At 72.6% G+C, this 110,120-nt stretch carries 112 protein-coding genes and 4 tRNA genes (2 of these 116 running past the window's edge); 58 read left to right on the forward strand and 58 right to left on the reverse strand.

Annotated elements, in window-relative coordinates; translation table 11 throughout:
* Positions 1 to 2,702, forward strand: the 3' portion of a protein-coding gene (locus ACFPCV_RS26595; RefSeq protein WP_378059073.1) for an ATP-binding protein. The gene continues 2,779 nt to the left of window position 1, outside the view; the window shows 2,702 of its 5,481 coding nt (coding positions 2,780-5,481); its start codon lies off the left edge, out of view; it ends in the stop codon at positions 2,700 to 2,702.
* A gap of 57 nt (positions 2,703 to 2,759) precedes the next feature.
* On the opposite strand, the gene ACFPCV_RS26600 is transcribed toward ACFPCV_RS26595, so the two are convergent.
* Together ACFPCV_RS26600 and ACFPCV_RS26605 are read right to left on the reverse strand one after the other, a co-directional pair.
* The gene (locus ACFPCV_RS26600) at positions 2,760 to 3,659 is read right to left on the reverse strand and encodes a proteasome assembly chaperone family protein (RefSeq protein WP_378059074.1); all 900 of its coding nucleotides are present in this window, start codon (positions 3,657 to 3,659) and stop codon (positions 2,760 to 2,762) included.
* Positions 3,660 to 3,849: 190 nt separating this feature from the next.
* The gene (locus ACFPCV_RS26605; protein WP_378059075.1) at positions 3,850 to 4,809 is read right to left on the reverse strand and encodes a methyltransferase; all 960 of its coding nucleotides are present in this window, start codon (positions 4,807 to 4,809) and stop codon (positions 3,850 to 3,852) included.
* Between the two features lie 147 nt (positions 4,810 to 4,956).
* On the opposite strand from ACFPCV_RS26605, the gene ACFPCV_RS26610 reads away from it, so the two are divergent.
* Positions 4,957 to 5,916 (forward strand): GNAT family N-acetyltransferase, encoded by a 960-nt coding sequence (locus tag ACFPCV_RS26610; RefSeq protein ID WP_378059076.1) that lies wholly within the window; start codon positions 4,957 to 4,959, stop codon positions 5,914 to 5,916.
* A 6-nt stretch (positions 5,917 to 5,922) separates the two neighbouring features.
* On the opposite strand, the gene ACFPCV_RS26615 is transcribed toward ACFPCV_RS26610, so the two are convergent.
* The gene (locus ACFPCV_RS26615) at positions 5,923 to 6,177 is read right to left on the reverse strand and encodes a hypothetical protein (RefSeq protein ID WP_378059077.1); all 255 of its coding nucleotides are present in this window, start codon (positions 6,175 to 6,177) and stop codon (positions 5,923 to 5,925) included.
* Positions 6,178 to 6,254: 77 nt separating this feature from the next.
* Complete coding sequence (locus ACFPCV_RS26620) at positions 6,255 to 9,218, reverse strand: 3-keto-alpha-glucoside-1,2-lyase-like domain-containing protein (RefSeq protein WP_378059078.1); 2,964 nt, start codon at positions 9,216 to 9,218, stop codon at positions 6,255 to 6,257.
* Between the two features lie 240 nt (positions 9,219 to 9,458).
* Here ACFPCV_RS26620 and ACFPCV_RS26625 point away from each other — a divergent pair, with 240 nt between their 5' ends.
* The 5 genes from ACFPCV_RS26625 to argG all read left to right on the forward strand — a co-directional run bounded on the left by ACFPCV_RS26625 (position 9,459) and on the right by argG (position 14,289).
* Positions 9,459 to 9,857 (forward strand): TOBE domain-containing protein, encoded by a 399-nt coding sequence (locus tag ACFPCV_RS26625; protein ID WP_378059079.1) that lies wholly within the window; start codon positions 9,459 to 9,461, stop codon positions 9,855 to 9,857.
* 1 nt (position 9,858) lies between these two features.
* Positions 9,859 to 10,635: a molybdate ABC transporter substrate-binding protein gene (gene modA, locus ACFPCV_RS26630; RefSeq protein ID WP_378059080.1), complete on the forward strand. Its 777-nt coding sequence runs from the start codon at positions 9,859 to 9,861 to the stop codon at positions 10,633 to 10,635.
* Positions 10,632 to 11,447: a molybdate ABC transporter permease subunit gene (gene modB, locus ACFPCV_RS26635; RefSeq protein ID WP_378059081.1), complete on the forward strand. Its 816-nt coding sequence runs from the start codon at positions 10,632 to 10,634 to the stop codon at positions 11,445 to 11,447. Before modA ends, modB begins: the two co-directional genes overlap by 4 nt.
* A 4-nt stretch (positions 11,448 to 11,451) precedes the next feature.
* Positions 11,452 to 12,513, forward strand: coding sequence for an ABC transporter ATP-binding protein (locus ACFPCV_RS26640; RefSeq protein ID WP_378059082.1), 1,062 nt, complete (start codon positions 11,452 to 11,454; stop codon positions 12,511 to 12,513).
* Positions 12,514 to 12,840: 327 nt separating this feature from the next.
* Positions 12,841 to 14,289: an argininosuccinate synthase gene (argG, locus tag ACFPCV_RS26645; RefSeq protein WP_378059353.1), complete on the forward strand. Its 1,449-nt coding sequence runs from the start codon at positions 12,841 to 12,843 to the stop codon at positions 14,287 to 14,289.
* 80 nt (positions 14,290 to 14,369) lie between these two features.
* Here argG and ACFPCV_RS26650 read toward each other — a convergent pair whose 3' ends face one another.
* Positions 14,370 to 15,332 (reverse strand): helix-turn-helix transcriptional regulator, encoded by a 963-nt coding sequence (locus ACFPCV_RS26650; protein WP_378059083.1) that lies wholly within the window; start codon positions 15,330 to 15,332, stop codon positions 14,370 to 14,372.
* Between the two features lie 135 nt (positions 15,333 to 15,467).
* Here ACFPCV_RS26650 and ACFPCV_RS26655 point away from each other — a divergent pair, with 135 nt between their 5' ends.
* On the forward strand, positions 15,468 to 16,556 hold the full coding sequence (locus ACFPCV_RS26655; RefSeq protein WP_378059084.1) for a winged helix DNA-binding domain-containing protein: 1,089 nt from the start codon (positions 15,468 to 15,470) through the stop codon (positions 16,554 to 16,556).
* A 296-nt stretch (positions 16,557 to 16,852) separates the two neighbouring features.
* Here the strand turns inward: ACFPCV_RS26655 and ACFPCV_RS26660 are convergent, their stop codons facing one another.
* Entirely contained in the window at positions 16,853 to 17,005 is a 153-nt protein-coding gene (locus tag ACFPCV_RS26660; RefSeq protein WP_378059085.1) for a hypothetical protein, read from the reverse strand.
* On the opposite strand from ACFPCV_RS26660, the gene ACFPCV_RS26665 reads away from it, so the two are divergent.
* From ACFPCV_RS26665 to ACFPCV_RS26690, 6 genes are all read left to right on the forward strand, one after another.
* Positions 16,980 to 17,052: transfer RNA gene (locus tag ACFPCV_RS26665), tRNA-Gly, on the forward strand. The genes ACFPCV_RS26660 and ACFPCV_RS26665 overlap by 26 nt on opposite strands.
* Positions 17,053 to 17,063: 11 nt before the next feature.
* Positions 17,064 to 17,190, forward strand: a tRNA-OTHER gene (locus ACFPCV_RS26670).
* Between the two features lie 50 nt (positions 17,191 to 17,240).
* A tRNA-Ser gene (locus tag ACFPCV_RS26675) sits at positions 17,241 to 17,329 on the forward strand.
* A 2-nt stretch (positions 17,330 to 17,331) separates the two neighbouring features.
* A tRNA-His gene (locus ACFPCV_RS26680) sits at positions 17,332 to 17,408 on the forward strand.
* Between the two features lie 118 nt (positions 17,409 to 17,526).
* Positions 17,527 to 19,686 carry a hypothetical protein gene (locus ACFPCV_RS26685; protein ID WP_378059086.1) on the forward strand — a complete coding sequence of 720 codons (2,160 nt, stop codon included), beginning with the start codon at positions 17,527 to 17,529 and terminating at the stop codon, positions 19,684 to 19,686.
* Positions 19,687 to 19,918: 232 nt separating this feature from the next.
* Positions 19,919 to 20,062 (forward strand): DUF3159 domain-containing protein, encoded by a 144-nt coding sequence (locus ACFPCV_RS26690; RefSeq protein WP_378059087.1) that lies wholly within the window; start codon positions 19,919 to 19,921, stop codon positions 20,060 to 20,062.
* A gap of 10 nt (positions 20,063 to 20,072) precedes the next feature.
* On the opposite strand, the gene ACFPCV_RS26695 is transcribed toward ACFPCV_RS26690, so the two are convergent.
* The 5 genes from ACFPCV_RS26695 to ACFPCV_RS26715 form a co-directional block, all read right to left on the reverse strand.
* The gene (locus tag ACFPCV_RS26695) at positions 20,073 to 20,369 is read right to left on the reverse strand and encodes a hypothetical protein (protein ID WP_378059088.1); all 297 of its coding nucleotides are present in this window, start codon (positions 20,367 to 20,369) and stop codon (positions 20,073 to 20,075) included.
* Between the two features lie 1,066 nt (positions 20,370 to 21,435).
* Positions 21,436 to 21,912, reverse strand: coding sequence for a hypothetical protein (locus ACFPCV_RS26700; RefSeq protein ID WP_378059089.1), 477 nt, complete (start codon positions 21,910 to 21,912; stop codon positions 21,436 to 21,438).
* Between the two features lie 77 nt (positions 21,913 to 21,989).
* Positions 21,990 to 23,396: a type VII secretion-associated serine protease mycosin gene (gene mycP, locus ACFPCV_RS26705; RefSeq protein ID WP_378059090.1), complete on the reverse strand. Its 1,407-nt coding sequence runs from the start codon at positions 23,394 to 23,396 to the stop codon at positions 21,990 to 21,992.
* A 157-nt stretch (positions 23,397 to 23,553) separates the two neighbouring features.
* Positions 23,554 to 23,853, reverse strand: a complete 300-nt coding sequence (locus ACFPCV_RS26710; protein WP_378059091.1) for a MoaD/ThiS family protein — start codon at positions 23,851 to 23,853, stop codon at positions 23,554 to 23,556.
* Positions 23,850 to 24,962: a WD40/YVTN/BNR-like repeat-containing protein gene (locus tag ACFPCV_RS26715; protein WP_378059092.1), complete on the reverse strand. Its 1,113-nt coding sequence runs from the start codon at positions 24,960 to 24,962 to the stop codon at positions 23,850 to 23,852. The genes ACFPCV_RS26710 and ACFPCV_RS26715 overlap by 4 nt, the downstream gene beginning before the upstream one ends.
* Before the next feature lie 133 nt (positions 24,963 to 25,095).
* On the opposite strand from ACFPCV_RS26715, the gene ACFPCV_RS26720 reads away from it, so the two are divergent.
* On the forward strand, positions 25,096 to 25,260 hold the full coding sequence (locus ACFPCV_RS26720) for a hypothetical protein (RefSeq protein ID WP_378059093.1): 165 nt from the start codon (positions 25,096 to 25,098) through the stop codon (positions 25,258 to 25,260).
* Between the two features lie 71 nt (positions 25,261 to 25,331).
* Here ACFPCV_RS26720 and ACFPCV_RS26725 read toward each other — a convergent pair whose 3' ends face one another.
* The gene (locus ACFPCV_RS26725) at positions 25,332 to 25,973 is read right to left on the reverse strand and encodes a cutinase family protein (RefSeq protein WP_378059094.1); all 642 of its coding nucleotides are present in this window, start codon (positions 25,971 to 25,973) and stop codon (positions 25,332 to 25,334) included.
* Between the two features lie 103 nt (positions 25,974 to 26,076).
* Between ACFPCV_RS26725 and ACFPCV_RS26730 the strand changes: the two genes are divergently transcribed.
* Positions 26,077 to 28,500 carry an ATP-binding protein gene (locus ACFPCV_RS26730; protein ID WP_378059095.1) on the forward strand — a complete coding sequence of 808 codons (2,424 nt, stop codon included), beginning with the start codon at positions 26,077 to 26,079 and terminating at the stop codon, positions 28,498 to 28,500.
* Here the strand turns inward: ACFPCV_RS26730 and ACFPCV_RS26735 are convergent.
* On the reverse strand, positions 28,472 to 29,242 hold the full coding sequence (locus tag ACFPCV_RS26735) for a cytochrome P450 family protein (protein ID WP_378059096.1): 771 nt from the start codon (positions 29,240 to 29,242) through the stop codon (positions 28,472 to 28,474). The two genes, ACFPCV_RS26730 and ACFPCV_RS26735, sit on opposite strands and share 29 nt — an antisense overlap.
* 134 nt (positions 29,243 to 29,376) lie before the next feature.
* On the opposite strand from ACFPCV_RS26735, the gene ACFPCV_RS26740 reads away from it, so the two are divergent.
* Entirely contained in the window at positions 29,377 to 29,532 is a 156-nt protein-coding gene (locus ACFPCV_RS26740; RefSeq protein WP_378059097.1) for a hypothetical protein, read from the forward strand.
* Positions 29,533 to 29,584: 52 nt separating this feature from the next.
* Here the strand turns inward: ACFPCV_RS26740 and ACFPCV_RS26745 are convergent, their stop codons facing one another.
* Complete coding sequence (locus ACFPCV_RS26745) at positions 29,585 to 30,013, reverse strand: hypothetical protein (protein ID WP_378059098.1); 429 nt, start codon at positions 30,011 to 30,013, stop codon at positions 29,585 to 29,587.
* A 171-nt stretch (positions 30,014 to 30,184) separates the two neighbouring features.
* On the opposite strand from ACFPCV_RS26745, the gene ACFPCV_RS26750 reads away from it, so the two are divergent.
* Positions 30,185 to 30,556: a YciI family protein gene (locus ACFPCV_RS26750; protein WP_378059099.1), complete on the forward strand. Its 372-nt coding sequence runs from the start codon at positions 30,185 to 30,187 to the stop codon at positions 30,554 to 30,556.
* On the forward strand, positions 30,553 to 31,824 hold the full coding sequence (locus tag ACFPCV_RS26755; RefSeq protein WP_378059100.1) for an RNA polymerase sigma factor: 1,272 nt from the start codon (positions 30,553 to 30,555) through the stop codon (positions 31,822 to 31,824). Before ACFPCV_RS26750 ends, ACFPCV_RS26755 begins: the two co-directional genes overlap by 4 nt.
* A gap of 51 nt (positions 31,825 to 31,875) precedes the next feature.
* Here the strand turns inward: ACFPCV_RS26755 and ACFPCV_RS26760 are convergent, their stop codons facing one another.
* The 6 genes from ACFPCV_RS26760 to ACFPCV_RS26785 all read right to left on the reverse strand — a co-directional run bounded on the left by ACFPCV_RS26760 (position 31,876) and on the right by ACFPCV_RS26785 (position 35,631).
* Complete coding sequence (locus tag ACFPCV_RS26760) at positions 31,876 to 32,361, reverse strand: carboxymuconolactone decarboxylase family protein (RefSeq protein ID WP_378059102.1); 486 nt, start codon at positions 32,359 to 32,361, stop codon at positions 31,876 to 31,878.
* Positions 32,362 to 32,452: 91 nt separating this feature from the next.
* Entirely contained in the window at positions 32,453 to 32,833 is a 381-nt protein-coding gene (locus tag ACFPCV_RS26765) for a hypothetical protein (protein ID WP_378059103.1), read from the reverse strand.
* A 118-nt stretch (positions 32,834 to 32,951) separates the two neighbouring features.
* Complete coding sequence (locus ACFPCV_RS26770) at positions 32,952 to 33,338, reverse strand: DoxX family protein (protein ID WP_378059104.1); 387 nt, start codon at positions 33,336 to 33,338, stop codon at positions 32,952 to 32,954.
* Positions 33,339 to 33,491: 153 nt separating this feature from the next.
* Entirely contained in the window at positions 33,492 to 34,244 is a 753-nt protein-coding gene (locus ACFPCV_RS26775; RefSeq protein WP_378059105.1) for a S1 family peptidase, read from the reverse strand.
* A gap of 409 nt (positions 34,245 to 34,653) precedes the next feature.
* Positions 34,654 to 35,109, reverse strand: a complete 456-nt coding sequence (locus tag ACFPCV_RS26780; protein WP_378059106.1) for a DUF6292 family protein — start codon at positions 35,107 to 35,109, stop codon at positions 34,654 to 34,656.
* Positions 35,110 to 35,187: 78 nt separating this feature from the next.
* Complete coding sequence (locus tag ACFPCV_RS26785; RefSeq protein WP_378059107.1) at positions 35,188 to 35,631, reverse strand: Hsp20/alpha crystallin family protein; 444 nt, start codon at positions 35,629 to 35,631, stop codon at positions 35,188 to 35,190.
* Positions 35,632 to 35,737: 106 nt separating this feature from the next.
* Here ACFPCV_RS26785 and ACFPCV_RS26790 point away from each other — a divergent pair, with 106 nt between their 5' ends.
* Complete coding sequence (locus ACFPCV_RS26790; protein WP_378059108.1) at positions 35,738 to 36,355, forward strand: HSP18 transcriptional regulator; 618 nt, start codon at positions 35,738 to 35,740, stop codon at positions 36,353 to 36,355.
* A gap of 7 nt (positions 36,356 to 36,362) precedes the next feature.
* Here the strand turns inward: ACFPCV_RS26790 and ACFPCV_RS26795 are convergent, their stop codons facing one another.
* The 5 genes from ACFPCV_RS26795 to ACFPCV_RS26815 form a co-directional block, all read right to left on the reverse strand.
* Positions 36,363 to 36,986 carry a TVP38/TMEM64 family protein gene (locus tag ACFPCV_RS26795; RefSeq protein WP_378059354.1) on the reverse strand — a complete coding sequence of 208 codons (624 nt, stop codon included), beginning with the start codon at positions 36,984 to 36,986 and terminating at the stop codon, positions 36,363 to 36,365.
* Between the two features lie 47 nt (positions 36,987 to 37,033).
* Positions 37,034 to 37,621: a phosphatase PAP2 family protein gene (locus ACFPCV_RS26800; RefSeq protein ID WP_378059109.1), complete on the reverse strand. Its 588-nt coding sequence runs from the start codon at positions 37,619 to 37,621 to the stop codon at positions 37,034 to 37,036.
* Positions 37,622 to 37,791: 170 nt separating this feature from the next.
* A complete protein-coding gene (locus ACFPCV_RS26805; RefSeq protein ID WP_378059110.1) occupies positions 37,792 to 38,262 on the reverse strand; it encodes an SRPBCC family protein in 471 nt (156 codons plus the stop codon).
* Positions 38,263 to 38,384: 122 nt separating this feature from the next.
* Complete coding sequence (locus ACFPCV_RS26810; RefSeq protein ID WP_378059111.1) at positions 38,385 to 38,912, reverse strand: hypothetical protein; 528 nt, start codon at positions 38,910 to 38,912, stop codon at positions 38,385 to 38,387.
* Between the two features lie 56 nt (positions 38,913 to 38,968).
* Positions 38,969 to 40,327, reverse strand: a complete 1,359-nt coding sequence (locus ACFPCV_RS26815; protein ID WP_378059112.1) for a cytochrome P450 — start codon at positions 40,325 to 40,327, stop codon at positions 38,969 to 38,971.
* 126 nt (positions 40,328 to 40,453) lie between these two features.
* Here ACFPCV_RS26815 and ACFPCV_RS26820 point away from each other — a divergent pair, with 126 nt between their 5' ends.
* The 5 genes from ACFPCV_RS26820 to ACFPCV_RS26840 are packed head-to-tail and all read left to right on the forward strand — an operon-like array spanning position 40,454 to position 44,441.
* Complete coding sequence (locus ACFPCV_RS26820) at positions 40,454 to 41,875, forward strand: sensor histidine kinase (protein ID WP_378059113.1); 1,422 nt, start codon at positions 40,454 to 40,456, stop codon at positions 41,873 to 41,875.
* Positions 41,876 to 41,877: 2 nt separating this feature from the next.
* Positions 41,878 to 42,291 carry a roadblock/LC7 domain-containing protein gene (locus tag ACFPCV_RS26825; protein ID WP_378059355.1) on the forward strand — a complete coding sequence of 138 codons (414 nt, stop codon included), beginning with the start codon at positions 41,878 to 41,880 and terminating at the stop codon, positions 42,289 to 42,291.
* The gene (locus ACFPCV_RS26830; RefSeq protein WP_378059114.1) at positions 42,288 to 42,650 is read left to right on the forward strand and encodes a DUF742 domain-containing protein; all 363 of its coding nucleotides are present in this window, start codon (positions 42,288 to 42,290) and stop codon (positions 42,648 to 42,650) included. The genes ACFPCV_RS26825 and ACFPCV_RS26830 overlap by 4 nt, the downstream gene beginning before the upstream one ends.
* 46 nt (positions 42,651 to 42,696) lie before the next feature.
* Positions 42,697 to 43,236: a GTP-binding protein gene (locus ACFPCV_RS26835; protein WP_378059356.1), complete on the forward strand. Its 540-nt coding sequence runs from the start codon at positions 42,697 to 42,699 to the stop codon at positions 43,234 to 43,236.
* Entirely contained in the window at positions 43,233 to 44,441 is a 1,209-nt protein-coding gene (locus ACFPCV_RS26840; protein ID WP_378059115.1) for a cytochrome P450, read from the forward strand. The genes ACFPCV_RS26835 and ACFPCV_RS26840 overlap by 4 nt, the downstream gene beginning before the upstream one ends.
* A 59-nt stretch (positions 44,442 to 44,500) precedes the next feature.
* Here ACFPCV_RS26840 and ACFPCV_RS26845 read toward each other — a convergent pair whose 3' ends face one another.
* Positions 44,501 to 45,280 carry a TetR/AcrR family transcriptional regulator gene (locus tag ACFPCV_RS26845; RefSeq protein WP_378059116.1) on the reverse strand — a complete coding sequence of 260 codons (780 nt, stop codon included), beginning with the start codon at positions 45,278 to 45,280 and terminating at the stop codon, positions 44,501 to 44,503.
* 53 nt (positions 45,281 to 45,333) lie between these two features.
* Here ACFPCV_RS26845 and ACFPCV_RS26850 point away from each other — a divergent pair, with 53 nt between their 5' ends.
* Positions 45,334 to 46,107, forward strand: a complete 774-nt coding sequence (locus tag ACFPCV_RS26850; protein WP_378059117.1) for a VOC family protein — start codon at positions 45,334 to 45,336, stop codon at positions 46,105 to 46,107.
* A gap of 27 nt (positions 46,108 to 46,134) precedes the next feature.
* On the opposite strand, the gene ACFPCV_RS26855 is transcribed toward ACFPCV_RS26850, so the two are convergent.
* The 3 genes from ACFPCV_RS26855 to ACFPCV_RS26865 form a co-directional block, all read right to left on the reverse strand.
* Positions 46,135 to 47,304, reverse strand: coding sequence for an acyl-CoA dehydrogenase family protein (locus ACFPCV_RS26855; protein WP_378059118.1), 1,170 nt, complete (start codon positions 47,302 to 47,304; stop codon positions 46,135 to 46,137).
* A gap of 120 nt (positions 47,305 to 47,424) precedes the next feature.
* On the reverse strand, positions 47,425 to 47,637 hold the full coding sequence (locus ACFPCV_RS26860; RefSeq protein WP_378059119.1) for a DUF4177 domain-containing protein: 213 nt from the start codon (positions 47,635 to 47,637) through the stop codon (positions 47,425 to 47,427).
* A 54-nt stretch (positions 47,638 to 47,691) separates the two neighbouring features.
* A complete protein-coding gene (locus tag ACFPCV_RS26865; protein ID WP_378059120.1) occupies positions 47,692 to 48,471 on the reverse strand; it encodes a hypothetical protein in 780 nt (259 codons plus the stop codon).
* A gap of 249 nt (positions 48,472 to 48,720) precedes the next feature.
* Between ACFPCV_RS26865 and ACFPCV_RS26870 the strand changes: the two genes are divergently transcribed.
* The 3 genes from ACFPCV_RS26870 (at position 48,721) to ACFPCV_RS26880 (ending at position 51,754) form a co-directional block, all read left to right on the forward strand.
* A complete protein-coding gene (locus ACFPCV_RS26870) occupies positions 48,721 to 48,894 on the forward strand; it encodes a hypothetical protein (protein ID WP_378059121.1) in 174 nt (57 codons plus the stop codon).
* Between the two features lie 233 nt (positions 48,895 to 49,127).
* Positions 49,128 to 51,323, forward strand: coding sequence for a catalase (locus tag ACFPCV_RS26875; protein WP_378059357.1), 2,196 nt, complete (start codon positions 49,128 to 49,130; stop codon positions 51,321 to 51,323).
* 11 nt (positions 51,324 to 51,334) lie between these two features.
* Positions 51,335 to 51,754: an ankyrin repeat domain-containing protein gene (locus ACFPCV_RS26880; RefSeq protein WP_378059122.1), complete on the forward strand. Its 420-nt coding sequence runs from the start codon at positions 51,335 to 51,337 to the stop codon at positions 51,752 to 51,754.
* Positions 51,755 to 51,882: 128 nt separating this feature from the next.
* On the opposite strand, the gene ACFPCV_RS26885 is transcribed toward ACFPCV_RS26880, so the two are convergent.
* Entirely contained in the window at positions 51,883 to 52,431 is a 549-nt protein-coding gene (locus ACFPCV_RS26885) for a DinB family protein (RefSeq protein WP_378059123.1), read from the reverse strand.
* A gap of 96 nt (positions 52,432 to 52,527) precedes the next feature.
* Here ACFPCV_RS26885 and ACFPCV_RS26890 point away from each other — a divergent pair, with 96 nt between their 5' ends.
* The 3 genes from ACFPCV_RS26890 to ACFPCV_RS26900 all read left to right on the forward strand — a co-directional run bounded on the left by ACFPCV_RS26890 (position 52,528) and on the right by ACFPCV_RS26900 (position 56,582).
* The gene (locus ACFPCV_RS26890; protein WP_378059124.1) at positions 52,528 to 53,502 is read left to right on the forward strand and encodes a helix-turn-helix transcriptional regulator; all 975 of its coding nucleotides are present in this window, start codon (positions 52,528 to 52,530) and stop codon (positions 53,500 to 53,502) included.
* 258 nt (positions 53,503 to 53,760) lie between these two features.
* Entirely contained in the window at positions 53,761 to 56,106 is a 2,346-nt protein-coding gene (locus tag ACFPCV_RS26895; protein ID WP_378059125.1) for a molybdopterin oxidoreductase family protein, read from the forward strand.
* The gene (locus tag ACFPCV_RS26900) at positions 56,103 to 56,582 is read left to right on the forward strand and encodes a hypothetical protein (protein WP_378059126.1); all 480 of its coding nucleotides are present in this window, start codon (positions 56,103 to 56,105) and stop codon (positions 56,580 to 56,582) included. Before ACFPCV_RS26895 ends, ACFPCV_RS26900 begins: the two co-directional genes overlap by 4 nt.
* A 20-nt stretch (positions 56,583 to 56,602) precedes the next feature.
* Here the strand turns inward: ACFPCV_RS26900 and ACFPCV_RS26905 are convergent, their stop codons facing one another.
* Positions 56,603 to 57,448, reverse strand: a complete 846-nt coding sequence (locus ACFPCV_RS26905) for an ANTAR domain-containing response regulator (protein ID WP_378059127.1) — start codon at positions 57,446 to 57,448, stop codon at positions 56,603 to 56,605.
* A gap of 100 nt (positions 57,449 to 57,548) precedes the next feature.
* On the opposite strand from ACFPCV_RS26905, the gene ACFPCV_RS26910 reads away from it, so the two are divergent.
* Positions 57,549 to 57,794 carry a hypothetical protein gene (locus ACFPCV_RS26910; RefSeq protein ID WP_378059128.1) on the forward strand — a complete coding sequence of 82 codons (246 nt, stop codon included), beginning with the start codon at positions 57,549 to 57,551 and terminating at the stop codon, positions 57,792 to 57,794.
* A 109-nt stretch (positions 57,795 to 57,903) separates the two neighbouring features.
* Positions 57,904 to 58,974, forward strand: a complete 1,071-nt coding sequence (locus ACFPCV_RS26915) for a glycosyltransferase (RefSeq protein ID WP_378059129.1) — start codon at positions 57,904 to 57,906, stop codon at positions 58,972 to 58,974.
* Positions 58,975 to 59,003: 29 nt separating this feature from the next.
* Here the strand turns inward: ACFPCV_RS26915 and ACFPCV_RS26920 are convergent, their stop codons facing one another.
* Complete coding sequence (locus ACFPCV_RS26920) at positions 59,004 to 59,582, reverse strand: TetR/AcrR family transcriptional regulator (protein WP_378059130.1); 579 nt, start codon at positions 59,580 to 59,582, stop codon at positions 59,004 to 59,006.
* 9 nt (positions 59,583 to 59,591) lie between these two features.
* Positions 59,592 to 61,019, reverse strand: coding sequence for an MFS transporter (locus ACFPCV_RS26925; protein ID WP_378059131.1), 1,428 nt, complete (start codon positions 61,017 to 61,019; stop codon positions 59,592 to 59,594).
* Between the two features lie 229 nt (positions 61,020 to 61,248).
* Between ACFPCV_RS26925 and ACFPCV_RS26930 the strand changes: the two genes are divergently transcribed.
* Entirely contained in the window at positions 61,249 to 62,109 is an 861-nt protein-coding gene (locus ACFPCV_RS26930; RefSeq protein WP_378059132.1) for a spermidine synthase, read from the forward strand.
* 38 nt (positions 62,110 to 62,147) lie between these two features.
* On the opposite strand, the gene ACFPCV_RS26935 is transcribed toward ACFPCV_RS26930, so the two are convergent.
* The 3 genes from ACFPCV_RS26935 to ACFPCV_RS26945 all read right to left on the reverse strand — a co-directional run bounded on the left by ACFPCV_RS26935 (position 62,148) and on the right by ACFPCV_RS26945 (position 65,211).
* Entirely contained in the window at positions 62,148 to 62,870 is a 723-nt protein-coding gene (locus ACFPCV_RS26935) for a DUF6802 family protein (protein ID WP_378059133.1), read from the reverse strand.
* A 140-nt stretch (positions 62,871 to 63,010) separates the two neighbouring features.
* Complete coding sequence (locus ACFPCV_RS26940; protein ID WP_378059134.1) at positions 63,011 to 64,522, reverse strand: FAD-dependent monooxygenase; 1,512 nt, start codon at positions 64,520 to 64,522, stop codon at positions 63,011 to 63,013.
* An 80-nt stretch (positions 64,523 to 64,602) separates the two neighbouring features.
* Positions 64,603 to 65,211: a TetR/AcrR family transcriptional regulator gene (locus ACFPCV_RS26945; RefSeq protein WP_378059135.1), complete on the reverse strand. Its 609-nt coding sequence runs from the start codon at positions 65,209 to 65,211 to the stop codon at positions 64,603 to 64,605.
* A gap of 116 nt (positions 65,212 to 65,327) precedes the next feature.
* Between ACFPCV_RS26945 and ACFPCV_RS26950 the strand changes: the two genes are divergently transcribed.
* Positions 65,328 to 65,630: a DUF1905 domain-containing protein gene (locus tag ACFPCV_RS26950; protein ID WP_378059136.1), complete on the forward strand. Its 303-nt coding sequence runs from the start codon at positions 65,328 to 65,330 to the stop codon at positions 65,628 to 65,630.
* A gap of 46 nt (positions 65,631 to 65,676) precedes the next feature.
* Here the strand turns inward: ACFPCV_RS26950 and ACFPCV_RS26955 are convergent, their stop codons facing one another.
* From ACFPCV_RS26955 to ACFPCV_RS26995, 9 genes are all read right to left on the reverse strand, one after another.
* Entirely contained in the window at positions 65,677 to 67,578 is a 1,902-nt protein-coding gene (locus ACFPCV_RS26955; RefSeq protein ID WP_378059137.1) for an SWIM zinc finger family protein, read from the reverse strand.
* Positions 67,575 to 68,678: a VWA domain-containing protein gene (locus ACFPCV_RS26960; protein WP_378059138.1), complete on the reverse strand. Its 1,104-nt coding sequence runs from the start codon at positions 68,676 to 68,678 to the stop codon at positions 67,575 to 67,577. Before ACFPCV_RS26960 ends, ACFPCV_RS26955 begins: the two co-directional genes overlap by 4 nt.
* A gap of 11 nt (positions 68,679 to 68,689) precedes the next feature.
* Positions 68,690 to 70,945, reverse strand: coding sequence for a DUF5682 family protein (locus ACFPCV_RS26965; RefSeq protein ID WP_378059139.1), 2,256 nt, complete (start codon positions 70,943 to 70,945; stop codon positions 68,690 to 68,692).
* On the reverse strand, positions 70,945 to 72,033 hold the full coding sequence (locus tag ACFPCV_RS26970; protein ID WP_378059140.1) for an ATP-binding protein: 1,089 nt from the start codon (positions 72,031 to 72,033) through the stop codon (positions 70,945 to 70,947). The genes ACFPCV_RS26965 and ACFPCV_RS26970 overlap by 1 nt, the downstream gene beginning before the upstream one ends.
* Positions 72,030 to 75,629 (reverse strand): DUF4132 domain-containing protein, encoded by a 3,600-nt coding sequence (locus tag ACFPCV_RS26975; protein ID WP_378059141.1) that lies wholly within the window; start codon positions 75,627 to 75,629, stop codon positions 72,030 to 72,032. The genes ACFPCV_RS26970 and ACFPCV_RS26975 overlap by 4 nt, the downstream gene beginning before the upstream one ends.
* 137 nt (positions 75,630 to 75,766) lie before the next feature.
* Positions 75,767 to 75,940 (reverse strand): class I SAM-dependent methyltransferase, encoded by a 174-nt coding sequence (locus ACFPCV_RS26980; protein ID WP_378059142.1) that lies wholly within the window; start codon positions 75,938 to 75,940, stop codon positions 75,767 to 75,769.
* 121 nt (positions 75,941 to 76,061) lie between these two features.
* Positions 76,062 to 76,838: an ABC transporter ATP-binding protein gene (locus ACFPCV_RS26985; protein WP_378059143.1), complete on the reverse strand. Its 777-nt coding sequence runs from the start codon at positions 76,836 to 76,838 to the stop codon at positions 76,062 to 76,064.
* Positions 76,835 to 77,833 (reverse strand): ABC transporter substrate-binding protein, encoded by a 999-nt coding sequence (locus tag ACFPCV_RS26990; protein WP_378059144.1) that lies wholly within the window; start codon positions 77,831 to 77,833, stop codon positions 76,835 to 76,837. Before ACFPCV_RS26990 ends, ACFPCV_RS26985 begins: the two co-directional genes overlap by 4 nt.
* Positions 77,834 to 77,856: 23 nt before the next feature.
* Positions 77,857 to 78,948, reverse strand: a complete 1,092-nt coding sequence (locus tag ACFPCV_RS26995) for a FecCD family ABC transporter permease (protein ID WP_378059358.1) — start codon at positions 78,946 to 78,948, stop codon at positions 77,857 to 77,859.
* A 217-nt stretch (positions 78,949 to 79,165) separates the two neighbouring features.
* Here ACFPCV_RS26995 and ACFPCV_RS27000 point away from each other — a divergent pair, with 217 nt between their 5' ends.
* Positions 79,166 to 80,086: a phosphotransferase gene (locus ACFPCV_RS27000; protein ID WP_378059145.1), complete on the forward strand. Its 921-nt coding sequence runs from the start codon at positions 79,166 to 79,168 to the stop codon at positions 80,084 to 80,086.
* Positions 80,087 to 80,120: 34 nt separating this feature from the next.
* Here ACFPCV_RS27000 and ACFPCV_RS27005 read toward each other — a convergent pair whose 3' ends face one another.
* On the reverse strand, positions 80,121 to 80,891 hold the full coding sequence (locus tag ACFPCV_RS27005) for a bestrophin-like domain (protein ID WP_378059146.1): 771 nt from the start codon (positions 80,889 to 80,891) through the stop codon (positions 80,121 to 80,123).
* A 170-nt stretch (positions 80,892 to 81,061) separates the two neighbouring features.
* Between ACFPCV_RS27005 and ACFPCV_RS27010 the strand changes: the two genes are divergently transcribed.
* The 4 genes from ACFPCV_RS27010 to ACFPCV_RS27025 all read left to right on the forward strand — a co-directional run bounded on the left by ACFPCV_RS27010 (position 81,062) and on the right by ACFPCV_RS27025 (position 85,538).
* Entirely contained in the window at positions 81,062 to 83,185 is a 2,124-nt protein-coding gene (locus tag ACFPCV_RS27010; RefSeq protein ID WP_378059147.1) for a COG1361 family protein, read from the forward strand.
* 194 nt (positions 83,186 to 83,379) lie between these two features.
* Positions 83,380 to 83,694 (forward strand): hypothetical protein, encoded by a 315-nt coding sequence (locus tag ACFPCV_RS27015; RefSeq protein ID WP_378059148.1) that lies wholly within the window; start codon positions 83,380 to 83,382, stop codon positions 83,692 to 83,694.
* Positions 83,691 to 84,944 (forward strand): nucleotide sugar dehydrogenase, encoded by a 1,254-nt coding sequence (locus ACFPCV_RS27020; RefSeq protein ID WP_378059149.1) that lies wholly within the window; start codon positions 83,691 to 83,693, stop codon positions 84,942 to 84,944. Before ACFPCV_RS27015 ends, ACFPCV_RS27020 begins: the two co-directional genes overlap by 4 nt.
* Before the next feature lie 60 nt (positions 84,945 to 85,004).
* A complete protein-coding gene (locus ACFPCV_RS27025; RefSeq protein ID WP_378059150.1) occupies positions 85,005 to 85,538 on the forward strand; it encodes an EF-hand domain-containing protein in 534 nt (177 codons plus the stop codon).
* Positions 85,539 to 85,592: 54 nt separating this feature from the next.
* Here ACFPCV_RS27025 and ACFPCV_RS27030 read toward each other — a convergent pair whose 3' ends face one another.
* The 6 genes from ACFPCV_RS27030 to ACFPCV_RS27055 are packed head-to-tail and all read right to left on the reverse strand — an operon-like array spanning position 85,593 to position 91,078.
* Positions 85,593 to 85,994, reverse strand: a complete 402-nt coding sequence (locus tag ACFPCV_RS27030) for a DUF6917 domain-containing protein (RefSeq protein WP_378059151.1) — start codon at positions 85,992 to 85,994, stop codon at positions 85,593 to 85,595.
* Positions 85,994 to 86,902 (reverse strand): Gfo/Idh/MocA family protein, encoded by a 909-nt coding sequence (locus tag ACFPCV_RS27035; protein WP_378059152.1) that lies wholly within the window; start codon positions 86,900 to 86,902, stop codon positions 85,994 to 85,996. The genes ACFPCV_RS27030 and ACFPCV_RS27035 overlap by 1 nt, the downstream gene beginning before the upstream one ends.
* Positions 86,899 to 88,002 carry an Ldh family oxidoreductase gene (locus ACFPCV_RS27040; RefSeq protein ID WP_378059153.1) on the reverse strand — a complete coding sequence of 368 codons (1,104 nt, stop codon included), beginning with the start codon at positions 88,000 to 88,002 and terminating at the stop codon, positions 86,899 to 86,901. The genes ACFPCV_RS27035 and ACFPCV_RS27040 overlap by 4 nt, the downstream gene beginning before the upstream one ends.
* Entirely contained in the window at positions 87,905 to 89,269 is a 1,365-nt protein-coding gene (locus tag ACFPCV_RS27045; protein WP_378059154.1) for a M20/M25/M40 family metallo-hydrolase, read from the reverse strand. The genes ACFPCV_RS27040 and ACFPCV_RS27045 overlap by 98 nt, the downstream gene beginning before the upstream one ends.
* On the reverse strand, positions 89,266 to 90,117 hold the full coding sequence (locus tag ACFPCV_RS27050; RefSeq protein ID WP_378059155.1) for a sugar phosphate isomerase/epimerase family protein: 852 nt from the start codon (positions 90,115 to 90,117) through the stop codon (positions 89,266 to 89,268). Before ACFPCV_RS27050 ends, ACFPCV_RS27045 begins: the two co-directional genes overlap by 4 nt.
* Positions 90,107 to 91,078: a Gfo/Idh/MocA family oxidoreductase gene (locus ACFPCV_RS27055; protein WP_378059156.1), complete on the reverse strand. Its 972-nt coding sequence runs from the start codon at positions 91,076 to 91,078 to the stop codon at positions 90,107 to 90,109. Before ACFPCV_RS27055 ends, ACFPCV_RS27050 begins: the two co-directional genes overlap by 11 nt.
* Before the next feature lie 254 nt (positions 91,079 to 91,332).
* Here ACFPCV_RS27055 and ACFPCV_RS27060 point away from each other — a divergent pair, with 254 nt between their 5' ends.
* The 9 genes from ACFPCV_RS27060 to ACFPCV_RS27100 are packed head-to-tail and all read left to right on the forward strand — an operon-like array spanning position 91,333 to position 102,106.
* A complete protein-coding gene (locus ACFPCV_RS27060; protein WP_378059157.1) occupies positions 91,333 to 92,529 on the forward strand; it encodes a DegT/DnrJ/EryC1/StrS family aminotransferase in 1,197 nt (398 codons plus the stop codon).
* On the forward strand, positions 92,526 to 93,662 hold the full coding sequence (locus tag ACFPCV_RS27065; protein WP_378059158.1) for a DegT/DnrJ/EryC1/StrS family aminotransferase: 1,137 nt from the start codon (positions 92,526 to 92,528) through the stop codon (positions 93,660 to 93,662). Before ACFPCV_RS27060 ends, ACFPCV_RS27065 begins: the two co-directional genes overlap by 4 nt.
* A 5-nt stretch (positions 93,663 to 93,667) precedes the next feature.
* Positions 93,668 to 94,330: a class I SAM-dependent methyltransferase gene (locus tag ACFPCV_RS27070; protein ID WP_378059359.1), complete on the forward strand. Its 663-nt coding sequence runs from the start codon at positions 93,668 to 93,670 to the stop codon at positions 94,328 to 94,330.
* Positions 94,327 to 95,295: a UbiA family prenyltransferase gene (locus ACFPCV_RS27075; protein ID WP_378059159.1), complete on the forward strand. Its 969-nt coding sequence runs from the start codon at positions 94,327 to 94,329 to the stop codon at positions 95,293 to 95,295. The genes ACFPCV_RS27070 and ACFPCV_RS27075 overlap by 4 nt, the downstream gene beginning before the upstream one ends.
* Entirely contained in the window at positions 95,292 to 96,647 is a 1,356-nt protein-coding gene (locus ACFPCV_RS27080) for a protoporphyrinogen/coproporphyrinogen oxidase (protein ID WP_378059160.1), read from the forward strand. The genes ACFPCV_RS27075 and ACFPCV_RS27080 overlap by 4 nt, the downstream gene beginning before the upstream one ends.
* 11 nt (positions 96,648 to 96,658) lie before the next feature.
* A complete protein-coding gene (locus ACFPCV_RS27085; RefSeq protein ID WP_378059360.1) occupies positions 96,659 to 98,212 on the forward strand; it encodes an AMP-binding protein in 1,554 nt (517 codons plus the stop codon).
* Between the two features lie 11 nt (positions 98,213 to 98,223).
* On the forward strand, positions 98,224 to 99,012 hold the full coding sequence (locus tag ACFPCV_RS27090) for a class I SAM-dependent methyltransferase (RefSeq protein ID WP_378059161.1): 789 nt from the start codon (positions 98,224 to 98,226) through the stop codon (positions 99,010 to 99,012).
* Positions 99,009 to 100,565 carry a CoA transferase gene (locus ACFPCV_RS27095; RefSeq protein WP_378059162.1) on the forward strand — a complete coding sequence of 519 codons (1,557 nt, stop codon included), beginning with the start codon at positions 99,009 to 99,011 and terminating at the stop codon, positions 100,563 to 100,565. Before ACFPCV_RS27090 ends, ACFPCV_RS27095 begins: the two co-directional genes overlap by 4 nt.
* Positions 100,562 to 102,106, forward strand: coding sequence for a class I adenylate-forming enzyme family protein (locus tag ACFPCV_RS27100; RefSeq protein ID WP_378059163.1), 1,545 nt, complete (start codon positions 100,562 to 100,564; stop codon positions 102,104 to 102,106). Before ACFPCV_RS27095 ends, ACFPCV_RS27100 begins: the two co-directional genes overlap by 4 nt.
* A gap of 110 nt (positions 102,107 to 102,216) precedes the next feature.
* On the opposite strand, the gene ACFPCV_RS27105 is transcribed toward ACFPCV_RS27100, so the two are convergent.
* Complete coding sequence (locus ACFPCV_RS27105; protein WP_378059164.1) at positions 102,217 to 103,065, reverse strand: MBL fold metallo-hydrolase; 849 nt, start codon at positions 103,063 to 103,065, stop codon at positions 102,217 to 102,219.
* A gap of 51 nt (positions 103,066 to 103,116) precedes the next feature.
* On the opposite strand from ACFPCV_RS27105, the gene ACFPCV_RS27110 reads away from it, so the two are divergent.
* Positions 103,117 to 103,272 carry a hypothetical protein gene (locus ACFPCV_RS27110; protein ID WP_378059165.1) on the forward strand — a complete coding sequence of 52 codons (156 nt, stop codon included), beginning with the start codon at positions 103,117 to 103,119 and terminating at the stop codon, positions 103,270 to 103,272.
* Positions 103,273 to 103,411: 139 nt separating this feature from the next.
* The gene (locus ACFPCV_RS27115; RefSeq protein WP_378059166.1) at positions 103,412 to 103,864 is read left to right on the forward strand and encodes a DUF4383 domain-containing protein; all 453 of its coding nucleotides are present in this window, start codon (positions 103,412 to 103,414) and stop codon (positions 103,862 to 103,864) included.
* Here ACFPCV_RS27115 and ACFPCV_RS27120 read toward each other — a convergent pair.
* On the reverse strand, positions 103,854 to 104,579 hold the full coding sequence (locus tag ACFPCV_RS27120) for a cytochrome c oxidase assembly protein (protein ID WP_378059167.1): 726 nt from the start codon (positions 104,577 to 104,579) through the stop codon (positions 103,854 to 103,856). The genes ACFPCV_RS27115 and ACFPCV_RS27120 overlap by 11 nt on opposite strands.
* A complete protein-coding gene (locus ACFPCV_RS27125) occupies positions 104,566 to 105,024 on the reverse strand; it encodes a DUF2243 domain-containing protein (protein WP_378059168.1) in 459 nt (152 codons plus the stop codon). The genes ACFPCV_RS27120 and ACFPCV_RS27125 overlap by 14 nt, the downstream gene beginning before the upstream one ends.
* A 174-nt stretch (positions 105,025 to 105,198) precedes the next feature.
* On the opposite strand from ACFPCV_RS27125, the gene ACFPCV_RS27130 reads away from it, so the two are divergent.
* The 6 genes from ACFPCV_RS27130 (at position 105,199) to ACFPCV_RS27155 (ending at position 108,704) form a co-directional block, all read left to right on the forward strand.
* Entirely contained in the window at positions 105,199 to 105,552 is a 354-nt protein-coding gene (locus ACFPCV_RS27130; protein ID WP_378059169.1) for a hypothetical protein, read from the forward strand.
* 202 nt (positions 105,553 to 105,754) lie between these two features.
* Positions 105,755 to 106,498, forward strand: a complete 744-nt coding sequence (locus ACFPCV_RS27135; RefSeq protein ID WP_378059170.1) for a SigE family RNA polymerase sigma factor — start codon at positions 105,755 to 105,757, stop codon at positions 106,496 to 106,498.
* The gene (locus ACFPCV_RS27140; protein WP_378059171.1) at positions 106,485 to 107,426 is read left to right on the forward strand and encodes a hypothetical protein; all 942 of its coding nucleotides are present in this window, start codon (positions 106,485 to 106,487) and stop codon (positions 107,424 to 107,426) included. The genes ACFPCV_RS27135 and ACFPCV_RS27140 overlap by 14 nt, the downstream gene beginning before the upstream one ends.
* A 58-nt stretch (positions 107,427 to 107,484) precedes the next feature.
* A complete protein-coding gene (locus tag ACFPCV_RS27145) occupies positions 107,485 to 107,913 on the forward strand; it encodes a hypothetical protein (RefSeq protein ID WP_378059172.1) in 429 nt (142 codons plus the stop codon).
* Between the two features lie 120 nt (positions 107,914 to 108,033).
* The gene (locus tag ACFPCV_RS27150; protein ID WP_378059173.1) at positions 108,034 to 108,201 is read left to right on the forward strand and encodes a hypothetical protein; all 168 of its coding nucleotides are present in this window, start codon (positions 108,034 to 108,036) and stop codon (positions 108,199 to 108,201) included.
* Complete coding sequence (locus tag ACFPCV_RS27155; RefSeq protein WP_378059174.1) at positions 108,201 to 108,704, forward strand: DUF1360 domain-containing protein; 504 nt, start codon at positions 108,201 to 108,203, stop codon at positions 108,702 to 108,704. Before ACFPCV_RS27150 ends, ACFPCV_RS27155 begins: the two co-directional genes overlap by 1 nt.
* Before the next feature lie 13 nt (positions 108,705 to 108,717).
* Here ACFPCV_RS27155 and ACFPCV_RS27160 read toward each other — a convergent pair whose 3' ends face one another.
* The 3 genes from ACFPCV_RS27160 to ACFPCV_RS27170 form a co-directional block, all read right to left on the reverse strand.
* Positions 108,718 to 109,098 (reverse strand): STAS domain-containing protein, encoded by a 381-nt coding sequence (locus tag ACFPCV_RS27160; protein WP_378059175.1) that lies wholly within the window; start codon positions 109,096 to 109,098, stop codon positions 108,718 to 108,720.
* A 63-nt stretch (positions 109,099 to 109,161) separates the two neighbouring features.
* Positions 109,162 to 109,716 carry a helix-turn-helix domain-containing protein gene (locus ACFPCV_RS27165; protein ID WP_378059176.1) on the reverse strand — a complete coding sequence of 185 codons (555 nt, stop codon included), beginning with the start codon at positions 109,714 to 109,716 and terminating at the stop codon, positions 109,162 to 109,164.
* Positions 109,717 to 109,928: 212 nt separating this feature from the next.
* On the reverse strand, positions 109,929 to 110,120 hold the 3' portion of the coding sequence (locus tag ACFPCV_RS27170) for an ANTAR domain-containing protein (protein WP_378059177.1). Its footprint extends 543 nt past the window's final position; 192 of the gene's 735 nt are visible here — the last part of the coding sequence; the start codon falls outside the window, past its right edge — the gene reads right to left on this strand; the stop codon is at positions 109,929 to 109,931.

A 110,120-nucleotide genomic window follows, 5' to 3' on the forward strand; every position in this document is an offset into this window, starting at 1 on the left:
TGCGGCTGATCGGCCAGCGGATCGGGCGGCCGGGCCGGGACCACGCACCACTGCTGGAGGTGCTGACCCGCCGCTACTACGGCAACCGCAGGCTCTCCGGGGTCACCATGCGGGAGATCGCGGGCTGCCGCTTCCTCGCCGCCGAGCACACCGGCGAGGACGGGGTGACCCCGCTGGTCACCACCGCCGTCGACATCACGGCACTGTCGGGCGCCGTCGCCGCGCTCGGCACGTTCGCAGCCGACCTGGCAGAGGACGGGCTGGTCGCCGACCTGTACGTCAGGTGGGAGGACCAGCCGGACGTGGACGCGATGGCGCTGCGGTTCGGCGAGATCCTGGCCGCGCACCCGCTGCCAGCGAGTCTCCACCGGGTCATCATCACCGTCGCGGGCACCGGCGGCGCGGTAATGCACCACCACATCACCTTCCGGCGCGACGGTGCCGCGTTCGCGGAGGACCGGCTGATCCGCGGCCTGCACCCGCAGATCGCCCGGCGCCTGCAGTTGCAGCGACTACGCGAGTTCGACCTCACCCGGCTGCCGACCGCCGACGAGGAGATCTACCTGTTCAAGGCCGTGGCGAAGAGCAACCCGGCCGACGAACGGCTCGTCGCCATGGGCCAGATCCGCGACGTGACACCGCTGCGGGAAGCGGATGGCCGGCTGGTCGCGCTGCCCGCGCTGGAGGACGCGGTCACCACCTGTCTCGACGCGATCCGCAACATCCAGGCGCAGCGACCGCAGAACAAGCGGTTCGACACCAACCGCATCATGATGTACGTCTGGCCGCCGACCGAGCTGACCCACGACGAACTCCACACGCTGGTCCAGCGCATCCAGCCGACCACGGCCGGTGCCGGGCTGGAGGAGATCCAGTTCCTGGTCCGCGTGCGCACCTCGGCGGGCAAGCTGACCGAGATCGCCGTGCGGATCACCCTCGACCCGGGGCACGGCGCCCGCCTGCACGTCGGCGAGCCGTCCACGGAACCGGTCGAGCCGCTCGACGACTACCGCCAGAAGGTGCTGCGCGCGGCCCGGCGCGGGAACGTCTACCCGTACGAGCTGACCGGTCTGCTCGCCGGGCCGGACGGCAGCTTCGTCGAGCACGACCTCGACGCCGCCGGCGCGCTGGTGCCGGTGGACCGGCCGAGGGGCAGGAACTCGGCGGGGATCGTCGCCGGGGTGGTGAGCACACCGACCGAACGGCACCCCGAGGGCGTGACCCGCGTCGTGCTGCTCGGCGACCCGACGAAGGCGCTCGGCGCGCTGGCGGAACCGGAGTGCGCACGGGTGATCGCCGGGCTCGACCTGGCGGAGCGGATGGGCGTGCCACTCGAGTGGTTCGCGCTGTCGGCCGGCGCGAAGATCTCGATGTCCTCCGGTGTGGAGAACATGGACTGGGTGGCGGCCGCACTGAAGCGGATCGTCGAGTTCACCCAGGCAGGCGGCGAGATCAACATCGTGGTCGCGGGCATCACCGTCGGCGCGCAGCCGTACTGGAACGCCGAGGCGACGATGCTCATGCACACCAAGGGCATCCTCGTGATGACGCCGGACTCGGCGATGGTGCTGACCGGCAAGCAGTCGCTGGACTTCTCCGGTGGCGTTTCGGCGGAGGACAACTACGGCATCGGCGGCTACGACCGGGTCATGGGCCCCAACGGCCAGGCGCAGTACTGGGCGCCCAGCCTGCCCGCGGCCCGCGAGGTGCTGATGTCCCACTACGACCACACCTACGTCGTGCCCGGCGAGACGGCGCCCCGCAAGGCGAACACCGAGGACCCCGCCAACCGCGACGTCTCCTCGTTCCCGCACGCGGTCGCGGGCAGCGACTTCACCACGGTCGGTGAGATCTTCTCCGTGGCGCACAACCCGGACCGAAAGAAGCCGTTCGACATCCGCACGGTGATGCGGGCGCTGTCCGACCAGGACCACGCGGTGCTGGAACGCTGGGCGGGCATGGCCGACGCCGACACCGCCGCCGTGCAGGACGTGCACATCGGTGGCTGGCCGGTGTGCCTCATCGGCATCGAGTCGCGTTCGGTGCCCCGGCGCGGTTTCCCGCCGACGGACGGCCCGGACACCTACACCGCGGGCACCCTGTTCCCCCGGTCGTCGAAGAAGACGGCACGGGCGATCAACTCGGCGTCGGGCAACCGGCCGCTGGTGGTGCTGGCGAACCTGTCCGGCTTCGACGGCTCCCCGGAGTCGATGCGCAAGCTGCAGCTGGAGTACGGCGCGGAGATCGGCAGGGCGATCGTCAACTTCGACGGCCCGATCGTGTTCTGCGTCATCTCCCGGTACCACGGTGGCGCGTTCGTGGTGTTCTCCAAGGCGCTCAACCCGAACATGACGGTGCTGGCGCTGGAGGGCTCGTTCGCGTCGGTCCTCGGCGGCGCCCCGGCGGCGGCCGTGGTGTTCTCGGGTGAGGTCAACAACCGGACCGCGACCGACCCCAGGGTCACCGAACTGCAGGAGCGGGTGGCGGCGGCCAGCGGCGCGGAACGGGCGGCGCTGAACGCCCAGCTCGCCGAGGTGCAGTCGTCGGTCCGCGCGGAGAAGCTGGGCGAGGTGGCCGCGGAGTTCGACCGCGTGCACAGCATCCAGCGTGCGGTCGAGGTCGGGTCGGTGGACGCGATCATCAGCGCCGCGGAGCTGCGGCCACGGATCATCGAGGCCATCGAACACGGCATGAAGCGCTGACGGGAGGCGTGGGACCGGCCGCGGCCGGTCCCACGCCGCACCCGCCGGGCGCGACCCTCAGCGGTCGCGTTGCTGTTCGGACAGGAAGCGTTCCAGTTCGGCGCCGAGCTCCTCAGCGCTCGGCACCGGTTCGCCGTCGGCGACGAGCAGGTTCTCCGAGGCGTTGGCGAACGCGTCGTACTGCTGCTCCAGTGCCTCGACCACCTGCGCGACCTCCGCGGACTCCGCCACCTGGCGGGTGATCTCGGCGTTGGTCCGGTCCGCCGCCTCCCGCAGGCCGGCGGACCGGATCGCGAGGCCGGTCGCCGTCGTCATCGCGTCCAGCAGGCTGATGGAGGCGGCCGGGTAGGTGCCCTGCGCGAGGTAGTGCGGGACGTAGGCGACGAAACCCATCGCGTCGTGCCCGGCCTCGCCGAGCCGCAGCTCCAGCAGCGCCGACAGGTTGCCCGGCACCTGCACCCGCTCGAACGGCGAGGACTCGGTGACCAGCTCGGGGCGGGTGGCGTGGGAGATCACCGACAGCTTGCGCGTGTGCGGGACCCCCATCGGGATGCCGTGGAAGCCGACGGTGAGCCGCACGCCCCACCGCTCGACCAGCTCACGCACGGCCGCCGTGACGGCCTCCCACCTGCGGTCCGGCTCCGGGCCGGTCAGCAGCAGGAACGGGATCCCGTCCGCGTCGTGCAGCAGGTGCACCACCAGCTCCGGGGTGTCGTAGTCCACCCAGCGATCCGTGGCGTAGGTCATCATCGGGCGGCGAGCCCGGTAGTCGATCAGGTCGTCGATGTCGAACCGCGCGATCACCCGGTGCTCGTAGGTCGTCAGCAAGTGCTCGACCAGCGTCGAACCGGCCGACCCGGCATCCATGAAGCCGTCGAAGTGGTGCAGCAGCACCGCTCCGGTCAGGTCCGGGACGTCGGAGTCGACCTCGTACAGCTCCTCCGGGTCCAGCGCCACCTCATGCCTCCCGCAATGCTCACGTACTCGAGTCCTTCCCTGTGCCAACGCGGGAACGCCGCGAGACATTCCCCCGGCGTCGAGCAGCTTCGCCAGGTCGACGGGATGGCTTTGGGGTGGGCTTGTGCCACCGTCGTGGTTCACGGCACTTCGGACGCTCAGGAAGTGGCGTTCGGACACCTGGCGTGCCTCAGACGAGGTGGAACTCCAGCAGGCAGCGTTCGTCGGTCAGCGTGGTCACGGTGTCGATGGCCAGTCCGTGCGCGGCGGCGAGTGCGCGGAGTTCGTCGAGACCGCGTTCGCGGCCGCCGTGGAACGCGAGCATGACGAGGTCCATCTCGGTGTCGGCCCGCAGCCCGCCGACCGCCTCGACGAGCAGGACACGGCCGGAAGGGCGTGCCGCCTCGACGCACCGGGCCAGGATGCGGTGGACGTGTTCGTCGTCCCAGTTGTGGACGATGTCGAACAACAGGTAGGCGTCCGCACCGGAGGGGAGGGGGTCGAAGAAGCTGCCTCCGGTCACCTCGGTCCGGTCGTCGAGGCCGTGGGCGGTGAAGGTGCGCCGGGCGTCGGCGGCGGTCGGCGGCAGGTCGACGAGGTGGCCGCGCAGGTGGGGGTGGGTGGTCAGGATCGCGGCGAGCAGTGTGCCCTGCCCGCCGCCGACATCGACGAGGGTGGTGAACCGGGCCCAGTCGAACCCGGCGACGACCCGCGGGATCTGCCCGGCGAACCGGCCGGTCATCTGCCGGTCGAACGACTCGCGCAGCCGAGGGTGTGCTGCGAGGTCGGCCCAGAAGTCCTGGCCGTAGCGCCGGGAGTAGACCTCCCGACCGGTCCTCACACTGTGCGCGAGTTCGACCAGCGCGAGTTCCGAGCGGCCACCGGCGTTGTCCAGGTGCAGGAGGTTGTGCAGACCGTTCCCGGCATCGGCGCGGAGGTGCGCGCCGAACTCGGTGGTGCGGTAGCCGGTGTCCGTCCGCTCGACGACGCCGAGCGTGGCCAGGTGTCCGAGCAGGAGACCGAGTGCGACCGGTGACACGTTCAGGTCGTTCGCGACGTCCTTCACCGTGGTGCCGTCACCGCGTAGCCGGTCCGGCAGGCTCATGGTCACCGCGACCCGCAGCGCCATCGGTGTCGCCAGCCCGGCCATGCGTCGGAGTCTGTCCGCGTCCTCGGCTCCCACGAGGTCCCACTTTCGCAGACCTGTCAACCGGAAACCGGATTGCGGGGCTGACGGTGATCGGGTAGATCCGCAGGGGCTGCGACCCCGAGCCTGACCCAGGAGCGTGCCTGACCCGTGGACCAGAACGACCTGATCATGCGTCCGATCACCGGACCGGAGGAACTGGACCTCTTCACCCGGCTGCCGTACGTCCTCGACGACGAACTTGCCGACGACCTCGCCGACGGCCGCCGCCGGCCGGAATGGCTGTGGGTCGCCCTTCGCGGTGACCGCCTGCTGGCCAGGGTCGCGTGGTGGTGCCAGGCCGGGGACGACACCCCGTTCCTGTTGGACGTGCTCGACATCGACGACAGCGACGATGGCAGCGACGGTGGCAGCGACGACGGCGTCGACGCCGGTGTGGCGCTGCTGCGGACGGCCATGGCCGAGGTGGTCCCGGCGGGGACCCGGCCACCCGAGTACAGCCGGATCGTCCCGCCCGACTGGCGTGACGGCGAGGTGACCAGGCGCGTCGTCGAGAACCGGATGGCCGTCCTGGAACACTTGGGCGCCCGCCTGTTCGTCGAACGGCTGCGCTTCGAATGGCATCCCGGGGCACCGGTCCCCGAGCCGGCGGGGTGCCTGGCGTTCCGGCCGGTCCACGACACCGGGGAACTGCTCGGGCTGATGACCAGGGTCCTTGACGGGACGCTGGACGCACACAGCAGGGCCGACCTCACCCGGATGTCCGCCCGCGAGGCAGCGGTGCGGCACTACGAGGACGAACTCGCGCACTACCGCAGCCCCCGCGAGTGGTGGCGGGTCGCGACGCTGCCGGACGGCGAGCCCGCCGGGTTCGTCACCCCGGCCCGCAACGACTACAACCACGTCATCGGGTACCTGGCCGTGCTGCCAGAGCACCGGGGAAACGGCTACATCGACGAGATCCTCGCCGAAGGCACCCGCGTCCTGGCCGCGCGGGAGGTCCCGCGCATCCGGTCGGCCACCGACCTCGGCAACACCCCGATGGCGAACGCCTTCCTGCGCGCCGGCTACGTCAACACCGCGCGCACGATCAGCATGACCTGGGACTGAGCCACCTCACGCGAGCGGTGGCCGGTCCGTCCCTCGCCGGGGCAGCAGCGCCGGGCTGGCCAGGACGAGCAGCCCGGCGACGGTGATGGCGGTGCGCGGGCTGGTGGCGTCGGCGAGCAGGCCCGCGAGCGCGGTGAGGACGGCGATGGCGGCGCCGGTGCCGATGGACCAGGCCGACAGGGTGCGGGCGACACGGTCGGCCGGGGTGTGTTCGAGCCGGTAGGTGGCCGAGCACCAACAACCGGGCGCCCGGCGCGTCACAACGGCTGGTTGTGACGCGCGTGCCCCGCCACGGAAGCCGTGGCGGGGCACGCGGTCCCGGAGCTACGGGACGGTTGTCACAGCCGCTGGATCCAGATGTCGCGGAACCTCGGGTTCTCGCCGGGATCGCCGTGGTCCTGCAACCGGATGTGGCCTGGTGCGGGGTCCTCCGGCCGGCCCGCTCCGGTGCTGCCGTCGATGGCGACGTCGTCGTGCACGAGCACGCCGTTCCACCGGAGCGTCACGCGCGCGTCCGCCGTCTTGACGCCGTTGCTGTCGAAGCGGGCCGCCCGGAACTCGATGTCGTAGGTCTGCCACGTGCCCGGCGGGGTCGCGGCGTTGACGTCCGGCGGCTTCTCCAGGTAGATCGCGCCCGCTCCGTTGTTCGCCGGTGGCTGCCCGTGGGACTCCAGCACCTGGAGCTCGTAGCGCTCCTGGAGGTAGACGCCGCTGTTGCCCCGGGCCTGTCCGGTGACCTCCGGCGGGTACCGCGGCTGGTACCACTCGACGTGCATCCGGAAGTCGCCGTACTTCTCCCTGGTGCGGATGTCCCCGCCGAGCGACTCGACCGAACCGTTCGCCACCGGCCACGTGGCGGGACCACCGTTCGTCGTCTCCCAGGCGTCGAGGTTCGTCCCGTCGAACAACGTGGTCCGCTTCGACGGCGTGACGGTGATCTTGTCGAGGTTCACGTGGCCGACGTCGGTCGGTTCGTAGACGTAGGAGATCGTGTTCGCGCCGTTGCGCAACGGCACCGTCTCCACGTGGGTGGCCCACCTGTTCCAGTCGACCGTGCTGGCCAGCCAGATCTGCTTCACCTTCCGGCCGTTGACGTACAGGCTCATCGACCTGGGAACGGGTGCGGGATCGGCGTTCTGCCCGTTCGCGTACCGCAGCGCGACGTCGTGGCGGCCTGCCCGGTCCGTGCGGACCGCGAACGTCGTGCTGCTCCCCGGCTCCCAGTTGCGGTCGACGAACCCGGCCCCCGAATAGCCGGTGTGGTTGGTGTTCCACCCGGTGCCACCGGCCAGCCGGGCGGACTCCGCCTCGTACTCCGGCGGTGCCGTCGTGCCGTCCGGCAGCCGGTTGAGGGTGTACCAGGCCTCGGTGCTCCACAGCTGCGCCCCGGAAGCCGATGCGAACGGGCGCGGCGAGTGCACGTACACCACGCGGCCCGGTTCCAGCCCGGCCATCCTCAGCGTCACCTTCGTGCGGTCGGCCGACAGCGTCGCCGAGGTCACCTCGACGGTCTCCTCGTCGACCTTCGGCCCGCCGTACTGCGGTGTCGCCACGTACCGCCACTGCTCGGCCCGGTACTTCGCGGCGAGGTCCTGTGCGGTCTGCTCGGACAGTGGCTGCGTGTACGTGAGCTCGAAACCGCCGTCGACCGCGCGCATGGCGTGGATGTCGAACGTGCGGGCGCGGTCGAAGGTCAGCTTCTGCAGGCCGTGCTTGAGCTTGCCAGCCTGGCCCCAGTTCCCCTCCCACCCGATGCCGCCGGTGTATATGGCACCGTCCGGGCCGAGGCTGATCCGGCTCACCCCGGACTCCAGGCCCTGCGTCATCCGGAACACCGCGCCCTGGTACTCGCCGCCGACCTTCTCCAGATACGCGCGCTGCAGCCCGCCGTAGGTCACGTCGCCGAACACCATCTGGCCCTTGAACGCCCCGTTGGTCAGCATGAGCGGGTTGCTCGGCGAGTTGGAGATCTCGCCGTGCGGCAGCCAGAGCACGGGTTCGGTCACCGGCTGGTCGTCGTACGGGCCGTCGGGGTTCGTGTGGTGGTTGTAGAAGGCGCCCTGCTTGACGCGCACCAGCTTCGACGTCGGCACGTACATGCCCTGGTTGTCGGTGACGAAGAGGTCGCCTTCCGGGCCCCGGCCGATGCCGTTCGGCGTGCGCAGCCCACCGGCCACATAGGACACCTCGCCGGTCTGCCCGTCGATCTTGAGGGTGGAGCCGCGGTTGGGCACCGGTTGCGGGTCGGCGGTGGCGCCACCGGGCACCATGGCGATGCCCGTGGTGACGTAGAAGTAGCCCTTCTCGTACACCAGGCCGAACGCGAACTCGTGGTAGTTCCCGCCGAACGGCCAGGTCGCGATCGTGCGGTAGGTATCGGTGACCTCGTCGCCGTTCGTGTCGACGAGCGCGGTCAGTCCGTCCTTTTCGGACACGTACACGGTGCCGTCGACGTAGGCGAGCCCCATCGGCTCCTGGAGGTCCTCGGCGATCTTCTTGTACGTCACCCGCGACGGGTCGGTGTTGCCGGTGACGCCGTCGACCAGGTACACCTCGCCGAGCACGGACTCCCGGTCACCGCCCCAGGTGCTGATGGCCAGCCTGCCGTCCGGCAGCCAGTCCATGCCGGTCACCTGCGGTTCGAAGCCGTCGGGTCGCAGGTCGGTCAGCGTGTAGTCGGGGTGCACCGCGTTCAGCGGCAGGCCGTCGCCGGGGGAGTCGGTGGCGCCCTCGCATTCCTTGCGGCCGGGGGAGGTGACGCGCGTGACCTCGGCGTCGGTGCTCAGCACGCTGCCCGGCACGAGGCTGAAGCCATCCTCACCCGGCGGTTGCCACTCCAGTTTGAGCGCCTGGCCGAAGTCGCCGTCGAAGTGGTCGACGCGCAGCGCGTGGGGACCGGCGTCCAGGACGATCGAGCCGTCCTTCGGGGTCGCGCCGTGCCTGCCGGGATGGTCGACCACCGTCGTGCCGCCGAGCAGAAGCCGGGCGCCGTCGTCGCTGGTGATCCGGAAGTGGTACTCGCCGGGGTCGGCGATGTTCAGATAACCGCTCACCTCGGTGACGAACCGGTCGGCGATGCCGAAGTCCGCGGTGGTGGACCAGTCGATCGTCGGCATCAGCCTGTCGACGTTGGGGGTCTGGCCGGTCTTGAGCACGCAGTAGTCGTCCAGGACCACCTGCACGTCGAACACCCGCATCGTCACACCGGGTTCCTGGGGCGGGAGGTCGGGCTGCGCGGCCGCGTGGCCGGGGACGAACGATGACGCGGTGAGTGCGGCGAGCAGGGCGGCGAGCAGCCGCATGGGCTTCCTCCTCGGGCCGGGAACGTGCCCTCACGCTCCGGTGCGCGATGGCTGCGTCACACACAGCAAAGAACAGCTTTCGTTAGAAGTCAACGAAACTAGGTCGGATTCGTGCGAAAGTCCGTCGGCTGGCAGGCAAATATCGCCACCGGGCGCCAGGTGTCACCGGCACCGCGCGACACCGCCAGATCTGCTGAATCAGGGATTGATCTCCGCGTTTGCGTGGTTAGAATGCCCGGCATGCCGAAGTTGCGGATCAGTGAGGCGGCGAGTCTGCTGGGGGTCAGCGACGACACCGTCCGCCGCTGGGTCGACCAGGGGCGGCTTCCGGTCGTGCAGGGTGACAACAACCGCAAGGCCATCGAGGGGCACGAGCTCGCCGCGTTCCTCCAGCGGCAGGCCGAGACCCCGGAGGCGGGCGTCACGATCGCGAGGTCCGCGCGGAACCAGATGCGGGGGATCGTCACCCGCGTGGTCAAGGACGGGGTGATGGCGCAGGTCGAGATGCAGGCCGGGCCGTTCCGGATCGTCTCGCTGATGAGCAGGGAGGCCGCGGACGAGCTCGGTCTCGACGTGGGCAGCGTCGCGGTCGCGTCGATCAAGTCCACGCACGTCGTCGTCGAGATCCCGGAGGCGTGAGATGTTCCGCCACCTGCGTGCGGGCTGCCTGTCCGCGGTCGCTGCCGTGGCGCTTTCCGGGTGCGGGGCAGGGGGCGGGTCCGCCGCGGCGCCGGGGGAGGTCACCGGCGAGGTCACGGTGTTCGCCGCCGCGTCGCTGACCGAGTCGTTCACGCGGCTCGGCGAGGACTTCGAGGCGGCGCACCCCGGGGTCACGGTCAGGTTCAACTTCGCGGGCAGTTCCGGTCTTGCGCAGCAGATCAACGAGGGTGCCCCGGCCGACGTGTTCGCCTCGGCCGCGCCGAGGAACATGCGGCAGGTCACCGACACCGGCTCGGTCACCGCGAACCCGGTCGCCTTCGCCACGAACACGCTGGAGATCGTGGTGCCGGCGGGCAACCCGGCCGGGATCACCGGGCTGGCCGACTTCGCCGAGGCGGACCTGAAGATCGCGCTGTGCGCCGAGCAGGTGCCGTGCGGCGCCGCGGCCGCGGAGGTGTTCGAGGCGGCCGGAATCACGGCCGTCCCCGACACGCTCGAACAGGACGTGAAGGCCGTGCTGTCCAAGGTGTCCCTCGGTGAGGTCGACGCGGCGCTGGTGTACCGGACCGACGTGCTCGCCGCGGGCGAGCGGGTCGAGGGCATCGAGTTCCCGGAGGCGGACCGGGCCGTCAACTCCTACCCGGTCGCCGTGTGCGCGAACGCGCCGAACCCGGCCGGTGCCAAGGCGTTCGTCGACCACGTCCGGTCCGACGACGGTCGGGCCGTGCTCACCGAGGCGGGGTTCGGCACGCCGTGAGCACATCGACCTCCGTCCGGCGCAGGGGCAACGGACGGCTCCCGCTCGTCCTGGCCGTTCCCGCGCTGATCGGTCTCACGTTCCTCGTCGTGCCGTTGGCCGGGCTGCTGATCCGCGCGCCGTGGTCCACACTGGCCGGTCAGCTGTTCAGCGAGGAGGTCGGCCAGGCGCTGACGCTGTCGGTGGTCTGCGCCAGCCTCGCCACCGTCGTGTGCCTCGTGCTCGGGGTGCCGCTGGCGTGGCTGCTGGCCAGGAGCGACCTGCCGGGGCGCCGGGTGCTGCGGGCACTGGTCACCGTGCCGCTGGTCCTGCCGCCGGTGGTCGGCGGGGTGGCGCTGCTGCTGGTGCTGGGCAGGCGGGGGATCATCGGCCAGCACCTCGACGCCTGGTTCGGCATCTCGCTGCCGTTCACCACCGCGGGCGTCGTGATCGCCGAGGCGTTCGTGGCCATGCCGTTCCTCGTCATCGCCGTCGAGGGGGCACTGCGTGGCGCCGACCCGCGCTACGAGGAGGCCGCGGCCACGCTCGGCGCGTCCCGCTGGCTGACCTTCCGCCGCGTCACCCTCCCCGCGATCGCGCCGGGCGTGGTGGCCGGGACCGTGCTGTGCTGGGCCCGCGCGCTCGGCGAGTTCGGCGCCACCATCACCTTCGCGGGCAACTTCCCGGGAAAGACCACCACCATGCCGCTCGCCGTCTACCTCGCACTGGAAACCGACCCCGGCGCGGCCATCGTCCTGTCGATCGTCCTGCTCCTCCTGTCCGTCACCGTCCTGGTCAGCCTGCGCGACCGGTGGCTGTCGACCCCGACGTGACGCGATGACCCTGCACGCGAACCTCGTGGTGGCCCGCGCCGCCGGCTTCCGGCTCGCCGCCGACCTCACCATCGAACCCGGCCAGGTGGTCGCGCTGCTCGGGCCCAACGGGGCGGGCAAGACCACCGCACTGCGCGCGCTCGCCGGCCTCGTGCCGCTCACCGCCGGTGCGGTCCGGCTCGACGACGACACCTGGGACGAGCCGCCCGGCGTGTTCGTGCCGACCGAGCACCGGCCCCTCGGCGTCGTCTTCCAGGACTACCTGCTGTTCAACCACATGACCGCGCTCGACAACGTCGCGTTCGGGCTCCGCGCCCGCGGCACCGACCGCGTGGCGGCCCGCGCGACCGCCCGGCTGTGGCTGGACAAGGTCGGTCTCGGCGACCACACCGACGCCAAACCCCGTGCCCTGTCGGGTGGGCAGGCCCAGCGTGTCGCGCTGGCCAGGGCACTGGCCACCGACCCGCGTCTGCTGCTGCTCGACGAACCACTCGCGGCGCTGGACGCGAGCACCCGCGTGCACATCCGCGCCGAGCTGGGCCGCCACCTCGCCGACTACGGCGGGCACACCCTGCTGGTCACCCACGACCCGCTCGACGCCATGGTGCTCGCCGACCACCTGGTGATCATCGAGCATGGCGCGGTCGTCCAGCAGGGGCCGCCCGCGCGGGTCGCCAGGCAGCCACGCACGGACTACGTCGCGCAGCTCGTCGGCCTCAACCTGTACCGGGGCGCCGCCGGCGACACCGTCGTCACCCTCGACGCCGGGGCGGGCGGTGGCGAGCTGACCATCGCGGAACCGGCCACGGGCCCGGTCCACGTCGCGTTCCCCCCGACCGCGGTCAGCCTGCACCCCGAACCACCCGCGGGCGGTCCGCGCAACTGCTGGCCGGTCACCGTCACGCACGTCGAACAGCACGCGCACACCGTCCGGGTCCGGCTCGACGGCGCCCCGCCGGTCCTCGCCGACGTCACCCCCGCCACCGTCGCCGAGCTGCACCTGCGGCCCGGCACCCCGCTGTGGGCCGGCGTCAAGGCCACGGAGATCACCACCTACCCCAGCTGAACGCAGGAAACGGGTACCTGACCTTCAGCGCACCGCCCGCGAAAGGCGCGCGGGTTGTCGCGTTGACGGCGTGGCAATGCCCTGAAAGGCGCGTTCAGGGCGCTGGGCGCCCTGAACGGCCCATTCACGGCACTCGTTGTGCCGTGAACGCGGCGGCATCGGCCCCGCCCCGTCTCGAGCGACCGCAGGGGTGTGGGTCGTGCCTGATGACGGGTCCGCACAGCAAGCCCGGGACAAGCAAGCCCGGCGCGGACGGAACCCCGCGCAGCGGCGCGCTCCACCGACCCCGGATCGCATGGTCATGCATCATCATGCATAATGACTCTTGTGTCCAAAGTCCTCACCTCTCTCCCTGTCGGCGAACGGGTCGGCATCGCCTTCTCCGGTGGCCTCGACACCTCGGTAGCGGTCGCGTGGATGCGCGAGAAGGGTGCGGTGCCCTGCACCTACACGGCGAACATCGGCCAGTACGACGAGCCGGACATCGACTCGGTCCCCGGGCGGGCCGCGGCGTACGGCGCCGAGCTGGCGCGGCTGGTCGACTGCCGGGCCGCCCTGGTCGAGGAAGGGCTCGCCGCGCTGGCCTGCGGGGCGTTCCACATCCGCACCGGTGGCCGCGTGTACTTCAACACCACGCCGCTCGGGCGGGCGGTCACGGGCACCCTGCTGGTGCGGGCGATGCTCGAGGACGACGTCCAGATCTGGGGCGACGGGTCCACGTTCAAGGGCAACGACATCGAGCGGTTCTACCGCTACGGCCTGCTCGCCAACCCGTCGCTGCGGATCTACAAGCCATGGCTGGACGCCGACTTCGTCTCCGAGCTCGGCGGCCGCAAGGAGATGTCCGAGTGGCTGGCCTGCCGGGCCCTGCCGTACCGGGACAGCACCGAGAAGGCCTACTCGACGGACGCGAACATCTGGGGCGCGACCCACGAGGCGAAGTCGCTGGAGCACCTCGACACCGGCATCGAGATCGTCGACCCGATCATGGGCGTGCGGTTCTGGGATCCCGAGGTCCACATCGCGCCAGAGGACGTGTCGATCGGCTTCGAGCAGGGCAGACCGGTGACGATCAACGGTGAGGAGTTCGGCTCCGCCGTCGAGCTGGTGATGGCGGCCAACGCCGTCGGCGGCAGGCACGGCATGGGCATGTCGGACCAGATCGAGAACCGGGTCATCGAGGCCAAGAGCCGCGGCATCTACGAGGCGCCCGGCATGGCGCTGCTGCACGCGGCGTACGAGCGGCTGGTCAACGCGATCCACAACGAGGACACCCTGGCGAGCTACCACCACGAGGGGCGGCGGCTGGGCAGGCTGATGTACGAGGGCCGCTGGCTGGACCCGCAGGCGCTGATGCTGCGCGAGGCGCTGCAGCGCTGGGTCGGCACGGCGGTCACCGGCGAGGTGACGCTGCGGCTGCGCCGGGGCGAGGACTACTCGATCCTCGACACGTCCGGGCCCGCGTTCAGCTACCACCCGGACAAGCTGTCGATGGAGCGGACCGAGGACTCCGCGTTCGGCCCGGTCGACCGCATCGGCCAGCTGACCATGCGCAACCTCGACATCGCGGACTCGCGCGCCAAGCTGGAGCAGTACGCGGGGCTGGGCATGGTCGGCAGCGAGCACCCGACGCTGATCGGCGCCGCACAGGCCGCGTCGACCGGCCTGATCGGCGCGATGCCCGAGGGTGGCGCCGAGGTGATCGCGTCGAGGGGCAGGGTCCTCGACGCCGACGAGCTGCTCGACCACGCGGCCATCGAGGCGGGCAACGACTGACCGAGGGCACCCGCACCGCCGCCGGTTCCCAGCCCGGGACCGGCGGTGCTCAGCGGGGCGGGATCGCGAACGCCTCATCTTCACGACGTCGCGGTGGAGCTGCGCGCAGCCCTGGCGTAGCGGCGGGCCAGGTGGGCGAACGCGGCCCTCAGCTCGGCAGGGCCGACCACCTCGACGTCGGCGTCGAACCGGCCGATGGCGGCGGCAAGGCCCGCCCACGACCACGAGCCCAGCACCAGCCTGCAGCGGTCCTGGCCGAGCGCCTCGACGAGCCCGTCACCGGCGAACGGGGTCACCTCCTCGGCGGGCAGGGCCAGGACCACCTCCCCTCGGCACGGCCAGTCGCCGGGGCCGTCGGTGCCCCGGAAGCGGCCCGCCACGAAGGCGGCCACGTCGCCGCCGGGCAGCTCGCGCGGCGGGAAGCGGGGACCGGTCGGGACTCGCGGGCTGATCCGGTCCGCGCGGAAGGTGCGCCAGTCGTCGCGGTCGAGGTCCCACGCGACGAGGTACCAGCGCCCGCCCCAGGTGACGAGGTGGTGCGGCTCCACCCGGCGCGGCGGGGACCCGGGGGAGTAGTCGAAGCGCAGCACCTCACCGGCGTGCACGGCGGCGCTCAGCGCCACGAGCACCTCGCCGGTGACCGGCGCGGTGCTCGACCGGGCCACGGCGGTGACCCGGAACGTGTCGATCCGGTGGCGCAGCCGGGCGGGCATCACCTGCCGCACGGTGTTCAGCGCCCGCGCCGCTGCCTCCTCGACACCCGCGCCGGTGGTGGCGGCGACCTGGAGCGCGACGGCGATGGCGACGGCCTGCTCGTCGTCGAACAGCAACGGGGGCAGGTCGGCGCCCGCACCCAGCCGGTACCCGCCATCCGGGCCCTTCGCGGCCACGATGGGGTAGCCCAGCTCCCGCAGGCGGTCGACGTCGCGGCGGACCGTGCGCTGGCTGATGTCCAGCCGCTTCGCCAGCAGCGCGCCCGGCCAGTCCCGGCGTGCCTGGAGCAACGAGAGCAACGCCAGCAGTCGCGCTGAGGTTTTCGGCATACTCGGATACTGCCGCGAGAAGAGGACAGAAACTGGCCGCTGTCCCTGCGAGTGTTGCCGCATGCCAGTCAACGACAGCGCCCTACCCGCTGCCCTCGACGAACCAGAAGCCGAGCTGACCCCGGAGGCGCGACCGTGACCGTGCTGGACACCAGGGCGCTCAACCGCGCGACACTGGCGAGGCAGCTGCTGCTCGACCGTGCCGCCATGCCGGTCCGCGACGCCGTGGCGCACCTGTGCGGGCTGCAGGCACAGGAGCCGCAGGAACCGTTCACCGGGCTGTGGTCGCGCCTGCGCGCGTTCGACCCGACCGCGCTGTCGGACCTGCTGACCGGGCGGCGGGTGGTGCGGACCCACCTGATGCGCCGCACCGTCCACCTCCTCACCGCGGAGGACGTCCTCGCGTGGCGCGCCCGCCACGACCCGATGCTGCGCCAGCGGGTGCTGGCGACCTACCGCGGCGAGCTCACCGGGGTCGACCTCGACGAGCTCGCGGCGGCGGGCCGGGAGGTGATGGCCGACGGCGTGCCCCGGTCGATGCCCGAGCTGGCGCGGGCGCTCGCCGACCGCTGGCCGGAACCGGGTCCCCGGCCACTCGGCGAGCTGCTGGTCGCCGCGCTCATCCCGATGGTGCAGCTGCCCCCGCGCGGGCTGTGGCGCACCAAGGGCGGTGCGCGCAACCTGCCGCTCGCCGCGTGGCTTGGCCGCGAACCCGCACCGGCGGCCGAGGACGGCACCGACCCGGCAGGCGAGGCGCTGGTGCGGCGCTACCTGGCCGCGTCCGGGCCGGCCGCCACGGCCGACCTGCGTTCCTGGTCCGGTCTCGCCGGGCTCCCGGCCGCCGTGGCGGCGGTCCGCGACGAGCTGGTCTCCTTCCGCGACGAACGCGGCCGGGAGCTGCTCGACCTTCCCGACGCGCCGCGGCCCGACCCGGACACCCCCGCCCCGGCGCGGTTCCTGCCCGCGTTCGACAACGCGATCCTCGGCTACCACGACCGCACCAGGATCATCGACGACGCCCACCGCGGCCTGTCGGTCGCCGGTGCCCGCGTCGTCCTGGTCGACGGCCGCGTCGCCGCAACCTGGACCGTCGAGGACGGCACGGTGGTGATCACCCCGCTGCACCGGCTCGCCCGGTCCGACCGCGCGGCCGTGACAGGGGAGGGGCAGGCGCTGGCGTCGTTCCTCTCCGACGGCGACAGCGACGCCGTGCGCTGGACGTGACGTCATGCCCGGTCAGCGAGCAGGCGAACACTTGAACGTTCCTCGGCGGCGAATACCCCGGCTCTCGAATTGCCGCGATTTCGTTAACGGCGTTGACGGCCCACCGGGGTTCGGTCATGATTGTCCCGCCCGGAACGGTGGAAGGAAAAAGATGGCGAACCGAATGTGCAAGCGATCGGCGTGGTGCCCAGGCGGTACCGCGGTCGCGGGCGCACACCGGTCAGGGCGGCACGCCAGTGGCTCCGGCCAGACCTCGCGGTCGCACGGAGAGGGCTCCCCACCGTGACGTGATGACGTCACGCCAGGGGGCCGCCCGCCGGGAAACCGGCCAGGGCGGTTTTCTTTTTGCCGTGCGCGAATTCGGAATTGCTTGTTTGGTCGACAAACTCGACAGTGGAGCAGAACACCCCGCAAAGGGGTTTCGCGGCCGTGGTGAACTGGGCGGACACGCCGGTCTTCCAAACCGGAGAAGTGGGTTCGATGCCCACCGGCCGCTCGACACACCAAGGGTCGCTAGCTCAACTGGCAGAGCAGTCGGACGAGTAGCGCGTCCGCTCCCCGCGAACGCGGACATGGAGGCGCTTCCTACTCCCTGTTGATCGACAGGTTCGGGGTTCGAGTCCCCGGCGACCCACGGCCTCTGGCCGCCCCCGCCAGCCGGGTCGGTCGTCATGTGTACCGACAGGAGGATTGGCCGAGCAAGGTAAGGCAGCCGTCTCGAGAACGGCGGTCGGCGTGCGAACGTCGCGCAGGTTCGAATCCTGCATCCTCCGCTGTGGTCGAAGCCGAAGTAGACGAGGCGCCGGGTTGTGGACCCGGTCGAAGCCGGTGCGAGTCCGGTCGGCCACCCCAGCGCGCGTGGCCCGGCGGCCATCCGGGACTCATAGCCCCGGGACACCTGGATCGACACCAGGACGCGCGACCATTCTGCTCCACAGTGGAGTGTCCGAACAGTACGAAAGGAGGACCCGTGTTCGAGAAGCTGGTCATTCGGAAGACGCTGCGCGTGCCGGCGAGCACCGGCGCGGCCGGCGACGGCACGCCGGTGGCCCGGCAGCTCGACGCGGCACTGCTCGACGTCGGGTTCTCCGCGTCGCGGGCACTGCTCGCGCACGTCGGCGGGCTGGCCACCGGACCGGCGATGGACCTCGCGGCCACCGTCGTGTCCTCGGTGCGCGAGCTGGTCGGCGACCACGTCCGGCACAACGCGTACTTCATCGGCTTCCCCGACGACGTCCCGGACACCGTCGAGTTCTGGGTCGAGCGGCTGCGTGCCGCCGTGCTCGCGGGCGGCGGCGACGCCACCGGCGAGCAGCTCCGGGACGCGGTCACCTCGGGCTGGGTCGACCTGCTCACCCTGCCCGGCTACGGCACCTACCGGCACACCCACGCCGACCTGCTGGCCGCGCACGACGATCTGGTCGCCTCGGCAGGCGACCGGCTGACCGTGCTCCACCTCGGGGACACCGCCGAGGTGGAGGTGACGCGGCTGTACCTGGCCCTCGCGGGCAGCGCGGCGCCGCTCGGCGAGGACGACCTCGCGATCCTGTCCGAGCTCGCGGTCGCGTGCGCCGACGGCGCGCAGCCCGCCGCGATCCCGGTGCGGGAGAACCGGGCCGTGCTCAACGGGATCCGGCTCGTGCTCGGCGCACCGCTCGTCGCCGTGGACACCACGACCGACGTGCTGCGCCTCGCCTGCCAGGTGTCCGGCGGTGACGTCTCGCTGGCGACGCCGACGCGGTTCCGCGCGTTCCGGCGCAGGGAGCGGCGGATCATGCTGGCCGCACTGGACGCGGTCGTCGGCGCGAACCCGGGCAGGCTCGGCGACGTCGCGCGGTACGCCGAGCAGTGGAAGCGGCTCGGGGAGCGACTGCACCCGCACGAGTACGGCCGGTGGCCGCACGCTCAGGACGTGTTCGCGGTGGCGCGCGGGGAGCGCAGGGTGCGCAACCTCGCCGGCCGTGCCGAGGCGGCGGTCCGCGCCGGGGCGATCGCACCGGCCGCCGCGGTGCTGTCGGCCGCGCCGGGACTGCTCCTGCGGTCCGCGGACCGGCTGCTGCGGCTCGCGTCGCCCGCCGAGCGGGATCCGGTGGTCGACGCGGTCACCGGTGCGCTTGGCACGGCGTCGGGCCGGGTGCTCTGCTCGCTGCGGGAGCACGTCGGCAACCGGCTGGCACCCGCCTCGGCCCGGATGTACGTGAACCGTTCGCGGCGCGCGTGGGTCGGGCCGGACGAGCGCCCGCCGCTGCCGGCCGGGCTGGTGGCCGAGCTGTCGGCACGGCTGGACGCGGCGGTCGCGGCCAGGCTGCCGGAGTTCACGCACCCGGTGGTGGTGGACCCGGACGTGCTCGACGTCGCGCTGCCGTTGTCGGGCAAGGCGTCCGGTAGCGGGTTCGCGGTGCTGCCGAGGGGTTCGCGGGCGCCGGTGACCGGTGAGGTGCTGCGGTTCCTCACCTACTGGCGCCAGAGCGCGCGCCGCACCGACCACGACCTGTCCCTGCTGCTGCTCGACGAGGAGTTCCACACGGCCGGCCAGGTGTCCTGGACGAACTACCGCCACGGCGGCGTGGTGCACTCCGGTGACATCACCGCCGCCGCGGACGGCGCGACCGAGTTCATCGACGTGCCGCTGGACATCCCGGTGCAGTACGTGGTGCCGCAGGTGTACGTCTACGCGGGCGAGACGTTCGACGAGGTGGCGGAGTCGATGTTCGGGTACCAGACCCGTGATCGGGACCAGCGGGGCGCGCCGTTCGACGCGCGGACCGTGCGGTCGCGGTCGCGGCTGTCCGGCACGGGCCGGGTGGCGCTGCCGATGGTGTTCGCACGGCAGGAGCACGGCTGGCAGGCCGTGTGGCTGCACCTGTACCTGCGGGGCAGGCCCGCGTTCAACCGGGTGGAGGACAACACGTTCACCACGGCCGACCAGGTGCGGGCACTGGTGGAGCGGCGCTGCCTGACCGTGTCCTGGCTCCTCGACCGCGTGCGCACGCGGACCGAGGTGCGGACCTGGGACGGCACGCCACCGGCCGGGCCGGTGACGTTCGTCGGCATCGACGCCCCCGACGGCCTGCCGGCGGGCTCCACCGTGTACACCCTGGACCGGATCGGCGAGCTGATCCCGGCGTGACGACAACCGAGGCCATGCGGACGCTTCCTCCTCACCCCGTTCGATTCGGGACCCTCCGCCGTTGCGGGGGATCTGGTGCACCAGCGTCCGCGCTCTCCTCGCCTGCCGCGGTGCCGTCCTCCGGTGGCCCGCCCGCCGGGTGCCCTGAAAGGCGCGTTCAGGGCGCTCAGCGCCCTGAACGGACCATTCAGGGCGCTGCACGGCATCCGGGTGGTCCCTCGCCCCGTCGGCGATGGCGCCGTTCTACCTCGCCGGTCAGGACGTCGCGCTCGGCATCGCCGCCACACCGCTGGGCACCCCCGCCATCGCCCTGTGCGTCTACGTCAGCTGGCGGATCCTGCGCACCGGACCCGCTCCGGGAGCGAGCACGCCGTAGCAGCCACCGTCTACACAGGACATTTGGTCAGCACGGACGCGATCGCGTCGTGCTCGGCCCGGTCGACGGACAGGTTGTACTTCTTCTTGATCCGCACCCAGTGCGTCACGTAGCCGCACGGATCCTGGCTCGGCAGCCAGGCGGCCGGGTCCTCGTCGGACTTGGCGCCGTTGCTGGCCGCCGTGACCGCGACCAGGCCATCGACGTCGTTCGCGAAGGCCGTGCGCTGTGCGGGCGGCCAGTCCCCGGGCCGCTGGCGGCGCCCGTCCACCACCGGGCCGGACCGCGCCGCCTCCGCGAGGGGCACGATGTGATCGATCTCCAGGTCGCGGGGGGTCGTCGGTGGTGACGCCGTCGTACCTGCTGTGCCACGTGCCCGCGGTCGGCGCGCACCGCCCGTCGATCGTGACGCCCTGGCCTTGTTGGCGCAGCACGGTTTCCCGCGTCGTGCACTCGCCGTCGCGGGCCCAGCCGGTGAGCCAGTCGTCACGGTCGTAGTGCGCGCCGGTGTCCTCTGGCTGGATCTGCAGCTGCGCCAGCAACTCGCTCGCCGGGCCCACGGGTGCGGCGGGTGGGGCGGGTGCGGTGGACTCGGGAAGCGCCTGCCGCAGTTGCTCGCATCCGGACAGCAGGGCGGCGGCGGTCACAGCACAGACGGCGAACACGGTGGGGCGAGCTTTCACCTGGCCTCCAAGGGTCTCCGCCCCAAGTCTGCCGCAGGAACCCGGCGCGGTGGTGACGAGCGGTGCCGAGACGATTGCTTCCGCGTAGATCATGTGAAGTGGCTTTGGCGTAAGAACCCGTCATCAGGCCCGCCCCCCACACCCCTGCGGTCGCCCGAGACGGGGGTGGGGTCGATGCCGTGAAAGGCGCGTTCACGGCACAACCGGTGCCGTCAATGGCACATTGACGGCGTTGAGCGCCGTGAATGGCCCATTGACGGCATCCCGAATGCCGTGAACGCGCCTTTCACAGCACCAAAGCCTGGGCTCTCCGCGCCCAGGCCCGCGAAGCGGGACCCGCACAGCAAGCCCGGCACAAGCAAGCCCGGCACAACGGACCGCGAAGCGGGGCCCAGCCTTGCGCAACCCTGACGGTGGCGCAAGCCCACCCCATAGGGGCTCCCTGCCATCCCGTCGACCTGGCGTAGCCCGATCACGCCGTGTCAAGGGGGGCCAAACACCCGAATCACAACATGCGGAAAGGCCCCCTTGACGCGGTGTGATAGCCCCTGGGAGGTCGACGGGATGGCAGGCAGACCCGAACCCAACCGCAGCCAAACAACCCCTCCGCCACCCCCGAGACCTGCCCGTCCGGCGAGGACAAACACACAACACCAACCGGAACACGACGACCGACCGCCCACCCAGACTTCACGGAATCATCCAGGTGCCCGCCATGACCGCTCGCGGTTTCGTGGCCGCGGCGTAGGCACGGGTGGTTTCCACGGAAAGCCCGATGGCGAGGAGCCCGAGCACGCCGTGGTACCAGCGCCAGCCGATCCCGACGTCGAGGAAGCCGTCCAGGACCATGATTCCCGCGCCCCCCGCGACGGACACCAGCATCCCGGCGAGCACGACCAGCAGCGCCGTTCTCGGGACCCTGCGCCCCAACGGTGTCACGGTGGCGAGCGCGAGCCACGCACCCAGCACACCGGACGCGACCGCGGACCACTGCGCGGTCGCCGCGTCCAGGAAGTAGCTTTCGCTCTCGGCGGCGGACACCGGCGGCCCGCCGGGGAACCCGAGCCGGTCCTGTACGGCGAGGACGGCCTTGCCCGCCGCGTAGGCGAGGAACAGCGCTGCCAGGCCCAAGGCAGGCCAGCGCCTCCGATGATCGTCAGCAACCACGCTCGTGACGATAGGGACCGCGCACCGGGACAGCCCTCCCCACAGCGGGGAAACGCCTCCCCCGCAGGAGGGACCGGTCAGGTCGGACGGCGGTTGCGGCGGACCGTGTGGACCACGAACAGTGTCAGCAACAGCAACCCGAAGCCGGTCGCCGTGCCGATGACCGCGACCTGCGCCGGACCCCAGTCGCGCTCGTAGGGTGGCGGCATCTCGAACGGCACCGCCGCCGCCTCGTCCGGCGGGATGTTCTCCTCCGCGGGGATGAACGCGGTCAGCGCGGCGATCGGGTCGATCATCCCGTGGCCGACGCGGATGTCGCGGCCGCCGGTCGCCGCCGGGTGCGCGGCCGTGGCCTTGATCCGGTGCATCACCTGCCGCGCGTCGAGGTCCTCGAAGCGTTCGCGGACCAGCGCGGCGAGCCCCGCGACATACGGTGCGGCGAAGCTCGTGCCCTGGATCGGCGCCTGCTTGCCCTCCTTGTCGAAGGTCTGGTTCGCGAGCTGGCCGGGGTTGGCGGGGTCGAGCGAGACGATGTCCGTGCCGGGCGCGGCGACCGACACCCACGGGCCCTGGATGGAGAATTCGGCGGGCTCACCGGCCTCCGTCATCGCGCCGACCGACAGCACGTGGTCGGAGAACCAGGGCGGCAGCACGATCTGGCTGGGGTTCCTCGGGTCGGCACCGTTCTGGTCCGGGCAGTTGCCCTCACCCACGTTGCCCGCCGACGCGACCACGACGACGTCGCGTTCCTCGACCGCGTAGCGCAGCGCCGCCTGGAGCGCGACCTCGTCCGGCTGGATCCGCGCCTTGCTCGCGGGCCGGCAGTTGTTCACCGACATGTTCATCACGGTGACGTCGTCGGTGTCGGCGGCCCGGACGACGGCCTTCGCGAGCGTCCCCAGGCTGCCCGCGCCACGCCGGCTGTTCGTGGCGGGATCGGTGTACTGGTAGTTGGCGCTGGTCTGCCGGATGCTCACGATCCGCGCGGCGGGCGCGATGCCGCGGAACCCGATGGCGTCGTCGGCCGGGTCGGCGGCGATGATGCCGGCCACCGCGGTGCCGTGCCCGTCGCAGTCCTCCAGGCCGTCGCCGTCGCGGACCACGTAGTCGCCGCCGCCCTCCAGCCGCCCGCCGAAGTAGGCGTGGTCGGACACGCCGGTGTCGATCACCGCCACCTTCTGGCCTGCGCCGGTCGCGAACGTCGGCAGTTCGGTGAACCGCAACAGGTCCTGGCCCCACGGTTTGTACTCGAGCGGTTCGGTGGAGGGCAGCGAGGAGACGCAGTTGGTCTCCCGCACGAACTCCTCGTCCGGTTGCCCGTCGTCCACCGGCACCTCGGCCCCGGCGGGCAACGGCGGCGGCGCCGCCATGCTGTCCTCCTCGCCGGGCGGCGGCTGCGCACCGGCGGCGCCGGGCACCACACCCAGCGCGGCGACGGCACACGCGAACACCGCGACCCATCGGACTCCGGTGACCGGGACCATGCGCGAACTCCCCCAGGAGATTACGAGTGGCAGCGACCCATCATAGGTGGGTTGGCCTGGTCACCGCCGCCGCGACCGCCGCGGCCCGTGGGAGAGCACCAACCAAGGCGCCGGCCAGGCACCCGCTTGCTGGCCGGTGCCTGTTCGGGGCGCGAGGTCAGCCGCCTGCCATCGCGCCCACCACCAGGAAGGGTTCCGAGCCGTCTGCCACCCGGGTGGGCAGTGGCTTGCCGGGGGGCTCGTGGGAAAGGTCCTGTTCGCAGGCGAAGTAGCGGACGAACGCCCGTCTGCGGCCGGTCGTGGTGTCGCGGATGGTGCCGCGCAGCACGGGGTGGCGGGCCTCCAGCGCATCGAGCACCGTGTCCGTGGTGACCTCGGCAGGCAGGTCCAGGCGCACCTCGCCGTCCACGCCCGCGAGCCGCCGTAGGTGGGTGGGCAGTTTGACCCGCACGGTCACAACGTCTGCACCTCCACCGAGAGCACGGGCGGCAGGTCGCTCACGATCGGCGACCACGTGCCGCCCGCGTCGGGGGAGCAGTAGACCTGGCCGCCGGTGGTGCCGAAGTAGATTCCGCAGTCGTCGAGGGTGTCGACGGCCATGGCGTCCCGCAGGACGTTGACGTAGCAGTGTTCCTGCGGCAGGCCCGTGGTCAGCGGCTCCCACTCGTCGCCGCCGGTGCGCGAGCGGTACACGCGCAGGCGGCCCTCCGGCGGGTAGTGCTCGGAGTCGCTGGTGATCGGGACGACGTAGACCGTCTCCGGCTCGTGGGCGTGGACCGCGATCGGGAACCCGAAGTCGCTCGGCAGGTCGCCGCTGATCTCCCGCCAGTTCTCCCCGGCGTCGTCGGAGCGCATGACGTCCCAGTGTTTCTGCATGAACAGCGTGTCCGGCCGCGACGGGTGCGTCGCGAGGCGGTGCACGCAGTGGCCGACCTCGGCGTCCGGGTCGGGGATGCCGTCGGAGACGAGACCGCGGTTGATCGCCTTCCACGTCCTGGCGCCGTCGTCGGTGCGGAACGCGCCGGCCGCCGAGATCGCGGCGAACAGCCGCTGCGGGTCGGTCGGGTGCTGCATGATCGTGTGCAGGCACAACCCGCCCGCGCCCGGCTGCCAGGTCGGGCCGGTGCCGTGCTCGCGGAGACCGGGCAGTTCGTGCCAGTTCGCGCCGCCGTCGGTGGTGCGGAAGAGCCCCGCGTCCTCGATGCCCGCGTACACCAGGTCCGGGTCCGTCAGCGACGGCTCCAGGTGCCACACCCGCTTGAACTCCCATGGCACCTGGCTGCCGTCGTAGTACTGGTGCGTGCCGGGGTCGCTGTCGTAGGCGAAGTCCTTGCCCACCGGCTGCCACGACACCCCACCGTCGTCGGAGCGCTGGATGAGCTGACCGAACCACGCCGTGGACTGCGACGCGTACAACCGGTCAGGTGCCGCGGGAGAACCCGCGACGTGGTAGACCTCCCAGCCGCCGAAGTGCGGACCGGTCACCGTCCACTTCGCGCGGGTTCCGTCCGAGGCCAGCACGAAGGCACCCTTGCGGGTGCCGACGAGCACGCGTACGCCGGTCATCGATACCTCCTCGTGGTCGTCTCCCCGACCACGGGACAGTGTGACACCGGCCACCGACAATTCCTGGCGGTCGACCGTGGCCCGGACCGTCACCCGTTTGAGTGAGCTTCGGGGCGGGTAGTCCTTGGGGGACATGAACGGCGAAGAGGAGGAGTTCACCATGGCCAGGCCGGCACGACGGGGCAGCAACGCCGCGGGTTCGATTGCCGCCACCGTCAAGAGCGTGCTCACTCTGCCTTTCCGGGTTCTCGGCGACCTGTTCGGCGGCCGTCGCCGCCGCACGGCGCGTACCCGCTAGCTGTCACGACGAAGGTGCGTGGCCTGGACGGCCACGCACCTTCGTCGTGTTTCTCCACCCCCGTGGAGCGCCTACCGGGGGATGAACACCCCGTTGAACCACTGCCCGTTGCCGTCGTTGGAGTAGTGGTCGACGTTGAAGCTGTAGTTCATGTGGTTGTGCGGGTAGCCGAGCCAGCCGGAGGCCGCCGTGCTGTCGCAGATCACGTCGTCGGTGCAGATGGTCACCGTGGGGACGTTGCCGAAGAAGTTGTCCGCGCCGGCGAGCGGTGCGCCGATGATCCCGGAGTACCACTGCCCGGCGAGACCCGCGGCGCCAGGACCTGCCGCGCGCTTCGGGTCGGCGATCAGCACCGCGTTCACGTTGCCGAACGTCTGCCAGTTCTCGGTGACCCAGATGTGCACGACCGCGGCGCCCTCGGAGAACCCGATGGCCTTGGCGTGCTGGCCGGGGCACAGCCGCCGCTGGTCGCGGATCAGCCGGTTCAGTTCGTTGACGCCCTCCCGCGCGCTCTGGCTGTTGAGCGCGGCCGAGTAGCCGACCCGCTGGCTGACGTTGCCGGTGAAGATGCTCGACGTCGGGTCGTTCATCCCGCCGACGACGATCGTGTACGTGCCACCGCACGGTGCCGCCTGTGCGGTGGCACCGGTGGCCACCGACAGTCCGGCGGCCATCAGCAGGCCGGTCAGCAGCACCGCTAGCTTTCTCCTCATCGAGCCTCCACTCGTTTCCGGTGTCGCTGGGTAGCGCATCATGATCGGAGGGTGAGCGCCAGGAGTGCCCGCCAAGTCTGGAAAGTCTGGAACGGGGTGAACGATGTCCGGCGACGCGGCCGACGCCGAACCCATCAGGACGTCCGCCGACCTCGGCCGCGCGCTGAAGCGCTGGGCGCGGCGCCGTCCGGAAGGACAGGTCAAGGTCGCCGCGCTCGCCAGGCAACTCAACGTCTCCCAGAGCACCCTCTACGCCTACCTCGCCGGCACGACCCTGCCGCCGGTCGAGGTGCTGGACGACCTGCTGACCGCGCTCGGGGTGCCCGCCGCCGAGCGGCGCCGCCTCGCCACCGCACGGGACGTGCTGCGCCGTCGCCGGGAGCCGGAGCGCCGCACCCCGAACGAGCTGCCCGCCGACCCGGCCGGGTTCACCGGCCGCGAGCCGGAGCTGGCCGCGTTGAGCGCGGTGCTCGCCGGTCCCGGCGACGGTGGCGTGCCGGTCCGGCTGTCCACGATCTCCGGTCCGGCCGGGGTCGGCAAGACCGCGCTCGTCGTGCACTGGGGGCACCGCGTCGTGGAGCTGTTCCCCGACGGCTGCCTCTACGTCGACCTCCACGGGTACTCCCCGCTCGAACCGAGGCGCCCGGCGGACGTGCTGGCCGGTTTCCTGCGTGGCCTCGGCGTCGAGGACGCGGGCATCCCGGACGACGAGCACGAACGCGCGGCCCGGTTCCGCAGCGTCGTGTCCGGCAGGCGGCTGCTCGTGGTGCTGGACAACGCGGTCGACGTCGACCAGGTGCGGCCGCTCCTGCCGGGCAGCCCGACCTGTTTCGCCGTGACCACCAGCCGCGCCGACCTCGCCGGGCTCCAGGTCGAACCCGGTGCCCGGCAGTTCGAGCTGCGCCCGCTGCGGGCCGACGACGGGCTGGCGCTGCTGCGGGCGCACATCGGTGTGCGCGTCGAGGAGTCCGAGGAGTCGGCGGCCGCCGCGCGGCGGCTGGCGCGGCACTGCGGCGGGCTGCCGCTCGCACTGCGCATCGTGGCCGCGCAGGCCGTGCGCCGCGAACAGCCGCTGCCCGAGCTGGTCGCGGAGCTGACCGAGCAGGGGACCGGCCTGTTCGACGTCGGCGACCCGGCGACCGCCATCGGCACGGTGTTCTCCTGGTCCCTGCGCCACCTGGGCGGGCACGTCGCGGACTTCTGGCTGTTCGGGGCCCACCCGGCCAGGGCCATCGACTCCTACGCCGCGGCCGCGCTGCTCGGCACCGACCTGCGTGCCGCACGCGGCCGCGTCGAGCGGCTCGTGCGGGCCCACCTGGTGCGGCGGTTGGCCGACGGGCGGTTCGACATGCACGACCTGGTGCGCACCTACGCCAGCGAACGCGCGGCGGAGGAACTGTCCGTGCCGGACCGCGACGCCGCCGTCGCACGGCTCGTCGGCTACCTCACCTCGGCCGCGACCAGGGCGATGAACGTGCTGCACCCGAACGACGCGGACACCGGGGAGCCGGAGGGCGGCGAGGTGGCCCTGCCGCCGCTCACCGACCCGGTCCAGGCGCGAACGTGGCTCGACGCCGAGTGGCACAACCTGCTCGCCGTGCTCGCGTTCACCGCGGACCGGGGCTGGGCAGTCCCGGCCGGTGACCTGGCCTCGGTGCTGCGGCGGCGCCTCGACCAGGGCGGCAGGCACGACGACGCGCTCGTCGTGCTCGGGCACGCGCTCCACGCGAGCAGGCTCGCAGGCGACGACGCGGCGGAGGGCGCCGCGCTCTACGACCTCGGGGTGGCGCACCAGCGGCTCGGGCGGCACGAGGAGGCGATGCGCCTCCAGCGTCAGGCACTGGCGATCTGCCGCGCGGGCAGCGACCGCAACGCCGAAGCGGGCGCGCTCAACAACCTCGGCAACCTCTACGAGCGGCTCGGCCGCTACGCAGAGGCGATCGACCACTACGAGCAGGCGCTCGTGCTGGTGCGCGAACTGGATCTGCGGGTCGGCAGGGCGACGCTGTTGACCAACCTCGGTGTCGTCCACACCAGGCTCGGCGACCACGAGCGGGCGTTGCGTGACTGCACCGAGGCCCTGGCCGTCTTCCGGGAGGCGGGCGACAGCGGCGGCACGGCACGGACGCTGGGCAACCTCGGCGAGGTGCACCGCCTCGCGGGCCGCGTCGAGGACGCGATCGGCTGCTACGAGGAGGCGCTGCGCACGGCGGAGTCGATCGGCGCGCACGGCATCGTGACCGAGGTGCTGAACCACCTCGGCGCCGCCCACCTGGCGACGGGTTCGCCCGCGCCGGCGTGCTCGTGGCACACCGACGCGCTCACGATGGCGCGTGCCACCGGCGACCGGTACGAGGAGGCGCGGGCACTGGAAGGCATCGGCTGCGTCCGGTACGCCACCGGTGGCACCGCCCACGCCGTGGCGTCGTGGCGGGCGGCGCTGGCGCTGTACCGGCAGATGGGCCTGCGGGAAGCGGACCGGGTGGCGGCCCTGCTGGCTACCGGGAACGGCGAGCCCCGGCGCTGATCGTCCACATCGGACATTCGAGCAGGGTTTCGACGACCCCCTCGGCGATGGCGACCGCGTGGTCGCGGCCGGGGCACTCGTGCGGGCCCGCGCCGAACGGGAGTCGGCGCGCCGCGAGGTCGACGGTCACGACCGCGCCGGTGCCGGTGTCGAGTCTGCGGGTGGTGCGCACGGGCGGAGCCAGCCGGAGTGTCCTCGCCACGAGCGCGTCCGCGGGCAGGCCGGGTGCGCGTGGCAGGGTCCGCGCGACGTTGCCGATGAGGCAGGCGGTGGCGGTGTGGGCCTGGACGAGCACCCCGATCCTGGCCGCCGTCGACTCGTCCGGCACCCCGCCGAAGACGGTGACGAGGTGCGCGACCGCGTTGTCGGCCTGCGCGTCGGCGGAGTCGCCACCGGGTTGGTAGGCCGCGGCCGCCGCCGCGACGTGGTGGACCGGCACCGGCGGCATGTCCAGTGCCTCGGCCAGGACCTCGACCGGAACGACCGGTGCCACCTGTGCCAGCACGTCGACCGGGTGCCCGCTGTCGAACACGGCACGGGTCGCCGCCGCGGCGGCCGCGCGCAGCGCGGTGACGTCTGCGCGGGCCAGCATGCCGGTGACGTGCAGGCGGCGGCGCTGGTGTGCCTGCCCGTCGGCGAACCGCGCGACCGTTCCACGCAGCCAGCGAATCCCGTCCCGGGGACCACCGTCGGGCACCGGGGGCATGGTGAAGGCCGGGTCGGTCAGCGCGGATGCCGTCATGCCGGCACCGTATGACCGGATCCGTTCGGCCGTCGCCGAACCGAAACGCCGGTACTCGCGGAGTCAGCCATCTGGTGTCGCCGCGCCGTGGCTTGGGTACTCCTGCTTCGAACATGGCGGAAGGAGAAGCAGACATGCCGTGGGTCAGCAGACATCGCCGCCGGGTGCCGTACGGGTTGTTCCGCACCACGACGGTCCGCAGCCACTACCGCAGGCGTCCCGGTGGGGTGCCGATCGTCGGCATCGTCATCGCCGTGCTCGTGATCCTGGTGCTCATCGCCCTGTTCTGACGTTCCGGGGGCCGGGAGCGGCGGTTCGTCCCCGCTCCCGGCCCCCGGAACGTCAGACGCGGGTCATGGTGGACGGGTAGCCGCCCCCGCCCGGGTACACCCACTCGCCGGTGACCGAGTCGCCGTCGGCGCTGAACGTGCCCCGGAAGTAGGCCGGGCTGCCCTTCGCCCCACCCCAGATGGTCAGCGTGTCGTCGGTCAGCTCGTAGACGTAGTCCAGCGTGTTGCCGGTCGAGTCGTAGAAACGGGACACCACGTCCGTGCCCGCCGGCTCGCCGAACGGGCGCAGGTTGCCGATCACCTCCATGCCGGTGACCGGCTGCCCGAACTGGCTGAGCTCCACGTGCTGGAGCAGGAAGAACCCGCCGGGCATCCATCCGTAGCGCACCGTGCCCGCCGCGCCGCCGGTCACCGTCCAGGTGCCGACGAGCCGGTCGAGAGCTCGCAGGCCGGCGCTCGGCCGGGTGGTGGTCTCGGTCATCTCGTCCTCCTCGGGTTGCTTGCCTTGCGCCGGTACCTCGGAGCCGCCGCACCCTTCTCGACACCCGCTTTCGTGATCCGGGTCACAGGTGAACCGTGTCGAGATCGGCGGGCAGGTGACGTGGTCACCTGCGTACCGTTGCTCGGGCCCGATCGAGGAAGAGGCACCACCGTGAAGTACCTGCTGCTTGGCTACACCCCGGCCGCCGCGTGGGACGCGGACACCGCGGACGCCCCGTCCGAGGAGGCGCTGGCCGCGTTCGCCACCTACCAGGAGTTCGAGAAGGAACTCACCGAGACCGGCGAGTTCGTCACCAGCATGGGGCTCGGCCATCCCGCGGTCAGCACGACCGTCCACCGGTCCGAGACGGGCGTGGTGGCCACCGACGGGCCCTTCGCCGAGCTCAAGGAGGTACTGGCGAGCTTCGCGGTGATCGACGTGGCGAGCCACGAGCGCGCCGTCGAGATCGCCGCGCGCATCGTCGACGCGCTGGGGGAGCCGGTCGAGATCCGCCCGGTCATGGGCGACGACTTCACCGCGTGAGCGGCGCGGTGGTGGTCGAGCACCTGCTGCGCACCGAGGCGCCGCAGGTGCTCGGCGCGCTGGTGCGGCGGTTCGGCCGCTTCGACATCGCCGAGGACGCGGTGCAGGAGGCGCTGCTCGCCGCGAGCCGCACCTGGCCCGGCACCGGTGTGCCGGAGAACCCGCGCGGCTGGCTGATCCGCATCGGCTACCGCAAGATGGTCGACCTGCTCCGCGCCGACCAGGCCCGTCGCAGGCGCGAGCAGGAGGCGGGCCTTGCCGAGGTCGCCATGCACGAACCGGGCCGCCACGCGGGCCCGCCACCGGAGACCGACGACAGCCTCACACTCCTGCTGCTCTGCTGTCATCCCGCGCTCAGCACCACCTCCCAGGTGGCGCTCACGCTGCGCGCGGTCGGCGGCCTGACCACCGCCGAGATCGCCCACGCCCACGGGACGCCCGAGAACACCATGGGCACCAGGATCAGCCGTGCCAAACAACAACTGGCGCGCGCGGGCGCCCGGTTCACACCACCGGCCGACGCCGACCGGGACAGCAGGCTGGCCGCCGTCACACAGGTGCTGTACCTGATCTTCAACGAGGGCTACACCACCAGCGCGGGCGACGAGCTCACCCGTGTCGACCTGACGCGCGAGGCGATCCGGCTGACCCGCATGCTCCGCGACACCCTGCCTGCCACCGGCGCGGCGACCGCCGAGGTGACCGGCCTGCTCGCGCTGATGCTGCTCACCGAGTCCCGGCACGCGGCCCGCACGGGCGACGACGGCGAACTGGTGCCGCTGGCGGAACAGGACCGCTCGCGCTGGGACCCGGACCTCGTCCGCGAGGGCACCGAGCTGATCGACAGCGTCTGGCACCGCGGTGCGATCGGCCGGTACCAGCTGCAGGCCGCGATCGCGGCGGTGCACGCCACCGCACCGGCACCCGACCGGACGGACTGGCCGCAGATCGCCGCGTTGTACCTGTGGCTCGAACGGCTCGCCCCCACCGCGCCGGTCCGGCTCAGCCGCGTCGTCGCGGTGGCCAAGGCCTACGGCCCAGCGCGGGGGCTGGTGCTGCTGGACGAGTTCAACCAGCGCCACCACCTCGACCAGGAACCCCTTACCCGCCAACGGGAACGCGCCGTCCGTGCCCACCTGCTCCAGCAGACCGGCGACACCGCGGCCGCGGCCGCCGCCTACCGTGAGGCGGCCGCCCTCACCGGAAACCACGTCGAACGGCGCTACCTGGCGGACCGGGCCGACCACCTCGGCCCGGCAACGCCGTGAGCCCGGCCCGGGATCACCGATCCTGGGCCGGGCGCACCACGTTGCCGCCGGTCAGTCCCGCATGGCGGCGAACATGCCCGCCTCGTAGGAACCGCCCTTCTGGTGCACGATGACCGCGAGCCGGTTGGCGGCGTTGATCAGCGCGACCAGTGCGACCAGCGCGACGGTCTGGTCGTCGTCGTAGTGCTCGCGCACCTGGGCCCAGGTCTCGTCGGACACGCCGGTGGCGGCGTCGGCCAGCCGGGTGCCTTCCTCCGCGAGCGCCAGCGCGGCCTGCTCGGCCTCGGTGAACACGGTCGACTCGCGCCACGCGGCGACCAGGTTGAGCCGGACCGGGGACTCGCCCGCGGCCAGCGCCTCCTTGGTGTGCATGTCGATGCACCAGCCGCAGCCGTTGATCTGGCTTGCGCGCAGGCTCACCAGCTCCCGGGTGGCCCTGGGCAGTGCCGAGTGCTCGACCACCAGGCCCGTGTTGGCGAACCGCTTGGCGAGCTTGACGCCGGTCTCGTTGGCGAACAGGTCGATCCGGGCAGCCATGATGTCGTCCTCCCTCGTGTGGTGCAGTGGACGAACACCAGATGCCGGTCACCCGCTCCGTGTGACAGCGCGGTGGTGTGACGCCTGCTACTCAGCGCGGCGGGTTCGACTCGACGCCGTTGAGCAGGTCCCGCACCTCGGAGAGCTTGGTGGGCCAGCGCCGCACGACGGTCCGCCACGCCGCCCACAGCGAAACCCCCTGCGCCAGCACGAGAATGGGTGCCTCCCGCCACGGGCTCGCCACGACCGTGCCGACCCGGTCCGGTGTCCCCGGCGCCGGTGGCCCGCCGGGGAGGAAGTCGACGATCATCGCGCCGGGCGTGCCGGCCAGGTCGTCGACCAGGCCCCGCATGGCGAGGTGGTACCCGCGCAGCTGGTGGCGCGCCGTGAGCGCGGTCGGCATCTGGCAGGCCGGGAACGCGGCGTTGTAGGCGGCGACCGACGCGAATCGGTGGAGTTCGGGGGCGACCACACGAGGACGCTACCGCACCACGCGGGCCGGAGCCGGACGCCGACCCGCTACCTCGCCGCCCCGGTTTCGCCACTGCCGCGGCGGCCCAGGGGCTCGGCCACACCACGGTTGCGTGCGGTCAGCCGGTGAAGGACTCGGGACCGAACCGGCCCCACGCCACGAAAACGGCCAGTGCGAGGTAGACCAGGTCCACGAGCATCAACTTGGTCTCGTGCCGCCGCAGGCGGACGACCGCCGCGCCTGCCATGATCAGCGCGAGGCCGGTGGCGGCCAGCGGCACCAGCACCGGCGCGACGCCGAGCACGGCGGGCAGGATCAGCCCGGCCGCACCGAGGACCTCGAACGCGCCGATGGTCTTCACGGTGCCGCCGCCGAAGTCCTCGACCCACCGGCCGCTCGGGCCGAAGGCCGCGATCCTCTCCTTCGGGACGGTCAGCTTGCCGATGCCGCCGAACAGGTAGGCGGTGGCGAGCAGTCCGGTGACGATCCACAGCGCGAGGTTCATGGCGTGTGCTCCCTCGATGTCGTTGGCGGTTCTCGGGCGAGCACGAGATGCCGACGACCCGGCCCCTGTGACAGCGCGGCCGCATGACGTGGGTCACGAACGGGAGCGCGGCGCGTGGCCGCCCCGGGAAGGGACGGCCACGCGACCACTCGGTTACAGCGCTCCGGTGTACTGGGTGATCCAGCTCCGGAAGTACGGCACGTCGACGTAGATCGACGGTTCCCGGGCGCACGTGGAGCCGCCGCCGGAGCGGCTGGTGGCGCCGACCAGCTGCCAGGCACCGCCGACCCGCTTGACCTCCGGGCCGCCGGAGTCGCCGTAGCAGGCACCGCGGGAGTTGTTCGGGTTGTCGGTGCAGATCTCACTCGCCGCGCGGATGCCGGCGCACTCCCTGTCGCTGACGATCGAGGTGTTCAGCTCCTGCAGGGTGACCGGCGCCCCGCCACAACCCGGGGTCGGGCAGGTCTGGCCCCAGCCGATGATCCGGGTCTGGGTGCCGACCGGGCCGGACGTGCTCGCGATGGCGACCGGCGCCTGGCGGACCGACGTCGACAGCTGGAGCAGTGCCAGGTCGGCGGTCGGGTGCGCGACTCGCCTCGCCACCCTGGCCACGGTGCCGCCACTGGTGCGGTTGGTGGTGCCGATCCGGACCTGGTACGGGGTGCCGCAGTGCGCGGCGGTGACCACCCAGTTGGCCTTGATCAGCGAACCGCCGCAGGAGTGGCCACCCGAGCTGCTCTGCAGGGAAGCCATGAACGAGTAGGTCTCCGTCGCGTTGCCGCCGCCGACGATGAACGGGGTGACGTCGCCGGACGTCGTCGCGCTCGCCGTGCCGGGGAGGCTGAGTCCGGCGATCGCGGTGGCTGCCACCGCCACCAGGTTCACGAGCAGGGTTCGTGTCCTCATGGTGCGATATCTCCTTCGCTGGGCCCGGGGCCCTCGACCCGGGTACACCAAAATTAGGGGCGGCTCGACCACGCGTGACACCTCCGATCGGAGGTGCGTGTCACCAGTAGTTCCGGCCAGTTCTGGGACGATCAATCACCGCGCGGCACCGGCGGGCGGCCGTCGCGTCCGCTTCGGACGAGCGCGGGCCCGCGCCGTCGAGCCCGTGGGCTCGACGCGATGGACATCGGGATGCTGGGCCGGTCGAGGGGGCGCCGTTCGTGCTCGTGCTGGGCGGGGGCAGGCCGGTCTCGGGTGCCCGGATCGTCGGCGCGCTGTGGGACGACCCGCCGCAGTCGGCGAAACCGCGGCTCCACAACGTCGTCAGCAGGTTGTGCCGGGGGAACTGGCGCCGGACGAACGCCTGCGCCTACCGCCGTTCGTGCGCGCGGACGTGACCGGCGTGCCGGTCACGTAGAACGGTGTCGAGGTCGTCGAGCCCCGAGGCCGGGCGGAGGTCCGCGGGTTCGATGGTGCCGACGCGGTGGTCGTCCGCGCGCAGTGCCGCGACGAACCTCGCGACCTGCTCCGGTGGCGGCACGACGCTGCCACCGAGGTGGCGGATGACGACGAGTTCGCGGGACCGGTGGGTCTCGATCGCGGCGGACCAGCCGCGGACCTCGTCCCACAGCAGCGCGGTGTCGTGGCCGGGGTAGCCGGGAAGGTGCTCGTCGAGCGCGACGTAGGCCGAGACGGGGGTGTCGTGGTCGACGGTGCATGACTCGAGCCCGATGCCGAGCGCGGTCGTGACGTCGGCGAGGTATGCCCGCAGCGCGGTGAGGGCGGGGTGGGGATGACCTGTCGGGATGTCGAGCGATGCGGTCACGGGACGGTGCCACCTTTCTCTTGCACAACATCGTTCCGGGAGGCCCGGCACGCGGCCGGACCTCCCGGAGTGCGGCCCTCAGGCCTGGATCTCTTTCCGGTCCCTGTTTGCGCCGGTGATCGCGATCCGCCGGGGCTTGGCCTTCTCCGCGACGGGAATGCGCAGCGTCAGCACGCCCGCCTCGTAGCCGGCGGCGATGTGGTCGGTGTCGAGGGTGTCGCCGAGGAACAGCTGGCGGGAGAAGACACCGAGCGGCCGCTCCGAGACCTGCATCTGCACGTCGTCGCCGCCGGGGAGCGGCCTGCGCTCCGCCTTGACGGTCAGGACGTTGCGTTCGATGTCGACCTCGATCGCGTCGGGGTCGACACCGGGCAGGTCGAAGGAGACGACGAACTCGCCGCCCGCACGGTAGGCGTCCATCGGCATGGTGGCCGGCTTGGACCAGGTTCCGGGGGACGCGGCGCCGAGCACCTGCTGGGCGAACCGGTCCAGCTCACGGAACGGGTCGGTGCGCATCAACATCGGGATCCACCTCCTGGTTCGACATTCACTGTGGTGTCAACACGCACTTCTGTTCTACCATGTCGTCGAAACGATGACAACCTCCAAGTCGTCGATGGGATGACAGATGGACGCGACCCCAGCGCGCACCATGCAGGACGTGCACGACGTGGTGCTGGCGGCCAGAACCGGCGCCGTGGCGCCGGAGCGGCTGATCGAGGCACTGACGGCGTTGCGCGTGCTGCGTGACGAGCTCGGCACGTGGGAACCGGAACTGATCGCCGCCGCCCGAGCGGGCGGGACCAGCTGGGGTGCGCTCGCGCCCGCTCTCGGCGTGGCGAGCAGACAGGCCGCCGAACGGCGGTTCCTGCGGCTGCAGCCGTCCGCCACCGGGGAGCGGACCGGGGAGGCACGGGTCGACGCCGAACGCGACCGGCGAGCGGGCGACCGGGCGGTGGCCGACTGGGCCCGGCGCAACGCCGCGGTGCTGCGCGGCCTCGCGGGCCAGGTCAGCGCACTGGACGGGCTGAGCACGGCGGCACGGCACTCCGCCGACCGCGTCGGGGTCGCGCTGGGTGACAACGACGTGACCTCCCTGCTGCCGCACCTGGCCGCCGTCCGTGCGCACCTGAACGGCGAGCACGCCGGCCTGGCAGGCAGGCTCGACGCGATCAGCGAGCACACCGAGCAGGTGCGCAGGGAAGCGGCGGGGAAACGACGCGTGCGCAACCCGGACCCGGAATGACCGGCCGTCAGGCGACCGCGTGCCGCCGGATCGCGAACCACAGCCCGGTCGCACCGGCGAGCCCGCACACCGCGAACACGGCGAGCAGCGTCGGTGAGGTGCCGCCGGTGAGCGTGTCACCCAGCAGTACCACCGCCATCGTGCCGGGCACACTGCCCGCCATGGTGCCCGCCAGGTACGGCCAGGTCCGCACCGAGGACAGGCCGCACGCGTAGTTCGTCGGCAGGAACGGGATGACGGGGATCATCCGCAGCGACGCGACCGCGAGCCAGCCGCCCCCGGTCAGCCGCTCGTCGACCTTGCGGACGGGGGCCCGGTCCAGGTGACGTGCCACGATCCGCCTGCCTGCCGACCTGGCCAGCGCGAAGCTCAGCAGCCCGCTGACCGCGGTCGCCACCAGCGCGACGGTGATCCCCGCGACCGGGCCGAGCAGCAGCCCCGACGCGAGGGAGAACACGGTGCGCGGGATCGGGACGAGCGTGGCCACGACGTAGGCGAGGAACATCAGCGCCGGGGCCGTCGCACCCGCGCCTCCGGCCCACGTCCGCAGCCGCACCGGGTCGGGTACGGGCAGCGCGAACGCGGCGACGACCAGCGCCGCGACCACAACTACGGTCAGCACCGTACCCATTCGCGGCACACGCCGAGTCTATCCGGACGCTGAGCACCCTTCGCAGGTCACCGCCCGCGGTCCGGTCGGGTCCGCCGGGAGCGGACCAGCCCGCGCACCGCGAGGACGGCGAACACCGCGAAGAAGGCGCCGCCGACGACGTCGGTGACGTAGTGGTACCCGAGCCCGACCATCCCGGCGGCGGCACAGGCCAGCAGCACGACACCGACGACGGCGGTGACCACCCGCGCCCGCCCGTCGACCAGCACGGCCACCACGACGAGCGTCGCGACCATGCTGACCGTGTGCCCGCTGGGGTAGACCAGCGTGTCGCCCTTCCACCGGTCGAACAACGGCTTCAGCACCCAGGTGTTGACGGCGACGGCGACCGCCGGGCCGAGCACCACGAACAGCGCGTCCCCCGGCCGGGCCGCGCGCAGGCACCACAGCGCCACCGCCGCGAGCACCGGAAGCAGCACGTACGGCTCGGTCGGCAGCACCAGCGCACGCAGCACCCCGTGCGGCCACCCGTCGACCGCGGACCACGCGGCGTCGTCGAGATCGCTCGGCACCCGCTCACCGGCGTGGACGAGCCCGAGCACGAGCGCGAACAGCACGCAGGCGGCGGCGGTGATTCCCTGCTGCCGGACACGCATGGGCGAACCCTAACCACGGCACACCCGCGCAGGGTGCGCCGGTGCCGTGAAAGGCGGGCGGTACAACGAGTGCCGTGAATGGGCCTTTCAGGGCGCCCAGCGCCCTGAACGCGCCTTTCAGGGCGTTGCCACGCCAGTCAACGCGCCTTCACGGCACCAAAGCCCGTGCGCTACGCGCTCGGGCCCGCGAAGTAGTCGCGGACCGCGTTGATCTGGTTGGCCATCATGCCGAAGATCGCCTCGACGACCTCGGGGGCCGCGTCGTCGGCGACCTGGATGTCGCGGGTCCACTCCATGTAGGAGCGGGTGGGGTCGTTGGTCACTGCCCGGACGCGGTAGGTCGCGACGTAGTCCATGATGCACAGCGCACGCGCGACGGTCCGGTAGGTGACGGAACGCTCGACCTCGTTGCGGCCCGCGATCTGCTGCTGGACCAGGTCGTGACCGGGAAGCAGCGAGAAGTTGTACCGCGAGGGCACCACCTCCACCCTGCCGCCATCGACCCATTCCACGCTCTCCGCCATGTCGGCGAAGACGATCTTCACGAGCTTCATGACGTCGCGGACCTCGGCCCAGACCGTGTCCGGGTCGGCGTCGAGCACGGTCGAGTGGTGCAACTTGTACCTCGGCTTCACATCCACTGTGTCTCCTTGCCGACTCCGGATCGCGTCCTTCGCAGGCTAGGCAGCGGCGACGTCCTTGCGGAACATCCGAACGTGCGCTCTGTTCCGGCCCGGCCCGGCACTGTGGACCGCGGTGCCGGTCAGCGGCCGTCGGGCACCGCGTGACCCAGTGCGACCGCCTCCGCCAGGTCGGCGCGCCGACCGGTGCGTTCGAAGCGGTGGAACAGCGCGGCGGCGAGCCGGTGCGCGCCGGAAGCGGTCGGCTGCTCCAGCAACTCCTGCCGGAACAGTGAGATCGCGCGCTCCAGGTGGCCTGGACCGCCGGTCCGTTCGTACTCACGCATCAGCGCGAGGCCGCGGTCGTGCGGCGAGGCGAGCCCGAACAGCTCCCGCACCTCCGGCGGCACCAGCCGGGGGTCGACCGTGTGCAGCTTCGTGTACAGGGCCCGCGCGATCCGCAGGTCGACCTCGGCGTGCTCGGGTGGCAGCGCCTGGTACCGGCACAGGTGCAGCGCCGCGACCCGTGCGAGACCGCCCGCGTCCGGCTCGCCGAGCGCCGCGAGCTCCGTGACCAGTGCGAGGGCGTGTTCGTCGAGCACCGCCGAGGAGTCCCCGGCCGCGTGCCGGGCGATGCGGGCGTCGAGCTCCGCGAGGAGCCGCTCCTTCATGGCCGGCCGCCTGCGGGTCGGTGTGTCGCGAGGGCTGCCGTCCACGCCGGGCTGTCTCAGGAGGCGGACCGGCCGCGGGGTACGAGGCGGACGCGGACCGGCTTCTCCGGCCCCAGCGTCAGCAGTGGCCGGGGGGCGACCGGTTCCTGTGACTCCAGCTCGATGCGGTACCGCCGCAGTGTGCTCGCGAGCACGAGCAGCATCTCGGTCATCGCGAACTGGTTGCCGATGCACAGGTGCGGGCCGGAGCCGAATGGGAGGTAGGCGCTGCGGTCGCGTTTCGCGACCTCCTCGGTGGTGAACCGGTCCGGGCGGAACTCCTCCGGGTCGTCCCAGAACTCGGGGTGCCGGTGCGCGTGGTACGGGCTGAAGAAGATGTCCGTGCCCTCGGGGATCCGGTACCCGCCGATCTCGTCCTCCTGCAGCGCGCGCCGCGACGCGAGCCACTGCTGCGGGTACAGCCGCTGCACCTCGTCGAGCACCGACCGGGTGTAGGTCAGCTTGCTGCAGTCGGCGAGGGTCGGTTCCCCGCCGTCGAGCTCGTCGTCGATCTCACGCAGAACCCGTTGCTGGACCTCGGGATGGGCACCGAGCCGGTACCACGTCCAGGTGAGCACGTTAGCGCCCGTCTCGTGGCCGGCCCACAACATGATCATGACCTGGTCGCGCAGCTGCTCGTCGGTCAGGCGGGCGCCGGTCTCCTCGTCCTCCGTCATGATCAGCAGCGACAGCAGGTCACCCCGGTCCACCTGGTCGGTCAGGTGCTGGGTGATCACGTAGTCGATGATCTCCTCGACGATCGTGCGGCTCGCCCAGTAGCGCCGGTGCCCGGCCGTCGGCACGGACAGCGGCAGCAGCGGGAACTGCATCCACGCGCTGAGCTCGTGGTCGATGGTGTCGATGGCGGTGGCGAACCGGTCGCAGATCTCGCCTTCCTCCAACGCGAACAGCGCCCGCGCGACCACCCGCAACGTCAGGCTGCGCATCTCCGGCGCGGTGTCGATGACCTCGCCCGCGGCCGCCATCTCGTCCCAGCGTTCGAGGCGGGTGCGGATCACGGCCTGCATGTGCTCGGCCATGGAGGCGACGCGCTGGTAGTGGAACGAGGGCTGCATCATCCGCCGCATCGACCGCCACTCCTCGCCGCCCTCGACGGTGGCGAGGCCGCGGCCGAACAGGGTGCGGGACATCTTGTACGGCATGGAACTGCGGTCGTAGGTCCCCGACTTCTGTTGCAGCACCCGCCGGATGTGGTGGGGGTGGCGCAGCAGGACGACCCGGTTGGTGGCCAGGCGGAACGACGCGACGTCGCCGTAGGTGTCCAGCACGTTGGTGAGGAACGCCAGTGGCGCCTTCTGGTAGGTCAGCATCGTGCGGACGAAGTTCGCCGGTCCGGGGGGAGTGGAAAGCGGCACGGCAGATCATCCTGCCAGAGGAAGGTCGCGCCGCGAGGTCCGTTTGGTCGAACTGGCTCCGGCGTTTGCCTTGTCCAGTATCTTGCCTACCTGCGTTTCGGTGCGCCGCCCAGCGTGAGGACTGATATGCCAGCACGAGAGCCCGTCCCGCAGGAGCAGCGGTCGATGACCGACGTGCTGCTCCTCTTTCTGCTAGCCATGGCCGTCACGGCCGGGGTGACGTTGTGGGTGACCTTCCAGGTGCCGGAGGAGGACCGGCTGATCGTCGCGTTGTCGGCGGGCTCCCTCGCCATCGGGCTGTGCATCGCGCTGGCGTTCTCCGCCTACCGCGCGATCCGCGGCAGGCGCACGGCGCGGCGGCTGCACGTCCTGGAACACGGGCTCGCGCGGCTGGTCGACGAGGTGCTGCCGCACGCGGCGGCCCGCGTCCGCGACGGCGCGTCCGCCGACACCGTCCTTGCGGAGCTGGGCCCGAAAGCAGGCGGCATACCGGCGCCTCTCCTCGGCGCGGTCGTGCGGGAGATCGGGGTGAGCGAACGGCAGCGGTCGGCCGCGATGGCCGCGTGCGCGAACGCCGCCGGCCGCGTGCAGGCCATGGCGACGAGCATGCTCGCCGACCTCCGCGAGATGGAGGGCAGGCACGCCGAGAACGTGCTGGGGGACCTGCTCAAGCTCGACCACAGCACCGCGCAGGCCGGCCGCCTCGCCGACAGCATCGCCGTGCTGACCGGCGCCCGCTCCGGTCGCCGCTGGACCAAGCCGATCGTGATGGAGTCGATCCTGCGTGGCGCGATGGGCCGGATCCAGGCCTACCAACGGATCCAGATCCATTCGAGCAGCACGGCGGCGATCGTCGGCCACGCCGCGGAGGACGTGATGCACACGCTGGCCGAGCTGATGGACAACGCCACCCGGTTCTCCGCACCGTCGGAGGAGGTGCACGTCTACGTCGAGGAGCTGCACACCGGGGTCGTCGTCACCGTCGAGGACGGCGGGCTCGGCATGAAACCGCAGGCACTCGCGCGGGCGGAGTCGGTGGTCTCGACCACCGGGCCGCTGGACCTCGCGAAGGTGCCCGGCACGCGCCTCGGGCTGGTGGTCGTGGGTTCGCTGGCACGCAAGCACAAGCTGCAGGTGTACTTCCGGCCCTCGTCGCGTGGCGGCACCGGGGTGGTCGTGCGGATCCCGCAGCAGCTGGTGATCCACCCGCGCGAGGAGCAGCAGACCACGCCCGCGGGGGCCGGCGAGCGGGCCGGCGCGCCGGTCAGGGCCGTCGGCGGGGAGACCACGCCGTCCGCCACGGCCACCACGGCGACCGCGGTGCTGGACGCGGCGCCGCCCGGCGAGGACACCGCCGAGTTGCCCGCACTGCCGAAGCGGCCACGCGGGGAGACGCTCGCCGCCGTCGTCCGCGCGACGGAGGAGAAGCGGGAACCCTCGGCACGCACCGGCAAACGAACCGACATCGGCGCGCGCTTCAGCGCTTTCCAGCAGGGCCGCCGATCCACCACGCCCGAACAGACCGCTGGAGAGGAAGACCAGTCATGACCATGGCGACCGACGCCAACCTCACCTGGATGCTGGAGAGCCTGGTGGAGCAGACCGCGGGCGCCACCCATGCGCTGGTGCTCTCCAGAGACGGGCTGAAGCTCTGCCACACCGCGGGCCTCACGGTCGACAAGGCCGACCAGCTGTCCGCTATCGCCGCCGGCGTGCAGGCGCTGTCGCAGGGCGCCTCCGTCGAGTTCGGCGACGGCACCGGCGGAGTGCGGCACTCGATGACCGAGTTCCACGGCGGCATCCTGTTCATCGTCGAGGCAGGCGAGGGCGCCCACCTGGCCGTGCTCGCGAGCGAGGAGGCCGACGTCGGGCTGATCGGCCACCGGATGAACGAGCTGGTGGAACAGATCGGCGCGTTCCTCATCGCGCCGCCTCGGCGGCCAGAGCGAACCGACCAGGCATGATCCGTCGCGAGCTGGACAACGAGGAGCCGGACCGGCTCTACACCCTCACCCGTGGGCGCAGTGTCGCGGACGATCCCGGCCTCGACCTCGTCACGCTGATCGTCGCCGCCGCGGAACCCGTGCCCGGCATGCAGTCCGAGCACGCCAGGATCCTCCGCGCCTGCCGCACCCCGGTCGCCGTCGTGGAGATCTCCGCCGACCTCGGCCTCCCGGTCGGGGTGGTGAAGATCCTGCTGTCCGACCTGTTGCGCGCGAACAAGATCACCGCTCGTCACCCGTCGTCGTCGACGCGCGCTCGCACGCAGTTGCCCGACGCCGCTCTCCTGAGGAAGGTGCTCGTTGGACTCCACAAGCTCTGAGCCCCGCACCCCGCTGGCCGGCACGGTGTCCGAGGGACTGAAGGTCGTGATCGTCGGCGGTTTCGGCGTCGGCAAGACGACCATGGTCCGGGCGGTGAGCGAGATCCGGCCACTGTCCACGGAGGAGACGATGACCCAGGCCGGCGCGGGCATCGACGACCCGGCCATGGCCGACGGCAAGACCACCACGACCGTCGCGTTCGACTTCGGCCGCATCAGCCTCGACGAACAGATGGTGCTCTACCTGTTCGGCGCGCCTGGCCAGGAGCGGTTCTGGTTCCTGTGGGACCGGCTGTTCGCCGGCACGCTCGGCGCGGTCGTCCTCGTGGACACCAGACGGCTCGCCGACTCCTGGTACGCCATCGACCGCCTCGAACACCACCGGACACCGTTCATCGTGGCACGCAACAACTTCCCCGGTGCGACGCACAGCCTCGACGCCGTGCGCGACGCGTTGTCGCTACCAGGCAACGTGCCGCTGATCGACTGCGACGCCCGCGACCGTGCCTCCGCGAAACGGGTGCTGATCACCCTGATGGACCACCTCTACGCGCTCAGCACCGCCAGGGAGGCGGTCTCATCATGACCGACGTCGCGCGCCGCACCGACGCGGTACCGCTGTACGGGGAGCGCTACCGCACCGACCCCGCTGGGATGTACGCGCAGATCCGCGAGAAGCACGGACCGGTCGCACCGGTGCTGCTGGAGGGCGACATCCCGGCGTGGTTCGTGTGCGGGTACCGGGAGCTGCACCAGGTCACCACCGACGCCACGCTGTTCGCGCGGGACACCCGGCGCTGGAACGGGTGGGAGACCGTGCCGGACGACTGGCCGCTGCTGCCGCACCTGGTGCACAACCCGTCGGTCATGTTCACCGAGGGCCCGGACCACCGCAGGCGTGCCGGTGCGCTCTCCGACGCGCTGGACTCGGTGGACCAGTTCGAGCTGGCGAGCCTGTGCGAGCGGATCGCCGACCAGGCCATCGACCGGTTCGCCGGTGCGGGCGAGGCCGAGCTGATGAGCCAGTACGCGTCGCGGATCCCGTTGCGGGCCACCGCGATGATGTGCGGGGTGCCCGAGTCGGCGGCCCGGATGCTGGTCGACGACGTGATGGGTGTGCTCGGCTCGTCGACGGCGAACCAGATGGCCGTGTTCGGGCGGCTGCAGGACGAGATGCAGCGGCTCGTGGACCACAAGCGGGTGTCGCCGGGCTCGGACGTGCCGTCGCACCTGCTGGCCGACCCGGTGAACCTGGGGGACGAGGAGATCCTGTCGGACCTGCTCGTGGTGCTGCTGCAGGCACACCAGCAGACGACGAACTGGATCGGCAACACGATCGGGCTGATGCTGACCGAGGAGCGGTTCGCGATCACGCTGTCGGGTGGCAGGGCCAGCGTCGGCGACGCGCTCAACGAGGTGCTCTGGCACGACACGCCGACGCAGAACTACCTCGGCCGGATCGCCACCCGCGACACCAGCCTCGGCGGGCGGCGGATCCGCGCGGGCGACCTGATGGTGCTCGGACTGGCCGCGGCCAACGCCGACCCGCAGGTGCGGCCGGCCGGGGGCGCGGTGGGCAACCGGGCGATGATGTCGTTCGGCCACGGCGAGCACGGCTGCCCCTACCCGGCGCCGGAGATCGCCGAGATCATCGCGAAGGCGAGTGTCGAGGTCCTGATCGACCGGTTGCCGGACCTGGTGCTGTCCGAGGCGCTCGAATGGCGGTCGTCGGTGTGGACCCGCGGCCTGGTCCGGCTCCCGGTGACGTTCACCCCGACCTACCTGCCATGAGAAGGTGCCGTCCGCCACGGTGACCGCCGGAACGCGACGGCCGCGGAGTCGCCGGGCCCCTACCCGCGGTCGCTCGGCCTGCGGTCGCGGCGCCCCGCGATGCGGGCCTCGATGCCGTCGAGGATGGTGTCGAGGCCGAACATGAGCGCGTGCGCGGGGTCCTGCGTCGCGTTGAACTCCGCGCCGACCGCACCGCCGACCCTGGCGGACAGGACGAGGTCGCCGTCGGTCATGACCTGTTCGAGGACCGGGCCGACGACGCCCCACCACTGCGCGTCGGACATCCCGGACTCGGCCTGGGTCCTCGCCATGCCCCGGTGCGCGCGGGCGGTGCTGTCGACGTGGCTGAGCACCAGGGTCAGCGTGGCGTCCATCTCGACGTCGGACAGGCCGATGCCCTCCAGCGGCCGCAGCTCGGTCTCGTACTTGCGGCTCAGGTTCGGCCCGACGGCAGGCCGGGACGAGCGGAGGTCGAACAGCCACGGGTGCCGTTCGTAGAGCGCCCAGTTCCTGGTGGCGACGAACCGCATCGCCGCGCGCCAGTCACCCGCACTCGCGGCGGCGTCGACATCGTTGTCGTAGACCTCGCCGTAGACCGAGTCGGTCATGAGCGCGACGAGGTCGTCCTTGCCGGGCACGTGCCCGTACAGGGACATCGCGCCGACGCCGAGCCGGGCGGCCACGTTGCGCATGGAGACGGCGTCGAGCCCGTCGGCGTCGGCGATCTCGATGCCCGCGCGGACGATCGCGGACACGGTCAGACCGGATCGGCTCGGGCCGGGGTGGTGGCCCCACAGCAGGTAGACGCTGCGGACCAGGTCGGAAGCCTGTCGTGCCACTGCCGGTCTCCTCCCGGTTGTGCCGCCGTCTCGTACGCCGTACGGTACGGCGTATGGCTGACGAGAAGACGGTACCGCTGTTGCCCTGCCGGTCCATCGACGAGATCGCCGAGTTCTACGAGATGCTGGGGTTCACCCGGCTCTACCGCCAGGTCCGCCCCCACCCGTACGTGTCGCTGCGCCGCGAGGACCTGCAGCTGGACTTCTTCAGCATGCCGGAGTTCGTGCCGGAGGACTCCTACGGGACGTGTGTCGTGCTGGTCCCCGACACCGGCGCGCTGTTCGGTGCCTTCGCCGAGTCGATGCGCGCGGCGCACGGCAAGCTGCTGGTGTCCGGCATTCCCCGGATGACCCGGCCCCGCAAGCGGAAGAACGTGGGCGGCCTGTCCGGGTTCTCGATCGTCGACCCTGGCGGGAACTGGATCCGGTTCTTCGCGGCCGGCGCCGAACCCGGGACGGAGGAGCCCGCCACGAGCAAGCTGGCCGCGTCCCTGCGGAACGCGGTGGTGATGGGCGACTCCCGCGGCGACGACACCCAGGCCGCCCGCATCATCGACACCGCACTGCGCAGGGACGAGCGGACCGCGCCGCCCGCCGACGTGCTGGCGGCCCTGGCCTACCGCGCGGAACTCGCGGCGCGGACCGGTGACCCGGCCGACGTGCGCGCCTTCCTGGCCAGGGCGGGCGAGATCCCCCTCACCGACGCCGAGCGCACCGCCCTCGCCGACACCCTCACCAGCCTCGACGACCTCGCCGCGACCCTGCCGTCCGACGACCGGCCCGTGACTCCTGGCGGCCCACCGGCGTCGGCAGGTCTCAGCGGGTGATCCGCTCGAACACGGCGGCAGGCATGGTCACCGTCCCGACAACGCCTGCCGGATCAGGCCGCCGCCGACGATGAGCCGCTGGATCTCGCTGGTGCCCTCGTAGAGGCGCAGCAGCCGGACGTCGCGGTAGATCCGCTCGACCGGGATGTCCCGCAGGTAGCCAGCGCCGCCGTGGATCTGGACGGCGAGGTCGGCGACCGTGCCGGCCATCTCCGTGCAGAACAGCTTCGTCGCGGACGGTGCGATGCGGCGGTCCTCGCCGCTGACGTAGGCCCGCGCGGTCTCGCGGACCATCGCGCGGCCGGCGAGGACACCGGTCTGCTGGTCGGCGAGCATGGCCTGCACGAGTTGGAAGTCACCGATCCTGGTGCCGCCCTGGGTGTTGGCGGCCGCGTAGGCGACGGACTCGTCGAGTGCCCGCTGCGCGGTGCCGACCGCGAGGGCGGCGATGTGCACGCGGCCACGGGCGAGCGAGGTCATCGCGGCCCGGTAACCCGCCGCCTCGTCGCCGCCGACGAGCGCGTCGGCGGGCACCCGGACATCGTCGAGGACGACGTCGGCCGTCCACGCGCCCTCCTGGCCCATCTTCGCATCCTTCGGGCCGACGGTGAGCCCTGGCGTGTCCGCGGGCACGAGGAACACCGCGATGCCGGGGTCTCCTGGCCGAGGTGGCGCGGTGCGGGCGAACACGACGAACAGGTCCGCGATGGGCGCGTTGGTGATGAACTGCTTGCGCCCGTCGAGCACCCAGCCGTCCCCGTCGCGGGTGGCGCGGGTGCGCAGCCCGGCGGGGTTGGAGCCCGCGCCAGGCTCGGTGAGCGCGAACGAGGCGACGACCTCGCCCGTCGCCAGCCTGCCGAGCCACTGCTCGCGCTGCTCGTCGGTGCCGAACCCGACGAGCACCTGGCCCGCGATGCCGTTGTTGGTGCCGAACATCGACCGCAGCGACAGCGTGGTGTAGCCGAACTCCATGCCCAGCTCGACGTCCTGGGTCAGGTCGAGCCCGAGCCCACCCCACCGCGCGGGGATCGCGTAGCCGAACAGGCCCATCCCGGCCGCGGCGGACCGCAGGTCGTCCGGGATGCGGTCGGTCCGCATGATCTCGGTCTCGCGGGGCACGACCCGCGACCGGACGAAGTCACGGACCTGCCCCCGGATCAGCTCGAAGTCCTCCTCGGACACCTGCGGCGCGCTCATGTGTCCAGGGTGCTGCCTCAAGTCGATGCGCGTCCAATCCCAGTCCCCGACGGCGTGGCAATGCCCTGAAAGGCGCGTTCAGGGCGCTCAGCGCCCTGAACGGCCCATTGACGGCACTCGCTACCGGCCGGTGCGTCGTTCGAAGGTGACGAGGACGCCGTCCACGCCGCCGGGGCCGATGCGCCCCTTGACCTCGGCGGTCGTGATGGCCTTCACCCGCCAGCCCTGCGCGGCGTGCTCGTTGAGCACCCCTTCGAGTTTCGCACCGGACATCTTGCCGCCGAGCAGCTTCTCCCGCAGCTCGACCACCTTGTACTCGAACCGTTCGGTCATGACCTCATGGTGGCGCAGGCCGGGGTCCGCCGCTTGACGCGGGCAGGTGGCGCGTCAGGTCGGCCAGCGGCGGAACTGGAACTCGTCGAGCCGTTCGGTCAGGCGGGTCAACGTGACCGCGTCCGCGGGCGGGTAGGTGGCGGCCGCGACCTTGTCCAGCACGCGCCAGCACACGCGGCGCTGCGGCCACGTGGTTTCGAGCAGCCAGCGGCGCAGCACGTAGCTCCGCAGCAGCACCCGCGCCGCGGGCGCTTCCAGCGCGGTGTCCTGCTGCGTGGCCGCGTCGAGCACCGTGGCGGTGAACGCCGGCAGCTCCTCGGTCAGCGCGTTGCGGGCGGCGCGAGCGTGCTGGTAGGCCTCCTTCGCCGAGCGGACCGGCGGTTCGGCGTGCAACGCGACGCAGACCAGCCCGACCGCGGCGGGCGCGAGGTCGTAGGACGGTGCCACGGTCGCCACGGCCGAGATCGCCGACACGGCCAGCGCGACCGCGCCGATCAGCTCGGCGTGCTCTTCCGGTGCGTCCCGCAGCTCGTCGACCCGCGCGAGTGCGGCGTCGCGGCCGGGGCCGGGCTCGGCGACGTCCGGCAGGTCCAGCAGTGCGAGCAGCTCCGGTCGCGGGTCGAGTACCGGCTCGACGTCGTGGACGACGGCCGCGACGTGGTCGAGCAACTCCTCGTGGTCGACGGGTTCGTCGGTCACCGCGGCGCGCAACAGGGGCAGGATCGGCCCACCACCCCCGGCGAGCCCGTCCGAGGCGACCGCCCGCGACCCGGCCGGCGCGGGCCGCGACTGGTCGAGACGGGTCCACCGCGGATCCGGCGACGAGTAACTCATGCCCGGACGGTACGTGACCACCTCGTCGCGTCCCGGCGCAGGCCCCGGGACCGGTCGCTTTCCCGTTGTCGCGCCAATGTGGAGGTTCGCGCGTCCCGGATGGGCGTGGCTACTATGCTGCCCCCGGGTCTCCTTGAGCGAGCGCCTGATAGACGGCACGGACGATGGGCGGGCGGAACGATCGCGACGCGGTACGACAGCTCGAGTGGGCAGAAGCAGCGGTTCTTCGGACGGGTCGACCCGTTCTGCATGTTCGCTGTGGTGCCGATGCTGATGGTGGCGGGGCTCTGCATCTGGAGCGACATCGCGATCCTCGGGGTGCCCTTGATCATCCTCGCGCTCCTGGTCGTGGTGATCGACTCGTGGGCGAACCGGCCGGTCAGGAAGGCCGAGCCCCGCTACCACGAGGACGACGACTACTGAGACCGGCGCCGCCTGCCCCGCCGGTACACGGCCCCGGTGGCCGCCACCGGTCCCGCTGACCGGTACGCCGTCTCCCCGGTCGAGTGGTCCGGCCCGCGGCGGGGGAGTAGGTGCCCGAAGCGTGGGTACCTCCTCTGGACGTCATCCGTCCCGAGGAGGAAGCAGTGGCCCCCAGCAAGCCGGGCAAGCTCGTCAAGGCGGCGCTCGACAAGGCGGTGGAGAAAGTCACCGAAATGGTGAACCCACCGATTCCCGGCGCCCCGAACAGCGAGCCGCCCTCCCTCGAGGAGCCGACCGAGCCCCGTGGACCGTTGCCGCCCAAACCAGACCAGACCGGGCCGGAGACGGTGACGCCGACGGGCGCGCCGACCGGTGCCCCCAAGCAGGCGAAGGGGCAGCAGGGCGAGTACCTGACCACGTCGACGGGCCTTCGGCTGTACGACACCGACCACTCGCTGAAGGCGGGGGAGCGCGGCCCGACGCTGCTGCAGGACCACCACCTGCGCGAGAAGGTCATGCACTTCGACCACGAGCGGATCCCGGAGCGGGTGGTGCACGCCCGTGGCTACGGCGCACACGGCGTGTTCATCGGCTACGGCACGGCGGGCAAGGTCTCCAAGGCCGCGTTCCTCGGTGACGGCGTGGAAACGCCGGTGTTCGTGCGGTTCTCCACCGTCGTTGGGTCGCGCGGGTCGGCCGACACGGTCCGCGACACGCGTGGGTTCGCGACGAAGTTCTACACGCAGGAGGGCAACTTCGACCTGGTGGGCAACAACATCCCGGTCTTCTTCATCCAGGACGGGATCAAGTTCCCCGACATCATCCACGCCGCCAAGCCGCACCCGGACCGCGAGATCCCGCAGGCGCAGAGCGCGCACGACACGTTCTGGGACTTCGTCTCGACCCACACCGAGGCCACCCACCACGTCATGTGGCAGATGTCCGACCGCGCGGTCCCCCGCTCCTACCGCACGATGGAGGGGTTCGGCGTCCACACGTTCCGGCTGGTCGACGCCGAGGGCGGGACCTCGCTCGCGAAGTTCCACTGGAAGCCGAAGCTGGGCGTGCACTCCCTGGTGTGGGAGGAGGCGCAGATGATCAGCGGCGTGGATCCCGACTTCCACCGCCGCGACCTCGCCGACGCCATCGAGTCCGGCGCCTACCCGCAGTGGGAGCTGGGCATCCAGGTCTTCCCGGACACGCCGAGGCAGACGTTCGAGGGCATCGACCTGCTGGACCCGACGAAGATCGTGCCGGAGGAGCTGGCGCCGGTGCAGCCGATCGGGATGCTGACGCTCAACCGCAACCCGATGAACTACTTCGCCGAGACCGAGCAGGTGGCGTTCCACGTCGGGAACCTGGTGCCGGGCATCGACGTCACCGACGACCCGCTGGTCCAGGCGCGGTTGTTCTCCTACCTGGACACCCAGCTGACCAGGCTCGCGGGCCCGAACTTCAACCAGATCCCGGTCAACCGGCCGCACGCGCCGGTCAACGACATGTTCCGGGACGGGTTCCACCAGCACGCCGTGCACGCCGGTGTCGCACCGTACCGGCCGAACACCCTCGACGGCGGCAACCCGTTCGACGCGGGGCCGGAGGACCGGCCGTTCGTCGAGGTGGCGCAGCCGCTGCCGAAGGCGGTGAAGATCCGGCAGGCCCCGGCGTCGTTCGCGGATCACTTCACGCAGCCGAGGCTGTTCTGGCAGAGCCTCTCGCCGGTCGAGAAGGAACACCTGGTGCGCGCGTTCACCTTCGAGCTCGGCAAGTGCTACGAGCAGGCGATCAGGGAACGCGAGCTGATGGTGCTGGCCAACGTCGACCCCGTGCTGTGCAAGGAGGTCGCGCAGGGGCTCGGGCTCCCGGCGCCGACCGCGACCGGGCGGCCGAAGAAGGTCATGCCCAGCCCCGCGCTGTCCCAGATCGGGCGGACGTGGCCGACCGACGGGCGCATGATCGGCATCGTCGTCGACCCGGCCGACCTCGACGGCGTGCGGATGGTCCGCGAGACCATCCTGGCGGCGGGCATGGTGCCGCTGCTGATCGCACCGACCGGCGGCCCGCTCGACGCCGACAGCGGACTGGTCGCCCAGCGCACGTTCCTCACCGCCCGCTCGGTCGAGTTCGACGCGCTGCTTCTGGCCGGCAGCCCGCCGCCCGGCCAGGACGCGGTGCCGTCCAAGGACGCCAAGGCCGGCGTGCCGGGTGACGGCGTCGACCCGCGTGTGGTCCTGATGGTCCAGGAGTGCTATCGGCACGCGAAGGCCATCGGCGCGTGGGGGAACGGCCGCGCCGCGCTCGAGGCAGCGGGCTGCGCCACCGGCGCGGGCATCGTGGTCGACGACGACCCGCCGAAGGCACTCGGGAAGCTCGTGAAGCTGCTCGGCGCCCACCGGGTGTGGGAACGGTTCCCCGTGTCGGTGTCCTGAGAGGGCCGGTCGTGACCGAAGCACTGACCGAGGAGGAACTGGCCTTCCTCCGCTCGATGTTCGACCTCGCCCGCACCGGCGACACCGCCGGTCTCGGGGGCGCGGTCGACGCGGGGATCCCGGTCAACCTCACCAACGAGGCGGGCGACTCCCTGCTCATCCTGGCCGCGTACCACGACCATCCGGACACGGTGCGCGCGCTGCTGGAGCGGGGCGCCGACACCGCGCGGGTCAACGACCGGGGTCAGACCGCGCTCGGAGCGGCGGTCTTCCGCCGTTCCGAGCGCAGCGTCACCGACCTGCTCGCCGCTGGCGCCGACCCGGCGCTCGGCACCCGCTCCGCGCTCGACGTCGCACGTTTCTTCGACCTGCCGGAGATGCTTGCTCTTCTGACCGCGGACGCCGCAGGGCAGGGGGTCGTCGGGAGCTGACCTCGGGATCGTCTGCGGGGGACGCGGAGGGCCCTGGCTTTGTGCTGTGAAAGGCGCTTTGACGGCGCTCAGTGCCGTGAACGCGCCTTTCACAGCGGTCCACCCCTGCGGGTGTTCGCCGGGGCGAGTCAGCCCATGGTCTTCGCGCCGTCGAGGGATTCGCGGATGATGTCCGCGTGGCCCGCGTGCTGGGCGGTCTCGGCGATGATGTGCATCAGGGCGTGGCGGGCCGACCAGCGTGCGCCGGGCTCGAACCAGGGGGCGGCCGGCAGCGGCTGGGTCGCGCCGAGGTCGGGCAGCGTCGCGACCAGCTCGTCGGTGCGGCGGGCGACCTCGGCGTAGTCCGCGAGCACGCCCGCCAGCGTCTCGTCCGGCAGCAGGCGGAACCCGTCCGACCACTTCTCGAAGTCCTCCGCGGTCATGTCCGCCGCGTTGCTGCTCTGCGCCGGGCCGTTGACGATGAAGTCCGCCCAGTTCGCCTCCACCGCGGTCACGTGCTTGATCAGCCCGCCGAGGGTCAGCTCGCTCGCCGTGGTTCGCAGCCGTGCCTGCTCGTCGGTGAGGTCGCGGGTGGTGAAGCGCAGGAAGTGGCGGTTCTTGCCCAGCATCGCCAGCAGGTCGTCCCGCTCGGTCGTGGTGGCGGCGTGCTGCTCGGTCGTCGTCGTCTTCGTCGTCATCGTCGTCTCCTTCATCCCCGGTCATCAGGTCCTGCCGACAACGCTAACGGCCATTCCGGTCATTTTCTGACCTGAATGTCGGGCAGAATCACGAACATGGCGAACACCAGCTCACGGACCCTCCGGCTGCTGTCCCTGCTGCAGACGCACCGGTACTGGCCGGGCACCGAGCTGGCCGACCGGCTCGGCGTGTCCGTCCGCACCCTGCGCCGGGACGTCGACCGGTTGCGTGAGCTCGGTTATCCCGTGGCCGCCAACCGGGGCGTCGACGGTGGCTACCAACTCGCGGCTGGCGCCGCCCTGCCACCGCTGGTGATCGACGACGAGGAGGCGGTCGCGCTCACCCTCGGGCTGCAGAACGCGGCGCACAGCACGGTGTCGGGGGTGGCCGAGTCGTCGGTGCGGGCGCTGGCCAAGGTGACCCAGGTGATGCCGGCGAGGCTGCGGCGCAGGGCCGAGGCACTGCGTGCGATGACCGTGCCCGTCGAGTGGGGTGGCCAGGAGGGGCCGAGCGTGGCCGCGGACATCCTCACCGGGGTCGCGCTGGCCTGCCGGGACACCGAACGGCTGCGTTTCGACTACACCGCGGCCGACGGCAACCGCACCGGCAGGCACGTCGAGCCGTACCGGCTGGTGAGCGTCGGCCGCCGCTGGTACCTCGTCGCCTACGACCTCGGCCGCCACGACTGGCGCAGCTTCCGGCTCGACCGGCTCGCCACGCCGGTGCCGACCGGTGCCCGGTTCCGGCCCCGCGAGCTACCCGCCGCCGACGCCGCCGAGTTCGTCCGCGAGCGGCTCGGCCAGGCGCCGCGCTCCCACGAGGTGGAGGTCGTGGTCGACGCCCCCGCCGCCGAGGTCCGGGCCCGCGTCGGCCGCTGGGCCACCGTCGAGGAGATCGACGGCACCCGCTCCCGGCTGCGCATGACCACCGACTCCCTGTCCTGGCCGATGCTCGCGCTCGGCACCCTCGCGGCCGACTTCCAGGTCGTGCACCCGCCCGAGCTCCTCGACCACGTCCGCGAGTGGGGCACCCGGTTCACCAGGGCGGCGGGCGGGCGGCCGGAGGTTTGAGATCATGACCGCCGGTAACCCGTGTCCAATGACCTCGGACGGGGAGCTGCCGGTGCGCTCGTCCGACGCTGATCAGCTCACCGCCCGCCAGGACACCGTGCCCCGGCTGTCCTGGCCGTCGGAGTTCCTCGCGATCGGGTCCATGCCGGTGTTCGGCAACCACCTCCGCCAGCACGGCTCGGCCGAGCCTCAGCCCGTCGGCGCGCCACCCCTTGCCACGGACGAGACCGGGAGACACGACATCGAGAAGGAGGGCACATGGCAGAGCGGAACCCGATCACCGATCCGTGGGGTGCGCGCACCCCGTACGGTCCCGGTGAGCGGTGGCCGGTGCGGGTCGACACGCACCTCGCCGACGGGCTGGCGGAGGGCGACGTCGACCGGTGGGTGCCGACCGCGGCCGTGCTGCACTCCAACGGCGACGGCATGGAGATCGCGGTCAAGGACGGGAGGATCGCAGGCGTGCGCGGCCGCGCGGACGACCGCGTCAACCACGGCCGCGTCGACGTCAAGGACCTGTACGGCTGGCAGGCCAACAACGCAGAGGACCGGCTGAGGACACCGTTGGTCCGGCGCGACGGCGTCCTTCAACCGTCCACCTGGGATGAGGCGATGGCACGCATCGCCGACCACAGCAAGCAGTTGCTCGCCGACCAGGGGCCAAGTGCGCTCGGTTTCTACACCAGCGGCCAGTTGTTCGCCGAGGAGTACTACACGCTCGCCGCCATCGCCCGCGGCGGGCTCGGCACCCACCACCTCGACGGCAACACCCGACTGTGCACCGCGACCGCGGCCGCGGCGCTGAAGACGTCCTTCGCGTGCGACGGGCAGCCCGGCTCGTACACCGACGTCGACCACGCGGACGCGTTCGCGTTGTTCGGCCACAACGTGGCCGAGACGCAGTCCGTGCTGTGGGAGCGGATGCTGGACCGGCTCGCGGGCCCCAACCCGCCCGCGCTCCTGTGCGTCGACCCGAGGACGACCGAGGTCGCGAAGGCCGCCACCGTCCACCTCGCGCCGCTGCCGGGCACCAACCTCGCCGTGATGAACGGCCTGCTGCACGAGATCCTCGCCAACGACTGGGTCGACCACGACTTCGTCGACCGCGCCACGGTCGGGTTCGCGGACCTGGAGAAGATGGTCGCCGACTACCCGCCGGACCGGGTCGCCTCGATCTGTGGGGTGCCGGCGGAGAAGATCCGCGAGGCCGCCGAGCTGCTCGGCCGCGCGGAGCGCCTCCTGTGCACGGTGCTCCAGGGCTTCTACCAGTCCCACCAGGCGACGGCGGCGGCCGTGCAGGTGAACAACGTCGTGCTGGTGCGCGGCATGCTGGGCAGGCCCGGCTGTGGGGTGCTGCAGATGAACGGCCAGCCCACCGCGGAGAACACCCGCGAGTGCGGCGCGGACGGGGACCTGACCGGTTTCCGCAACTGGGCCAACGACGCGCACGTCGCCGAGCTCGCCCGGATCTGGAACGTCGAGGTGAACCAGATCCCGCACTACGCCCCGCCGACCCACCTCATGCAGATGCTGCGGTACGCGGAGAACGGCACGCTGCGGTTCCTGTGGGTGACGGCCACCAACCCGGCCGTCTCGCTGCCCGAGCTGTCCCGCATCCGTTCGGTCCTCCGGCAGGACCGCCTGTTCCTGGTGGTGCAGGACGCTTTCCTCACCGAGACCGCCGCGCTCGCCGACGTCGTGCTGCCCGCGGCCGTGTGGGGTGAGAAGACCGGCACGTTCACCAACACCGACCGCACGGTGCACCTGTCGGAGAAGGCGGTCGACCCGCCCGGCGACGCACGCCCCGACCTCGACATCCTCCTCGACTACGCACGGCGCATGGACTTCCGCGACGCCGACGGCGCGCCGTTCCCGCCGTGGCACGACCCCGAGTCCGCGTTCGAGGCGTGGAAGAAGGCCTCCGCGGGCCGCCCCTGCGACTACACCGGGCTGAGCTACGAGCTGCTCCGCGCGAGGGGCGGTGTGCAGTGGCCGTGCAACGAGGACAACCCGGAGGGCACCGAACGGCTCTACGCCGACGGCAGGTTCTTCGCCGACCCGGACTACTGCGAGAGCTACGGCCGCGACCTCGTCACCGGCGCACCGGCCGAACCAGCCGAGTACCGCGCGACCAACCCCGAGGGCAAGGCGCTCATCAAGGCCGCCGAATACCTGCCACCACACGAGACCCCCGGCGACGAGTTCCCGTTCGCGTTGATCACCGGCCGCACCATCTACCACTTCCACACCCGCACGAAGACCGGCCGCGCGCCACAGCTGCGCGCCGCCGCTCCGGAAGTGTGGGTCCAGATGTCCGAGGCGGACGCCGGTGCGGCAGGCCTCCACGACGGTGACCTCGCCGAGGTCACCACCCCGCGCGGCACCGTCCGGGCGCGGGTGCGGGTCGGCGACATCCGCGACGGCGTGCTGTTCCTGCCGTTCCACTACGGCTACTGGGACGTCGAGGACGGCGGCGACAAGGCGGACCGCGCCGCGAACGAGCTGACCATGACCGACTGGGACCCGGTGTCCAAGCAGCCGTTGTTCAAGACCGCCGCGGCCGCCGTGAGCCGCGTGCCGGACACGGGGGGAGCCACCACGTGAAGATCGGACTGGCGTTGCGTGAACTGCACCGCTCGGAGAAGTCCCTTGCCCGCGACCTGCTCGTCGTCGCCGACCGCCACCACGTCGAGCACGAGATCCACCACGTCGCCCGCGACCTCGTCCGGTGGTCCGGCGAGCACCTCGCCGGCATCGCGGAGGCGGCACGCGCCTACGACCTGAACCTCGACACCGACCTGCCCGGCCAGGGGTTGCGCGGCGCGGTGCGCGCGAAGATCAGCGACATGACGGGCCGGTTCGCCGCGCCCGGGGTGCTGTTGCTGGCCGACCTGCGCAGGCTGCACCGCAAGGCCGCGGGGGTGTCCCTGGACTGGGAGCTCGTCGCGCAGGGCGCGCAGGCCGTCAAGGACACCGGCCTCCTCGAACTCGCGCAGCGGTGTCACCCGCAGACGCTGCGCCAGTTGAAGTGGACCAACGCGATGCTCAAGGCCCTGTCGCCCCAGGTGCTCGCGAGCTGACCGCCCGCGCGCCCGCCGGGTCAGCGCTCCGGCAGGTCGAGCTCGGTGTGCCTGGTGGCGAGCGTGTGCGCGAGTTCGGCGAGCTTGATGTTCAGGTCCTGGGAGGTGCGGCGCAACAGGTCGAACGCCTCGTCGGCGGTGATGCCGCGCCGGTTCATCAGGATGCCCTTGGCCTGCCCGATGACGTCGCGGGTTTCGAGCGCCTTGAGCAGCTGAGCCTCGCGCAGCTCGGCCAGCCGTACCGCCTCGGTGTGCGCGAGGGCGAGCGAGGCGTGGGTGGCGAGCAGCAGGGCGTGGTCGCGGGTCATCTCGTCGCCGAGCCTGCCGGGCTTGCGGGCGTAGATGTTCATGGCACCCGACAGGCGTGGCGGCTGGGCGTCGGCCACCAGAGCGGTCGAGAGGACGGAGAGGAAACCGAGGTCCGCGGCGGCCGGGCCGAAAACCGGCCAGTCGGATGAGGTCGCGAGGTCACCGCTGTGGGTGTACGCGACGCCGTCCTTGCGCGCGGCGTCCAGGCACGGGCCCTCGTTGTGGATGTTCTGCAGCTCGTCGAGCTCGACGCCGACCGGGTCGGTCCCCAGCGGGGTGTGCAGCCGCCGGTCCGTGGCGAACAGGGAGATGCTGACCAGGTCGGCGTCCGGGATGACCGCGTGGGTGGCGCGCACCACGAGGTCCAGCGCACCCGCCACCGTCTCGGTGCGCAGCAGCGTCCCGGTCAGCGTCGCGAACTGGGCGGCGAGCGGGCTGTGGTCGGGGGGAGCGGAAAGCGGGTGTGGCGCGTCCGACGGCTCGGCGACGAACTCCGCCTTGTCCTGGCTCCAGTCATCGTCCTGCAAGGTGCGGCTCCATCTGTTCGACTGCGCCATCGACGCTACTCCCGCCGGGGACGGTCCACTCGATGCCTCCCCACTGAACGTCCACATAGGACATTAGCGTGTCGAACAGATGTGCGATAGGATGGCGGGTATGAAGGGTGACCGGGTCGAGATCGTGGTCGACGCGGGGGACACGACCCGCACCTACGAGGTCGTGGCGACCAGGGCCGGGCGGCGGGTGGAGATCAGCACCGGCCGCGGTGTGGTCGAGGTCGTGGAGGTCACCCGCACCGGCGTCCCGGTGCGCACGGCGCGGTTCATGGCGGCCAGGGTCCTCGCGCTCGTGGAGCACCCGGTCGGCGCCACGCGGCTCGACGGGGAGCCGGAGGACGTTTGAGCAACCGCCAAACGGGGTAAGCGTGCCCAGCGTCAAACAGTCGGCGCGGATACTACCCGCTCCTGAGCCGAGCGCGTGTGTTCGGCTCGACGCTCCGTGAGGTGTTCCGTTGCGTATCGCCATGGTCGCCGACGTCGCAGGCCCCTCCGAGACCACATCGCCACTGCCCGCCCTGGCCGGGGCGTTGTCCGCCTCGGGACACGATGTGGCACTGCACGTGCGGCAGGACGGCCGCCCCAGTCAGGGCGAGCGCGGATTCCGCCTGGTCGACATGCCCGGCGGCCGCAGCGCCACCCGGTCGAAGCGCGCGGTGACGCGGTTCGCCGGCGCGCTCGCCGACCGGTGGCGCGCCGAGCCGCCCGACGTCGTCCACGCCTGTTCGCCGTTCGCAGGCGCGGCGGCCGTCGAGGCGGCGGCGCGGGTCGGCGTCCCCGTCGTGTACGGCGTCGGCGAGGGGCCGGAGGATGCCGACGAGACCGCGCTGTCCGCGGACCACGTCGTGGTGCCCTACAACGATCAGCGGCGCAGGCTGCTCCGCGGCGGCCTGCCACGCGAGAAGGTGTCGGTGGTGCCCTTCGGGCTGGACGTCGACCACTTCACCCCCGACGGCGACCGCACCGAGCCCAGGACGGCGGCGCACCGCATCGTCACGCTCGGCCCGCTCGAACCCGGCTCCGGGTTCGGCACGTCGGTCGCCGCGCTGGTCGCGCTGCGCGACACCGAACTGGTGGTCGTCGGCGGGCCCGCGCACGGCAAACACGCCACCGAGCTGCGTGCCTACGCCCGCAGCCTTGGCGTGGCGGAGCGCCTGGTGCTCGCGGGCGGGGTCCCGCACGACAGCCTGCCCGCGCTGCTGCGGTCGGCGGACCTGGTGGTGTGCACCCCGTGGGTCGCGTCGTTCGGCATCGCCGCGGTGGAGGCGATGGCCTGCGGGGTGGCCGTGGTCGCGAACGGGGTGGGCGGGCTCGCCGACACCGTCGTGCACGGCGTGACCGGCCTGCAGGTGGCCCCGAGGCGGCCACGGGAACTCGCTGCCGCGCTGCGCAGGATGCTGAGCGGGCGGATCACCCGAGAACAGCAGGGCGCGGCAGGCAGGGACCGCGCGGCGACCCGGTACTCGTGGAACTTCATCGCCGACCAGACGGCGAACGCCTACCAGCGCGTACTGCGCAACGTCTGACCGAGGCGCCCCGCCAAGGAAAGGCACGGTCAGTGGTGGGGCGGGGTGACGAGGTCCTGCAGCACGGGGCCGAAGGCCGCCACGGTCTGCTCGTGGGTGAGCGTCGTGACCCCGGGGAGCTTCACGGCGAGCCGGACCGCGCCAAGGCCCGCGAGCTGCGCGCAGATCATGGCGGTGCGCAGCGGCACGTCGGCACCGGAGAGGCGGGCCGCCAGCGGTTCGGCGAAGTGCTGCTGGAACGTGCCGGAGAAGTGGGCGCCGTTCGGGCGGAACGCGGCCATCACGGCACGGAGGAACGGGTCGGAGCTGGCGCGGTCGTGCAGGTCGAGCAGCGTGGCGACGAGGTGCCCGCCGAGGTGGTCGAGGTCGCAGTCCAGCAGGGCCGTCGCCTCCGCCTCGAACGAGACGGCCTGCGCGAACAGGTTTTCCTTGCTGCCGAAGTACTTCACGATCAGTGCCGCGCTGACGCCGCTGTCCTGGGCGATCTCGCGCAGCCCGACCTCCGCGAAAGCGCGGTGCGTGAAGCGCTTGCGCGCGGCCCGCAGGATCGCCTGCCGGGTGCCGCCCGCGGCGTCCGGGTCCGGGGCGGGCTGCTGTGCCGTGCCCATGGCGGGAGCTTACTGAGCCAGCATGCCGGCGGGGGCGGCGGCGGTGCCGCTCCCTTCCGTCTCCGCCGCGGTGGTGCGTGCGCTGCGCCGGATCACCGCCGTCACCGCCAGCGCGAGGCAGGCGGCACCGAGGCTCGCGGCGGCCGCCATCCAGAACGTCACCCGGAACCCGGTCGCCGACGGCACCACGGCACCATCGACGACGAGCGGGTACGCGGCGAGGAACGTGCCACCGATGGCCGCGCACGTGCTGGTGCCGATCGTGCGCAGCAGCGAGTTCAGGCTGTTCGCCGACGCCGTCTCGGTGGCGGGCACCCACGCCATGATCAGCGTGGGCATCGCGGAGAAGCAGAGCGCGGTCCCGATCGACAGCACCATCAGCACGGCCATCAGCAGCGCGACGTTCCCCGGCAGCAGCGCCTGCGCGACGTTGCCGACGAGCATCACGAGCGTGCCGGCCAGCAGCGTCACGTGCGCGCCCCGGCGCGCCGACAGCTTCGCCGACAGTGGTGAGAAGACCAGCATCCCCAGCCCCATCGGCACCATGCACAGCCCGGCGACCATCACGGACGCGCCGAAGCCGTACCCGGTCGCCGTCGACGCCTGCAGAACCAGCGGCGTCAGCATGAAGCTCGCGAACATGCCGACGCCGACGAGCGTGGTCGCCGTGTTCGTCAGCAGCACCACCGGCCGCGCGGAGGTCCGCAGGTCCACGAGCGGTTGCCGCACCCGCAACTGGTGTGCCGCCCACAGGGTCAGCACCACGGCGGACCCGGCGAACAGCCCGATGACCGCCGGACTGCCCCAGCCCCACGTGCCGCCCCGGGACACCGCCAGCAGCAGACCGACCAGGCCGGCGGCCAGACCGAGCGCGCCGACCACGTCGAACCGGCCACCGGAGCGCACCGGTGACTCCGGCACGAAGAGCACCACCAGTGCGAACACCAGCACCGACACCACCGTCGCCGCCCAGAACACGGCGTGCCAGTCCATGACCTGAGCGATCACCCCGGCCAGCGGCATGCCGATCGCGCCACCGACGCCGAGGGTGGAGCTCATCGTCGCGGTCCCCGCCATGACGCGGTGCGCGGGCAGCTCGTCCTTGAGGATGCTGATGCCCAGCGGCAGCACGCCGAACGCGGCACCCTGCAGCATGCGGGCGGCGAGCAGCGACTCGAACGACCAGCTGAGCGCGCCGAGCAGCGAGCCGGCCGACATGATCGCCAGCGCGATGGCCAGCATCCGGCGCTTGCCCAGCATGTCGCCGAGCCGTCCGCACACCGGCGCGCACACCGCGCCCGCCAGCATGGTCACGGTGAGCAGCCACGACGCCGCGTCCTGGGACAGGCGCATCGTGTGCGAGATCTCGGGCAGCAGCGGTGCCACCAGGGTGTGCATGAGGGACACGGTGACGCCGCACCCGCAGAGCACGATCATGAGCCGACCGGAATGAGCCGTCCTGGACGGTGAACCACTGTTCACCACCCGAGTAAACAGGTGTTCACCCCGCCGGGTCAACCGACTGTGATGCGGGCTGGATGATCGATTCTGTGCGCAAGGCGCGTTGACGGCATTCGCGATGCCGTCAATGGCACGTTCACGGCGCTCAGCGCCCTGAACGCGCCTTTCACGGCACTGGTTGTGGGCGGGGCACTAGGTTGTGTGGGTGGGACGTATCCGCAGGGCCGACGAGACCGTGACCGTGGAGGTCGACTCGGGCGTCGCGGAGCTGGTGCCGGACCTGGACGTGCCGGACGCGTGGACGTTGTGCCTCAACGGCACGCCGCAGTCCCACGTCGACATCGAGGACCCGACCCGTCTCGAGTTCGAGTACGTGCAACGTCTCGCCCACGTGACCGACCTGGTCGCGCCGCCCGCCGCCCCGCTGCGGGTCCTGCACCTGGGCGGCGGCGGGTGCACGCTGCCGCGTTACATCGCCGCCACCCGCCCCCGGTCCACCCAGCAGGTGGTCGAGATCGACGCGGCGCTGATCGACCTGGTGCGCACCCGGCTGCCGCTGGACCGCGCGTGGCGCCTGCGGATCCGGCACGGCGACGCGCGGGCCGTGCTGGCGAAGGCCACGGCGGGTTCGTTCGACCTCGTCGTCACCGACGTGTTCGCGGGCGCCCGCACACCGGCCCACCTGACGTCGGTGGAGTTCGTGTCGCTGGTGTCCCGCGCGTTGCGCCCGTCGGGGGTGTACGCGGCCAACATCGCCGACGGCGGGTCGCTCACGTTCGCCAGAGCGCAGGTGGCGACCGTGCTGGCGGTGTTTCCGCACGCCTGTGTGCTCGCCGAGCCGACGGTGTTGCGGGGACGGCGCTTCGGGAACTTCATCCTGGCCGCCTCGCACGCGGAGCTGCCCGTGTCCGACCTGACCCGCCGGATCGCGGGCGACGCGTTCCCCGGCCGTGTCGAACACGGCGCGGCGCTGACCCGCTTCACCGGCGGCGCCCCGCCGACGACGGACCAGACCGCGACGCGCTCACCGACACCGCCAAGTGGCACCTTCGGCCTGCCTGCCTGAGGGCACGGCCGGACCCGTGGTCAGGCAGGCAGGGCTCGTCAGCTGGGGGCGCCCGCGGGCTGGTGCTCGTCGGACTCGTAGGTGCCGTCGGGGTTGAGGTGGCCCTCGTCCACGACGGTCCACTCGTCGTCACCGGTGTGGGAGGCGATCGTGACGTCGCCCTCCTGGGTGATCACGGCGGCCTCGTCGGCCTCCCCGTCACCGTCGGTGTCGGTGAAGACGTAGGTGGTGCCGTCCTCGCCGTTCACGACGGCCGTGTCGTTCTCGCCGTCGCGGTCGGTGTCGTAGGTGGCCGGGCCCGCGTTGACGTCCTCGCCAGGCACGTCGACGGTCATGTCGTCCTCGCCGGCCTCGTAACCGGTGCTCGACGGGTCCTCCGGTGCGCCGGTGGGGTCGGTGGTGCCGGTCGTTTCGGTGCCACCGGTGGCACCGTCCGCGCCGTCACCGCTCGGGGTCGGCAGCGCCTCGACGTCCTCCTCGTGCCACTCGCCGGTGGTCTCGTCGTACTCGGCGCCGGTGACCACCTCGCCGTCCGCGTCGTACTCGACCGCCACGTCGGCCACCCCGTCGCCGTCGGTGTCCGCGAAGGCGATCGCGCCGCCGTCCTCCGTCGCCACGACCGCGGTGTCGTTCGCCCCGTCGTCGTCGAAGTCCACGTTCTCCTCGACGGTGTACTCCTCGCCGCCGATGTCGACGGTCAGCTCGTCGTCACTGTCCGCGCTGTCGGCGAAGTCCTCGATGTGGTCGTAAGGAACGTCCACGGCCTGCCCCCTCCTGGAAAGTCGATCTGGTGCGTGTTGGAGGGCGGGCGGCCCGGATCGGTTCCACAGAGGACACCGGTCCCGGAATGTTCCTCGCCGGTACCGGCACGACCGGGGGTGCCGAACGCGTGGCCCGGTCCTCACGCGCCGACCGGGACCCCGAACCACTGGGCGGCGGCGGCCCGCAGCGTCTCCTGGTCGGGGTGCGCGTCAGCCGACGCCCACGCCACGTAGGAGTCCGGGCGGATCAGCATGGCGGTGACGTCGGTGTCGGCCGTGGCGCGGACGACCTCGACGCCCTCGGCGCGCAGGCCGCCGTGCTCGGTGAGGTCGAGCAGCAGCGGCCGCGCCTTCCTGACCAGTTCGGCGAGGCGGACCGTGCCCTCCGGTGTCCGCAGGTCGAGGTCGGGTGCGAGCAGGCCCGCGAGCGGGTGGGCGCCCTCGCCGACCGGGTAGCGGACGTCGGCTCCGGCGACGAGTCCGGCGAGGACCCGCACGACGTCCGGCTGTGTGAGCAGCTCCCCGAACAGCGTGCGCAGGCCGGTGACGTCGTCGCCGGGGGCCAGCAACGCGGCCTGCGCCTGGGAGTAGGTGATGGTCCGGTCGGCGGCGGGACGGCGCTCGGCCTCGTAGGTGTCGAGGACGTCGGTGCCGCCGTTGACCGCGGCCGCCAGCTTCCAGCCCAGGTTGACCGCGTCCTGCATGCCGAGGTTGAGCCCGGTGCCACCGGCGGCGAACACGTGCGCGGCGTCGCCGACGAGGAACACGCGGCCCTCCCGGTACCGCTGCGCGACCCTGGTGTTGCCGCCGTCGAGCCTGCGCAGCACGTGCGGGCCGGCGCCGGGTGGCGGGCCCAGCGGGACGTCGGCGCCCAGCACACGGTTGACGCTGGCGCGCAGCTCGTCGAGCGTCATGGGCTCGCCGGTCTCCTCCTGGTCCCACTCGACCGTGGCGATCAGCGGCGGCTGCCCGGGAAGCGGTGCGTAGGTGAACCCGCCGCGGTCGGTGCGGACGGGGAGGAACGGCAGGAGCGGGCCGTGCCCGGGCACGTTCAGCGCACCGGTCGCGGGGTCGAGCCACGCCGAGGGCACGGTGGCGTTGGCGGTGCGGCTGGTGGTCCGGTCGTGGGTGACACCGGGGAAGCCGATGCCCGCGGCCTTGCGGACGGTGCTGTGCGCGCTGTCCGCGCCGACGACGTACCCGGCGCGCAGCTCGTGGGTCCCGCCGGGGCCGTCGACGGTGAGGGTGACGCCGTCGTCGTCCTGGACCAGGCCGGTGAGCACGTGCCCCCTGCGGATGTCGGCGCCGAGCTCCGACGCGCGTTCTTCCAGCACCCGCACGGTCTTCAGCTCGGGCACCGGGAGGTTGTGGATGGGGCTGTCCGCGAGGAGGCCGAGGTTGAGCGGCATCGCGGCGAACATGAAGTAGGCGTTGTTGGGGCGCGGGGGACCGGGGCTGCCGCTGAGCCGCTCGAACAGCCCCCGGCGGTCGACCATGCGGACGACCTGCCCGACGAGACCGTTCGACCTCGGCTCCGCACTCGGTTCGGTGAGCCGTTCCAGCACGACCGGCCGGACACCGCCGAGGGCGAGCTCGCACGCGAGCATCAACCCGTTGGGGCCACCGCCGACGATGACGACGTCCACGTCCACGTTGTTTCTCCTTGCGTTCCAGGGGGTTTCGGGCATGGCGCAACGGCCCGGCGAGCGGGCTCGGTTGTCCGGTGCGGTGATCAGCGCGGGTCGGGCAACCCGGCGCGGATCTGGTCGAAGACCTCGCGCAGCAGCGCAACGAGCGACTGGGCGGGGTCCCGCGTCCAGTGCGCCATCGCCGTCCCGAGTCCCGCGTTGGCCACCGCGGCGACGACCTGTGGGTACAGGTCGCCTGCCGCGGTGCCCGTGCGGTCGGCGATGGCGGCGGTCAGCTCGTCCTGCGCCATGGCGTGGGCGCGGAACACCTCGTACTGGACAGCGGGCTCGGCGAGCAGTTTCTGCAGAGCCGTGGTGTACCGGTCGATCCGCGGCGGGGCCGGCGCATCCGGCGGTGGTTCGAACTGCCCGGCGATCGCGCCGGTGAGCGCGTCCCAGAGCGGTTCGTCGGCGGGGCGTTCGCGCAGCGCCTCCGCCGTCCGCTTCCCACGCTCCACGTGCGTGGCCACGACAGCCTCCGCCTTGCTGGCGAAGTAGTTGCGGAAGGTCCGTTCCGAGACGTTCGCCTCCGCGGCGATGTCCTCCACCGCGACGTTGTCCAGACCGCGCTCGAAGGCGAGCCGGATGGTCGCCTGGCTCAGGGCGAGCCGTGTCGCGCGCTTCTTGCGTTCGCGCAACCCACCGTCGTTCATGCCGCCCACCGTAGCCAAACTTTCCGAGATTGCAAACTTTCCAAGTCGGAAAGTTTGCTGGCCGGGAGGGCGTGACGAGGACGGGTGCTGTCGGTGGTCCGTGCGATGCTCGGCCCGTGGTCATCGATTTCGACGCCGAGCTGTGGGTGTGGGACGCGCGGCGTGCCGGCACGTGGACCTTCGTGCGGCTGCCCGCCGACGCGTCCGAGGACATCCGCGAAGTGGCCGGCGGGCAGGGCAGGGGTTTCGGTTCGGTGCGGGTGCGGGTCGTGCTCGGTGGCAGCGTCTGGACCACGTCGGTCTTCCCCGGCAGCGGAAGCGGGTGTTACGTGCTGCCGGTGAAACGCGCCGTCCGCACGGCGGAGGGGCTGGAGCCGGGCGATGTGGCGAGCGTGTCGGTCGAGCTCGTCGAACTGTGACCGGCACGCCGGGCCGCCGGATGAGTGGCGGCCCGGCGAGTCCGGCTCAGTGGAGTTCCGCGGCCGTGAGCAGGCGGATCTCCGCACGCAACCACGTGACCGGGTCGGCTGGGGTGCCAGACCAGGTCCGCACGGCGTCGGCGCAGCGGGTCAGGCCGGTGCGGGCCAGCGCGTCGGCGACCGGGGTGGCCCTGGCCGGGAAGGTGGGAGGCAGCCGGGTCAGGCCGCGGTGGGCCGCCTCGGCGAGGAGGGTCAGTGCGTTGTCGATCGCGGTGGCCAGCGGGTCGGCCGCCGCGCGGTCGGCGGCCGGTGGCACGGCACCGGCCGCGGTGGCCAGGTCGGGTACGACCACGCCGTCGGCGGTCCGCACGGCGTAGGGCTCGATGACCAGGCCGCCGCGGGCCCGGCGGATCGCGCCGCTCACCTCGACCGGGTCGCCTGCCAGTGCCGCGGCCAGCGCGTCGATGGCGCCGGGCGCGACAGCGCGGTGGGCGAGGCTGACCGTCGCCACCGCACCGTCCGCGTCCGCGACGACGGCGTCAAGACGTTGCGCGCCTGCCAGGTAACGCACCTGCCGCACCTGTGCCACCGGCACCACCCGGACCAGCTCGGCCGCGACCCTCGGCCGCACCACCCTCGGTGGCAGACCGGTCAGCTGCGTCAGCGCCTCGGTGACCGACGGGCGCAGCGCACGCGGCAGTTCCGCCCACGACTCGCCGACCGGGCTGACCGTCGTGCGGGCCAGCCTGCCCGCACCGAACCGCACCACCCGGCCCGCGCTGCGCACCGCGGCCTCGCTGACCACGTTGCCCGCGGCGAACGACGCGAGCGTCGTGCCCGCGAGCCTGCGGGACGCGATCGCGCCAGTGCCTGCGGGCCAGCGGTGCCGGACCGCCAGCACCGTCTCCGTTCCGGGGTGGGCGAGGAACACCTCGGCGGTGTCCACGTCCTCCTCGCCGTCCTCCTCGCCGGTCTCGCGGCCGACCCGGCAACCCAGCGCCACCAGGCGCACCTGCCGCAGCGGCGTCTGCGCGGGCTCGTCGGTGCCGAGCACCCGCGACGGCGCCCGCGCCGCCGCGTGCCGGCGGGCGTGCAGTTCCGCGACCAGCTCCGCGACCCGCACCGGGTCGTGCTGGGCGGACCGCGTGCCGTAGGCCCTCAGCTGGCCGACCAGCTCCGCCAGCGCCGCCGCGGGCCAGCGCAGATTCGCCCGCTCGCACGCCACGTGCTCTCTGCGCAGCGCCGCGACCAGCACCTCGTCGACCGCTGTGACCCCGGTGCGCAGCAGCTCACCGGCCGCGGCCGCCACCCCGGCCAGCGCGGCCGGAACCGGCTGCCGGTCGGCGTCACCGGCGAGGTCGACGGTCACGTCGGTGTCGGCGGGCTGCTGCGCGTCGGCACGGCGGAACGCCCACACGGCGATGACGACCAGCGCGTCCCGCGACTCCGCGCGGGCGTCGCAGTCGACGAAACCCAGCTCGCCGGGCACCAGGAAACGCACCGTCGCCGCCGGCGTCTCCACGGTCATCGCCTGCCTGCGCACCCGTGCGGTGAGCCCACCGCTCACCGCGCGCCTCGCCGCGGTCAGCGTGCGGGCGCCGAACAGGGCGGTCAGGTCCTCGTCGGTCACCGAACCCGGCCAGCCTGCCGGGACCTCCGGTGTCGCCGGTTCCGCTGCCCGCGCGTGGTCACGCTGGTAGGCGAGCACGGCGCCGATGCGGTGCCTGCAGATGCCGGGCGCCCCGCACGTGCAGCTCGCCGTGTCCAGGCCGTGGCCGGGCGGCAGCACCACCCGCGCGCCGTCGGCGAAGCTCGCCTCGACCGTGCCGTCGGTGGCGGCCGTGACCGGCGGGACGCCATCGAGGTCGCGGGCCGCGCGTTTGACCAGGCCCCGGTTCGCGAGACCGGCGAGCGCGTCGGTGCTCAGCGCGAGCAGGTCCGCCCTCACCGGCCGATCCTCTCCGCGACGAACTCGGCGAGGTGCCCCGGTGTCATCGCGCCGACGTGCGCGCCGACGTCGGCGAGCCGGCCCCCGAGCTCCCGGTCGTAGTCGGGGTTCGCGGCCTCGTCCAGCGCGGCGAGGCACAGCACGTGCGTGCCCTGCCCGACCAGCGCGGCCACGGTGCGCACCAGGGAACCCGCCTCGCCGCCCTCGTAGAAGTCGGACACGATCGCGACGATCGCCCGCCGGGGCGCGTCCACCAGGTCCGCGCCGTAGCGGACGGCCCGCGCGATGTCGGTGCCGCCGCCGAGGCGCACCCGCATCAGCAGCTCCACCGGGTCGGTGACGTCGGAGGTCAGGTCGACGACGTTCGTGTCGAACGCGACGAGGTGCGTGCGCAGCCCCGGCACGCCCCACAGGCAGGCGGCGGTCACCGCGGAGTGGATCACCGAGTCCACCATCGACCCGGACTGGTCGACCAGCAGCACCAGCTGCCACGGCTGGGTGTGCCGCCGCCCGCGCGCGGTGAACCGGGGCCGCTCGATCAGCAGCCGCTTCTGTTCCGGCTGGTAGTGCGCGAGGTTGGCGCGCACCGTGCCGCGGAAGTCGAAGTCGCGTGCCTGCCGGAAGTTGCTCGGCCTGCGCAGCCGGGTGCCGGTCAGCCCGCGCCGCACCTCGGTCGCGAGCCGCGCCATCAGCTCGCGGACCACCTCGGCGACGATCCGCCGCGCCAGCGCCAGCACGTCGGGGTTCATCAGGTGCTTGGTGCGCAGCACCGCCCGCAGCAGCGCCGGGTTCGGCTCGACCCGCGCGAGCACCTCCGGGTCGGTGACGATCTCGTGGACTTCGTAGCGCTCGACCGCGTCGCGTTCCAGCCGTTCGACGGTCTCCTTCGGGAACAGGCGGTGCACGTCGTCGAGCCAGTCGACGGGCGTGACCGCCGAGTCCTCGTTGCCCGCACCGCGCACCCCGCGCTCGGCCAGTTCCTGGTCGCGGCCGTACAGCCACGCCAGCGCCGCGTCCATGGCCGCCGCGTCGCCGTCGAGCCCGGTCATGCCCGCCGCCGGTGCGCCGAGCACCAGCCGCCAGCGTTCCAGGTCGCCCATCGGTCCCTCGTTCACAGGTCCGCCAACCCCGCCCGCGTGAGCATCTCGTCGATCGCCTCCTCGATGGCCGCACCGCCCGCCACCAGCACCGGGTCCACCCGCGCCCGCAGCAGCGCCCGCCCGGACCCCGCGCCGCCGCGGCGCGCCACCAGCGCGGTCGCGAACCGTTCCCGTTCTGCGGGCGGGAAGAACTCGAACGCCTGCCGCAGCGCGGGCAGCGCCACCAGGAAGTCGTGCGCCGACAACGCGCTCACGAGGCCGTCGAGCACCGAGGTGAGCCCGCCGTCGTCGAGCACCTCCTCCCGCGCCACCGCGAACAGCCCGGCGAGCCAGTCACCGAGCACGGCCGGGGAGCGGGGCACCGCGTCGCCCGCGGCCACCGGTTCGCCCAGCGCCCAGCACAGGCCGAGCCCGGCACCACGCATGTCCGGCGGCACGTCCTGGTTCGCGAACAGCCGTCCGCCGACGCCGACCGCCGTCTCCTTGTCCAGGTCGAGCACGGCGCCGCTGTCGCGGACCGCGTCCCGGACCGCCGCGAGCGCGCGCAGCCGGGCCGGTTCCGCCGGGGTGTCGCCGCCACGGACGCCCTCTGCCAGCCACAACGCCCGTCTGGTCGCGGTGGTGACCACCGTGCCGAGCAACGCGCTGCCCGCGGTGCCGAGCAGCCGGTCGTGGCGCCACAGCCCGAGCGCGACCCGCAGCGCGGCGCCGAGCGGGCCGAGCTCCCGCGCCGACCGCACCCCGGCGGCGACCCGCGTGGTCAGGTCGCCCGCGAGGTCGGCGAGACCGCACAGTGCCGCGTCGTACAGCAGGGCGGCGAGCGCGCCCACCTCGTCCCTGCCGCCCGCCAGGCCGGCGAGCGTGGCCGCGGCCGCGTCCGGCAGGGTGCCGCCGCGCGCGGCCGCCTCGATCAGCGCGGCCTCGCGGTGGTCGGACGGGGTGAGCCGCCAGCGTTCCGCCGCGGTCGCGTCCCGGCCCGTGGACGGGCCGGACCTCCGTTCCACACCGGGAAGGCCGAGCACCCGCAGGCGGTGCAGGAAGCGGCTGCGCCGCAGGTCGCCTGCCTCGGTGAGGTCGAGCCGGACGTCCCGGTCGCCGTCGAGGTCGAGTGCGGTCAGCTCCGCGCCCACCGCGGCGACCAGCGGCGGCGCCGGGGTGGCCGGGTGCAGGCGGCCGGCGCGGTCGCCGGTGAGCGCGGCGACCATCTCCACCACGACCGGGTGCGTGCCCGCGGTGAGCGGGCCGCGTGCCGTCCACGGCAGCGGCTGCTCCAGCGCGTCCGACACGAGCGCGCTCACCAGCCCGTCCAGCACGTCGGTGCGGGCCGGGTGCGGGTGCCCGCGCAGCGCGGCGAGGCCCGCACCGAGTGCCCGTGCCGAGATCAGGTCGGCGGTGGACACCGTCTGACGGCGCTTCCGCAGCCTGGTCACCACGTCGGCGACCAGCCCGGTCGCCGCCGCCTTCGGCCCGGACTCCCACAGCCGCTGGTAGTAGCCGGGGGAGGGCATGCCGGAGGCGTAGCCGGTGAACGCGTCGAGCCTGCGGTTCGAGTACGGCACCAGGTAGCTGCCCGTCTCGGTGCCCGCCGGCACGGCGGGCACCGCGGGCCACTCCGTGGTGGTCTCGGTCGCGGCGGCGAGCCTGGCGAGCAGCGCCGGGCGGTGGAAGCCGCCGACCACCGCGACGACCGGGCCGTCGTCCCGCGCGGCCGCCGCCGCGACCCAGCGCGCCATGTACTCCTCGCGCGCGGTGTCCTCCGGTCCCGCGTCCGCCTCGCCGCGCACCAGGTCGAAGTACGTGGTGAGCCGCTGTGCCAGCCCGTCGTGCGGGTGCGCCTCGACCAGGTGGTCCCACAGCACGTCGACGTTGTCCACCGCGAACGCGCGGCACAGCCGCTCCGACGCGTCGGCGTAGCGGTGTTCCGCGTCGGCGTAGACGTTCTCGGTGTCGGCCGTGCGCCAGCCCGGCAGGTCGATGAACCGCACCTCGGCGCCGGCCGCGTGCCCTTCGGTGAGCGCGATCCACTCGGGGGAGTAGTCGCAGAACGGCGCCCACGACAGCCGGGTGCGGCGGTCGTCGCGCACGTAGCTGAAGATCGCCACCGGCGGGGTGTGCCCGAGCAGCAGCTCACCGATCCGGCCGGAGAAGTCGGCCGGGCCCTCGACCAGCACGTGCGCGGGCCGGTGCGCGGCGATCGTCTCGCGCACCAGCCGCGCGCACGCCGGGCTGTGGTGGCGGACCCCGACGACGTGTACGGGAGCGACCATCAGCCGGGGAGCCGGAGCCGCGCGCCGTGCAGTTCGTCCCACGCAGGCGTGCCGCGGCGCCGGGCGACGTCGTGCTCCAGGTAGCGGCGCAGCTTCGCGAGGTCGTCGGGACTGTCCTTCGCGGCCGTCCCGGCCAGGCACTCGACGATGTCCGCCGCCGACCCCGGCTCGCCACGCAGGTACCAGCCACGCAGCCCGACCGCGTGCGCGACCGACACCGCCTCCGCGGTGCTGAGCACGGTGGACAGCCGCTCCGCGCCGCCGCGCCCGGTACCGGCGCGCAGCTCGCGGAAGGTGGTGACCAGCACCTCCAGCACGTCGCGGCGCTGCGCGACCGGCACCCCGGAGCGGTGCAGCAGCTCCGCGGCCTCCGTCTCCACCAGCGCCAGTTCGGTGTCCAGGTCGGGGATCGGGAACACGGTCTCGAAGTTGAACCGGCGTTTGAGCGCCGCGCTCATCTCGTTGACACCCCGGTCGCGGGTGTTTGCGGTGGCGATCACGTTGAACCCGTCGGTGGCGAACACCATCGCGTCCGGCCCGGTCAGCTCCGGGATCGCCAGCACCCGGTCGGACAGCGGCGAGAGCAGCGAGTCCTGCACCTCCAGCGGGCAGCGGGTGATCTCCTCGAACCGCACCACCTTGCCCTCGGACATGCCGCGCAGCAGCGGCGCGGGCACCAGCGACCGCGTCGACGGGCCCTCCGCGACGAGCATCGCGTAGTTCCACGAGTAGCGGATCTGGTCCTCCGTGGTGGCCGCGCCGCCCTGGATGGTCAGCGTCGACACACCGCTCACCGCGGTCGCGATCAGCTCGGACAGCAGCGACTTCGCCGTGCCCGGGTCGCCGACCAGCAGCAGGCCGCGGTTGGTGGCGAGCGTGACCAGCGCACGGTCCACAAGGGATGGATCGCCGACGAACTTGTTGCGCACCCCCAGCTTGGCGTCGCCGACCACGAACCGGCGGGCCGCGTCGAGGCTCAGCGCCCACCCCGGCGGCCGGGGCGCGGTGTCCTGCTCGCGCAGGCGTGCCAGCTCGTCGGCGTACCGGACCTCGGCGGGCGGGCGCTGCAGATCCTGCTTCGCGGTCACTTGGCGTTCACCAGCTCGGTCAGGTCGGCCAGCAGCTCGCTCGCCGACACCGCGTCGAGCGTGCCGAACGGGGTGTCCTCCTGGCCCCACCAGCCGTCGTGGTGCGTGGACAGGAACACGCGCCGGATCTGCTGGTTCTCACCGAGCATGGTCGGCTCGCCCGCGACGATGCCCTCCTCCAGTTCGAGCACCCCGAACCAGCCGCCGGTGAGCGGCTTGACCACACCGGCCTCGACCCCGCCGTCCTGCGGCGTGGTCCGCTCCCAGCCGCGTTTGGTGAGGCCGAGGACCCGGCCGACGCTGACGGTGGTCTTGTCGAACCTGGCGAGGGTGAGGGCGGTGCGCTCCTCGTCGGTCAGCGCCAGGACCGGCCTGCCCAGCTGCGGGAACGGTTGCAGGATCTCGTAGTCGGCGAACACCTCGGCCCAGGTGGCGAGCGCCGTGCCGAGGTGCAGCGGGTGCGCGACGCCCACGGTCGTGCCCGCGGGCGGGACGTACGCCTCGTCGTCGGCGTCGGCGAGTGTGCGGTCCTCGGCGAGCCGGAACGAGCCGACCGGCCTGTCGTCGGTGCTGTAGACGCCCCACACCAGTCTGCGCACGACGTGCCACAGCAGCGGGTGCCCGGCGAAGTAGGTGGCGAAGTCGTCGTGGCTCCACCGCCGCCCGGACACCATGGCCCGCTCCAGCCGCATGATCTGGTCGCCCGCGAGGGTGCGGACGTCCTTCTTCAGCGCGGTGAACCGCTGGTAGGCGGCGGCCGCGAGGTCCTGGTCGTCCTTCGCGCCCGGTTTGGGCAGCGTCTTGCGGCGGGTGCCGTCCTCGTCCGACACGGTCGGCCGCAGCGCCTCGTCGAACCCGACGACGAACCGGCGCGGGCCGTAGTCGAGGACCAGCGTGCCGTCGGCGGCGAGCCCGAGGTCGGGCACCAGCCGGTCGGCGAGCTGCTCGGCACTCAGGCCGAGCTTGGCGGCCACCAGCTCGATCTTCTCCTTGGCGCGCTGCTTGAGCCCGGAGAACTTGACCTTCTGCGCGATGCCGTTGAGGTGCATCAGCGCGACGTCGGTGCCGATCTCGGCGAGCACGTCGAGGCCGGTGACGGCACGGGCGTGGCCGCCCTCGCCCGGCCAGGCGCGGATGATCGGTGCGAGCCGCCGGACGGTCTCGTCGTCGCCGACACCGGCCAGCGCGGCGAGTGCCCAGCCGTCCCTGGCGGGTGTGCCCGCCTTGCGCCACGCCTCGAACACCGCCCACCCGAACTCGGCGAGCGATGCCGGGTCGCACACCTCGGCGACCTGCGCGACACCGCCGTAGGGCTCGTCGGGCGTGCCGAGCGCGAACATGGTCAGCAGGTCCGCGGTCGATGCCGTCGACAGCGCGAACGCCTCGTCGCGCAGGCGGATCTGCGGCAGCGCGGCCGGGTCGGCCCACGCGCCGGGCACCGGCAGCTTCTTCGGCAGCAGTTCGAGCGGGTCGGTCGCGAGGATGCGGGCCACCCCCTCGCCTGCCTGCTCGCCTGCCAGCCGCGTGGTCTCGGCGACGGCGGCGTCGGTGCCCTCGTGCGCGGCGAGTGCGCGCAGTGCCGTCTCCGCCGCGTCGCGGGCCTTGCCCGCCTTGCCGAGTGCGGCGGGCAGCAGGTAGGGCAGCGTCGCGAGGCGGTGCCGCAGGAGCCACGCCCTGACCACGGGCCGGGCCGTCCGCCGCCGCGCCAGCGCCGTCGCCATGATGGTGGCCACCTCGGTGTCCAGCACGGGCAGGAGCGCCTTGAGGTCGTCCTGCCCGTTGCTCGTGGCCACCGCCGAGATGACCGAGGGGACGGCTTCGGCGTCGAACCGGGCCAGCAGGGCGGTACCCCACAGCTCGACGTTGTGGGTCCGCTCGGGTTGCCACGCCCTGAGCGCGGGCAGGGCCAGCTCCTCCGGGGCGTGCAGCACCAGCGAGCGCATCACCCAGTCGTTGCGCGCGTACCGCTCCAGCTCGTCCGCCCAGTTCGTGCCGGTCCTGGCGTGGCGGCCGAACGCGACCCGCGACCGCAGCGCGAGGCTCTGTTCCCGTTCCTCCTCCGCCCACTCGACGCGGGTCGGCGCGGGCACGGACAGCTCCGCCAGCACGACCCGGGGCGCGGCGGCGCGCTCGCGGGTCCACGGCGGCCTGGCCAGCACCGGTGGCAGCAGCTCGGCCGGTGCGTCGGGGAGCCGGACGACCCCCTCCTGGGTGGCGAGCGCGGCGTCCCGTGCGGCGTCGGGCAGGGTCGGCACGACGTCGGTGAGCAGCTCGTGGCGCGCCAGCAGGTGGGCGCGCAGCAGCTCGACGGCCGGCTGGTCGCCCGCCGCGGCGCTCTGGGCCAGCAGCCGGGTGGCGCGCACCGGGTAGCGCTGCGTGGCCTCCCGCAGCGCCACCAGGTACGGCGCCTGGTCGGCGTGTTCGAGCAGCGCGCGGAACGCGTCGTCGGTCGGCATCGCGACCACCGCCGCGAGCAGGCGTTTGCGCAGGTCGTTGTCGGCTTTCTCGGACCACCGCACGAGGATCGGCGCGGCGGCCGGGCCGACCGTGCGCACGATCGTCGGCAGCGTCCTGGTCTGCCGCTGGAACCCGTGGTCGGCGTACTTCACGACGTCGAGCTGGTCGGCGCTGTGCACGGCAGACAGGTACAGCCAGCCGGTGATGTGGTCGTGGTGGTCGGCCTCGGCGGGCAGTTCGTCCACCCACGCGGTCTCGGTCGGCGCGAGGAACGCCGCGACGAGCCGGGTGTCGCGGCCGGTGCGGAACCGGCCGATCGTGGCGATGGCCCGCGCGTACTCGTCGTCGTCAGCCGCCGCGACCGCCGCGCGGATCTCCCCGAGCACCTCCGTGCCGGGCCAGCGCCACGGCAGGCGCTCGCCGTCGGTCATGGGACGCAGGCAGGCGCTGTTCCTGTCGTTGTCGTGGGACGCGACGGTGAGCGTCGTGAGCCGCATCGCCGCCTCGACCGCGAACCGCAGGCCGTACTCGGCGGGCCAGTACTGCCCGAACCGGCCGATCTTGTCCCGGGCGTAGTAGGAGGCGCTCGTGCCGACCACGACGAGCACCGCCGCGGCGCCCAGCGGGTCCGGGGTGCCGTCGAGGTGGGCGCGTGCGGCGGCGGCGACCTGCTTGTCGGTGCCAGCCGCGCCGAGCAGGGTGTCGATCCGGTGCCGGTACTTGGCCACGAGCCCGTCGGCCGTCGCACGGGCCTCCGGTGCGGGACGCGAACGGGGTTTGCCCTGGTCCCGCCGGGCGAACGCCATCCGGACGAGCCCAGGGGGCGGGTCGAACGTGTCCTCGTCCGGCACGGTCGCCGCCGGCTGCGCGACCGAGGGCGTCACCGGCTCCGCGGCCGTGGCGCCCGGCGCCGGGGCGACCGGGGCGGGGGCCGTGCCCGCGTCGGCGTAGCCCTTCTTGACCTTGTCGGCGACCTGCTTTGCGAGGAACGCCGCGGCGTCCTCAGCCGACCCGAACTCCTTGCGCTTGGTCTGCCCGTCGGTCCCCATCCGTCCCCAGGACACGACCACGTCGCTGCCCTGCACCACCCCCTCCCAGAACTTCGCCGAGCCACCGCCGATGAACTCCAGACGCCGCACGTTCCACTCTCTCTTCTGCCGAACTTCCTCGGACCGCGCGCACAAGCTAGCGGTGCCCACCGACAGTCCGGAGTGGAACGTGCGGGTCGTGAAGCTTCCGTGATGCGCGTCGAGGCGTCGATGCCCGTCCGGCGGGCTCAGTGCGCGACCCGGCCGGTGATCAGGAACTGCGGCCGGACCTCGTGCCCGTCGGCGAGGTCGATGCCGGTGACGTCGTAGCCGAGCTCGGCGAGCATCAGCGCCACGTGCCCGGTGCCGGTGCCGACGTCGAGCACCCTGGCGGGCGGCGCGGGCAGCGCCCGGCGCCACACGCCCGTCCAGCCCGCCCGGATCTCCGGGTTCCCGACCTGCCGGACGTGGTGGGCGTCGTAGGAGTCCGCGCGCCGCGTCCAGTACCGTTGATGTTCTCCTGTGCGGTGTCGACCAGGTCCGTCATGCGGGGTTCTCCTCGGTGTCGAGAGGGCGGAACAGCAACTGGAGTCCGTCGTCGGTGCCGACGCGTTGTACGCCGATGCCGTAGACCGGCTCCAGCACCTCCGGTCGCAGGACGGCGTCCGGGGTGCCGGTGGCGGCGACCCGGCCGGAGTCGAGCAGGACCAGCTCGTCGCAGTAGCGGGCCGCGAGGTTGAGGTCGTGGAGCACCACGACGGTCGTGACCCCGAGCCGCCGGACCAGAGCCAGGACCTCGTGCTGGTAGCGGATGTCCAGGTGGTTGGTCGGCTCGTCGAGCAGCAGGTGGTCGGCCCGCTGCGTGAGCGCCCGCGCGATGAGCACGCGTTGTTTCTCCCCGCCGGACAGTCCGGAGAAGACGCGGTCGGCCAGGTGCCGGACGCCGACCCTCGCCAGTGCCGCCGCGGCGATGCGGTGGTCGTCGCGGCCGGGGCGCTGGAAGGTCGTCAGGTGCGGCGCCCTGCCGAGCAGGACCGCCTCGGCCACCGTGAGCGGCAGCTCGCCGGAGCCCTCCTGCGCGACCACCGACATCCGCAGCGCCAGCTCGCGTGGCCCGAGGTCACCGATCCGCGTCCCGTCCAGCGTGACCAGGCCCGCGCGCGGGGTCAGTGCGGCGTACAGCGTCCGCAGCAGCGTGGTCTTGCCGCTGCCGTTGGGGCCGATGAGGCCGACGACCTGGCCGGGACCGGCCGCGACCCGGACCCCGTCGAGTACGAGGGCGTGGCCGTAGCCGAACGAGACGGCGTCGGCGGTGATCACCGGCCCGCGCCGAACCGGTCGGCGATCCGCTCCAGCCCGGTCATCGACAGCGGCGTCGGCGGTTCGGTGAAGTTGAACAGCTGGACCAGGATCTCGTCGTCGCGCACCGCGCGCAGGGTGTCGGCGCCGGGCAGCGTGACGAGGGCGTCCTTCACGTCGTCGGGCTCGCCGTCGACGTGGAGCAGGACCAGCACGTCGGGATCGGCGGCGACCAGTTGTTCGGTCGTCACCTCGAAGACCCGCTCGTCGACGTCACCGAAGACGTTCGTGAACCCCGCCGCCGCCAGTTGCGGGTGCGCCATGCTCCGGTTGCCGTACGCGTAGCCGCTGCCGCCGCCGACGGTCGGGTAGAGGACGGCCGCGGTGCGCTCCGGCCGTCCTTCGACGGACTCCTCGACCGCGGTCTCGCGCTCGCGCAGACCGGCGGCCAGCGTGGCGGCCTCGTCGGTCCGGCCGAAGATCCGGCCGTACAGCTCGATCTGCTCGTAGACGTCGTCGAAGGTCGTCGCGTCCACCCCGTCCGGGCAGTACACCGGCTGCACCAGCGCGTTGATGCCCACCTCGGCCAGGCCCTCCCTGGTGATGCCGTCCGGCAGGCCGAGCACCAGCTCCGGCTCCTGCGCGATGATCGTCTCCCGCGAGATCTGCAGGTGCCCGCTCTCGTCGAGGTCCTCGCCGAGCGACTCGATGCCCGCGATCGCCGCGTTGGTCCCGGCGTCGTAGTACTCCTCGGGGAACGCGCCCGCCCGCAGCACCGCCCTGTCGAGGACGCCCAGCCCGTGCAGGATCGTGACCGGCGCGCTCTCCAGCAACGCGATCCGCTCCGGCGGCGCGTCGAACGTCACGTCGGTACCGCAGTTCCGCACGGTCAGTGGGAAGCCCGCGCCGCCCGCCGGTGCGTCGCCACCACCGGAGTCACCGGCCGCGCAGGCGGTGGCGAACAGGGCGAGCGTCAGCAGCGGAGCCAGTAGCCGCGGGCCGCGCCTGGCGTACATGGGTCTCCTTCTGTCGTGCGGGGTCAGGTGCTGGAGGCGTGGAAGCGCCGGACGAGGATCAGCAGGAACGGGGCGCCGACGAGGGCGGTGATGATGCCGATGGGCAGCTCCCTCGGCTGGAGCACGGTGCGTGCGGCGACGTCGGCCCACACGAGGAAGATGGCGCCGATCAGGGCCGCGACCGGGATGACCCGGCCGTGTGCCGCGCCGACGAACCGGCGGGCCACGTGCGGGATCACCAGGCCGATGAACCCGATGCCGCCGGACGCCGCGACGATCGCGCCGACGCACAGCGACACCACGAGCAGCAGGTGCACCCGGAACCGGGTGGGCGGCACCCCGAGCGTGTGCGCCGTCTCGTCACCGATCGCCAGCGCGTCCAGCCGCCGCCCCCACAGCATCAGCGCGGCGACCGTCAGGCACACCACCGCGACGACGATGGCGAGCGGCCACGACCAGCGGGCCAGGCCGAGCGACCCGAGCAGCCAGAACAGCACCGACCGGGCACCCTCGGCCGAGTCGGCGGCGAAGATCAGGAAGCTGGTGGCCGCGTAGAGCGCGTAGCCGACCGCGACGCCCGCCATCAGCAGCCGCAGCGACGTGATCCGCCCACCGGCCCTGGCCACCACGAAGACCGCGGCCGACGCGCAGAGCGCCCCGAGGAACGCGCTGACGGGGAGCGCGTGCTCGCCGAACCCGGCCCCCAGCCCGAACAGGATGGCCGCCGCGGCTCCGGTCGACGCACCCGAGGTGACGCCGAGCAGGTACGGGTCGGCCAGCAGGTTGCGCACCATCGCCTGCAGCGCGACACCGCACACCGCGAGCCCCGCGCCCACCAGCGCGCCGAGGATCACCCTGGGCAGCCGCACCTTCCACACGATGGAGTCCTGCGGCGCGGTCCACGTCACCCCGGCCGGCCAGCCCGCGAGGTGGTGCCCGATGATCCGCGCGACCGTGGCGGGGGAGATCGCCACCGCACCCAGCCCGACCGCGAGCACCAGCGTCACCAGCAACCCGGCCGACAGCCCACCGACCCACAGCACCGTCGAGCGCCGCCGCGCGGCGTGCCCCAGGTCGTCGTCGGGCTCGTCGTCGGGCTCGGTGCCTGGCTCGATGTTGTCGCGCGCCGCCGCGATGCCGGTGCCGCCTAGCGCCACTGGTCCACCTGTCTTCGGCCCCCGTCCCCGTTAATGCCAACTACTTGCAACAGCGTAGGTGGCGGGAGCGCGCGTGGCCTGTGGCACTCACCACAAAGATCACGTCGGTCGGGACGTCGCGAACCGGCGTTCCGGCTCGCTTCCGCGGGTCCGGCGCACATGGCACAGTCCACACATGCCGTTGACGGATCTGCCGCACTGGCTGCCGCCCTGGTGTGCCGGGCAGTTGGGCGACGAGCCGGCGGGCGTGCTGTTCGAGCGGCGGTCGACGTCGGCGGTGTTCGGGCTGCGGCTGGCGGACGGGCGGGACGTCGTGGTGAAGGCGCGGGAGGACGACGGCCGGGCCGCGTCGTGCGTCACCGCGCAGGCCCGGTTGGCGGAGCGGGGGTTCCCGTGCGCCCGCCCCCTCACGCCCGCGGTCGCCGTCGGCGCGCTGGCCGTGCACGCCGAGGAGTACCGGTCCGGCGGTGAGCTGCTGCCCGGCGACTCACCGGAGATCGCCGTCCGGTACGCGGCGGTGTTCGCCCGGCTGATGGCCGAGCTGGTAGACGTGACCGTCGCGCCGCCGCTGCCCAACCCGCGCTGGGCGCGCTGGGACCACCAGGACCCCGGCCTGTGGCCCGCGATCGACTTCCTCGACGAACGGGACCAGAGCGTCGTGCCCGCGCACGTCGTCGACACGGCCGCCAGGGCACGAAAACGGCTACTGGCCGCCGGCCTGCCGTGCGTGCTGGGCCACGCCGACTTCGAAGCGCAGAACCTCTGCTGGCACGACGACGGCGTGTGGGCCGTGCACGACTGGGACAGCCTGGCGTGGCAACCGGAGGCGGCGCTGGTGGGTGCGGCGTCCGGTGCGTTCGCCAGCGGCACACCGCCGACCCTGGCCCCGGTCGAGAGTTCCGCCGCGTTCCTGACGGCCTACCAGGAGCTTCGGGGGCGCCGGTTCACCGAGGAGGAACGAGAGGTCGCGTGGGCGGCCAGCCTGTGGGCCGCGGCCCACAACGCCCGCTGGGAGGCACTGCACGGCGACCCCCCGGTGTCCTGCGACGCGGTCCGTGCGCAGGCGGCCGAACGCCTCCACCGGGCGAACGCGTAGCCGGGTCCCCGTCAGTGCTCGCACGCCGAGCGGATCACGTGTTCGGCGGTGCCGTCATCTCGTCCAGTGCGGACCGGAACGCGTCCGGTGTGGTGCCGAAGAACCCTTCCAGCGGGTTCATCAACTGCCAGCACACGTAGAGCGTGGCGCTGAGGGTGAGCGCGAGCAGGGCCATCACGGCGATGTTGGCCGGTCTGGTGCTCATGCCGAACACCAGTGGGAACACCAGCATCAGCACCGCGCCGACGACGGTGCCGATCAGCAGTGCGATCGTGAACGCGTCGTCCGACGTGGCCATCTCCACGCGCGCGCGGTGGTTCTCGTCGATCGTGCGGATGTTCTGCAGCGCCTGTTTTCGTGCCTCCGCGACGATTTCCGCGTCGACGGGCAGGGCGGTCACCGCGCTGCGCAGCTCGGTGATCGTCTCGGTCACCTCGGGAGCGTCGCGTCCTTCGGTGAGGGCGGGCCATTCGCGGTCGGCGACCTGGGTGGCGTACCTGGTCAGCAGGGCGCGGATCCGGTCGGCGTCCGGTTGCGGCACGGCCGCCAGCTGCCAGTAGGTGTCGATCACGGCGTCGGCCTCGGTCGTCGCGTGACCGTCGAGGTCGGCGCCGGTCTGCCACGCGAACACGACGAAGAACGCGAGGACGACCGTGAACAACGCGTTCAGCACCCCGCCGACGAACGAGACGGAGTCGCTGTCGTAGTCCTCACTGCGCGCCCGTGCGCGCCGCCCGGCCAGGATCGTCACGACGATCACGATGGCCAGCGGGAGCACGAGGAAGACGGCGATGTCGAAGGCCACGGTTCTCAATCGGGTCAGCGGTTCTGCCGGTGTCGTCGGTGGACGCTAGCGCATCCGGACCGCGGCGCGCGACTCGACCGCCGAGTTGACTCCATCGGGTGATCGTCGCACCGGGAACTCCGCCGTCCACTTGTGACACGGTACTAAAAGGCTTACTACGGAAGGAATGGATGCCCGTGCGCAGGTCGCTCGTCGTGCTGGTGGTGGCGGTGCTGGTCGCGCTGGTGGCCCCGCCGGTGCCGGCCGTGCCGCACGCTCCCGAGTGGACGGTGGCGTTCGACGGTGAGGTCACCGGCGATGTCGCCGTCGCGGGCAACGCGGTCACCCGCTGCCCGCCGGGTCCGGGCGCGCTGGCGTGCCGGGACGCCGAGACGGGTGCGGCGAACGGCGCGCTGAACAACGATCACTCGATGGTGTGGACGGACACCGACGACGACCCCCGCACCGTGACGTCGTCGTCCGCGCGGGTCGACGTCCCGGCCGGTGCGCGGATCGTGCACGCGACCCTGTCGTGGGGTGGTGTGCTGCGCGCGGGATCCACCGGTCTGTGCGGGCGGACGGCGACATGGCCGCCGGGCACGCCTGCCGCGGTCAGGGTCGCGGTGGGTGGCCGCGAAGGCGTTCCCGTCGCCGCGGCGGCGTTCACGGCCGAGCCGAGCCCGCCTGGCGCCGACCGCTGGTACAGCGCGCACGCGGACGTGACCGACCGTCTCGCGGACACGACCGGACCGGTCGACCTCACGGTCGGCGACGTCCGCACCGGTCAGGGCCGCGACTGCGCGGGCGGCTGGTCCGTCACCGCGGTGTGGTCCCGCGCCGACGCGGCCCGGCACCGCGTCACCGTCCACACCGGACACGAACGCGTGGCCGGGAGCACGGCACACGTGCTGCTGGCACCACCCGGCCTGCGTGCCGCGGGCGGCACCACCAGGCTCGCCGTGGCCGCGCTGGAAGGCGACCGCGCCATCGGCGGCGACACCCTGCGCGTGAACGGCAGCCAGCAGGCGGGCCAGGACGGCCCCGGCAACGTCTTCGTGTCCGGCGCGGACGGCGCACGGGAACCCGCACACGTCAACAACATGAGCGTCGACGTCACCACGATCGAGCTGGCCGCCGGCGTGGTGCGCCCCGGCGACACCGCGGTCGAGATCGAGGCGACCTCGGGCGCCGACCACTACCTGCTGTACGGGCTCGCGTTGTCGGTGCCACTTCCCGGCATCGCACTGCACACCTCGGTGGACCGCCCTGTCACGCACGAGGGCGAGGACGTCACCCAGCGGTCTGTCGTCACCAATACCGGCGGCGTACCGCTGCACGACGTCGTGGTGGCGTCCGATCTCGGCTGCCGTCGGGTGGTCGGGCCGCTGGCCCCCGGTGCGCACGCGGAACTGGTTTGCACGGGTCCCGGCGGCAGAACGCTCGCCGCGTCGGCCAGTGCCACCGACGCGGCGGGTGGCACCCACGCGGCGACGGCCACCGCGGCCACCCGCGTCATCCGCCCCGCGCTCACCGTGCGGGTCGGCACCCCGAAACCGGTGGTGCTCATCGGGAAACCGGTCACCCACCGCGTCACCGTGACCAACTCCGGCGACGCACCCGTTTCGTCGGTGCGGCTGCGTGGTCTCGGCTGTGACCGGGTGGTGGCCACCGTCCTCGCACCGGCCGCGACCGCCACGGCCGACTGCACCGCGCCGCCTGCCCTCGTTCCCGTGACGGCCACCGCGGTGGACGAACTCGGCGCGCCGGTCACCGCGCGTGCCAGGGCGTCGTACCGGATCGTGCGTGTCGGTCTGGCGCTGGAGATCGTGGTCCCGGAGCACCCGGTGGCGCCGGGCGGCACGACGACGCTCACGATCCGGGTGCGCAACACCGGCGACGTCGCGTTCACGAATGTCGCGGTGACCGGCGAACCGGCCGCGTGCCACCGGTTCCTGCCGCGCCTCGAACCGGGCGCCACCGCCGTCCACACGTGCCGGGTCGTGGTGACCGGGCCCGCCACGGTCACGCTCACCGTGACCGGTGTGCCCGACGTGAGCACCGCCGTGGTGGGCCCGGTCCCGGTCAGCAGCACCGCCGAGGTCCGGCTGGCGCCGGAGGTCGCCGAGGCGGCCGCGGCACCCGGGACGGTACGGCCGCCACCGGCGGCCGTACCGGAGCCCGAGCCGGAACACGAACTGGCACAACAGGGTCCGCTGCGTTCACCGGTCACCCCGGCGGTCATCGCGGTGCTCGGTGTGCTCGTGATGACGGTCAGCCTCGGCGGGTTGTCCACCGCGGCACGACGTCTGAGGTGACCCTCTGTCGCCGGAACTCGCACGGCCGGTGCCACGCGGTGGGAGCGCGGATGACGTCGCGACGCTGAGTGTCCGGATTCTCGAAACAAATTCCGGCGAGTGCACCCTTTACGGGCCAGTGCACGCCGATTTCCTGACGTTGTGCGCGGGCGTTGCTAAATTCGGTGAGAGTTCCGATGTCCAGGGAGGAACGCATGAAGAAATTCCTCGCCGCCGGTGGCGCGGCAATCGCTGTCGCGATGACGTTCGCCACCGCCGCACCCGCGGTCGCCGCGCCGGCGACGGGAGAGGTCGTCGTGTTCTCCGTTGAGTCGACCGAGCTGACCGTCGTGGAAAACCCGTCCGGTTGCGTGAAACTGCCGACGGCGGCACACGTCCTCGTCAACCAGACCGACAAACCCGTGCGGGTGCACGGCGACCCGTTCTGTGTCACCCCCGGCCTGACCGTGGCACCGGGGTACGGCTCGCACGTCGCGGCAGGCTCCGGTTCGTTCTCGGTCGACAGGTGACGGCCGGGCACGACCTGGTCGTCGTCGGCATGGGCTACGTGGGCACCCCGCTCGCCCAGCGTGCCTGCCGGGCCGGACTGCGGACCGCGGGGCTGGACGTCGACCACGAGGTGGTCGACGTCCTCGCCGCGGGCCGCTCGCACGTCGCGGGGGTGTCCGACGCCGAGGTCGCCGCGATGCTCGCCGCCGGGTTCACCGCGGGCACCGACCCCGCGGTGGTGACCGGCGCGGACACGGTCGTGATCTGCGTGCCCACCGGGCTCACCGCAGACCGGACCCCGGACCTCGGTCCGCTGCGGGCGGCGAGCGCGGACGTGGGCACGCACCTGCGGCCCGGCACGCTCGTCGTGCTGGAGTCGACGGGGTTTCCCGGCGTCACCGAGGAGGTCGTGCTGCCGCTGCTGGAGCGGCACAGCGGACTGGTCGCGGGCGAGGACTTCTACCTCGCGTTCGCGCCGGAGCGGATCGATCCGGGCAACACCCGGTTCGGTCTCGCCAACACCCCGAAGGTGGTCGGCGGCCACACGCCCCTGTGCGCCAAGTACTGCGCCACGTTCTACAGCCGGTTCGTCGACACGGTGGTCGTCGCCCGCGGGACGCGGGAGGCGGAACTGGCCAAGCTGCTCGAGAACACCTACCGCTTCGTCAACATCGCGCTGGTCACCGAGTTCGCGCGGTACTGCGACGTGACCGGCATCGACGTGTGGGACGTGCTGCACTGCGCGGGCACCAAACCGTTCGGCTTCGCGTCGTTCACGCCTGGGCCGGGGGTCGGCGGGCACTGCATCCCGGTGGACCCGCTGTACCTGACCAGCAAGGCGGACACGGAGGGGTTCACGTTCTCACTGGTCGAGGCCGCCAGGGCGGTCAACGACGGCGCGCCCGCCAACGTGCTGCGGCGGGCGGGGGAGTTGCTCGGTGACGTGCGCGGCGCGTCGGTGCTGCTGCTCGGGGTGACGTACAAGGCGGACGTGCCCGACGTCCGGGAGACCCCAGCCGCGCCGATCGCGGCCGGCCTGCTCGATCGCGGCGCCGAGGTGACCTACCACGACCCGTACGTGCCGGAGTTCCGCGTCGGCGGCCGTGCCCTGCCCCGTGCCGCCGACGTGGGCGCCGCCGTCGCGGACGCCGACCTGACGATTCTTCTGCAGAACCACCGGGATTACGACCCCGTTCTGCTGGCGCGTGCCACTCGGCTGCTCCTGGACACCAGGGGAAGGATTTCCGGGAGCCGTGTCCGGTATTTGTGAAGGCTCCGGCAGAAAGCCGGTTCGTTGTGTCGTCAACATAGGAAAAGGGATTTCTGTCATATGACTACTGCCATCGCCAACGACCGGCTCCGTCTGCGTTTCGCCAAGTGGGACGTCGACGGCAGCGGTTCGCTGGAACGTACGGACTTCGAGCGTGAGGCCGACCGCATCACGGGCCTGTTCGGGGCGCAGCCGCAGTCCCGCGAGGCCAAGGCGCTCAAGGACGCCTTCCGGAACCTGTTCGAGTACCACGCCCGTGAGGCCGGGGTGCCGGGCAACGGCTCGGTCAGCGAGGACCAGTTCCTCCAGATCAACGAGAAGCTGATGTTCTCGGAGGGCGAGGCCAGCTTCAACCGGGTGCTGCGGCCGGTGATGGAGGCGCTCGTCGGGCTGTGCGACCGCAACGGCGACGGCATGATCAACCAGGACGAGTTCACGCAGTGGCTCAAGGGGATCGGCGTGAGCGAGTCGACCGCGCGGGACGCCTTCCGCCAGATCGACACCGACAACAGCGGTGAGCTGACCGTCGACGAGCTGCTGGCGGCGGTGCGGAACTTCCACTTCGGCAAGCTGGACGTGCCGCTCCTGGGCTGACCCGGCGACGCGGAAGACGGGGGCGGTGCCGGGCGGCGCCGCCCCCGTTCCCTTTCACGGCACCGGCCGGAACGTCACGGGCAGCTCCGGCGCCAGCGCCAGGTCGCCACCGGAGACCGGCCTCGGCGCGGCGATGAGGATGTTGTAGTGGTTCGGGAAGTGGCAGGCGTCGAACCCGTGCACGGTGCCGACGAGCCGATCGCCGATCCACACCTCGTCGCCGCGGTCGATCACGCCCGCGTTGTGCAGCTCCGCGAACCCGAGGAACCCGACCCGGTCGATCCTGGCGCCGGGGGCGGTCTCCGCGTGGTCGGTGGTGACCAGCTCGTGCACCTCACCCTCCCGCACACACCGGCTCGCGTGCGGTTCGAGTGTCATCCCGCGCTCGTCGCGCCGGTGCAGCAGCACCTTCACCAGCGCACCCGCCACGGGCCGCTTCGCACCGTTCTCCCGCATCACGCCGTCCTCTCCAGCCCTTCCATCCGGTAACACGACTCGACCAGCGCGAGCGCGGCCAGCCCGCCGCCGCCCGCGCGTCCGCCGCCCAGGACCAGCCCGGCGAACTCGGCGACCACACCGCGGTACTCGTGCCACAGCGACTGCTTGAACCCCGGGTGCCCGGCCAGCAGGTCGGCGTGGCGGACGCTGCCGTCGGCCAGCTCGACCCGCACGTCCTTGACCTCGCCGGGGAACGACCAGTCCAGCTCGACCCGTGCCGTCGCACCGGTCGGCGCCCGCAACGCGACCACCGCCCGCCGGTCGATCCCGGCCTCCCTGGTGATCGTCACGCCGGTCACCGACACGTCGCCGAGGAACGCGCGCACGAGGTCGAAGGCGTTGGGCCCGTTGTCCGCGACGCAGCCGCCACCGCAGCGGGCGGGGTCGAGGTACCACGCGTCCACCCCGACGTGCTCCTCGATGCGTTCGAGGTACCGCACGACCACGTGCGAAGCCGTCGACCCCATGGTGGACAGAAGGGCGTGGAGGTTGTCGTTGTGGCGCCGGTGGAACGCGGTGTACAAGGGCACACCGGCGGCGCGGGCACGCCGGTCGAGGTCGCACGCGTGGGCCAGCGTGGTGGCGAGCGGCTTCTCCACGCACACCGCGGCCCCGGCGGCGATGGCGTCCCGGCAGACCGCGTGGTGCGCGTCGTTGGGCACGGTGACGACGACGGCGTCCAGGTCCGCCTCGGCGAACATGCGGCGGTGGTCGGTGTACCGGTCGCACGCGTCGCCACCCAGCTCGTCGAGCAGCTCCGGGCGCAGGTCGCAGACCGCGGCCAGCCGCAGGCCGGGGTGGTCGGCGACGGCGGCTCGGTAGTACGTCCCGATGACGCCGAGCCCCACGATGCCGACGCGGATCATCGGCCGAACCCCGCGACGACGAGATCGCGGTACACGTCCGCGGCGAGCGGCACCCCGTCGGCCCGGTGCCGCGCGGCCCGTTCAGCCTCCAGCCAGCCGGGGTAGCGGACCGGGTCCGCGCCGGGTACCGGTGGGCAGTCGGCGAGCGCGGCGAACAGGGTCCGGACCGACACGGTGAACGCCCCCGCTGGGCGCAGCGTGTCCGGTGCGATCGCGAGCACGAGGTAGCCGATGTCGTCGTCACTGCCGTGCGGGCGGCCGTCGCCGCCGAGGGCGTCGGGTGCCGGGCCGAGTGCCGCGCCCGCGAGCGCGGCGGTCAGCACCTCGACCGCGACCGCGAGCCCGAAACCCTTGTACGCGCCGGTGTGCGCGTCACCGCCCAGCCACCGCAGGTGCGCGTCACCGCGGTCGAACGCGGCCGGGTCGGTGACCGGGGCGCCGGTGTCGTCGGCGAGCCAGCCCTCGGGGATCGCGGTGCCCGCCCGCGCCGCGGCACGGACGCGGCCCGTCGGCACGACGGTGGTGCTCATGTCGAGCACGAACGGCCGGTCCGGCAAAGCGGGCGCGGCGACGCTCAGCGGGTTGGTGCCGAGCACGGCCACGGCGCCGCCGGGCGGCCGGGCGATCCGCTGGCCGCCGCAGTTGCTCGCGACCACCCCGATCATGCCCCGTTCGGCCGCGAGGGCGGCGTGGTGTCCCGCGCACCCGAAGTGGGTGCCGCCCCGGACGGACACCAGCCCGACGCCGTAGGCGACTGCCTTCTTCGTCGCCAGCTCCATGGCCTCGGTGGCCGCCCACAGGCCCAGCGCGTTCCGCGCGTCGAGCAGGACGGCGGGCCCGGTGTCGCGGAGGGCGACGGGTTCCGCGGCGGGATCACACCGGCCGGACTCCAACAGCGGCAGGTACAGCCGGCACAGGTTCGCGAGGCCGTGGGACCCCAGCCCGTGCAGGTCGCCGTAGAGCAGTGCGGCCGCCGCGGCGTCCGCGCGGGCGGCGGGCACGTCACGGTCGCGGAACAGCCGCGCGGTGAACGACAGCAGGTCCCGGTAGGGCACCCGCACCGCGGTGTGGGGGGAGGTCTCGGACATCGTGCTGGCCATGGTTCTCCTCATGGGCGCACCGCGCCGCGAACTCGGTGAGCACGCGGGTGACGGTGTCGGCGAAGGTGTCGAGCTGGGACAGTTCGGCGTACTCGCCGTCGGCGTGGGCGTTGTTGGCCGCGAGGCAGCCCGGACCGAGCACCACCGTCGCGGTGCCTGGCACGTCCTGCAGCCAGATGGCGTCGCAGGTGAACGGGGGTTCGTCGGCGGGCCACGCCGCGACACCGGCGGCGTCGAGCAGGCCGGTGGCCCAGCTGTCGCGGCAGTCGAGTGCGGGCAGCCCGCGTTTGTGCCAGCGCAGCGACACGATCCGGGTGGCGTCGGCCGCGGTGCGCCGCAGCTCGCGGCTGTCCCCGAAACGGCCGCGGAACGCGGCGATCCCGGTGCGGACCGCGTCGGTGAGGCGCTGCTCGGAGCGCCTGCCCGCCGCGAGCGACGGGTAGGACAGGTTGAGCAGGAGCCGTCCGGTGCCGTAGACCCGGTTGTGGGCCGTGCCGGTGTAGAGCCCGGCGACGCACACGCGGCCTTCCGGTTCGGCGCCGTCGAGTTCGGCGGCCAGGTGCTGGGCGAGGAAACCGAGCAGGACCGTCGCGTTGTGACCGGCGTCGGGCCGGTCGTCGATGCTCCCGTCGCCATCGACCGACACGCACGCGGTCATCGCGGCCGTGGACCTGGTGGCGTACCGCAGGCCGGTCGGCTCGCAGAACACGTTGAGGCGCCCGGTGAACCCGGCCTCGACGAGCGGGCGGGTGCCGTAGGTGCCCATGGCGCCGCCCTCCTCACCGGCCACGGCCTGCACCAGCACGGCGACGTCGCGGCCGAGCACCGGCCGGGCGGCACGCACCCCGGCGAGCAGCGCGACCGCGGGCCCCTTGGCGTCGACGGCGCCACGTCCGGTGAACCGGGTGCCGTCGAACCCGACCGGCACCTGCCCGGCGACGGTGTCGAGGTGGACGTTGAACATCACCGTCGGCACGTCCGCGGGCCCGAGGCGCAGCACCAGACTCGGCTGCGTGGCGAGGAAACCGGGTTCGCGGGCGCGGTGGCGCACGAGCAGTGGCACGTCCTCGCGGTCGAGCACCCCGGGGTCCGGCGCCGCGTGGTGCACGGTGGTGAACCCGGCCGTCGCGGCGGCGGCCGCGTAGAGCCGTTGCGCGGCCGCGATCTCGGAGACACCGCCTTCGAGCGGGTTCACCGTCGGCACCCGGAGCAGCCGCAGCAACAGCTCGTGGTCCTCGGTGGACAGTCGCGTGGCCTGCCGGGTCACCGCACACCCCGCACCAGCTCGGCAAGGCGGTGCCCGGCCGCGACGAACGCGGCCGTGCCACCGGCGTCGGCCCACCGGTCCTCGTGCGGCCGGGTGGCGAGGTGCGGCTCGATCGACAGCACGCCGTCGTACCCGGCGGCACTCAGCAGGCGCAGGCACGCCACCACCCCGGCCCGGCCGTCGCCCGGCAGGGTGTAGGTGGTGTCCTCGCCGTCGCCGACCGCGTCCTTGACGTGGACGTGCGCGACGAACGGCACGAGTTCGGCCAGCAGGTCGGCCGCGGTGTAGCCGTGGGCGGGGCCGTTGCCGATGTCGAACAGCAGCCGCAGCGCGGGGCTCCCGACGGTGTGCAGCAGGTCGAGCGCGCGGTCGGCCCGGGAGGCCGCCCAGCCGACGCAGTTCTCGTGCAGCAACGTGATCCCGGCCGACTCGGCGAGGTCGGCGAGGTGGCGGACCCGGTCGACGACCTCCTGCCGCCACCGCGGCTCCGGCAGTCCCGCGTTGGGGTAGGACATGATCCGCACGTAGCGGGTGCCCAGGTCGGCGCACAGCTCGGCGAGCGAAGCCAGTTCGGCGCGGTCGGGGTCGAACGGGTCGGCGATCGTGCCTGCCCAGCCGCCGATCCGGGAGTCCAGGCACACCACGCGCAGCCCCGCGTCCCGCACCGCGCGGACGAGCCGGTCGCGGCAGGCGCGGTCGAGGTCGGCGAGCGCGTGACCGTCCACAGTGCGCAGTTCGACGGCGTCCCAGCCGAGCAGTTCGACCGCGCGGAGCTGTCCGGTCAGGGTCGGCGCCGCCTCGTCGCCGATCCCGGCGAGACCACCGGCGGGCCACGTGTCAGCCGGCATGGGCGGTCACGTCCTGGTCGGCGAGTGCACGTGCCCCGGCGAGCAGCCGCACCACGCGGGCGTGGTCGGTGAACTCGCCAGGCGGTGCCGGGGCCATGCCCGCGAAGTACCGGTAGGCGGCCAGCAGGAAGGCGCCGAGCGACTCGTCCTCGAACACCTCGCGGGGACCGTCGCCGACGCGGAGCTGGGCGTGGTGGTCGTCGGCGGACACCGGGTAGTGGCCCACCACCGTCGTGTCCCGCAACCGCAGGGTGATCTCGCGGCGGCGCACCGGGGAGGTCAGGTCCGAGCGGATCGTCGTGTGCGCACCGCCGTCGTGCCGCACCGACAGCCAGGCCCCGGCCAGCGGCCCGAGATCCGGTTCCGGACGGCCCGCGGTGGTGAGCCGTGCCGGACCGGCCAGTGTGAGCGCGACCGCGAGCGTGTGCGGGATCTCGACGTCGAACGCGTCGGCGTGCCCCGCGCCGCGGGAGCGGCCGAACCGGGGCTTGTCCTGGCGCACCATGATCGACCGGAGCGGCCCGAACCGGCCCGAGCGCACCACGTCGTCGATGCGGCGGGTCAGCGCCGAGGCGAGCCACTGCGTCACGACGACGATGTCGAGCCCGTGGGCGGCCCGCAGGCGCTCGATCCCGATGAGCGCAGCCGGGTCGGCGGCGACCGGTTTCTCCACGACGAACCGCCGGAACCCGAGCCCGGCCAGCCGGGTGAGCACCGGGACGCGGGTGCCCGGTGGCGTGCAGACGTGCACGACCGTGTCATCGGGCGGCACGGCCGCCGCGGCGCGCTCGAGCGAGTCGACGGCGAGCCCGTCACGCAACGCCGTACCGGAACGGGGATCGAATCCCACGATCGGATGAGCCGCGAACAGTTCCGGATGTGTGTCGCGAAGCCGGCGCAGCACCGGCGCGTGCAACCCGCCGCCGGACCGTCCCAGCCCTACCACCACCGTGTGCGGCATCGCCGTCCTTCCCTCGCATGTGTGGTGTTTCTCCGGTGTGCCAACGAGAACGCGCCCGACGGTAGCGCGGGGCACCGACATCGGCGACCAACGAGAACTGCTTCCAACATCAACTTGGTCGCGCTGTGTCGCCGACGTTGTCGATCGAGTTAACGCGACAGACCCGACCTGATGATTCGGGTGCGCACACCTCCCCGGTGCTCCGCGACGCGGTTACGTTCGAGTGCGAGGCATTCGCGAACAGACGAGGGGCCATGGCCGTAGTTTCCCTGCCGCACAAGCAAATACCGCTGTCCCGAAGTCAGGCGCCGATCCCGTTCTTCCACCAGGCCGCGACCTTCTCCCGGCTGTGGCCGGTCATCGAGGCCGGCCTGCACCAGGTCGCCGACAACGGCAAGTACTCCCACGGCGCGCAGGTCGCCGAGCTGGAACGCCGCCTGTCCGACTACACCGGGGCCGCCCACGTCGTCGGGGTGAACAGCGGGACCGACGCGCTGATCCTCCTGTTGCGTGCGGGCGGCCTGGCACCCGGCGACGGCGTCGTGGTGCCCGCGTTCACGTTCGTGGCCACCGCGACCTCGGTCGTGCACGCCGGCGGGCGGCCCGAGTTCGCCGACATCGACCCGGTGACCCACCAGCTGTGCCCCGAATCGGCGGCTCGGGCGATCACCGCGCGCACCCGCGCGCTCATGCCGGTGCACCTGTTCGACCGGATGGCCGACATGCCCGCGTTCGCGGCACTCGCGCGGCGGCGCGGCCTCACGCTGTTCGAGGACAGCGCCGAGGCGATCGGCATGTGGCAGGACGGGCGCCACGCCGGCCTGCACGGTGCGGGCGGAGTCCTGTCGTTCTTCCCCAGCAAGACACTCGGCGCGATCGGCGACGCGGGCGCGGTACTCACCGACGACCCAGGGACCGCCGCGAGGGCCGCCGCGTTGCGCCACCACGGCAGGCCGGGGTCCACGGTGGACAACTTCCCGGCGATCCGCACCGGCAGCGCACTCGTCGGGGTCAACAGCAAGATGGACGACGTCCAGGCCGCCGTCCTCGTCGCGAAGCTGACCTCGCTCGAACAGGACATCGCCCGGCGCGCCGAGCTCGCCGCCGCCTACACGGAACGCCTCACCGGCGTCCCCGGCATCCGCGCACTGCCCGGCGCCCTCCGGCCCGGCCGCGACGTCTGCTACGTCTACGTCATCGAGGTCGAGGACCGCGACCGGCTCGCGTCGGCACTCACCGCCGAGGGCATCGGCACCGAGGTCTACTACCCGGTCCCGCTGCACCTGCAGCCCTGCTTCGCCGCCCTCGGGCACCGGCCGGGCGACTTCCCGCACGCCGAGGCCGCCTGCCGCCACACCATCGCGCTGCCGCTGTACCCCGACCTCGGCCTCGCCGACGTGGACCGGGTCTGCGCGGCGATCCGCCGCTTCCACACGGGAACCGAATCGTGACGAGGACCCTGCCGTTCTTCCCGCCCGACCTCTTCGAAACCGACCGGGCGACCCTGCTCGAGATCGTCCACGACCTCGGCACCGGCACCGGTCAACGGTTCATCCTCGGGGAGCACACCGCCCGGTTCGAGCAGGCGCTGTCCGGCACACTCGACGGCGCCGCCGTGGTCACCTGCGGCAGCGGCACGTCCGCGCTCACGCTCGTGCTCGCCGCGCTGGGGATCGGGCCGGGGGACGAGGTCGTGGTGCCCGCGTTCGGCTGCGCGCCGCTCGCCGCCACCGTGGTCAGCTCGGGTGCGACGCCGGTGTTCGCGGACGTGCGGCCGGACACGATGACGCTCGACCCGGAACTCGCGCGGGCCGCGATCACCCCGCGCACCAGGGCACTCATGCCCGCCCACCAGTTCTCGGTCATGGCCGACATGCCCGCGTTCGAGGCACTCGCCGCGCGGCACGGGCTGCGGCTGATCGAGGACTCGGCCGTCGCACAGGGCGCCGTGCTCGACGGCAGGCCCGCGGGCACCTGGGGCGACGCGGGCGTGTTCTCGTTCGTACAGGTGAAGTCGTTCGGCATGCCGGGCGAGGGCGGCGCCGTGGTCACCCGCGACCCTGACCTCGCGGACACCGTCCGGATGCTGCGCAACCACGGGCAGGACGGCAGGCAACGGTTCGTGCACCACCGGATCGGGTTCAACAGCCGGTTCGACGAGGTCATGGCCGCCTTCCAGCTGCGCCGCCTCCCCGGGCTGGCAGGCAGGCTCGCGCGACGGGCCCGGATCGCCGAGTACTACACCGCCCGCTTCGCGGCCCTGCCCGGCATCCAGCCACCGCCCGCGGGCCGCGACGGGCGTTGCTTCTACGTCTACTGCCTGCGTACCGACCGTCGCGACGATCTCGCCGAACACCTCGCCGCGCAGGGGATCGGCACACACGTGTACTACCCGGCGCCGCTGCCGGCCCAGCCCGCGTTCGCCCCGTACGCGCGGCCGGGTGCGGTGTGGCCCAACGCGGACGCGGCCAGCAGGAGCATCCTCGCGCTGCCCGTCTACCCGCACCTGACCGACGCGGAGATCGAGCACATCGCCGACGCGGTGTGCCAGTTCGCCGGCAACCGGAAGGACATCGAACCGTGAGCACGATGACCGGCACCACCGAGCAGGTCACCGACGAGGACGTGGCCCTCGAATGGCGGCGGCGGGCCGAGCGCCCTGGGCTGGCCAGGGTCATGCGCGCGTCCCAGCCCGACACCCTGAACACCGGGGTGACCGAGCAGACCAGGCAGGTCGTCGGCGACCAGCTGGCTCTCGTGGCCGAGCACCTCGGCCACCGGCCGCGCAGCGCGCTGGAGATCGGCTGTGGCATCGGCAGGCTCACCCCGACGATCGCGGCGCACGCCGACCGGGTGCACGCCGTCGACATGACCCCGGCGATGCTGGACCAGGCCCGCGCCGCCTGCGGTGGTCTCGCCACGGTTGACTTCTCGTGCGAGCGGATCGACCGGATGGCCGTGCCCCGGCAGCGGTACGACACCGCGGTGTGCGTGTGGGTGCTCATGCACGTCCTCGACGAGGAACAGCTCACCGCCGCGTGCCACACGATCGCGGCGTCCACCCGGTACCTCACGCTCATCGAGTACGAGGGGGCGAACGTGCCGGTGAGCCGGTGGTCGCGCCTGCGCACGCTCGACGAGTACCTCGCGCTCATGCCCGGCGGCGAGGTCGTCGACCGGCGGGTGGTCGACTACGGCGGCGACACGTCGTTCGCGGCGCTGATCGGGTTCGGCGGGGAGGCCGGGCGATGACCGACACCGCACTGCACGCCGCCCGGCCACGGGCGGCGGAACCGAAGCTCGTCAGCTACGCGCGCCTGGCGAAGCTGGACGTGTTCGACTACTACCTGAGCCTGCTCGTCGTGCTGTCGGCCGTCCTGCTGCCGCTGGCCGGCTTCGACCCCGCCGTGCTGGTGACGCTCGCCGTCTTCGGGCTCGGCACCGTGTTCATGACCGCCGCGATGGTCGCGTTCGACGACCTCACCGGCTACCGCGACGGCAGCGACGTCGCGAACTACCGGGCCGACCCCACGCTGCGGCGGGCGCGGCGCAAACCCCTGGTCGCCGGGACGCTGACCGAACGCGAGGTGGTGCGGTTCGGCTGGGTGACCGCCGTGCTCGGCGCGGCGATCCTCACCGCCGCCGTCGTCGTGACCGCGCCGTACGCTCCACAGTGGACGATCTGGCTGACGGTCGCCACGTTCGTGGTCGCGCTCCAGTACTCCTACGGGCTCAAGATCAGCTACCACGGCTTCCAGGAGGCGTTCATCGCCGGGCTGGGCTGGGCCATGGTGCTGGCGCCCTACGGGCTGGTCACCGGCCGGTTCGACCTGTTCGTCCTCGTGCAGGCGCTGCTGTTCGGGCTCGGCCCGCTGCTGTTCGGCGTGTACTCCAACACCAACGACGTAACCGGTGACCGCGCGGTCGGCAGGCCGACGGTGGCCGCGCTGACCACGCCGAGGGGCAACATGCGGTTCGTCGCCGCGCTGTCGGCCGGGGAGTTCCTCATCGGCGCCGTCGCGTCGGCGACCGGTATCGCGCCGTGGTGGTTCGTCCTGCTGATGCTGCCGGTCACCGTGCTGCGGGCCCGGCAGTTCGGCCTCGGTTTCGGGCCACGCAAGGACATCCTGGTCGCCCGCGCACTGGGGTTCACCGTGCACCGGGTCACCGCCGCGCTGCTCGTGGTGGCCAACCTCGTACTGGCGGCCACGTCATGACTCCTGACCTCGACGTCGCCGTCGTCGGCGCCGGGATCGCCGGGCTCACCACGGCACACGAGCTGACCAGGGCCGGGCTGTCGGTGCGGGTGTTCGAGGCGCGGGACCGGGTCGGCGGGCGCATGGCCAGCCACCGCCGCGACGGCTACACCATGGACGAAGGCGCGGAGCAGTTCCCGGCCCACGGCTACCGCGCGACGTGGGAACTGGTGCGGCGCATGGGAATCCCCGACAGGAAGCTGCCCACGATCGGCGGCCCGCTCGCCATGTGGCGGGACGGGGCCGCGCACATCGGGGTGTCGTCGCCGCGTGGGTTGCTGACCGGCGCGGGACTGGGGCCGAGGGCGCGGCTGGACCTGGCCCGGTTCACCGCGGCCGCGGCCCGGCAGCGGCGGCGGTTCGACCCCGACCGTCCCGAGTCGACCCCGCTCGGCGACGCCACCATCGCCGCGCTCGCCCGGCGGTACCACCCCGACCTGCTCGACTACCTGTTCCAGCCGGTGGTCGGCAGCTTCTTCGGCTGGCACCCGGACCGCTCCGCCGCGGCGCCGTTCGTGAGCCTCATGATGGCCGTCGGGCCGCCGTCGACCTGGCGGACCTACCGCGACGGCATGGACACGCTCGCCCGCGCACTGGCCGCCGACCTCGACGTCGGCACCGGGACCACGGTGACCGACGTGGCCGTCGCCGCCGGAAAGGCCGTGCTGGCCACGGATCGCGGACGGGTCACCGCACGGGCCGCGGTGCTGTGCGTACCCGCGCCGGTGGCCGCGTCGCTGCACACCGACCGCCGCGAACCCGTGCGGCGGTTCGTCGACGCCGCCACGTTCACCCCGACGCTGAAGGTGAGCTGCCTGCTGGACCGCCCGCTCGCCCCGCCGGCGCCGCGTCCGGTCTACACGCTGCTGACGCCCTCGGTCGAGGAGCCGGTGCTGGCCGGGATCATCGTGGACCACGTCAAACACCGGGGACGCGCACCGGCAGGGCGGGGCCTGCTCACGCTCATGACCGCACCCGCCGCGATCCCCGGCCTGCTCGACGCCTCCGACGAGGAGGTCGCCGCCGCGCTGGTCGCGCCGGCGGCCCGGTACGTGCCCGGCCTCGAGGACGCGGTCACGGCCACGTGCACGCACCGGTTCCGCCACGGGCTGCCCGAGGCGACCCCCGCCGCGCTGGCGCTGCGGGCGGACTTCGCGGCCAGGCAGCCGGGACCGGTGGACTACGCGGGGGACTGGGAGTACCTGCGGCCCAGCAGTGAGGGCGCGGTGCGGTCGGCGGCCGGTGCCGCGGCCAGGGTGCTCGCCCGGCTGCGGGCAGGCACCCCGGTGGCACGGACCCGGGAGCTGGTGTGAAGCCGTACGACATGGGCGTGCTGTTCGACGAGTGCGCCGACCGGGGGCACGCCACGACCGTCCACCTCGACCGCGTGTTCGACATCGCGCCCGACGCGGGCATCGTCCACGACATCCCGGCGCTCGCCGAACTGGTGCGGGCGACCGCGGGCTGGTTGGCGGCGGCGGGCGCGCGGCGCGGGGACCGGGTCGCGATCGTCAAGGACAACCACTGGGACTACGACCTGCTCGCCTGCGCGGCCGTGCGGATCGGTGCGGTGCCCGCGAAACTGTCCGGCGGCCTGCCGCCCGGTTCGCTCGCCGTCCTACTGGGACGACTGGACCCCGCGGTCCTGGTCACCACCGCGACGGTGCTGTCGGCGGCCCGGGAGGAAGGCGTCGAGCTGACCGCGCTCAGCCGGGTCACGGTCGACCTCACCGGCGCCGACCCGATGGCACGGACGGTCGCCGACCTGCGTGGTCACGACGCGCCGCCGCCGGTCCGGCCCAGCGACGACGCACCGCTGGTGATCATGCACACCTCCGGGACGACGGGCCTGCCCAAGCTGGTGGCGCACTCGACCGGCACGATCATCGGTGCGCTCGCCCGCATGGAGGCCACCCCGACGCCGATCAGCGTGCGCCGCACCGACACGCTGGCGAACCTCAGCGCCTACGCCCACGGCCGCACGTTCTGCTGGACAGCGAGCGCGTTGTCCCTTGTCCCGCAACGCATTCTGGTGCTCACCGGTGCCGATCCCGACCTCGCCGACCCGGTGCTGCGGGCCCACCCGCCGACGGTCGTGGAGGCGCTGCCCGCCACCTACGTCCGGCTCCAGCCGCTCACCACCCGGCTGGACAACGCGTTCCGCGACGTGCGGCTGTTCATGAGCACCTACGACGCCATGCATCCACCGACCGTGCGTGCCTACCTCGCCGCGTCCGCGCGCCGCCGGCCACTGTGGATGCAGGGCTGGGGGCAGAGCGAGACCGGGCCGATCACGTTCCGGTTCCTCACCCGGCGGGCCGCCGATGTCCGGGACGTCGGCAGGCCCGTCCCGTTCCGCACCCGGCTGCGGGTGGTCGACCCGGACACGCTCGTGCCGGTCCCGCGCGGCCACCCGGGGGTGGTGCAGGTACGCACGCCCGCGCGGTGCCTCGGGTACGTCGGCGAGGACGACCGGTTCGCCGGGAAGTGCGCGCAGGGCTGGTGGAACACCGGTGACGTGGCGGTGCTGAGCCGCACCGGGCGGGTTCGGCTGCTGGACCGCGAGGTGGACCGGTTGCCCGGCATGAGCTGCCTGGCCGTGGAGGACCTCGTCGAGGACCTCCTCGACGAGGTCGTCGAATGCGTCGTGCTCAACAGGCGGGGCGGCCCGCCGCTGCCGGTGGTCGTCACCGCGGACGGCACGCTCGACCGCGCCGCGTGGACCGCCGCGGTCGCGGACCTTCCCGCGATGGCCGACCCGTTGGTGCTCGGCTGGGACGACCTGCCGCGCACCGGCACCGGCAAGGTGCGGCGCACCGCCCTGCTCGCCGCGCTCACCGGCAGCGCTGCCACCGCCGGCACCGGCCGCTGGACCTGAAACGGAGCACCGTGACCTCGATCGCCGACCACCGTTACGTCTTCGACAACGACAGCACCCACAGCGACGAGCAGCACCGCTGTCTCGCCGCCGCCTACGACCCGCTCACCACCGGTCGCCTGGCCGCCACCGGCGTGGGACCGGGCTGGCACTGCCTGGAGGTCGGCGCTGGCGGCGGCAGCGTCGCCCGCTGGCTCGCCGAGACCGTCGCCCCGGCCGGCAGCGTGCTGGCGACCGACATCAACCCCCGGCACCTCCTGGAGACACCGGGCATGACCGTGCTGCGGCACGACGTGGTGCGGGATCCGTTGCCGGAGCAGCGGTTCGACCTGATCCACGCCCGGCTCGTGCTGCTCCACCTCCCCGAGCGGCTCGCGGTCCTCGGCAAGCTGGTGCGTGCGCTGAAACCGGGCGGCTGGCTACAGCTCGACGAGTTCGACATCTCCTACGGTCCCGCGCTCGCCGGTCCCGACCCGGAGCTGTACGAACGGTTCCTCGCGGCGAAGGCGGAGCTGATGCGGGCGGCCGGGGCGCGGGGCACGTGGGGCCGGGAGGCAGGTGAGGCGATGGCGGCGGCCGGGCTGGTGGCGGTCGACGCGCGCCCGCACGTCCGGGTGTGGGACCGCGACAGCGCCGGTCTGCGGCTGCTCGTGCACCACACGCGGCACCTGCGGGACAAGTTCGTCGAGGTCGGCTTCGGCGACGACGACCTCGCCCGGGTGCGGGACGTGCTGGCGCATCCCGGTTTCCGGGCGTGCTCGTGCGTGTTCTACACGGTGCACGGCAGGCGGCCGGAATGACCACGATCCTGCGGGCGGCGCATCCGGCCGCCGCCATCGCCCGTGACCACCTGACCGCGCTCGGCGTGCGTGACTCCACCGTCGAGCTGACCGTCGACTGGGCCGGGCCGGTGCGGCTGCCGCTCGTCGACGAGCACCTCGTGCAGGCGGCGTGCGGGATCATGCACGTACACGGGCGGGCCAGAGGCGGACCGGTGCCGCTCGCCATCGACTACGCCACCTCGGTGGCCGGGGTGCTCGCGGCGCAGGGCGTGCTCGCCGCCGAGTTCGCGCGCAGCCGAGGCTGCGCGGTGCGCGCGGTCCGGACGTCGGTCGCGCAGGCCGCGCTGCTGTCGGTCGGGCAGTACCTCGCGTGCGGGTCGGCCGGACCGCGGGCCAGTCCTGGCATCCCGCCGCCGTTCGTGTCGGCGGACGGGGTGCGGTTCGAGGTGGAGACACTCCGTGCCGAGGACTGGCAACGGTTCTGGCGCACCGCCGGTGCGCCGGAGGAAGCGCTGCGACAGGGCTGGCCGCCGTTCCTGCACCGGTTCGCCACCGCGGTCTGCCCGCTGCCGGACGCACTGCACGACGCGCTCGCCCGTCTGCCGATGAGCGACATCTGCGCCGCGGGTGCCGCGTGCGGCGTCAGCGTCGTGCCGCTCGCCACGCATCCGGTCGTGCCACCGTGGACGTTCACCCCGCTGCCCGGCCGCCGCCCGGTCGCAGCGTCCGACGTGGACGTTTCGGCGCCGTTGCGCGGGGTGCGGGTGGTCGAGTCGGCGCGCCGCGTCCAGGGGCCGCTCGCCGGGCACGTGCTGGCGTTGCTCGGCGCGGACGTGCTGCGGATCGAGCCACCCGGCGGCGACCCGGCGCGCGGCGTCCCGCCGTTGACCGGGGGCGTGTCCGCGCGGTTCGCCGCGCTCAACGCGGGCAAGCGGGTGGTCGAACTGGACCTCACGAGGACCGCGGGACGGGTGGTGGCGAGGGAACTGGTCGCGGACGCGGACGTGTTCCTGCACAACTGGGCACCCGGCCGCGCCGAGGCGTGGGGGCTGGACGCCGCCGATCTCGCGGTCGTGCGGCCGGGCCTGGTGTACGCGGCGGCGTCCGGCTGGGGCCCGCATCTGGGTCCGCACCCGCCGACCGGGACGGACTACGTGGTGCAGGCCTACAGCGGGCTCGCCGCCGCGCTCCGCCCACCGGGGGAACCACCCGCGCCCTCGCTGATGACCGTCACCGACGTGCTCGGTGGACTGGTGTGCGCGCAGGGAGTGCTCGCCGCGCTCCTCCACCACACCGGCACCCGCGTCGACACGTCCCTGCTCTCGGCCGCGGGCGTGGTCTCCCGCCGTCGCGCGGAGTTCCGCCGTCCACTGCGGACCGCCGACGGTGCGGTGGCGCTGGCCGGTCCGGTACCGCCCGGCGTGCCTGCCGGCCTGTCGACCGCCGACCTGCTGGCGCGGCTCGCGGCGCTCGACGTGCCCGCTGTCGCGGTGGCCACCGACCTCGGCGCGCTCGCCACCGACCCGCGGTTCGCGGGCGCGGCGCACCGCCCGCCGTGGGAGTTCACGTGACGTGGACGTCGAACACGGGCGTCGAGATCCCCGACCTCGTCCCGGCGTCGCTGCGACAGGAGTGGGTGGCGTGCGGCCTGTGCCCCGGCAAGGACCTCCACCGTCTGTTCACCGAACACGTCGACGCACACCCGGACCGGGACGCGGTGGTCGACGACGCCGGGCCCGTCACCTACGCGGACCTGGACCTGATGGTCAGCGCGGCCGCCAGGACACTGACCGGCGCGGGCCTGGGGCCGGGGGACGTCGTCGGCATCCGCATGGTCAACAGCAGGCGCGCGGTGGTCGCCGAACTGGCCGTCGCCGCCATCGGCGCGGTGTCGCTGCCGTTCCCGGCCGGCCGCGGCGACCGCGACGCACTGAGCCTGCTCGGCCGGGCCAGGGCCGCGGGCCTGCTCGTCGACCCGGGCAGCGACGCGCCGGCCGGTCCCTTGCCGCACCTGCGCACCACGCTCGCACTCGAGGCAGGCTGCGCACCGGGCACCCGGCCCGCGCCGGTGGTCGACCCTCGCCAACCGGCGCGGATCCTCGTGTCGTCGGGTTCGGAGACCGAGCCCAAGATGGTCGCCTACTCGCACGACGCCTTCGCCGGCGGGCGGGCGAACTACGTGCGGGCGCTGCACCGAGGTGACGGCCCGATGCGGAACCTGGTGCTGGTGCCGCTGTCCTCGTCGTTCGGGTCGTGCGGTGTGCCGGTCACCATCGCGGCGCTGGGCGGGACGCTGATCGTGCGGGAGCGGTTCGACCCGGCCGCGGCGTTGCGGCTGGTCGCCGCGCACCGGCCGACGCACGTGTTCGGTGTGCCGACCATGTTGGGCCGGCTCGCCGACCAGCACACCGGCGGCCGCCCACCGGGGCTGCTGGCTCTGGTGTCGAGCGGCGCGGCGCTGCCCCCGGCGGTCGGGAAACGGTGCGGAGACCGGTTCCGGACCAGGGTGATCTCGGTCTACGGTGCCACCGACGGCGTCAACTGCCACGACGCGGGCACCGGCCGCCCGGACCCGGCCGTCGCCACGATCGTGATCACCGACGAGCACGGCGTGCTGGTGCCGTTCGGCACGCGCGGCGAGATCCGGGCCCTGGGCCCGATGACCCCACTGTCCTATGTAGCTGATCCGGAGCTGAACGCCCGCTACCGGTCTTCCGGCGGCTGGGTGCGCACCGGCGACGAGGGCTTCCTCGACGAGCACGGTGTGCTGCACGTGACCGGCAGGCTCCGGCAGGTGGTGCTGCGTGGCGGTCTGACGATCAGCCCCGCCGAGGTCGAGCTGCACCTGTCCGACCACCCGGCCGTCGCGGAGGCCGCCTGCGTCGGTGTCCCCGACCCGGACCTGGGGGAGCGGCTCTGTGCGTGCGTCGTGCCGCGCCACGGGCACCAGGCCCCGGATCTGGCCGCACTGACCACACACCTCACCGCGACCCACGACCTGGAACCACGCAAGCTCCCGGAACGGCTGCTGGTCCTGGCCGCGCTCCCGCTCGGCCCGACCGGAAAGGTCTGCCGCACGACGCTCACCCGCCTGGCCGCCGCGACACCGTGAGCCGACGGCAGGGGCAGGTCGTTCCGTGGTGACCGACGCGTCGTCCGCTCAGGTTCCGCGGGTTCGTCGCGGCACCGGCGTTGCCTCATGCTGAGCTGGGCGTGGCGCCGTCACCGGAGATCCGCGGGTTGGTGGCCACGGTGGCCACCGACCGGCGGGGTGAGGGGCAGGCTGTCGCCGCGGCGCAGCAGCCGCACCTGCGCCGCCGCTTTCCGGTCCCGGGCCTCGACGAGGAAGTTCGACACCGGCGAGGTGAACATGCCGTAGTCGTCGTGGTGGATGGGCACCACGTCGGCAGGGCGGAGCAGCTCGATCGTGTCGACGCCCTGCTTGTGGTCCATCGACAGCAGCACGCCAAGCACCCTGGTCCCACCGAGGTGGAGCAGCGCGACGTCGAGCCGGGGGAACCGGTCGTGGATACTGGCCAGTTCCCGGTGGTACACGGTGTCGCCGGAGACGTAGATCCGCAGTGGCGCGGCGTCCGCGTGGGGCTGGTACTCCAGGACATGGCCGTTCACGGCCGGGAGCAGCAGGTTCAGCGGTCCCGCGGTGTGCCGGGCCGGCACGGCCGTCACCCGCAGGGTCGCGTCCCCGTCCGTGAACGCCTGGGTGGCCCACGTCCGCAGCCCCGCACAGGCGCGGAACCCGCTGCGTTCGAGGCTCTTCGCCGCCTGCCCGGTCGTCAGGATCGGCACCTCGGGGTCCAGCTCGCGCCGTGCGATCCGGTCGAAGTGGTCGCCGTGCAGATGGGAAAGCACGACCGCGGTCAGTGGCGGCAGATCGGCGGGCTGCGCGGCGGGCTCGGTGCGCCGCCGCGAGAACAACCCCTGCCCGAAGTACGACCACTGGCCCTGGTGCAGGAAGTTCGGGTCCGTCAGCACGGTGAACCCGCCCAGCCTGATGAGTGTGGTGGCGGTCCCGATGAAGGACACCGAGTCGCCGGTGACGTCGAGTGGCATGCCACGGGGTACCCCGGAGCCTCCGGCGAACTCGTCGTGAGGAGACCCGCTGTGGCCGGACCTCAGTTCCTGCTCGCCCGCGGCCCTCGCCGTCGCGGCGCTTCTCTGGGCATGGGCCCGCCCGGTACCCGGTACTCCACCTGCCCGGTACCACCGTCGCCGACGCGGCCGCCCACCCCCGCGGTGCTGCGGGTGATGCCCGCGTGACCTGCGTCGGAGCCGTCCTGCTCGTCCCGTCCGTGCGGTGGCTTCTCGCGGTCTTTCAACGTGAGCAAAAAGGTGTGAATAGCCGGCGTCAGGGCGGGTAGCCGAACCACCACATTCCTCCTAGCCGATGGAGATCGTCATGACCAGTTCACGCACGACAACAACGGCTCGCCCCCTGCGGATGGCCGCCATGGTGGTCGCCGCCGTGTTCCTGCTCGTCGGCGTGCTGGGTTTCGTGCCCGGCGTGACCACCGAGTACGACGGGATGACGTTCGCGGGACACGAGTCGACCGCGATGTTGCTCGGCGTCTTCCACGTCTCGATCCTGCACAACATCGTGCACCTGCTGTTCGGTGTCGTCGGGTTCGTCATGGCCAGGACGGCGTCCGGTGCGGCCGCGTACCTCATCGGTGGCGGCGTCATCTACCTGTTGCTCTGGCTCTACGGAATCGTGATCGACCAGGACAGCTCGGCGAACTTCGTGCCCCTCAACACCGCGGACAACTGGCTGCACCTGTTCCTGGGGCTTGGCATGGCCGGTCTCGGCCTCGCGCTTCGCCGGGGCACCTCGGGTCGCACGGTCACCGGCTGACGGTGACCCGGCGCCGGTACCAGCTGGTGAACAGGGCGGCGGCGAGCGCGAGTTCCGCGACGTCGCCGCCGTAGTACATCAGCTGGGCCGCCGCGCGGTCCGCTTCGGTGGACGCGTGTGCGTAGAGGAGCTTGGCGAGAACGGAGTGGGCTGCGACGGCCAGTACCAGCACGACGACGCGGGTGACCATGCCGGGACGGCGCGGAGCGGGATCGGGACCCGCGATCGCCCAGGCGAACAGGTAGCCCGCGGCCAGGTAGTGCAGGTGCAGAGCGTTGTGCAGCACCGGGTCGGTGTCGGCGGCACGGGCCAGCGGGGTCAGCATCACCGCGTACAGGCCGCCGACACTGAGCAGCGCCGCGGTCGCGGGATGGCCGAGCACGTGCACGGGCCGGGCGCGCAGCACCCGGCCGATCCGCCGCCCGGTCGCCGGTTCGGTGACGCGGAGCAGGAGGGTGACCGGTGCGGCCAGGACCAGCCAGAGCGGGGCGACCATGCCGAGCAGCAGGTGCCGCGCCATGTGCGCTCGCGGGTCGTGACCGGCCAGCACCGGTGACAGGGCCACCGCGGCCACGGCACAGCCGAACAGCCACGAGGCGGTGCGCCACCGGCTCCAGCCGCGCGGACCGGTCCCGGCGTGCACGGCCGCGGCCACGTAGCCAACGGCCAGCGCGGCGACCACCACCAGGAGTGGCAGCGGGTCAGCCGCGGTCACGGCGGGCCGCTCGCCTGGTCACCAGCGCCCCCGCGAGCAGGAGAAGCGCACCCGCGGCGTTCCAGGCCAGGTCGTAGGGCAGGACGTCCACGCCGTAACGGATCTGGTGCACACGAAGGATCTTGTGGTCGACCAGGCCGTCGAACAGCTGGAACCCGCCCGCCCCGAGCAGGAAACCGCCCCACGCCGCGAGCGGCACCAGCACGTCCCGGCGGCGCAGGTCGGCGAACCAGAAGAACCCGCCGACGAGCGCCACCAGCTCGGCGGCGTGGAGCAGCCCGTCCGAGAGCAGTCCGACGGCAGGGGTGGCGCGGTCGTAGAAGTGGTGCCAGGCCAGGATCTGGTGGAAGACCACCTCGTCGACGGCGGCCATCACCGCAACGCCGATCAGCCCCGCGGCGAGCACCGAGGGGCGCACCCCGGCCCGCTTCGTCGGAATCGCCACCGCCACCTCCGAACACGCGGACTACCCCACGACGGAGGGGTCCATGCCCCGCCCTGGCACCCGGTTTGGGCCAGGACCGGGGAGGAATCCCGAGGAATCCACTGTGTACGGACATGATGCCGAGCGGAGGCGACGACGATGACCGGACCCAGGGCACGGGGCAGACCGTCGCACATGGCGCATCGGAAATCCGGGCAGAGCACCTCGAGCGGAGGAACCCCACCGGCCGCGGGCCACTTCCTGCTGGCGGGCATCGACGCCGTCCTCCCGCGCCTGACGCCACCGGCCACGGCGACCCCGCAACTCGTCGACGACCTGCGCACGGCGCTGGCCCGCACCGCCGCCCGCGGTGAGACCTGCCGGGTGGCCGCCGCCGCGAACGACGTTCGCCTGGCCTCGAACCTCCTGCTCGCCGGGGCGACCGACGAGGCACGGGAGGCGCTGCGGCACGCACGGACCGCGCTGTCCAACGCGGCCGGCGGCGACGGTCCGTTCCGGACGTCCGCCGCCGGGGATCCTCCTGGGTGATGCTTTCCCGCTTCGCGGTGCCGGGCGCGTAGCGCCCGGGCTTCTGGTGCTGTGAAAGGCGCGTTGACGGCATCCTCGATGCCCTCAATGGCGCTTTCACGGCACCCCGGCCCGCCGTGCGGGTGCTGTGTCTCGCAGGCGCTTTGGGACGCTTGACGCGCTGCGTCTTCTCGGGACAGGCTACGGCGAGCCGATCGCCGTCGTGGCCGACGGCACCATCACCGCCGCGGAGAACAACCGCCGCTTCCCCGTCCGGCCGTGGCACGCGTCCGTGGAAATCGGCCGTGGCTGGGACGGCGACCCCGACGTCATCCGGTTCGCCAACCTCGACCGCAGCCGGGGGAGCGGCGGCGAGGACACCCGCGATCGGGGTCGTGGTGACAACCGGTCCGCGCGGGCCGGAGTTCTGAAGGGCATGCGGATGTTCGCGAGCTTTGACGAGTTCGTCGAAGACAGGTCCACCGCGCTGCTGCGTACCGCGTTCCTGCTCACCGGGGACCGGGGGCACGCGGAGGACCTGTTGCAGACGACATTGTTGCGCACCCTTCGACGCTGGTCCAGGGCGCGTGCCGCGCCGGAGGCGTACGCACGGCGGGTGCTGGTGAACCTGTCCAAGGACCGCCTGCGGGCGCGGGACAGACGGCCACCGGAGACCTCGCTGCCACCCGACGTGGCCGGGCTGCGCACCGTCGACGCCGGTTACGACCAGGTCGCCGACCGGCGCGTGGTGCTGGACGCGCTCGCCGAGCTGCCGCTGCGGCAGCGACAGGTGGTCGTGTTGCGTTTCGTCGAGGACATGTCGGTGGAACAGACCGCCGACCTGCTCGGCTGCTCGTCCGGGACGGTCAAGTCACAGACCTCCCGCGCGCTCACCAGGTTGCGTGAGCTGCTCGCCGGCTTCCATGGATCACCGACAGTGAAGGAGACGACCGATGTCCGCCGATGAGGAGTTCGGCCGTGTGATCGGCGACCGGCTGCGCGACGAGGTGGCCGGCATCCACGCCGACCGCGACCTGGCCCGCGCGCTGCGCAGGCGGCGGTCCCGGCGGGCCTGGACGATCCGGGCCTCGATCGGCGCGCCGCTGGTCGCGGCCGCGGCGGCCGCCGCCGTGCTGGTGGCAGGCTCGGGCACCGGGGCCACCACGGTGCCGACGACCGGCGCGCAGGCCGCGCCGCCGGTGACCACCACGACCCAGCCGCGAGTCGAGAACGTCGCGCACGTGCAGAGCATGACCATCCAGGCGCTGCGGTCGGCGGACGAGTACGTCATCCACGAGAAGAACATGCTGGAAACCGGCTACCTCGAGTACTGGACGGACCGGGCGACCGACCGCTATCGCATGGACGCCTACAGCACGATCCTCCAGTCCAGCGAGGAGGCCCTGCCGGGTCCGGGCGGCGTGGTCACGGCCCCCCCGAGACCGGAGGACATGCCGACCGGTCCGATGCGCCGGACTCATTCCATCGCCGGTGACGGTCCGCTCGGCGACCGGCACCACATCTACGTCGACTACGACCGGAAGACCTGGTCCACCGATCACGACACGTCGGAGCCACCCACCCTCGAGGTGCCGGACGTCCTCGACGCGGACGCGCTCAAGCAGGCGATCGACGAGGGCAGGATGGAACTGGTCGGCGCCGAGCGCATCGGCGACAGGGACACCCACCACCTGCGCCTGTTCGCCACCCGCCGCGGTTACCAGATCGACCTGTGGGTGGACAGCACGTCCTACCTGCCGGTGCGGCAGACCTGGACCGTGATCGACGGTGCCGCAGAGCCGGTGATGACCAGCGACTACGACTGGCTGCCCAGGAACGGGGAGAACCTGGCGAAGGTGGAACTGACCCCGCCACCCGGTTTCGTCGAGGAGTAGGAGATCGGAGGTGGGACGGTGCCCGCCGCACCGTCCCACTTCGGCTGATGTGCCGATCATGATCACTCGGAGTGTCCTGCTGGCGCGTTCGTCGGCAGGCGGGGATCGGTACCCGTTGCTGACGGTGGAGGAGTTCTTCGACGGGAACGAGGCCGAGGACTCGATCGCGCCCAACCAGTACGGGTACGGCCGCCCCGGCCTCGCGGAGATCGCTCGCAGGATCGAGGCGGTGGCGGCGGACCCGGCCACCGCGTGGGTGCGTGTCCAGCCGCACGAGGAGATGTTCGAGGACGAGTACGAGGGGATCGCCGCGGAAGGCGTGGCGATCTGCACGACGCTGTCCGACGAGGAGGTCGACGCCCGCCTGGACGTCGAGGGTCTGCAGGCGGGGCCGGTCTTCGCGGGTCTCGTCTACGACGAGGAGGCCTTCTGCGACGTGCCGCCGGTCCCCGATGGCCACCGCGTGTGGTCGCTGACGTGGGACTGACTCACCGCCGGAACCACCTCGACGGCAGCCGGGCCGCGGTGCGGTCATGACCTGAGGGTGCCCGGCCAACGACCGGGGAAATCGACGTTTCCGGTGCCCCCAGGGTGGCACTACCTTCCCATGGGTCCCGCCGAGATGCCCCCGAAGTTCCCCGACGAGTACCGCACGTGGATGACCGAGACCAGGTGCGGGCGGGTGCGCAGCCGCGTCCCGGGCACCGGGGGCGACGCGCCGCCGGTGGCCCGCACCCCAGCCACACCACCGCAACGCAAGGGGGAGGAGAGCTGATGCGATCACTGCTCCGACAGGTCGGCGAACGGGTGCGAAAGGCCTACGCCGACGGCAACGACCGCCCGCTCGGCGGCTACGTCGCGGTGCTCGGCACCTACGGCTCGGTCGTCGGCCTGCTCAGCGTGCTCGCGCGGGTGCGCGGCACCCGGCTGCCGCAACGCCTCGACGCCGGTGACACCGTGCTGCTCACCATCGCGACCCACAAGGCCAGCCGCCTGCTCGCCAAGGACTCGGTCACCAGCCCGTTGCGGGCGCCCTTCACCAGGTACGAGGAACCGGCGGGCGTGGGCGAGCTCAACGAGTCGGTGCGCGGTACCGGGGTCCGGCACGCGGCGGGCGAACTCGTGACCTGCCCGCTGTGCCTGTCGGTGTGGGTGGCGACCGGGTTCAGCGCGGGCCTCGTGTTCGCGCCGCGCGCCACCCGTCTCCTGCTGACGACCCTGACCGCCATCGCGGGCTCGGACGCCCTCCACCTGGCCTACGACCGCGCCAAGCCGTAGCAACGAGCCGCGGTCAACCGTTGTCCGCGAGGGCCTCCGAGAGGGTGCGGTACACCGGGAGGAGGTCGAGGATCCCGGTCCGCTGCAGAGAACGCGTGACCGTGGTGTTGCCGGTGACGATCCGCAGGTCACACCCGCTCTGCCGGCACTGTCGATCGTGTTCGATGAGCGCCGCGATCGTCGCCGACCCCATGAACGACACGCCGGTCAGGTCCAGTACCAGGCTCTGAGCGGGCGAAATGGTGGCGCCGACCCTGGTCAGCTCCTCGGACAGCCAGATCGCGTTGGGGTGGTCCACCTCGCCGACGGCATGGATCACGACAGCGTGGGCGCTTGTCTCGCAGCGCAGGGTCAGGGGCGAATCGTCCCTGGCCTCGTCGTTGATGTCAGGCACCTCGGGTGTCTCCATGTCGCGGTCGGCGTGATCACTGTAGATGCATCGGCAGGCGAGCCATCGTCACCCCGCGGCGGGCGCCTGCCCGGTGCACAGCCGGTTCAGCCGGTTCGCCAGGTCGTCGGCCGGGATGGCGCACAGCTGGGCGAGCGAGGCGAGCGCCGACTGGTCCAGGAAAGCGGTCGCCGCGTCGTCGGCTCCCGCGCTGCGGCGGGCCGCTGCCCAGCGCCGCAACGGCGCGAGCACCAGGTCGTCGTTCTCGGCGACGATGCGCAGGTCGACGCGTACCCCCTCGGTGCGGGTGGCGTCGGCGTCCTCGGCGAGCAACGTCGCGTGCACCCTGGCGAGCACCTCGTGCGGCGCCGCGCCGAGCGCGAAGCAGACCTCGACGAACCGGGACACCGTGCACTGGCGGGTGCCCAGCTCGTAGGTCGCGAGTGCCTGCAGCGAGATGTCGTTGCGCAGCCGCCGTCTGAGGTCGCGGCGGGTCCAGTTGAGCCGCTTCCGCAGCTGCCGCAGCTCGGCCCCGACCAGGCGGTGGTACCGGGTCGCGGGATCGTCGTGCTCCACCGTGTCCGGCCGCGCCGCTGTCTGCGCCAGGTCCGTCCGTAAGTCCATCGCCCTTGTCCTACTCGCTCGTCCGCCAGGGTGTCATCCGGATCAACGACAGTGGACGGGAAAGGGCGGGCACCCAGGACGGTTTGCTGACGCAACGCCCGGAAACGCCCTGTTCACCGCGTTCGTTGACCATTGAACTTCACCCGATCGAGTGATGCGGTGGATAGCCTGGGAGTCGCTGCCGCTGCGCGGCGCCACCGCACCCGACGGAATCACGCCTCCGGGCGGGCGGCCCTGTCGACGAACTCCACGGCCAGCTCGCGCAGCTTGCGGTTCTCCCGCTGGGAGCGGTCGACCAGCATGGCGAAGGCCTCGTCGGCGGAGATGCCGTGGGCAACCCTCAGGATGCCCTTCGCCTGGTCGATGACGGCTCGTGAGGTCAGTGCGTGCAGCAGTTCGTCCAT

The organism is Actinophytocola glycyrrhizae (genome assembly GCF_042653545.1).
Classification (GTDB): Bacteria; Actinomycetota; Actinomycetes; order Mycobacteriales; family Pseudonocardiaceae; genus Actinophytocola; species Actinophytocola glycyrrhizae.

Excerpts from the sequence above, each read along its gene's own strand:
- ACFPCV_RS26605 (WP_378059075.1), bottom strand. The coding sequence starts at position 4,809 with ATGGCCGGGCTGGCGACACCGATGGCGCTGCGGGTCGCGGTGACCATG.
- ACFPCV_RS26620 (WP_378059078.1), bottom strand. The coding sequence starts at position 9,218 with ATGCGGCTGCTCGCCGCCCTGCTCGCCGCACTCACCGCGTCATCGTTC.
- ACFPCV_RS26625 (WP_378059079.1), top strand. The coding sequence starts at position 9,459 with ATGCCGAAGTTGCGGATCAGTGAGGCGGCGAGTCTGCTGGGGGTCAGC.
- modA (WP_378059080.1), top strand. The coding sequence starts at position 9,859 with ATGTTCCGCCACCTGCGTGCGGGCTGCCTGTCCGCGGTCGCTGCCGTG.
- ACFPCV_RS26640 (WP_378059082.1), top strand. The coding sequence starts at position 11,452 with ATGACCCTGCACGCGAACCTCGTGGTGGCCCGCGCCGCCGGCTTCCGG.
- ACFPCV_RS26650 (WP_378059083.1), bottom strand. The coding sequence starts at position 15,332 with ATGCCGAAAACCTCAGCGCGACTGCTGGCGTTGCTCTCGTTGCTCCAG.
- ACFPCV_RS26690 (WP_378059087.1), top strand. The coding sequence starts at position 19,919 with ATGGCGCCGTTCTACCTCGCCGGTCAGGACGTCGCGCTCGGCATCGCC.
- mycP (WP_378059090.1), bottom strand. The coding sequence starts at position 23,396 with ATGGTCCCGGTCACCGGAGTCCGATGGGTCGCGGTGTTCGCGTGTGCC.
- ACFPCV_RS26715 (WP_378059092.1), bottom strand. The coding sequence starts at position 24,962 with ATGACCGGCGTACGCGTGCTCGTCGGCACCCGCAAGGGTGCCTTCGTG.
- ACFPCV_RS26720 (WP_378059093.1), top strand. The coding sequence starts at position 25,096 with ATGAACGGCGAAGAGGAGGAGTTCACCATGGCCAGGCCGGCACGACGG.
- ACFPCV_RS26725 (WP_378059094.1), bottom strand. The coding sequence starts at position 25,973 with ATGAGGAGAAAGCTAGCGGTGCTGCTGACCGGCCTGCTGATGGCCGCC.
- ACFPCV_RS26730 (WP_378059095.1), top strand. The coding sequence starts at position 26,077 with ATGTCCGGCGACGCGGCCGACGCCGAACCCATCAGGACGTCCGCCGAC.
- ACFPCV_RS26735 (WP_378059096.1), bottom strand. The coding sequence starts at position 29,242 with ATGACGGCATCCGCGCTGACCGACCCGGCCTTCACCATGCCCCCGGTG.
- ACFPCV_RS26740 (WP_378059097.1), top strand. The coding sequence starts at position 29,377 with ATGCCGTGGGTCAGCAGACATCGCCGCCGGGTGCCGTACGGGTTGTTC.
- ACFPCV_RS26745 (WP_378059098.1), bottom strand. The coding sequence starts at position 30,013 with ATGACCGAGACCACCACCCGGCCGAGCGCCGGCCTGCGAGCTCTCGAC.
- ACFPCV_RS26760 (WP_378059102.1), bottom strand. The coding sequence starts at position 32,361 with ATGGCTGCCCGGATCGACCTGTTCGCCAACGAGACCGGCGTCAAGCTC.
- ACFPCV_RS26770 (WP_378059104.1), bottom strand. The coding sequence starts at position 33,338 with ATGAACCTCGCGCTGTGGATCGTCACCGGACTGCTCGCCACCGCCTAC.
- ACFPCV_RS26775 (WP_378059105.1), bottom strand. The coding sequence starts at position 34,244 with ATGAGGACACGAACCCTGCTCGTGAACCTGGTGGCGGTGGCAGCCACC.
- ACFPCV_RS26785 (WP_378059107.1), bottom strand. The coding sequence starts at position 35,631 with ATGTTGATGCGCACCGACCCGTTCCGTGAGCTGGACCGGTTCGCCCAG.
- ACFPCV_RS26790 (WP_378059108.1), top strand. The coding sequence starts at position 35,738 with ATGGACGCGACCCCAGCGCGCACCATGCAGGACGTGCACGACGTGGTG.
- ACFPCV_RS26795 (WP_378059354.1), bottom strand. The coding sequence starts at position 36,986 with ATGGGTACGGTGCTGACCGTAGTTGTGGTCGCGGCGCTGGTCGTCGCC.
- ACFPCV_RS26800 (WP_378059109.1), bottom strand. The coding sequence starts at position 37,621 with ATGCGTGTCCGGCAGCAGGGAATCACCGCCGCCGCCTGCGTGCTGTTC.
- ACFPCV_RS26810 (WP_378059111.1), bottom strand. The coding sequence starts at position 38,912 with ATGAAGGAGCGGCTCCTCGCGGAGCTCGACGCCCGCATCGCCCGGCAC.
- ACFPCV_RS26820 (WP_378059113.1), top strand. The coding sequence starts at position 40,454 with ATGCCAGCACGAGAGCCCGTCCCGCAGGAGCAGCGGTCGATGACCGAC.
- ACFPCV_RS26825 (WP_378059355.1), top strand. The coding sequence starts at position 41,878 with ATGGCGACCGACGCCAACCTCACCTGGATGCTGGAGAGCCTGGTGGAG.
- ACFPCV_RS26830 (WP_378059114.1), top strand. The coding sequence starts at position 42,288 with ATGATCCGTCGCGAGCTGGACAACGAGGAGCCGGACCGGCTCTACACC.
- ACFPCV_RS26840 (WP_378059115.1), top strand. The coding sequence starts at position 43,233 with ATGACCGACGTCGCGCGCCGCACCGACGCGGTACCGCTGTACGGGGAG.
- ACFPCV_RS26850 (WP_378059117.1), top strand. The coding sequence starts at position 45,334 with ATGGCTGACGAGAAGACGGTACCGCTGTTGCCCTGCCGGTCCATCGAC.
- ACFPCV_RS26855 (WP_378059118.1), bottom strand. The coding sequence starts at position 47,304 with ATGAGCGCGCCGCAGGTGTCCGAGGAGGACTTCGAGCTGATCCGGGGG.
- ACFPCV_RS26860 (WP_378059119.1), bottom strand. The coding sequence starts at position 47,637 with ATGACCGAACGGTTCGAGTACAAGGTGGTCGAGCTGCGGGAGAAGCTG.
- ACFPCV_RS26865 (WP_378059120.1), bottom strand. The coding sequence starts at position 48,471 with ATGAGTTACTCGTCGCCGGATCCGCGGTGGACCCGTCTCGACCAGTCG.
- ACFPCV_RS26870 (WP_378059121.1), top strand. The coding sequence starts at position 48,721 with ATGTTCGCTGTGGTGCCGATGCTGATGGTGGCGGGGCTCTGCATCTGG.
- ACFPCV_RS26875 (WP_378059357.1), top strand. The coding sequence starts at position 49,128 with ATGGTGAACCCACCGATTCCCGGCGCCCCGAACAGCGAGCCGCCCTCC.
- ACFPCV_RS26885 (WP_378059123.1), bottom strand. The coding sequence starts at position 52,431 with ATGACGACGAAGACGACGACGACCGAGCAGCACGCCGCCACCACGACC.
- ACFPCV_RS26890 (WP_378059124.1), top strand. The coding sequence starts at position 52,528 with ATGGCGAACACCAGCTCACGGACCCTCCGGCTGCTGTCCCTGCTGCAG.
- ACFPCV_RS26895 (WP_378059125.1), top strand. The coding sequence starts at position 53,761 with ATGGCAGAGCGGAACCCGATCACCGATCCGTGGGGTGCGCGCACCCCG.
- ACFPCV_RS26905 (WP_378059127.1), bottom strand. The coding sequence starts at position 57,448 with ATGGCGCAGTCGAACAGATGGAGCCGCACCTTGCAGGACGATGACTGG.
- ACFPCV_RS26910 (WP_378059128.1), top strand. The coding sequence starts at position 57,549 with ATGAAGGGTGACCGGGTCGAGATCGTGGTCGACGCGGGGGACACGACC.
- ACFPCV_RS26920 (WP_378059130.1), bottom strand. The coding sequence starts at position 59,582 with ATGGGCACGGCACAGCAGCCCGCCCCGGACCCGGACGCCGCGGGCGGC.
- ACFPCV_RS26925 (WP_378059131.1), bottom strand. The coding sequence starts at position 61,019 with ATGATCGTGCTCTGCGGGTGCGGCGTCACCGTGTCCCTCATGCACACC.
- ACFPCV_RS26945 (WP_378059135.1), bottom strand. The coding sequence starts at position 65,211 with ATGAACGACGGTGGGTTGCGCGAACGCAAGAAGCGCGCGACACGGCTC.
- ACFPCV_RS26960 (WP_378059138.1), bottom strand. The coding sequence starts at position 68,678 with ATGGGCGACCTGGAACGCTGGCGGCTGGTGCTCGGCGCACCGGCGGCG.
- ACFPCV_RS26965 (WP_378059139.1), bottom strand. The coding sequence starts at position 70,945 with ATGGTCGCTCCCGTACACGTCGTCGGGGTCCGCCACCACAGCCCGGCG.
- ACFPCV_RS26990 (WP_378059144.1), bottom strand. The coding sequence starts at position 77,833 with ATGTACGCCAGGCGCGGCCCGCGGCTACTGGCTCCGCTGCTGACGCTC.
- ACFPCV_RS27000 (WP_378059145.1), top strand. The coding sequence starts at position 79,166 with ATGCCGTTGACGGATCTGCCGCACTGGCTGCCGCCCTGGTGTGCCGGG.
- ACFPCV_RS27010 (WP_378059147.1), top strand. The coding sequence starts at position 81,062 with ATGCCCGTGCGCAGGTCGCTCGTCGTGCTGGTGGTGGCGGTGCTGGTC.
- ACFPCV_RS27015 (WP_378059148.1), top strand. The coding sequence starts at position 83,380 with ATGAAGAAATTCCTCGCCGCCGGTGGCGCGGCAATCGCTGTCGCGATG.
- ACFPCV_RS27025 (WP_378059150.1), top strand. The coding sequence starts at position 85,005 with ATGACTACTGCCATCGCCAACGACCGGCTCCGTCTGCGTTTCGCCAAG.
- ACFPCV_RS27030 (WP_378059151.1), bottom strand. The coding sequence starts at position 85,994 with ATGCGGGAGAACGGTGCGAAGCGGCCCGTGGCGGGTGCGCTGGTGAAG.
- ACFPCV_RS27035 (WP_378059152.1), bottom strand. The coding sequence starts at position 86,902 with ATGATCCGCGTCGGCATCGTGGGGCTCGGCGTCATCGGGACGTACTAC.
- ACFPCV_RS27040 (WP_378059153.1), bottom strand. The coding sequence starts at position 88,002 with ATGGCCAGCACGATGTCCGAGACCTCCCCCCACACCGCGGTGCGGGTG.
- ACFPCV_RS27050 (WP_378059155.1), bottom strand. The coding sequence starts at position 90,117 with ATGCCGGCTGACACGTGGCCCGCCGGTGGTCTCGCCGGGATCGGCGAC.
- ACFPCV_RS27055 (WP_378059156.1), bottom strand. The coding sequence starts at position 91,078 with ATGCCGCACACGGTGGTGGTAGGGCTGGGACGGTCCGGCGGCGGGTTG.
- ACFPCV_RS27060 (WP_378059157.1), top strand. The coding sequence starts at position 91,333 with ATGGCCGTAGTTTCCCTGCCGCACAAGCAAATACCGCTGTCCCGAAGT.
- ACFPCV_RS27070 (WP_378059359.1), top strand. The coding sequence starts at position 93,668 with ATGACCGGCACCACCGAGCAGGTCACCGACGAGGACGTGGCCCTCGAA.
- ACFPCV_RS27075 (WP_378059159.1), top strand. The coding sequence starts at position 94,327 with ATGACCGACACCGCACTGCACGCCGCCCGGCCACGGGCGGCGGAACCG.
- ACFPCV_RS27080 (WP_378059160.1), top strand. The coding sequence starts at position 95,292 with ATGACTCCTGACCTCGACGTCGCCGTCGTCGGCGCCGGGATCGCCGGG.
- ACFPCV_RS27085 (WP_378059360.1), top strand. The coding sequence starts at position 96,659 with ATGGGCGTGCTGTTCGACGAGTGCGCCGACCGGGGGCACGCCACGACC.
- ACFPCV_RS27095 (WP_378059162.1), top strand. The coding sequence starts at position 99,009 with ATGACCACGATCCTGCGGGCGGCGCATCCGGCCGCCGCCATCGCCCGT.
- ACFPCV_RS27105 (WP_378059164.1), bottom strand. The coding sequence starts at position 103,065 with ATGCCACTCGACGTCACCGGCGACTCGGTGTCCTTCATCGGGACCGCC.
- ACFPCV_RS27115 (WP_378059166.1), top strand. The coding sequence starts at position 103,412 with ATGACCAGTTCACGCACGACAACAACGGCTCGCCCCCTGCGGATGGCC.
- ACFPCV_RS27130 (WP_378059169.1), top strand. The coding sequence starts at position 105,199 with ATGGCGCATCGGAAATCCGGGCAGAGCACCTCGAGCGGAGGAACCCCA.
- ACFPCV_RS27140 (WP_378059171.1), top strand. The coding sequence starts at position 106,485 with ATGTCCGCCGATGAGGAGTTCGGCCGTGTGATCGGCGACCGGCTGCGC.
- ACFPCV_RS27145 (WP_378059172.1), top strand. The coding sequence starts at position 107,485 with ATGATCACTCGGAGTGTCCTGCTGGCGCGTTCGTCGGCAGGCGGGGAT.
- ACFPCV_RS27150 (WP_378059173.1), top strand. The coding sequence starts at position 108,034 with ATGGGTCCCGCCGAGATGCCCCCGAAGTTCCCCGACGAGTACCGCACG.
- ACFPCV_RS27155 (WP_378059174.1), top strand. The coding sequence starts at position 108,201 with ATGCGATCACTGCTCCGACAGGTCGGCGAACGGGTGCGAAAGGCCTAC.
- ACFPCV_RS27165 (WP_378059176.1), bottom strand. The coding sequence starts at position 109,716 with ATGGACTTACGGACGGACCTGGCGCAGACAGCGGCGCGGCCGGACACG.